This is a genomic window from Streptomyces sp. PTY087I2, assembly GCF_001687325.1.
Taxonomy (GTDB): domain Bacteria; phylum Actinomycetota; class Actinomycetes; order Streptomycetales; family Streptomycetaceae; genus Streptomyces.
Genome location: NZ_LZRD01000013.1, coordinates 1 through 112,065, shown reverse-complemented (window position 1 = coordinate 112,065; position 112,065 = coordinate 1). Strand labels below are relative to the sequence as shown.

Annotated in this window: 116 protein-coding genes and 4 tRNA genes (1 of these 120 only partly in view); 85 read left to right on the top strand and 35 right to left on the bottom strand. The window is 70.1% G+C overall.

Annotated features, from left to right (window positions below):
- A protein-coding gene (locus A3Q37_RS16565; protein ID WP_065485070.1) for an SRPBCC domain-containing protein crosses the window boundary here: on the top strand, positions 1–104 show its 3' portion. The gene continues 286 nt to the left of window position 1, outside the view; only the last 104 of its 390 coding nucleotides appear in the window; the start codon falls outside the window, past its left edge; the stop codon is at positions 102–104.
- A gap of 24 nt (positions 105–128) precedes the next feature.
- On the opposite strand, the gene A3Q37_RS16560 is transcribed toward A3Q37_RS16565, so the two are convergent.
- The 9 genes from A3Q37_RS16560 to A3Q37_RS16520 all read right to left on the bottom strand — a co-directional run bounded on the left by A3Q37_RS16560 (position 129) and on the right by A3Q37_RS16520 (position 11,981).
- Positions 129–617, bottom strand: coding sequence for a hypothetical protein (locus A3Q37_RS16560; RefSeq protein WP_065485068.1), 489 nt, complete (start codon positions 615–617; stop codon positions 129–131).
- 12 nt (positions 618–629) lie between these two features.
- Entirely contained in the window at positions 630–2,390 is a 1,761-nt protein-coding gene (locus tag A3Q37_RS16555; protein ID WP_065485065.1) for an FAD-dependent monooxygenase, read from the bottom strand.
- Between the two features lie 66 nt (positions 2,391–2,456).
- Positions 2,457–3,488, bottom strand: a complete 1,032-nt coding sequence (gene rarD, locus A3Q37_RS16550) for an EamA family transporter RarD (protein ID WP_065485063.1) — start codon at positions 3,486–3,488, stop codon at positions 2,457–2,459.
- 183 nt (positions 3,489–3,671) lie between these two features.
- The gene (locus A3Q37_RS16545) at positions 3,672–4,532 is read right to left on the bottom strand and encodes an SDR family oxidoreductase (protein WP_065485061.1); all 861 of its coding nucleotides are present in this window, start codon (positions 4,530–4,532) and stop codon (positions 3,672–3,674) included.
- Positions 4,533–4,731: 199 nt separating this feature from the next.
- A complete protein-coding gene (locus A3Q37_RS16540; RefSeq protein WP_065485058.1) occupies positions 4,732–5,805 on the bottom strand; it encodes a 2-oxoacid:ferredoxin oxidoreductase subunit beta in 1,074 nt (357 codons plus the stop codon).
- On the bottom strand, positions 5,798–7,762 hold the full coding sequence (locus A3Q37_RS16535) for a 2-oxoacid:acceptor oxidoreductase subunit alpha (RefSeq protein WP_065485056.1): 1,965 nt from the start codon (positions 7,760–7,762) through the stop codon (positions 5,798–5,800). Before A3Q37_RS16535 ends, A3Q37_RS16540 begins: the two co-directional genes overlap by 8 nt.
- Positions 7,763–8,066: 304 nt before the next feature.
- Complete coding sequence (locus A3Q37_RS16530; RefSeq protein ID WP_065485235.1) at positions 8,067–8,726, bottom strand: response regulator transcription factor; 660 nt, start codon at positions 8,724–8,726, stop codon at positions 8,067–8,069.
- A gap of 479 nt (positions 8,727–9,205) precedes the next feature.
- Positions 9,206–10,567, bottom strand: coding sequence for a sensor histidine kinase (locus tag A3Q37_RS16525; RefSeq protein ID WP_065485054.1), 1,362 nt, complete (start codon positions 10,565–10,567; stop codon positions 9,206–9,208).
- Positions 10,568–10,790: 223 nt separating this feature from the next.
- Positions 10,791–11,981: a sensor histidine kinase gene (locus A3Q37_RS16520; protein ID WP_065485053.1), complete on the bottom strand. Its 1,191-nt coding sequence runs from the start codon at positions 11,979–11,981 to the stop codon at positions 10,791–10,793.
- A 244-nt stretch (positions 11,982–12,225) separates the two neighbouring features.
- Between A3Q37_RS16520 and A3Q37_RS16515 the strand changes: the two genes are divergently transcribed.
- From A3Q37_RS16515 to A3Q37_RS16450, 14 genes are all read left to right on the top strand, one after another.
- Positions 12,226–12,642: an NADH-quinone oxidoreductase subunit A gene (locus A3Q37_RS16515; protein WP_176711434.1), complete on the top strand. Its 417-nt coding sequence runs from the start codon at positions 12,226–12,228 to the stop codon at positions 12,640–12,642.
- Positions 12,633–13,325 (top strand): NADH-quinone oxidoreductase subunit B, encoded by a 693-nt coding sequence (locus tag A3Q37_RS16510; RefSeq protein ID WP_065485050.1) that lies wholly within the window; start codon positions 12,633–12,635, stop codon positions 13,323–13,325. Before A3Q37_RS16515 ends, A3Q37_RS16510 begins: the two co-directional genes overlap by 10 nt.
- Complete coding sequence (locus tag A3Q37_RS16505) at positions 13,322–14,956, top strand: NADH-quinone oxidoreductase subunit C (protein WP_065485047.1); 1,635 nt, start codon at positions 13,322–13,324, stop codon at positions 14,954–14,956. Before A3Q37_RS16510 ends, A3Q37_RS16505 begins: the two co-directional genes overlap by 4 nt.
- Complete coding sequence (locus tag A3Q37_RS16500) at positions 14,953–15,921, top strand: complex I subunit 1 family protein (protein WP_065485045.1); 969 nt, start codon at positions 14,953–14,955, stop codon at positions 15,919–15,921. Before A3Q37_RS16505 ends, A3Q37_RS16500 begins: the two co-directional genes overlap by 4 nt.
- Positions 15,921–16,493, top strand: coding sequence for an NADH-quinone oxidoreductase subunit I (locus tag A3Q37_RS16495; RefSeq protein WP_065485043.1), 573 nt, complete (start codon positions 15,921–15,923; stop codon positions 16,491–16,493). The genes A3Q37_RS16500 and A3Q37_RS16495 overlap by 1 nt, the downstream gene beginning before the upstream one ends.
- Positions 16,493–17,161, top strand: a complete 669-nt coding sequence (locus A3Q37_RS16490) for an NADH-quinone oxidoreductase subunit J (protein ID WP_065485041.1) — start codon at positions 16,493–16,495, stop codon at positions 17,159–17,161. The genes A3Q37_RS16495 and A3Q37_RS16490 overlap by 1 nt, the downstream gene beginning before the upstream one ends.
- The gene (gene nuoK / locus A3Q37_RS16485; protein WP_065485039.1) at positions 17,161–17,592 is read left to right on the top strand and encodes an NADH-quinone oxidoreductase subunit NuoK; all 432 of its coding nucleotides are present in this window, start codon (positions 17,161–17,163) and stop codon (positions 17,590–17,592) included. The genes A3Q37_RS16490 and nuoK overlap by 1 nt, the downstream gene beginning before the upstream one ends.
- Positions 17,589–19,589, top strand: a complete 2,001-nt coding sequence (locus A3Q37_RS16480) for an NADH-quinone oxidoreductase subunit L (RefSeq protein WP_065485037.1) — start codon at positions 17,589–17,591, stop codon at positions 19,587–19,589. Before nuoK ends, A3Q37_RS16480 begins: the two co-directional genes overlap by 4 nt.
- Complete coding sequence (locus A3Q37_RS16475; RefSeq protein ID WP_176711428.1) at positions 19,586–21,274, top strand: NADH-quinone oxidoreductase subunit M; 1,689 nt, start codon at positions 19,586–19,588, stop codon at positions 21,272–21,274. Before A3Q37_RS16480 ends, A3Q37_RS16475 begins: the two co-directional genes overlap by 4 nt.
- Positions 21,275–21,396: 122 nt before the next feature.
- Positions 21,397–22,902 (top strand): NADH-quinone oxidoreductase subunit N, encoded by a 1,506-nt coding sequence (locus A3Q37_RS16470; protein WP_255311836.1) that lies wholly within the window; start codon positions 21,397–21,399, stop codon positions 22,900–22,902.
- Between the two features lie 116 nt (positions 22,903–23,018).
- Positions 23,019–23,477, top strand: coding sequence for an MscL family protein (locus tag A3Q37_RS16465; protein ID WP_065485035.1), 459 nt, complete (start codon positions 23,019–23,021; stop codon positions 23,475–23,477).
- 295 nt (positions 23,478–23,772) lie between these two features.
- Positions 23,773–24,636, top strand: a complete 864-nt coding sequence (gene htpX / locus A3Q37_RS16460) for a zinc metalloprotease HtpX (RefSeq protein ID WP_065485033.1) — start codon at positions 23,773–23,775, stop codon at positions 24,634–24,636.
- Positions 24,633–25,025, top strand: coding sequence for a YccF domain-containing protein (locus tag A3Q37_RS16455; RefSeq protein ID WP_065485031.1), 393 nt, complete (start codon positions 24,633–24,635; stop codon positions 25,023–25,025). Before htpX ends, A3Q37_RS16455 begins: the two co-directional genes overlap by 4 nt.
- 90 nt (positions 25,026–25,115) lie before the next feature.
- Entirely contained in the window at positions 25,116–25,388 is a 273-nt protein-coding gene (locus tag A3Q37_RS16450; protein WP_065485029.1) for a GlsB/YeaQ/YmgE family stress response membrane protein, read from the top strand.
- Between the two features lie 21 nt (positions 25,389–25,409).
- Here A3Q37_RS16450 and A3Q37_RS16445 read toward each other — a convergent pair whose 3' ends face one another.
- The 3 genes from A3Q37_RS16445 to A3Q37_RS16435 form a co-directional block, all read right to left on the bottom strand.
- Positions 25,410–26,069, bottom strand: coding sequence for an alpha-ketoglutarate-dependent dioxygenase AlkB (locus A3Q37_RS16445; RefSeq protein WP_065485228.1), 660 nt, complete (start codon positions 26,067–26,069; stop codon positions 25,410–25,412).
- Positions 26,070–26,161: 92 nt separating this feature from the next.
- Positions 26,162–26,710: a methylated-DNA--[protein]-cysteine S-methyltransferase gene (locus tag A3Q37_RS16440; RefSeq protein WP_065485025.1), complete on the bottom strand. Its 549-nt coding sequence runs from the start codon at positions 26,708–26,710 to the stop codon at positions 26,162–26,164.
- 193 nt (positions 26,711–26,903) lie between these two features.
- Positions 26,904–27,392, bottom strand: a complete 489-nt coding sequence (locus A3Q37_RS16435) for a YajQ family cyclic di-GMP-binding protein (protein ID WP_010056669.1) — start codon at positions 27,390–27,392, stop codon at positions 26,904–26,906.
- Between the two features lie 166 nt (positions 27,393–27,558).
- On the opposite strand from A3Q37_RS16435, the gene A3Q37_RS16430 reads away from it, so the two are divergent.
- Positions 27,559–27,640, top strand: a tRNA-Tyr gene (locus A3Q37_RS16430).
- 92 nt (positions 27,641–27,732) lie between these two features.
- Here A3Q37_RS16430 and A3Q37_RS16425 read toward each other — a convergent pair.
- Both A3Q37_RS16425 and A3Q37_RS16420 read right to left on the bottom strand, forming a co-directional pair.
- The gene (locus A3Q37_RS16425) at positions 27,733–28,389 is read right to left on the bottom strand and encodes an SDR family oxidoreductase (protein ID WP_065485023.1); all 657 of its coding nucleotides are present in this window, start codon (positions 28,387–28,389) and stop codon (positions 27,733–27,735) included.
- Between the two features lie 34 nt (positions 28,390–28,423).
- Positions 28,424–29,719 (bottom strand): amidohydrolase family protein, encoded by a 1,296-nt coding sequence (locus A3Q37_RS16420; protein WP_065485021.1) that lies wholly within the window; start codon positions 29,717–29,719, stop codon positions 28,424–28,426.
- Positions 29,720–29,974: 255 nt separating this feature from the next.
- On the opposite strand from A3Q37_RS16420, the gene A3Q37_RS16415 reads away from it, so the two are divergent.
- From A3Q37_RS16415 to A3Q37_RS16390, 6 genes are all read left to right on the top strand, one after another.
- Positions 29,975–30,047, top strand: a tRNA-Thr gene (locus tag A3Q37_RS16415).
- 45 nt (positions 30,048–30,092) lie between these two features.
- Positions 30,093–30,165 (top strand) — tRNA-Met (locus tag A3Q37_RS16410).
- An 88-nt stretch (positions 30,166–30,253) separates the two neighbouring features.
- Positions 30,254–30,418: a 50S ribosomal protein L33 gene (gene rpmG / locus A3Q37_RS16405; protein WP_003956487.1), complete on the top strand. Its 165-nt coding sequence runs from the start codon at positions 30,254–30,256 to the stop codon at positions 30,416–30,418.
- 124 nt (positions 30,419–30,542) lie between these two features.
- Positions 30,543–30,995, top strand: coding sequence for a MaoC family dehydratase N-terminal domain-containing protein (locus A3Q37_RS16400; RefSeq protein WP_065485019.1), 453 nt, complete (start codon positions 30,543–30,545; stop codon positions 30,993–30,995).
- Positions 30,995–31,423 carry a MaoC family dehydratase gene (locus tag A3Q37_RS16395; protein WP_006126862.1) on the top strand — a complete coding sequence of 143 codons (429 nt, stop codon included), beginning with the start codon at positions 30,995–30,997 and terminating at the stop codon, positions 31,421–31,423. The genes A3Q37_RS16400 and A3Q37_RS16395 overlap by 1 nt, the downstream gene beginning before the upstream one ends.
- Before the next feature lie 110 nt (positions 31,424–31,533).
- Complete coding sequence (locus A3Q37_RS16390; protein ID WP_065485017.1) at positions 31,534–32,589, top strand: UDP-N-acetylmuramate dehydrogenase; 1,056 nt, start codon at positions 31,534–31,536, stop codon at positions 32,587–32,589.
- Between the two features lie 26 nt (positions 32,590–32,615).
- Here A3Q37_RS16390 and A3Q37_RS16385 read toward each other — a convergent pair whose 3' ends face one another.
- Positions 32,616–33,251: an NAD(P)-dependent oxidoreductase gene (locus A3Q37_RS16385; RefSeq protein ID WP_065485013.1), complete on the bottom strand. Its 636-nt coding sequence runs from the start codon at positions 33,249–33,251 to the stop codon at positions 32,616–32,618.
- A gap of 85 nt (positions 33,252–33,336) precedes the next feature.
- On the opposite strand from A3Q37_RS16385, the gene A3Q37_RS16380 reads away from it, so the two are divergent.
- Positions 33,337–33,927 (top strand): TetR/AcrR family transcriptional regulator, encoded by a 591-nt coding sequence (locus A3Q37_RS16380; RefSeq protein ID WP_065485011.1) that lies wholly within the window; start codon positions 33,337–33,339, stop codon positions 33,925–33,927.
- Here the strand turns inward: A3Q37_RS16380 and A3Q37_RS16375 are convergent.
- Together A3Q37_RS16375 and A3Q37_RS16370 are read right to left on the bottom strand one after the other, a co-directional pair.
- Complete coding sequence (locus A3Q37_RS16375; protein WP_065485008.1) at positions 33,920–34,933, bottom strand: adenosine deaminase; 1,014 nt, start codon at positions 34,931–34,933, stop codon at positions 33,920–33,922. The two genes, A3Q37_RS16380 and A3Q37_RS16375, sit on opposite strands and share 8 nt — an antisense overlap.
- A gap of 129 nt (positions 34,934–35,062) precedes the next feature.
- Positions 35,063–36,289, bottom strand: coding sequence for a pyridoxal phosphate-dependent aminotransferase (locus A3Q37_RS16370; RefSeq protein WP_065485006.1), 1,227 nt, complete (start codon positions 36,287–36,289; stop codon positions 35,063–35,065).
- A gap of 212 nt (positions 36,290–36,501) precedes the next feature.
- On the opposite strand from A3Q37_RS16370, the gene A3Q37_RS16365 reads away from it, so the two are divergent.
- The 10 genes from A3Q37_RS16365 to A3Q37_RS16320 all read left to right on the top strand — a co-directional run bounded on the left by A3Q37_RS16365 (position 36,502) and on the right by A3Q37_RS16320 (position 49,818).
- Positions 36,502–36,574: transfer RNA gene (locus A3Q37_RS16365), tRNA-Trp, on the top strand.
- A gap of 106 nt (positions 36,575–36,680) precedes the next feature.
- Complete coding sequence (gene secE / locus A3Q37_RS16360; protein ID WP_010071801.1) at positions 36,681–36,968, top strand: preprotein translocase subunit SecE; 288 nt, start codon at positions 36,681–36,683, stop codon at positions 36,966–36,968.
- Positions 36,969–37,041: 73 nt separating this feature from the next.
- Positions 37,042–37,929, top strand: coding sequence for a transcription termination/antitermination protein NusG (gene nusG / locus A3Q37_RS16355; protein ID WP_065485004.1), 888 nt, complete (start codon positions 37,042–37,044; stop codon positions 37,927–37,929).
- Positions 37,930–38,105: 176 nt separating this feature from the next.
- Entirely contained in the window at positions 38,106–38,540 is a 435-nt protein-coding gene (gene rplK / locus A3Q37_RS16350) for a 50S ribosomal protein L11 (protein WP_018101261.1), read from the top strand.
- A gap of 80 nt (positions 38,541–38,620) precedes the next feature.
- On the top strand, positions 38,621–39,343 hold the full coding sequence (gene rplA / locus A3Q37_RS16345; protein WP_065485002.1) for a 50S ribosomal protein L1: 723 nt from the start codon (positions 38,621–38,623) through the stop codon (positions 39,341–39,343).
- 170 nt (positions 39,344–39,513) lie between these two features.
- On the top strand, positions 39,514–40,419 hold the full coding sequence (locus A3Q37_RS16340) for a hypothetical protein (RefSeq protein ID WP_065485000.1): 906 nt from the start codon (positions 39,514–39,516) through the stop codon (positions 40,417–40,419).
- A gap of 272 nt (positions 40,420–40,691) precedes the next feature.
- Entirely contained in the window at positions 40,692–41,249 is a 558-nt protein-coding gene (gene rplJ, locus A3Q37_RS16335; protein WP_006126875.1) for a 50S ribosomal protein L10, read from the top strand.
- A gap of 84 nt (positions 41,250–41,333) precedes the next feature.
- The gene (gene rplL, locus A3Q37_RS16330; RefSeq protein ID WP_065484998.1) at positions 41,334–41,717 is read left to right on the top strand and encodes a 50S ribosomal protein L7/L12; all 384 of its coding nucleotides are present in this window, start codon (positions 41,334–41,336) and stop codon (positions 41,715–41,717) included.
- Positions 41,718–42,334: 617 nt separating this feature from the next.
- On the top strand, positions 42,335–45,820 hold the full coding sequence (gene rpoB / locus A3Q37_RS16325; RefSeq protein WP_065484994.1) for a DNA-directed RNA polymerase subunit beta: 3,486 nt from the start codon (positions 42,335–42,337) through the stop codon (positions 45,818–45,820).
- A gap of 98 nt (positions 45,821–45,918) precedes the next feature.
- On the top strand, positions 45,919–49,818 hold the full coding sequence (locus A3Q37_RS16320; protein ID WP_006126878.1) for a DNA-directed RNA polymerase subunit beta': 3,900 nt from the start codon (positions 45,919–45,921) through the stop codon (positions 49,816–49,818).
- A gap of 100 nt (positions 49,819–49,918) precedes the next feature.
- Here A3Q37_RS16320 and A3Q37_RS16315 read toward each other — a convergent pair whose 3' ends face one another.
- Positions 49,919–50,191, bottom strand: a complete 273-nt coding sequence (locus A3Q37_RS16315) for a hypothetical protein (protein WP_065484992.1) — start codon at positions 50,189–50,191, stop codon at positions 49,919–49,921.
- 445 nt (positions 50,192–50,636) lie between these two features.
- Here A3Q37_RS16315 and rpsL point away from each other — a divergent pair, with 445 nt between their 5' ends.
- The 4 genes from rpsL (at position 50,637) to tuf (ending at position 55,001) form a co-directional block, all read left to right on the top strand.
- Positions 50,637–51,008, top strand: a complete 372-nt coding sequence (gene rpsL / locus A3Q37_RS16310; protein ID WP_003948652.1) for a 30S ribosomal protein S12 — start codon at positions 50,637–50,639, stop codon at positions 51,006–51,008.
- Between the two features lie 2 nt (positions 51,009–51,010).
- Positions 51,011–51,481 (top strand): 30S ribosomal protein S7, encoded by a 471-nt coding sequence (gene rpsG, locus A3Q37_RS16305; protein ID WP_003966970.1) that lies wholly within the window; start codon positions 51,011–51,013, stop codon positions 51,479–51,481.
- 38 nt (positions 51,482–51,519) lie between these two features.
- A complete protein-coding gene (gene fusA, locus A3Q37_RS16300) occupies positions 51,520–53,649 on the top strand; it encodes an elongation factor G (protein ID WP_065484990.1) in 2,130 nt (709 codons plus the stop codon).
- 158 nt (positions 53,650–53,807) lie between these two features.
- Positions 53,808–55,001, top strand: a complete 1,194-nt coding sequence (gene tuf / locus A3Q37_RS16295; RefSeq protein ID WP_003966968.1) for an elongation factor Tu — start codon at positions 53,808–53,810, stop codon at positions 54,999–55,001.
- Between the two features lie 132 nt (positions 55,002–55,133).
- On the opposite strand, the gene A3Q37_RS16290 is transcribed toward tuf, so the two are convergent.
- Positions 55,134–56,306 carry a sensor histidine kinase gene (locus A3Q37_RS16290; protein WP_065484988.1) on the bottom strand — a complete coding sequence of 391 codons (1,173 nt, stop codon included), beginning with the start codon at positions 56,304–56,306 and terminating at the stop codon, positions 55,134–55,136.
- 243 nt (positions 56,307–56,549) lie between these two features.
- Here A3Q37_RS16290 and A3Q37_RS16285 point away from each other — a divergent pair, with 243 nt between their 5' ends.
- The 5 genes from A3Q37_RS16285 (at position 56,550) to A3Q37_RS16275 (ending at position 64,298) form a co-directional block, all read left to right on the top strand.
- Positions 56,550–62,729, top strand: a complete 6,180-nt coding sequence (locus tag A3Q37_RS16285; RefSeq protein WP_255311835.1) for a DNRLRE domain-containing protein — start codon at positions 56,550–56,552, stop codon at positions 62,727–62,729.
- 93 nt (positions 62,730–62,822) lie between these two features.
- Positions 62,823–63,032 (top strand): hypothetical protein, encoded by a 210-nt coding sequence (locus tag A3Q37_RS36805; protein ID WP_141693573.1) that lies wholly within the window; start codon positions 62,823–62,825, stop codon positions 63,030–63,032.
- Between the two features lie 190 nt (positions 63,033–63,222).
- Positions 63,223–63,474: a hypothetical protein gene (locus A3Q37_RS36800; RefSeq protein WP_141693572.1), complete on the top strand. Its 252-nt coding sequence runs from the start codon at positions 63,223–63,225 to the stop codon at positions 63,472–63,474.
- A complete protein-coding gene (locus A3Q37_RS16280) occupies positions 63,443–64,045 on the top strand; it encodes a response regulator transcription factor (protein ID WP_065484985.1) in 603 nt (200 codons plus the stop codon). The genes A3Q37_RS36800 and A3Q37_RS16280 overlap by 32 nt, the downstream gene beginning before the upstream one ends.
- Positions 64,046–64,097: 52 nt before the next feature.
- A complete protein-coding gene (locus A3Q37_RS16275; protein WP_065484983.1) occupies positions 64,098–64,298 on the top strand; it encodes a hypothetical protein in 201 nt (66 codons plus the stop codon).
- Positions 64,299–64,471: 173 nt separating this feature from the next.
- Here the strand turns inward: A3Q37_RS16275 and A3Q37_RS16270 are convergent, their stop codons facing one another.
- Positions 64,472–65,197, bottom strand: coding sequence for a trypsin-like serine protease (locus A3Q37_RS16270; protein WP_065484981.1), 726 nt, complete (start codon positions 65,195–65,197; stop codon positions 64,472–64,474).
- A gap of 147 nt (positions 65,198–65,344) precedes the next feature.
- Positions 65,345–67,375 carry a PIG-L family deacetylase gene (locus A3Q37_RS16265; RefSeq protein WP_079137819.1) on the bottom strand — a complete coding sequence of 677 codons (2,031 nt, stop codon included), beginning with the start codon at positions 67,373–67,375 and terminating at the stop codon, positions 65,345–65,347.
- Positions 67,376–68,034: 659 nt separating this feature from the next.
- Here A3Q37_RS16265 and rpsJ point away from each other — a divergent pair.
- The 31 genes from rpsJ to truA all read left to right on the top strand — a co-directional run bounded on the left by rpsJ (position 68,035) and on the right by truA (position 85,581).
- Entirely contained in the window at positions 68,035–68,343 is a 309-nt protein-coding gene (rpsJ, locus tag A3Q37_RS16260; RefSeq protein WP_003948644.1) for a 30S ribosomal protein S10, read from the top strand.
- A gap of 14 nt (positions 68,344–68,357) precedes the next feature.
- Entirely contained in the window at positions 68,358–69,002 is a 645-nt protein-coding gene (rplC, locus tag A3Q37_RS16255) for a 50S ribosomal protein L3 (RefSeq protein ID WP_006126884.1), read from the top strand.
- Positions 69,003–69,006: 4 nt separating this feature from the next.
- Positions 69,007–69,657, top strand: a complete 651-nt coding sequence (gene rplD, locus A3Q37_RS16250) for a 50S ribosomal protein L4 (RefSeq protein WP_006126885.1) — start codon at positions 69,007–69,009, stop codon at positions 69,655–69,657.
- On the top strand, positions 69,657–69,980 hold the full coding sequence (rplW, locus tag A3Q37_RS16245; RefSeq protein WP_003966958.1) for a 50S ribosomal protein L23: 324 nt from the start codon (positions 69,657–69,659) through the stop codon (positions 69,978–69,980). Before rplD ends, rplW begins: the two co-directional genes overlap by 1 nt.
- 39 nt (positions 69,981–70,019) lie before the next feature.
- Entirely contained in the window at positions 70,020–70,856 is an 837-nt protein-coding gene (rplB, locus tag A3Q37_RS16240) for a 50S ribosomal protein L2 (RefSeq protein ID WP_003966957.1), read from the top strand.
- Positions 70,857–70,868: 12 nt separating this feature from the next.
- Complete coding sequence (gene rpsS / locus A3Q37_RS16235; protein ID WP_019765149.1) at positions 70,869–71,150, top strand: 30S ribosomal protein S19; 282 nt, start codon at positions 70,869–70,871, stop codon at positions 71,148–71,150.
- A 43-nt stretch (positions 71,151–71,193) separates the two neighbouring features.
- The gene (gene rplV / locus A3Q37_RS16230; RefSeq protein WP_004571827.1) at positions 71,194–71,541 is read left to right on the top strand and encodes a 50S ribosomal protein L22; all 348 of its coding nucleotides are present in this window, start codon (positions 71,194–71,196) and stop codon (positions 71,539–71,541) included.
- The gene (gene rpsC, locus A3Q37_RS16225; protein ID WP_003966954.1) at positions 71,541–72,371 is read left to right on the top strand and encodes a 30S ribosomal protein S3; all 831 of its coding nucleotides are present in this window, start codon (positions 71,541–71,543) and stop codon (positions 72,369–72,371) included. Before rplV ends, rpsC begins: the two co-directional genes overlap by 1 nt.
- A gap of 5 nt (positions 72,372–72,376) precedes the next feature.
- The gene (gene rplP / locus A3Q37_RS16220; protein WP_003966953.1) at positions 72,377–72,796 is read left to right on the top strand and encodes a 50S ribosomal protein L16; all 420 of its coding nucleotides are present in this window, start codon (positions 72,377–72,379) and stop codon (positions 72,794–72,796) included.
- A complete protein-coding gene (gene rpmC / locus A3Q37_RS16215; protein ID WP_003966952.1) occupies positions 72,796–73,020 on the top strand; it encodes a 50S ribosomal protein L29 in 225 nt (74 codons plus the stop codon). Before rplP ends, rpmC begins: the two co-directional genes overlap by 1 nt.
- Positions 73,020–73,304 carry a 30S ribosomal protein S17 gene (rpsQ, locus tag A3Q37_RS16210; protein WP_003966951.1) on the top strand — a complete coding sequence of 95 codons (285 nt, stop codon included), beginning with the start codon at positions 73,020–73,022 and terminating at the stop codon, positions 73,302–73,304. Before rpmC ends, rpsQ begins: the two co-directional genes overlap by 1 nt.
- A 108-nt stretch (positions 73,305–73,412) precedes the next feature.
- The gene (rplN, locus tag A3Q37_RS16205; RefSeq protein WP_003966950.1) at positions 73,413–73,781 is read left to right on the top strand and encodes a 50S ribosomal protein L14; all 369 of its coding nucleotides are present in this window, start codon (positions 73,413–73,415) and stop codon (positions 73,779–73,781) included.
- A 2-nt stretch (positions 73,782–73,783) separates the two neighbouring features.
- A complete protein-coding gene (gene rplX, locus A3Q37_RS16200; RefSeq protein ID WP_003966949.1) occupies positions 73,784–74,107 on the top strand; it encodes a 50S ribosomal protein L24 in 324 nt (107 codons plus the stop codon).
- Positions 74,107–74,664, top strand: a complete 558-nt coding sequence (gene rplE / locus A3Q37_RS16195; RefSeq protein WP_006126888.1) for a 50S ribosomal protein L5 — start codon at positions 74,107–74,109, stop codon at positions 74,662–74,664. Before rplX ends, rplE begins: the two co-directional genes overlap by 1 nt.
- 2 nt (positions 74,665–74,666) lie before the next feature.
- Entirely contained in the window at positions 74,667–74,852 is a 186-nt protein-coding gene (locus tag A3Q37_RS16190) for a type Z 30S ribosomal protein S14 (RefSeq protein WP_003948630.1), read from the top strand.
- A gap of 224 nt (positions 74,853–75,076) precedes the next feature.
- Complete coding sequence (gene rpsH, locus A3Q37_RS16185; RefSeq protein ID WP_003966947.1) at positions 75,077–75,475, top strand: 30S ribosomal protein S8; 399 nt, start codon at positions 75,077–75,079, stop codon at positions 75,473–75,475.
- A 21-nt stretch (positions 75,476–75,496) separates the two neighbouring features.
- The gene (gene rplF, locus A3Q37_RS16180; RefSeq protein WP_003966946.1) at positions 75,497–76,036 is read left to right on the top strand and encodes a 50S ribosomal protein L6; all 540 of its coding nucleotides are present in this window, start codon (positions 75,497–75,499) and stop codon (positions 76,034–76,036) included.
- Between the two features lie 2 nt (positions 76,037–76,038).
- Positions 76,039–76,422 (top strand): 50S ribosomal protein L18, encoded by a 384-nt coding sequence (gene rplR / locus A3Q37_RS16175; RefSeq protein ID WP_065484979.1) that lies wholly within the window; start codon positions 76,039–76,041, stop codon positions 76,420–76,422.
- 47 nt (positions 76,423–76,469) lie between these two features.
- Entirely contained in the window at positions 76,470–77,072 is a 603-nt protein-coding gene (gene rpsE, locus A3Q37_RS16170) for a 30S ribosomal protein S5 (RefSeq protein WP_006126891.1), read from the top strand.
- Positions 77,072–77,254, top strand: coding sequence for a 50S ribosomal protein L30 (rpmD, locus tag A3Q37_RS16165; RefSeq protein ID WP_006126892.1), 183 nt, complete (start codon positions 77,072–77,074; stop codon positions 77,252–77,254). The genes rpsE and rpmD overlap by 1 nt, the downstream gene beginning before the upstream one ends.
- Position 77,255: 1 nt before the next feature.
- Positions 77,256–77,711, top strand: coding sequence for a 50S ribosomal protein L15 (gene rplO / locus A3Q37_RS16160; RefSeq protein WP_003966942.1), 456 nt, complete (start codon positions 77,256–77,258; stop codon positions 77,709–77,711).
- A 391-nt stretch (positions 77,712–78,102) separates the two neighbouring features.
- Positions 78,103–79,416: a preprotein translocase subunit SecY gene (secY, locus tag A3Q37_RS16155; RefSeq protein ID WP_065484975.1), complete on the top strand. Its 1,314-nt coding sequence runs from the start codon at positions 78,103–78,105 to the stop codon at positions 79,414–79,416.
- Complete coding sequence (locus tag A3Q37_RS16150; RefSeq protein ID WP_065484973.1) at positions 79,416–80,075, top strand: adenylate kinase; 660 nt, start codon at positions 79,416–79,418, stop codon at positions 80,073–80,075. Before secY ends, A3Q37_RS16150 begins: the two co-directional genes overlap by 1 nt.
- Before the next feature lie 132 nt (positions 80,076–80,207).
- Entirely contained in the window at positions 80,208–81,044 is an 837-nt protein-coding gene (map, locus tag A3Q37_RS16145) for a type I methionyl aminopeptidase (RefSeq protein WP_065484969.1), read from the top strand.
- Positions 81,045–81,226: 182 nt separating this feature from the next.
- Positions 81,227–81,448 carry a translation initiation factor IF-1 gene (infA, locus tag A3Q37_RS16140; protein WP_003956442.1) on the top strand — a complete coding sequence of 74 codons (222 nt, stop codon included), beginning with the start codon at positions 81,227–81,229 and terminating at the stop codon, positions 81,446–81,448.
- A 59-nt stretch (positions 81,449–81,507) separates the two neighbouring features.
- On the top strand, positions 81,508–81,621 hold the full coding sequence (gene rpmJ, locus A3Q37_RS16135; RefSeq protein ID WP_003956441.1) for a 50S ribosomal protein L36: 114 nt from the start codon (positions 81,508–81,510) through the stop codon (positions 81,619–81,621).
- A 194-nt stretch (positions 81,622–81,815) separates the two neighbouring features.
- Positions 81,816–82,196, top strand: a complete 381-nt coding sequence (rpsM, locus tag A3Q37_RS16130) for a 30S ribosomal protein S13 (RefSeq protein ID WP_006126897.1) — start codon at positions 81,816–81,818, stop codon at positions 82,194–82,196.
- Positions 82,197–82,300: 104 nt separating this feature from the next.
- The gene (gene rpsK / locus A3Q37_RS16125) at positions 82,301–82,705 is read left to right on the top strand and encodes a 30S ribosomal protein S11 (RefSeq protein ID WP_003956432.1); all 405 of its coding nucleotides are present in this window, start codon (positions 82,301–82,303) and stop codon (positions 82,703–82,705) included.
- Positions 82,706–82,842: 137 nt separating this feature from the next.
- Entirely contained in the window at positions 82,843–83,865 is a 1,023-nt protein-coding gene (locus A3Q37_RS16120; RefSeq protein ID WP_003966937.1) for a DNA-directed RNA polymerase subunit alpha, read from the top strand.
- Between the two features lie 265 nt (positions 83,866–84,130).
- Positions 84,131–84,634 carry a 50S ribosomal protein L17 gene (gene rplQ / locus A3Q37_RS16115; RefSeq protein ID WP_065484967.1) on the top strand — a complete coding sequence of 168 codons (504 nt, stop codon included), beginning with the start codon at positions 84,131–84,133 and terminating at the stop codon, positions 84,632–84,634.
- A 92-nt stretch (positions 84,635–84,726) separates the two neighbouring features.
- On the top strand, positions 84,727–85,581 hold the full coding sequence (truA, locus tag A3Q37_RS16110; RefSeq protein ID WP_065484964.1) for a tRNA pseudouridine(38-40) synthase TruA: 855 nt from the start codon (positions 84,727–84,729) through the stop codon (positions 85,579–85,581).
- 22 nt (positions 85,582–85,603) lie between these two features.
- Here the strand turns inward: truA and A3Q37_RS16105 are convergent, their stop codons facing one another.
- The gene (locus A3Q37_RS16105) at positions 85,604–86,455 is read right to left on the bottom strand and encodes a hypothetical protein (protein WP_079137818.1); all 852 of its coding nucleotides are present in this window, start codon (positions 86,453–86,455) and stop codon (positions 85,604–85,606) included.
- 67 nt (positions 86,456–86,522) lie between these two features.
- Between A3Q37_RS16105 and A3Q37_RS16100 the strand changes: the two genes are divergently transcribed.
- The 4 genes from A3Q37_RS16100 (at position 86,523) to glmM (ending at position 91,195) form a co-directional block, all read left to right on the top strand.
- Positions 86,523–88,142, top strand: a complete 1,620-nt coding sequence (locus tag A3Q37_RS16100; RefSeq protein WP_065485223.1) for an ABC-F family ATP-binding cassette domain-containing protein — start codon at positions 86,523–86,525, stop codon at positions 88,140–88,142.
- A gap of 403 nt (positions 88,143–88,545) precedes the next feature.
- Entirely contained in the window at positions 88,546–88,989 is a 444-nt protein-coding gene (gene rplM / locus A3Q37_RS16095) for a 50S ribosomal protein L13 (protein ID WP_065484962.1), read from the top strand.
- A gap of 44 nt (positions 88,990–89,033) precedes the next feature.
- Entirely contained in the window at positions 89,034–89,561 is a 528-nt protein-coding gene (rpsI, locus tag A3Q37_RS16090) for a 30S ribosomal protein S9 (protein WP_010058767.1), read from the top strand.
- A 275-nt stretch (positions 89,562–89,836) separates the two neighbouring features.
- Entirely contained in the window at positions 89,837–91,195 is a 1,359-nt protein-coding gene (gene glmM, locus A3Q37_RS16085; protein ID WP_065484957.1) for a phosphoglucosamine mutase, read from the top strand.
- A gap of 175 nt (positions 91,196–91,370) precedes the next feature.
- Here the strand turns inward: glmM and A3Q37_RS16080 are convergent, their stop codons facing one another.
- Entirely contained in the window at positions 91,371–92,039 is a 669-nt protein-coding gene (locus A3Q37_RS16080) for a TetR/AcrR family transcriptional regulator (protein ID WP_218064556.1), read from the bottom strand.
- A gap of 103 nt (positions 92,040–92,142) precedes the next feature.
- On the opposite strand from A3Q37_RS16080, the gene A3Q37_RS16075 reads away from it, so the two are divergent.
- Positions 92,143–92,769, top strand: coding sequence for an NADPH-dependent FMN reductase (locus A3Q37_RS16075; RefSeq protein ID WP_065484956.1), 627 nt, complete (start codon positions 92,143–92,145; stop codon positions 92,767–92,769).
- Positions 92,770–92,794: 25 nt separating this feature from the next.
- Here the strand turns inward: A3Q37_RS16075 and A3Q37_RS16070 are convergent, their stop codons facing one another.
- The 10 genes from A3Q37_RS16070 to A3Q37_RS16025 form a co-directional block, all read right to left on the bottom strand.
- Complete coding sequence (locus tag A3Q37_RS16070; RefSeq protein WP_065484951.1) at positions 92,795–93,760, bottom strand: DUF389 domain-containing protein; 966 nt, start codon at positions 93,758–93,760, stop codon at positions 92,795–92,797.
- Between the two features lie 26 nt (positions 93,761–93,786).
- Positions 93,787–94,782: a type I pantothenate kinase gene (coaA, locus tag A3Q37_RS16065; RefSeq protein WP_065484944.1), complete on the bottom strand. Its 996-nt coding sequence runs from the start codon at positions 94,780–94,782 to the stop codon at positions 93,787–93,789.
- A gap of 159 nt (positions 94,783–94,941) precedes the next feature.
- Positions 94,942–95,937, bottom strand: a complete 996-nt coding sequence (locus A3Q37_RS16060; RefSeq protein ID WP_065484937.1) for a CU044_5270 family protein — start codon at positions 95,935–95,937, stop codon at positions 94,942–94,944.
- A complete protein-coding gene (locus A3Q37_RS16055; RefSeq protein ID WP_065484934.1) occupies positions 95,925–96,560 on the bottom strand; it encodes an RNA polymerase sigma factor in 636 nt (211 codons plus the stop codon). The genes A3Q37_RS16060 and A3Q37_RS16055 overlap by 13 nt, the downstream gene beginning before the upstream one ends.
- A 175-nt stretch (positions 96,561–96,735) precedes the next feature.
- Complete coding sequence (locus A3Q37_RS16050) at positions 96,736–98,316, bottom strand: pitrilysin family protein (RefSeq protein WP_065484932.1); 1,581 nt, start codon at positions 98,314–98,316, stop codon at positions 96,736–96,738.
- A gap of 7 nt (positions 98,317–98,323) precedes the next feature.
- A complete protein-coding gene (locus tag A3Q37_RS16045) occupies positions 98,324–99,271 on the bottom strand; it encodes a hypothetical protein (RefSeq protein ID WP_079137817.1) in 948 nt (315 codons plus the stop codon).
- Positions 99,272–99,530: 259 nt separating this feature from the next.
- Positions 99,531–100,709 carry an SMI1/KNR4 family protein gene (locus A3Q37_RS16040; RefSeq protein WP_255311834.1) on the bottom strand — a complete coding sequence of 393 codons (1,179 nt, stop codon included), beginning with the start codon at positions 100,707–100,709 and terminating at the stop codon, positions 99,531–99,533.
- A gap of 320 nt (positions 100,710–101,029) precedes the next feature.
- Positions 101,030–101,218 (bottom strand): DUF397 domain-containing protein, encoded by a 189-nt coding sequence (locus A3Q37_RS16035; protein ID WP_065484928.1) that lies wholly within the window; start codon positions 101,216–101,218, stop codon positions 101,030–101,032.
- A 17-nt stretch (positions 101,219–101,235) separates the two neighbouring features.
- Positions 101,236–101,427 carry a DUF397 domain-containing protein gene (locus A3Q37_RS16030; protein ID WP_065484925.1) on the bottom strand — a complete coding sequence of 64 codons (192 nt, stop codon included), beginning with the start codon at positions 101,425–101,427 and terminating at the stop codon, positions 101,236–101,238.
- Positions 101,424–102,266: a helix-turn-helix transcriptional regulator gene (locus A3Q37_RS16025; RefSeq protein WP_065484920.1), complete on the bottom strand. Its 843-nt coding sequence runs from the start codon at positions 102,264–102,266 to the stop codon at positions 101,424–101,426. Before A3Q37_RS16025 ends, A3Q37_RS16030 begins: the two co-directional genes overlap by 4 nt.
- A 142-nt stretch (positions 102,267–102,408) precedes the next feature.
- Between A3Q37_RS16025 and A3Q37_RS16020 the strand changes: the two genes are divergently transcribed.
- Both A3Q37_RS16020 and A3Q37_RS16015 read left to right on the top strand, forming a co-directional pair.
- A complete protein-coding gene (locus A3Q37_RS16020) occupies positions 102,409–102,828 on the top strand; it encodes an ATP-binding protein (RefSeq protein ID WP_065484917.1) in 420 nt (139 codons plus the stop codon).
- 324 nt (positions 102,829–103,152) lie between these two features.
- Positions 103,153–104,166, top strand: a complete 1,014-nt coding sequence (locus A3Q37_RS16015) for a hypothetical protein (protein ID WP_065484915.1) — start codon at positions 103,153–103,155, stop codon at positions 104,164–104,166.
- Between the two features lie 25 nt (positions 104,167–104,191).
- Here the strand turns inward: A3Q37_RS16015 and A3Q37_RS16010 are convergent, their stop codons facing one another.
- The gene (locus tag A3Q37_RS16010) at positions 104,192–104,743 is read right to left on the bottom strand and encodes a hypothetical protein (RefSeq protein WP_065484913.1); all 552 of its coding nucleotides are present in this window, start codon (positions 104,741–104,743) and stop codon (positions 104,192–104,194) included.
- Between the two features lie 110 nt (positions 104,744–104,853).
- Entirely contained in the window at positions 104,854–105,312 is a 459-nt protein-coding gene (locus tag A3Q37_RS16005; protein WP_065484911.1) for a MarR family winged helix-turn-helix transcriptional regulator, read from the bottom strand.
- Between the two features lie 97 nt (positions 105,313–105,409).
- On the opposite strand from A3Q37_RS16005, the gene A3Q37_RS16000 reads away from it, so the two are divergent.
- From A3Q37_RS16000 to A3Q37_RS15980, 5 genes are all read left to right on the top strand, one after another.
- Positions 105,410–106,504 carry an epoxide hydrolase family protein gene (locus A3Q37_RS16000; protein WP_065484909.1) on the top strand — a complete coding sequence of 365 codons (1,095 nt, stop codon included), beginning with the start codon at positions 105,410–105,412 and terminating at the stop codon, positions 106,502–106,504.
- 27 nt (positions 106,505–106,531) lie between these two features.
- Entirely contained in the window at positions 106,532–107,995 is a 1,464-nt protein-coding gene (locus A3Q37_RS15995; RefSeq protein WP_065484907.1) for a BTAD domain-containing putative transcriptional regulator, read from the top strand.
- 170 nt (positions 107,996–108,165) lie between these two features.
- The gene (locus A3Q37_RS15990) at positions 108,166–109,533 is read left to right on the top strand and encodes a M14 family metallopeptidase (protein ID WP_065484905.1); all 1,368 of its coding nucleotides are present in this window, start codon (positions 108,166–108,168) and stop codon (positions 109,531–109,533) included.
- A gap of 116 nt (positions 109,534–109,649) precedes the next feature.
- Positions 109,650–111,497, top strand: a complete 1,848-nt coding sequence (glmS, locus tag A3Q37_RS15985; RefSeq protein WP_065484900.1) for a glutamine--fructose-6-phosphate transaminase (isomerizing) — start codon at positions 109,650–109,652, stop codon at positions 111,495–111,497.
- Between the two features lie 27 nt (positions 111,498–111,524).
- The gene (locus A3Q37_RS15980) at positions 111,525–111,893 is read left to right on the top strand and encodes a holo-ACP synthase (protein WP_012379449.1); all 369 of its coding nucleotides are present in this window, start codon (positions 111,525–111,527) and stop codon (positions 111,891–111,893) included.
- Positions 111,894–112,065: the final 172 nt, after the last annotated feature.

Here is a 112,065-nt window from a genome sequence, read left to right as displayed (position 1 = left end):
TGCTGCGCTTCCACCAGGAGCGCCTGGCGAGCGCGGAGGAGCGCGAGGAGCGGCGTACGCACTGGAAGAACGTGATGGACCGGATCGAGGCCGAGCTGACCTGAGGACCGACCTGAGGTGCCTTCCGGCTATGCCCCGTCCGGGGAAGGGGCGGGGCGGGCGGGGCAGGCGGGGCACGTGTGCCCGTCGATCGCGGCCAGCAGACGCGTCGCCGCCGTGCGTACGGTCCGAGGGGGCGAGGTCGCCGTATCGTCCGCGGCCAGCCGGACGGCCGCGCCGCGCCCCTCCGCCACCGCCTCGTGCGCGGCGCGGGTCCACGCCGGGTGCTCGGGGTTTCCGGCGGCCAGGATCGTGGCGAGCAGGTCCAGTACGCCCGCCCGGTCCCGGACCGTGTCCGTCGCCGCCAGCTCCCAGAGGAACGGCACCGTCGCCGCCGTCGAGTCGAAGACGGGCGGGGTGCCGATCCACCGCTCCAGATCGTTGAGCGCCTCGTCCGAGGACGGCGCGTCGCCCCAGGCGATCCGTGACAGCACCCCGGGGACCTGGGACGCGGAGCCGTACGCATGCTGTAGCTCGTGCCACCGCACGTTCCTCATGGCCCCCAGGACAGTCCCCATCCGGGCACTCAATCAGCCTTTACGGGCGGCGTCCACCGTGCCGGAGAACCGTTCCACGGACCGGACCGCGGACCTTGGAGCGGACCGGTCCGCTCCGTGCAGCCGGCGCAGATACGCGTGTACGGAGCGGGCGTCGTCCGCCGGGGCGCACAGGCCCAGGTGGTGGTCGGGGCGGACGACCACGACGGTGCCCGCACCTGTACCCGTACCCGTACCCGTGCTCGTACCGTCGGAGCCTCCCGTTCCGTACGCGGTGGCCGCGTGGCCCGCGTCGTCGACCACCGTGACTCCCGGGTCGGGCTTCGCCCGGTCCTCGTGCGCCGCGTACACGCGGCAGGTCCGCACCCCGGCGTCGCCGTACGCGGCCGCCACCGCGCGCAGGACCGCCGCGCTGCCCGGGCCGAAGCCGAGGACGGTGGTGCGGGGACCCGCGAAGACGCGGTGGAGGCGGGTGCGGTCCCCGGTGACGGCGTCCACGCAGGGGGCGTCGGGGGCCCGGTCCCCGGCGTGGGGGCCGGCGCTTTCGGCGTCCAGCGCCACCCGGTCTCCGGCGTGGAGGGTATCGGGCAGGCCGCCCCCGGCCCGCCGGGTCTCGGCGTGCCCCCGGGCCAGGGAACTCCAGCGGTACCCGACGCCCAGGCCGGTCGTGTCCGAGGTGATGGCCGCGTCCAGGCCGCCGCCCGGCCGGCGGATCGCCTCCAGCGTGGCCCGCAGCCGCTCCGAGGTGAGGTCCAGCGTCCGGGCGGCCACCGGAAGCCGCTCCTCCTCGTACGTGTCCAGCAGTTCCGCGCCCGCGTGACCCGCGAGCACCAGACCCAGCTTCCAGCCCAGGTTGAACGCGTCCTGGATGCCGGTGTTCATGCCGAGGCCGCCCGCGATGGCGTGGACATGCGCCGCGTCGCCCGCGAGGAAGACCCGCCCGGCGCGGAAACGGTCCGCCATCCGCACGTTGACCCGGTACGTCGACAGCAGCTCGGCCCGCGTCAGGGCCCGGCCGGGCAGCGCGGTGTGGCGGGCGAGCAGCCGCCGGAACCCGTCGGCGGTGGGCGCGAGCGGCCGGCCCCGCCCGTCCCGCTCCGGCCCGGCCTGGAACCACCAGCCCGTCGCCGTACCGGGGATCGGGCAGAGCATGACCGCGCCGTCCTCGTCGAACCACTGGTGCCAGCGGGTACGGTCCAGGGCGCCTTCGGCCAGGTCGACATCGCCGCAGACCATCACCTGGTCCTCGGCGGTGGTCCCCTCGAACCCGATCCCGAGCAGCTTCCGTACGGAGCTGTGGGCGCCGTCGCACCCGACGACGTACCGCGCGCGTTCCGGTCGGCCCTCCGCGAACGTCACGTCCACGTGCCGACCGCCGGGCTCCTCCGCCAGCCCCGTGACCTCGCGTCCCAGCTCGACGCCGACGCCGTACCCGGCCAGCCGGTCGCGGAGGATCTCCTCCAGCCGCCACTGGGCGATCAGCCACCCCCGGTCGTAGGGGGCGTCCGGGGAGGGCGCGGAGTCCGCCCAAGGATCGCTCTCCGCGACCGGAAGGCGGTCCCGATACTTGAGCATCGGCAGCGGGGCCGAACCCGCGGCGAGCACCTCCTCGGCCACCCCCAGGTCGTCCAGGACCTCCAGGGACCGGGGGTTGGGGCCCTTCGCACGCGAGGTGCGCGGCGGAGCGGGGGACCGGTCCACGATCCGTACGGCGGCCCCGCGCCGGGCCAGATCGCAGGCCAGCACCAGCCCGGTGGGTCCCGCTCCCACGATGAGTACGTCGGTCATGCCCATGCCTCTCCTCCGGTCACGCTTCCGGTCGTCCGCGACCAGGAAAACGTAACCGAGTAAGAAAAGCAACTAGGTAATCTTTTGTTGTGCGGGGTTCGAAGGGGTGGATGTGAGATCCGGCGAGGCCGGTGCCGGTGCCGGTGCCGGGTTCGGGTCCGGGGATGCGGGGGCCGGGGCGGCGGCCGCCGTCGCCAGCAGCTCCACCGCCAGCGCCCGGTTGCGCCGCGCGGTGCGCAACGCGTCCCAGGTCAGCAGCGACAGGGCGAGCCAGACGAGAGCGAACCCGGCCCACCGCTCGGGCGGCATCGCCTCGTGGAAGTAGAGGACGCCGAGCCCGAACTGGAAGACCGGAGCCAGATACTGGAGGAGCCCCAGCGTGGACAGCGGCACGCGGATCGCCGCCGCGCCGAAGCAGATCAGCGGGACCGCCGTGACGATGCCCGTCGCGGCGAGCAGGAACCCGTGCCCCGCGCCCCCGGCCGTGAACGTCGACTCGCCGGTGGCGGCCAGCCAGAGCAGGAAGCCGAGCGCGGGCACGAAGAGCACGGCGGTCTCGGCGGCCAGGGACTCCAGACCGCCCATGTTCACCTTCTTCTTCACCAGGCCGTACGTGGCGAAGGAGAACGCCAGTACCAGCGAGACCCACGGCGGCTTGCCGTACCCGATCGCCAGGACGAGCACGGCGGCCACGCCGGTGGCGACCGCGGCCCACTGGGCGGGCCGCAGCCGTTCGCCCAGCAGCAGGACGCCCATGGCGATGGTGACCAGCGGATTGATGAAGTAGCCGAGCGAGGCCTCGACGACATGCCCGTTGTTCACGGCCCAGATGTAGAGGCCCCAGTTGACGGAGATCGTCGCCGCCGCCACCGATATCAGCCCCAGCTTGCGCCGGTCGCGGACCAGTTCGCCGATCCAGGCCCAGCGGCGTACGAGCAGCAGGGCGACGGCGACGACGCCGAGCGACCACACCATCCGGTGGGCGAGGATCTCGATCGCCCCGGACGGTTCGAGGAGCGGCCAGAACAGCGGGACCAGGCCCCACATCCCGTACGCGCCGATTCCGTACAGCAGGCCCGCCCGCTGCTCGTTCTTGCCCTCCACGTGTGCCCTCCCGGCCTGCCCGCCCGCGTCGGCCCATGCGGCCGACGGCACGACGGTAGCGCCGGAAGGGCGTCGTGTCATACCCGTCTCACGAAAACACTCATGACAGCGCTGAGGGGGGTGGATGCGACGGGCGGGCTCGGCGGCTCAGGCGGCCGACAGGGCGGCCCGGACCGTCTCGGCTCAGGCGGCGGAAAGAGCGGCGCGCACGGTCTCGGCCAGAGGCGTCGTCGGGCGGCCGATGAGCCGGGCGAGGTCGCCGCTCGTCCCCGCGAGCCGTCCGCGCTCGATCGCCTCGTCCACGTCGACGAGGATCGCCGCGAAGCCCTCGGGGAGCCCCGCGCCGACCAGGATCTCCTGGTGCACGGCGGCCGGAACGTTGGTGTACGCGATCGTCTCGCCGGTCACCTCGGAGATCACCGCGGCGTACTCGGCGAGCGACCAGGCGGTGTCGCCGCTCAGCTCGTAGGCGGTGTTCAGGTGGCCGTCGCCGGTGAGCACGGCGGCCGCGGCGGCGGCGTAGTCGGCCCGGGTGGCGGAGGCGATGCGGCCCTCGCCCGCGTTGGCGACGACGGCGCGGTGCTCCAGGACCGGGGCCAGGTTGGCGGTGTAGTTCTCCGTGTACCAGCCGTTGCGCAGGAAGGTGTACGGCAGCCCGGAGTCGAGGATCAGCTGCTCGGTGGCCTTGTGCTCGTCGGCCAGCGTGAAGTCCGCGTCGGGTCCGCCGAGGATGCCGGTGTACGCGAGCTGGGCGACGCCCGCCGCCTTGGCCGCGTCGATGACCGCGGTGTGCTGCGCCACCCGCTCGCCCACCTCGCTGCCGGAGATCAGCAGCACCCGGTCACCGGACCGGAAGGCTCCGGCAAGGGTCTCGGGGGCGTTGTAGTCCGCGACGCGCAGCTCCACGCCCCGGGCTGCCGGCGCGGCGGCCTTCTCCTTGTCCCGCACGACGGCGACGACCTCGCCGGCCGGGACCGTGGTCAGCAGGGCGTCGACGACGAGGCGGCCGAGTGCGCCAGTGGCTCCGGTGACAACGATGCTCATGGGGGGCTCCGATTTCGATCAGCTGATGCGTCTGCGTGCTTCGGACACCACCCTAAGGGAAGCGCTAACTTTTAGAAAGTGTCACCTTCGGGTTCCGGGAAGCGGCACGCGAGGCATACGGCCGCGCCATGCATACGACGAGGCCCGGGCCCGATCCGTGGGGATCGGGCCCGGGCCTCGGGCGTGTACCTGCTCCGGCTCAGCCGATGACCGTCCAGGTGTCGTTGCCCGTGAGGAGCGAGGCGAGGTCGCCCTTGCCGTCGCGCTCGACGGCGGCGTCCAGCTGGTCCGACATCAGCGTGTCGTAGACGGGCCGCTCCACACTGCGCAGCACCCCGATCGGGGTGTGGTGCAGGGTGTCCGCGTCGGCGAGCCGGGACAGCGCGAACGCCGTCGTGGGCGATTCCGCGTGGGCGTCGTGGACGAGGATCTGCGAGCGGTTCTCCTCCGTGACGGCCACGACCCGGAGATCGCCGGTGGCCGGATCGCGGACGACACCTTTCGGCTCCTGGGAACCGAACAGGATCGGCTGCCCGTGTTCGAGGCGGATGACAGCCTCGGCGGCCTGCTCCTTGTCCTTCAGGACCTCGAAAGCGCCGTCGTTGAAGATGTTGCAGTTCTGGTAGATCTCCACCAGCGCCGTGCCCGAGTGCTCGGCGGCCGCGCGCAGCACGCTCGTGAGGTGTTTGCGGTCGGAGTCGACCGTCCGCGCCACGAACGTCGCTTCCGCGCCGATGGCCAGCGACACCGGGTTGAAGGGCGCGTCCAGCGACCCCATCGGCGTCGACTTGGTGATCTTGCCCAGTTCGGAGGTGGGGCTGTACTGGCCCTTCGTCAGCCCGTAGATCCGGTTGTTGAACAGCAGGATCTTGAGGTTGACGTTACGGCGCAGGGCGTGGATGAGGTGGTTGCCGCCGATGGAGAGCGCGTCGCCGTCACCCGTGACCACCCATACCGACAGATCCCGGCGGGAGGTGGCGAGCCCGGTCGCGATGGACGGGGCCCGGCCGTGGATGGAGTGCATCCCGTAGGTGTTCATGTAGTACGGGAAGCGGGAGGAGCAGCCGATGCCGGAGACGAAGGCGATGTTCTCCTTGGCCAGGCCCAGCTCCGGCATGAAGCCCTGGACCGCGGCGAGGACCGCGTAGTCGCCGCAGCCGGGGCACCAGCGCACTTCCTGGTCCGACTTGAAGTCCTTCATGGACTGCTTCGCCTCGGCCTTCGGCACCAGTTGCAGCAGTTCGTTGTGCCGCAATTCGTCGGTGTCAGGCATCGATGGCCTCCTTGAGAGCCGTGGCGAGCTGCTCGGCCTTGAACGGCATTCCGTTGACCTGGTTGTAGCTGTGGGCGTCCACCAGATACTTCGCCCGCAGCAGCATCGCGAGCTGGCCCAGGTTCATCTCGGGCACGACGACCTTGTCGTAGCGCTTCAGCACCTCGCCGAGATTCTTCGGGAAGGGGTTGAGGTGGCGCAGGTGGGCCTGGGCGATGGGTGCCCCCGCGGCGCGCAGACGGCGTACGGCGGCGGTGATCGGCCCGTACGTCGACCCCCAGCCGAGCACCAGCGTCGCCGCCCCGGCCGGGTCGTCGACCTCCAGGTCGGGAACCTCGATGCCGTCGACCTTGGCCTGGCGCGTGCGGACCATGAAGTCGTGGTTGGCCGGGTCGTAGGAGATGTTGCCGGTGCCGTCCTGCTTCTCGATCCCGCCGATGCGGTGCTCCAGGCCGGCCGTACCCGGGACCGCCCAGGGGCGGGCCAGGGTCTGCGGGTCGCGCTTGTAGGGCCAGAAGACCTCGGTGCCGTCGGCCAGGGTGTGGTTCGGCCCGGTGGCGAACGGCGTCTTGAGGTCGGGCAGCGCGTCCGTCTCCGGGATGCGCCAGGGCTCGGAGCCGTTGGCCAGATAGCCGTCGGAGAGCAGGAAGACCGGCGTCCGGTACGTCAGGGCGATCCGGGCCGCGTCGATCGCGGCGTCGAAGCAGTCCGCCGGGGTCCGCGGGGCCACGATCGGAACCGGAGCCTCCCCGTTCCTCCCGAACATCGCCTGGAGCAGATCGGCCTGCTCGGTCTTGGTCGGCAGCCCCGTCGACGGACCGCCGCGCTGGATGTCGATGATCAGCAGCGGCAGCTCCAGGGAGACCGCGAGCCCGATCGTCTCCGACTTCAGCGCCACACCGGGGCCGGACGTGGTCGTGACGCCCAGCGCCCCGCCGAACGCGGCACCCAGCGCCGCCCCGATTCCGGCGATCTCGTCCTCGGCCTGGAAGGTCCGCACACCGAAGTTCTTGTGCCGGGACAGCTCGTGCAGGATGTCCGAGGCCGGGGTGATCGGATACGAGCCCAGGTAGAGCGGCAGGTCCGCCAGCTGCCCGGCGGCGATCAGACCGTAGGACAGGGCGAGGTTCCCCGAGATGTTGCGGTAGGTGCCGGTGGGGAAGGCCTGCGACGCCGGGGCGACCTCGTAGGAGACCGCGAAGTCCTCGGTCGTCTCGCCGAAATTCCACCCGGCCCGGAAGGCCGCCACATTCGCCTCGGCGATCTCCGGTTTCTTGGCGAATTTGGCCCGCAGGAACGCCTCTGTCCCCTCGGTCGGCCGGTGGTACATCCACGACAGCAGCCCGAGCGCGAACATGTTCTTCGACCGCTCGGCCTCCTTGCGGGGGAGCCCGAACTCCTTCAGTGCCTCCAGCGTCAGCGTCGTCAGCGGCACCGGATGGACGTTGTAGGCCTCCAGCGAACCGTCCTCCAGCGGACTGGTCGCATACCCCACCTTCGCCATCGGCCGCTTCGTGAACTCATCGGTGTTCACAATGATTTCCGCGCCACGCGGTACGTCGTCGATGTTCGCCTTCAACGCGGCGGGGTTCATCGCGACCAGGACGTTGGGAGCGTCGCCCGGAGTCAGAATGTCATGATCGGCAAAGTGGAGCTGAAAGGAAGAGACCCCCGGCAGCGTGCCCGCGGGGGCGCGGATCTCCGCCGGGAAGTTCGGCAGGGTGGAGAGGTCGTTGCCGAAGGAAGCGGTCTCCGAGGTGAACCGGTCGCCCGTGAGCTGCATGCCGTCACCCGAGTCGCCCGCGAAGCGGATGATCACCCGGTCCAGGCGGCGGACTTCCTTCCCGTCGCCGCCCGTGGTTCCCGTCGTACCTGACAGGGGGGCTCGCTGGCCCCCGAGGACGGCGTCGTTGGCCTCATCGGCCTTCTCTGCCGCGCTACTGACCTGGCTCGTCACTGAACTGGACCTCCCTTGGGGCGGCGGTTCGGAACCGTCCGGCGGCCGGCGGATCCCAGAGGCCACCCTACGTCCGCGTAGGTTGCCCTCCGGGGACCGATCATATGGTGGACGCCGTTTTGAGACCCCCTTTTGGTAAGGCTTGTCACGTTATGCCACCCCCCGATCGTGGGACGGAGATGCCTGCCGCCTGAGCCTTTGGCCCTAGGCCCCTCGCCTGCCAGGGCCCTCCTTCGAGCCCTCCTCTTCCCCCTCCCCTCGGGCGCTTCTCTGCGCGCCCAATACCTGACAGAGTGTCAGATTCCTAGGAATTCAGGTAGGTCAGCACGGCGAGGACGCGCCGGTGGTCGCCGTCGCTGGGGGAGAGCCCCAGCTTCAGGAAGATGTTGCTCACGTGCTTCTCGACCGCCCCGTCGCTCACCACGAGCTGCCGGGCGATGGCGGAGTTCGTCCGGCCCTCGGCCATCAGACCGAGGACCTCCCGCTCGCGCGGCGTCAGCCCGGCCAGCACGTCCTGCTTGCGGCTGCGGCCCAGCAGCTGCGCCACCACTTCCGGGTCCAGCGCCGTCCCGCCCTGCGCCACCCGGACGACCGCGTCCACGAACTCGCGGACCTCGGCCACCCGGTCCTTCAGCAGATACCCCACCCCGCGGCTGCTGCCCGCCAGCAGCTCGGTGGCGTACTGCTCCTCCACGTACTGGGAGAGGACCAGCACCCCGATGCCCGGGTAGTCCTTCCGCAGCCGCACCGCCGCGCGCACCCCCTCGTCGGTGTGCGTCGGCGGCATCCGCACATCGGCGACCACCACATCGGGCAGCGCCTGCTCGGCGTCCAGTTCCCCCACGGTCTTGAGCAGCGCCTCCGCGTCCCCGACCCCCGCGACCACGTCGTGCCCGAGATCGGTGAGCAGCCGGGTGAGCCCCTCCCGGAGCAGGACCGAATCCTCGGCGATGACCACGCGCACCCTGTTCTCCACGTTCTCCACGACTGCGAGTCCCCCACTTTTCGAATATGCCGCGTTCCCCGCGACCCCGCACGCCCCGCGCCCGACCACCACGCGCCGCGCCCCGACCGTTCCAGCATCCCAGGCCCCGGACACGGATGGGGGGCCTGTGGATAACTCACACGGACCGGGAGAGGAGGAGCAGGGGAGGGAACAGGGGGAGGGGTCAGCCCGGGGGGAAAGGGGGCCAGCCCCGGAGGGGGAAGGGGGCCAGCCCCGGAGGGGGAAGGGGGCCAGCCCCGGTGAGGAGCGGGGGAGAGCGAGGCTCGGTCGGGTCAGCCCCGCCAGGCAGGCTCGGTAGGGTCAGCCCCGTCGGGCCTCCCCGTCAGGCTGGCTCGGCCGGGTCAGAGCCCCGCCAGGCCGGCCCGCTCGGCTGGCTCGGCCGGTCAGCCCCGCCGGTCAGCCCCGCCAGGCCGGCCCGTCCAGCATGCTCGTCCGGGTCAGCCGCGCCAGGGAAGCTCGGCCGTTACCGTCGTCGGGCCGCCCGTGGGGGAGTCGACCACCAGGACTCCGTCCACGGCGTCCAGGCGCTCCGCCAGGCCGGCCAGGCCGCCGCCCGCGGCCGGTGACGCACCGCCCCGGCCGTTGTCCGTGACCTGGAGCATCAGCCGGTCGCCCGCCCGCCACACATCCACCGTGGCCCGGGTCGCACGGGCGTGCTTGCTGATGTTCTGGAGCAGCTCCGAGACGGTGAAATACGCGATCCCCTCGATCGCCTGCGCCGGACGCGAATCCAGGTCCACCTCGACGGTCACGGGCACGGTGCAGCGGGAGGCTATCGCGGAGAGTGCGGCGTCCAGGCCCCGGTCGGTGAGGACGGCCGGGTGGATCCCGCGGGCCAGATCGCGCAGCTCCTGAAGCGCCACCTTCACCTCACCATGCGCTTCGTCGACCATGCGGGCCGCCGCCTCGGGGTCATCCGTGAGCTTCTCCTTCGCCAGGCCCAGATCCATCGCGAGGGCGACCAGACGGGCCTGGGCTCCGTCGTGCAGGTCGCGTTCGATCCGGCGCAGGTCGGCGGCGGCGGTGTCCACGACCACGCCCCGGTCCGACTCCAGCTCGGAGACCCGGGTGGCCAGCCGGGACGGCCCCAGCAGACCGGTCACCATCAGCCGGTCCACCGTCAGCAGACCCCGCACGACCCAGGGCGCCGCCATCACCAGCACCAGGCCCACCGCCCCGGTCGCCGCCAGCTCAAGGGGCGAGTTCAGATACTCCGCGTGGGTGCGGTCCCCGTACACCTGGATGCCGTCCTGCCCGGCGAACACCGGGAAGAGCCAGAACCACAGCGGGTACGTCAGCCCTGCCAGACCGTACGTCCAGAACGTGATCGCGACGACGAACGTGAATATGGCCCACGGGAAGTGCAGCAGCGTGTACAGCAGGTGCCGCCAGGACGCCCCGCTCTTGAGGACCGCGCCCATCCAGGACATCGGGCCGCCGGTCTTCCCCCGCACCCGCTCCGGATCCGCCACCTCCACCCGCAGCAGGGCGCGCGCCCGGTGCCGCTCCAGCGTCCCGAAACCCCGGCACACGGCGAGGCCGACGGCGAGGACCGGTATCCCGATGAAGGTGACCATCAGGCCCGCGCTCAACGACGTCATCGTGATCGCGAAGATGAACATCGCCGTGCTGAGCGGGAAGCTCAGCACCGCGTAGAGGAGCTCGCTCCAGGCACGGGCCTCCAGCGGCGCACGCAGCGGCGCGGGAAGGAAATGCTTCGTCCGGGTCTTCACCCCGAAGCCGGGGGCGGAACCCTCGTGCTCCCGGTCCCGCGTGTCCGGTCCGTATGCCGTGGCCATGAGTCCCGTCCGTTCCGTCTCTGTCTCAGTCTCTCAGTGGGCTGTACATGGGGTGTGCGCCGCCGTGGCGCCGGAGCCGGCCCCGTCACCCTGGGCCGTTCCTCTTCCGTTCTCCCTCCAGGGTGCTGGCCGGCGGCCTTCCGCACCATGAGGTCCCTCTCCGTATCCGACCGGGGGTTTTCCCTACCCTCGGTCGGATACGGAGGTCATGCCGTTCACGCGGTCATGCCGTCCGTGCCGCCCCGACGGTCCGGTCGCGCCAGGGCAGCTCGGCGGTGACGGTCGTCGGCCCGCCCTCCGGCGAGTCCACGAGAAACACCCCGTCGACCGCGTCGAGCCGCTCGGCGAGCCCCGCCAGCCCCGAGCCGCCGGCCAACCGGGCCCCGCCCCCGCCGTCGTCCGTGACCTGGAGCATCAGCCGGTCCCCCGAACGCCACACGTCGACGGAGGCCGACCGCGCACCGCTGTGCTTGCTGATGTTCTGAAGGAGCTCCGAGACGGTGAAATACGCGATCCCCTCGATCGCCTCGGCCGGACGCTCCCGAAGCCCCACCGACACCTTGACCGGGACCGTGCAGCGGGAGGCGATGGCGGAGAGTGCGGCGTCCAGGCCCCGGTCGGTGAGGACGGCGGGGTGGATGCCGCGGGCCAGGTCGCGCAGCTCCTGAAGCGCCACCTTGATCTCGCCGTGCGCTTCGTCGACCATGCGGGCCGCGGCCTCGGGGTCGTCCGTGAGCTTCTCCTTCGCCAGACCGAGCCCCATGGCGAGAGCGACCAGGCGGGCCTGGGCTCCGTCGTGGAGGTCGCGTTCGATCCGGCGCAGGTCGGCGGCGGCGGTGTCCACCACCACGCCCCGGTCCGACTCCAGCTCGGCGATGCGCCGCTCCAACTCGTCCGACGGGGACAGCAGCCCGCGCACCATCGCCCGGTCCACCGTCGTCAGCCCCCGCGCGATGAACGGCAGCACCGGCCACAGGACGAACAGGCTCACCAGTGTCACCGCGAACGTCAGCACCCCCCACGGCAGTCGGATGAACCCGTACAACAACGCCCGCCAGCCCACCGGGTCCTTCAGCCCCGCCCACAGCCGGACGAAGAAGCCCTCGTCCCGGTGGCCGCGCCCCAGCGGACTCGGCTCCTCCACCCGTACGCCGAGCATCCACCGCGCCCGCCGCCGCTCCAGCCCGCCCAGCAGCCGAGCGCCCTGGAGCCCGCCGACCAGCAGCGGCAGACCGATCACGGTGACGGACAGCCCCGCGCCCACGCTGATCACAACAACCGTGTAGACGAACCCGACGACGGCCACCGGCAGATTGGCGAGCAGATACGCGATCTCCCGCCAGGTCCACCGGTCGAGGGCGAAGCGGGCGGGCGGCAGCCGGTCGGGGTCCGGCAGGGAAGGGCTCATGGTCATACCCCCAGCCTGCCGGGCCGCACCCACGCACACCATGGGGCTCGTGGGTGGGGGTGAAGTAGGGATAACCCCACCCGATGTCCGACGCGGCTGCTTACGCTCCGTTTAGCAGGCCCTAGACTCCCGTGCGTACAGAAGCCCGTGTGTACGCAACGGGCACGCGGGGCAGACGCGGACGACGAGGGAGCGAGGGGCGGACGTGGCCGACGTTACGGACGTGACCGGCGTGGCGGACGCGGCGGGCATGACCGGGGTGTCCGGCGTTCCGGTGGACGGCTCCACCGCACTCGCCTCCGAGTACTTCCAGAGCTATTCGGTCATCGGCCTGCTCGCCCTGGTCGGCGTCCTGTTCGTCGCCGTGGCCTTCGGCGCCGGGCGGCTGCTGCGCCCCGTCGTGCCCACCCCGGAGAAGCTGCTCACCTACGAATGCGGCGTCGACCCGGTCGGCGAGGGCTGGGCGCACACCCAGGTGCGCTACTACGTCTACGCGTTCCTGTACGTGATCTTCGCGGTCGACTCCATCTTCCTGTTCCCGTGGGCCACGGTGTTCGCGGCGCCGGGATACGGCGCGACGACCCTGGTCGAAATGTTCATCTTCCTCGGCTTCCTGGCCGTGGGACTGCTCTACGCATGGAAGAAGGGCGTCCTCGCATGGGCCTGACGAGTCGGCCGACCCCCGCGTCGCAGCAGCCCGCGTCCCCGCCCGCACCCGCCTCCGACCCGGTGCTCCTTCCCGAGCCCAAGCGCCTCGGCGTGCTCTCCCGGCTCGCACCGGAGCCGATGAAGGTCGTCCTCAACTGGGGCCGCCGCTACAGCCTCTGGGTCTTCAACTTCGGACTCGCCTGCTGCGCCATCGAGTTCATCGCCGCGTCCATGGCACGCCACGACTTCATCCGGCTCGGCGTGATCCCGTTCGCCCCCGGACCCCGTCAGGCCGACCTCATGATCGTGTCCGGCACCGTGACGGACAAGATGGCCCCGGCCGTGAAGCGGCTGTACGAGCAGATGCCCGAACCGAAGTACGTCATCTCCTTCGGCGCCTGCTCCAACTGCGGCGGCCCCTACTGGGACTCGTACTCCGTGACCAAGGGCGTCGACCAGATCATCCCCGTCGATGTGTACGTACCCGGCTGCCCGCCCAGGCCCGAGGCGCTGCTCCAGGGCATCCTCAAGCTCCAGGAGAAGATCGCACGCGAATCCCTCGCCGAGCGGTACGCCTCCGGGGGGCCGGGCGGCGGTCCGTCCACCGAGGCCCTGCGCAGCGGCCTCGTCGCAGCGCCCCCAACGGCTCCGTCAGCGGCTCCGGCAGGGGCTTCGGAACCGGACGAGGAGGGGCGGCGATGAGCGACCGCGACCAGCACGCGGAATCCGCTGCGGGGGCCGGAGCCGAGGCCGGGGCCTACGACCGGCTGCCGGACGCGGTCACCGACCTGTTCGGCGACGGGGCCACGGCGGAGTCGGCGTACGACCTGCTGACCGTCGACGTCCCCGCCGCCGACTGGCTCACCGCGCTGCGGACCGCCCGCGACGTACTCGGGTGCACCTACTTCGACTGGCTCAGCGCCGTGGACGAACCGGGCGTCGGCTTCCGCGTCTGCGCCCATGTCGCGGCCCTGGGCACGGGTACGGTGCGGCGGCTGATGGTACGGACAACCGTGCCGCACGACGCGGCGGTGCTGCCCAGCGCCATCGACGTGTACGCGGGCGCGGCGTGGCACGAGCGCGAGACGCACGAGATGTTCGGCGTCGCGTTCGACGGCCACCCCCATCTCGTACCGCTGCTCCTGCCGGAAGGCTTCGAAGGCCATCCGCTGCGCAAGGACTTCGTCCTGGCCGCCCGCGTCGCGAAGGCCTGGCCCGGGGCGAAGGAGCCGGGAGAGCCGGCGGAGGGCCACACCGGCCCCAAGCGCCGCGCGATGCTCCCGCCAGGGGTCCCCGATCCGAACGAATGGGGCCCCCTGAAGGGCCAACTCCCCCCGGCCGCAGCCCGCCCGACCCGGATCGCCCGCCCCGCGTCCGACCGCCCGCCGCGCCGCACCCGCACGGCGGGCGAGGGCTCGGCGGCACAACCCGCCACGACACCCGCTCCCGGTCCGGAAACTCCCGCCAGGCCCGGTCCGGAGGCCACCGCGCCGCCCGGCACGGGTACCCCCGAGGCCTCCGGCCCGGAGGCGCCCAAGGCGGCCGGCGCGGCTGCCCCGGATGTACCCAGTGGGGCCGCCGGTGCGCAGGCCCCTGCCCCCGCGTCCCCGGAGGTGCCCGAGGCCCCCGAGGCGGCGCCTGCGGCACCGGATACGCCTGCGGCACCGGATACGCCTGCGGCGGCCCGCCCGCGTCGTTCCCGGTCGGCGTCGCAGGGTTCGGCCAGCCAGCAGCCGTCCACCGACGCTCACGCGGACACTCCGCCCGCCCCGGCACGCCGTTCCCGGTCGGCGTCGGAGGGTTCGGCCAGTCAGCGCCCGGAGGCGGACGGGCCCGGGGCCACCCCTGCGCGGCCCGCTCGTCGTTCCCGGTCTGCGTCAGACGGCTCGGCCAGTCAGCGGCCCGAGCCGGGTGAGCCGCCCGCGCCCCCGGCGGCCGGCCCGCGCCGCTCCCGCTCCGCCGCCGACGGTTCGGCCAGTCAGCGTCCGGCGGCCGGTGCGTCCGAGGGGTCGCCGTCGCGTCCACCCCGGGTGCGCAGCACGGACGCCCCGTGGCACGACGCGCAGCCGGCCTTCGACGAACCGGAGGGCCCGGAGGACGCGTCCCCGGACGAGCCGTCCCAGCCCCTCCGGCGTTTGAGGAGCGGGGGCACGGGGGCGGAGCCCCCGGTTCGGGAAGGGGCGGGTAGGGGAGAAGCCCCGCGCAGCGGCCCCACCCCCGCTCCCACCCCCAGCGACACCCCCGAACCCAGCGACACCCCGGAGTCGAACGACACCCCGGAACCGGACGACAAGCCCACCCCAGACCACCCCGCCGGAGGCGATCCCGAGTGAACGACGTACTCGACGTCGCCCTCCGCCTGGCCGTCGTCTTCGTCGTGTTCCTGGTCGCCCCCCTCCTCGTGGGCCAGACGGAACACAAGGTCATGGCCCACATGCAGGGCCGCCTCGGCCCCATGTACGCAGGTGGCTTCCACGGCTGGGCCCAGCTCGTCGCGGACGGCGTGAAGTTCGCGCAGAAGGAGGACGTGGTCCCGGCCGCCGCCGACCGCCGCGTCTTCCAGCTCGCCCCCGCCGTCGCCCTCCTCCCGTACCTCCTCGTCCTCGCCGTCATCCCCGTCGGCCCCGGCGACGGCGCGGTCGTGCAGGTCATCGACGCGGGCATCTTCTTCGTGCTCGCCGTCATGGGCATCGGCGTCCTCGGCTCGCTCATGGCCGGCTGGGCGTCCGCCAACAAGTTCTCCCTGCTCGGCGGCCTCCGTACCGCCGCGCAACTGCTCTCCTACGAGCTCCCGATGCTCCTGGCCGCCGCCTCCGTGGCCATGGCGGCCGGCACGGTCTCGCTCACCGGCATCCTCGACGCCTTCGCGTGGTGGTGGCTGCCCTGGCAGATCGTCGGCGCTCTGGTCTTCTTCGTCGCCGGGCTCGCCGAACTCCAGCGACCGCCCTTCGATATGCCGGTCGCCGACTCCGAGATCATCTTCGGCGCGTACACCGAGTACACCGGTCTGCGCTTCGCCCTGTTCCTCCTCGCCGAGTACGCGGGCATCGTCATCCTGTGCGCCCTGACCACCGTCCTCTTCCTCGGCGGCTGGCACGGCCCGTTCGGCGCCGACGGACTCGGCTGGCTCTGGACCCTCCTCAAGACCGCCCTCCTCGCGTTCGTCGTCATCTGGCTGCGCGTCAGCTACCCGCGCCTGCGTGAGGACCAGTTGCAGAAGCTCGCCTGGACCACCCTCGTCCCGCTCGCCCTCGCGCAGATCGCGCTCACCGGCATCGTGAAGGTGGCGATCAACTGATGCCCCCGATCCCCGGATCCGGCCTGGCCAAAGGCCTCGCCGTCACCCTGCGCACGATGACGAGGAAGACCGTCACCGCGCAGTACCCGGACACCCAGCCCGAACTCCCGCCCCGCTCCCGGGGCGTCATCGGACTGTTCGAGGAGAACTGCACGGTCTGCATGCTCTGCGCCCGTGAGTGCCCCGACTGGTGCATCTACATCGACTCCCACAAGGAGACGTCGCCGCCCGCCGCCCCCGGCGGCCGTGAGCGCAGCCGGAACGTCCTCGACCGCTTCGCCATCGACTTCTCCCTCTGCATGTACTGCGGTATCTGCATCGAGGTGTGCCCCTTCGACGCGCTGTTCTGGTCACCCGAGTTCGAGTACGCGGAGACGGAGATCCACGAACTCACCCACGAGCGGGACAAGCTCCGCGAGTGGATGTGGACCGTGCCGGAGCCGCCCGCCCTCGACCCCGCCGCCGAGGAGCCCAAGGAGATCGCCGCCGCCCGCAAGACGGCCGACAAACTCGCCGCCCAACGCGCACAGGAACAGCAGGCCCGGCAGGACGAGAAGGGAGGAACCCCGTGATGCCGCACACCGCGTCCCCTCTGCTCACCTCCGCCGCGGCCGGCCACCCCGGCTTCCTCTCCCCGTCCGGCGTCGAGATCGCGTTCCTCCTCGTCGGCCTCGCCACCCTCGGCGCCGCCGTCATCACCGTCACCACCAAGCAGCTGGTGCACGCCGCCCTCTGGCTCGTCGTGGCGCTCGGCGGACTGGCCGTCGAGTACCTCCTGCTCACCGCGGAGTTCATCGCCTGGGTCCAGGTCCTGATCTACGTCGGTTCCATCGTCGTCCTCCTCCTCTTCGGCCTGATGCTCACCCGGGCCCCCATCGGCCGCTCCCCGGACGCAGACTCGGGCAACCGGTGGGTGGCCCTCGGTGTGGCGCTCGCCTCGGCCGCCGCCCTCGTCTGGGTCGTCGTGGACGCCTTCCGTACGACCTGGATCGACCTCGACGGGCCGGCCCAGGGCTCGACCGCCGTCACCGGAGCCTTCCTCTTCCGGAACTGGGTCCTCCCCTTCGAGGCGCTCTCCGTCCTGCTGCTCGCCGCCCTCGTCGGCGCGATCGTCCTCTCCCGCAAACGCGACACGGACACGAGCACGGGTACGGCCTCGGGCACGGAGACCACGCCCCGCCCCGGCCCGCCCGGCACCAAGTCCCGCCCCGGCGCACCCGGCAAGGAGGTGCGGCGCTGATGCACCTCGCCTATCCCGCGGTCCTCGCCGCCCTCCTCTTCTGCGTCGGCCTCTACGGCGTCCTCGCCCGCCGCAACGCGATCCTCGTCCTGATGTCCGTCGAGCTGATGCTCAACGCCGTCAACCTCAACCTCGTCGCCTTCGACGTCTGGCTCCGCGACACCCTCCACTCCGGCCAGGCCCTCACGCTCTTCACCATCGCCATCGCCGCCGCCGAGATCGGCATCGGCCTCGCGATCGTCCTGGCCGTCTACCGCAACCGGGGCACCTCCGACATCGACCGGCTCCGCGACACCGCCGAGACCGACGAGGCCGAAACGCTCCCCGACACCGCAGATGCCGACGACGCAGATGCCGACGGCGCCGGGGCGGCCCCCGGCCGGGCGGACGGGAAAACAGGAAAGACCAAGAAGGCAGAGGCCACCACGTGACCACCACGACCCTCGCCGCCCTCGTCCCCCTCCTCCCGTTCCTCGGCGCCCTCGGCGGGCTCGCCGTCGGCCGCACGGCCCCCGGCTTCGTCCGCCCGCTGGCGATCCTCCCGACCCTCACCGCGGCCGTCCTCGCCGTGCTCGTCGCCGTCCGCCAGGGCGGCGGCCGGGCCATCGACGCCGCGACCCAGCTGACGCCCACCGGCTCGGTCCCGATCGACCTGGCGCTGCACCTCGACGGCTTCGCCGTGCTGGTCGCCGTCCTCGTCACCGTCGTCGCCACCTGCGTACAGCTGTACTCCACGGCCTACCTCCGCGACGACGCCCGCTACCCCTCCTACGCGGCCCTCGTCTCCCTCTTCACCTCCGCGATGCTCCTGGTCGTCTACTCCGGCGATCTGATGGTGCTCCTGGTCGGCTGGGAGATCATGGGCATCTGCTCGTACTTCCTCGTCGGCCACTACTGGGAGACGCCCGAGGCCCGGGCCGCCTCCCTCAAGGCCTTCCTGGTCACCAAACTCGGCGACGTCCCCTTCCTGATCGGCCTGTTCGCGCTCGCCGCCGACACCGGCAGCTTCCGGATCACCAAGATCCTCGCCGCCGTCGCCAACGGCGGTCTTGAGCACCCCACGCTCATCGCCCTGCTGCTCCTCGCGGGCGTCGCGGGCAAGTCGGCGCAGTTCCCCCTGCACACCTGGCTGCCCGACGCGATGGCCGGCCCCACCCCCGTCTCCGCGCTCATCCACGCCGCGACGATGGTCGCCGCCGGCATCTACTTCGTGGCCCGCCTGCTGCCCGTCTTCGCGGCCTCCGGCGCGGCGCTCGTCGTCCTCGCCGTGATGGCCGCCGTCACGATGATCGGGTCCGGGCTCGCCGCCCTCGCCCAGGACGACATCAAACGCGTCCTCGCCTACTCGACGATCGGTCAGCTCGGCTACATGTCGGGCGCCCTCGCCGTCGGCGACCGGGGCGCGGCCGTCTTCCACCTCATCTCGCACGGTGCGTTCAAAGCCGTCCTCTTCCTCGCCGCGGGCGTCGTCATCCACGCCGCCGGCACCAACTCGCTCGCCGCCATGTCCCGGATGAGCGGCCTCGCCCGCCGCATCCCGGACGCCTACTGGACGATGACCGTCGCGCTCCTCGCCCTTGCCGCCATCCCGCCGTTCGCCGGCTTCTTCTCCAAGGAAGCCGTCCTCGTCGCCGCCGAGCACACCGCGCTGGGGGACCGGACCGTCGCCCCGGCCGCCGCGGGCTGGACGATCCTGATCGCCGGGCTCCTCGCAGCCGTCCTGACCGCCTCCTACGCCGTACGCCTCTGGCTCCTCGCCTTCCGTGGCCGCGGGGCCGAAGTCCCCGACCACGGCAAGCAGCCCCTCGCCATGACCTCCGTCCTGTGGATCCTGGCCGTCCCCACCATCGGCTTCGGTCTCGCCACCGGCCTGGTCGGCGACTGGTTCGACGGGCACGCCCTCACGCCGTCCCTCACCACCGCCGTCCTCTCCACCGGCGTCACGCTCGTCGGCGGCCTCGTCACCTACGGCGCGTGGCGGCACACCACCGCCCTCGCCGCCCGCACGCCCATCGGGGCCGTGGCCGCCCACCCGGACGCCGAACCCGCTCTCGTCGAAGCCGAGGCCATGACGTCCCACACCGCCGTCTACGGCACCATCGCGGACGCCCCCGACCCGGCCGACCCCGGCAGGCTCCTCCTGGGCCCGCTGCACCGCCACGCGGTCACCGGCTTCCACCTCGACGCCCTGTACACGGCGCTGTTCGTCCGGCCCGTCCGGGCAGCAGCCCGCCTCGTCCGCTTCCTGGACCGCGAGGTCGTTGACACCTACGTCAATGGAACGGGCGCCGTCACCCGCCTCCTCGGCACCGCCGTCCGCCGGGCCCAGACCGGCAACGTGCAGACCTACGTCAGCGCCCTGCTCGCCGGGTCCCTCGCCCTGGCGATCGCCGCCGTCGTCTTCGCCAACGTCAACGCGGGGTCGTGACCGTGATCGATATCAGCCCGTCCGTGATGCAGTTCCTTCTGGCGTTCATCGTCGTCGCCCCGCTCCTCGGCGCCCTCGCGGCCCTGCTCCCCGCCCCGCCCGGGCTCAAGGGGAAGAACCCCGACCAGGCCGTGCTGCGCCACGGCGTGACCGTCACCGGCGCCGTCCTGATCGCCGCGATCGTCCTGGCCGCCGGCTTCGACCACGACCACCCCGCCACGATGCAGGCGACCACCGACATCAGCTGGATCCCGGCGCTCGACGTCCGCATCCACCTCGGCATCGACGGCATCTCGCTCCCCCTCCTGGTCCTGACCGCGCTGCTGACCTTCCTCTGCGCGCTGTACAGCTACTTCAAGCTGCCCGCGGGCCCCTCACCGAAGGCGTTCACCGCCCTCGTCCTCGTCCTGGAGTCCGGCACCCTCGCCACCTTCGCCGTCCTCGACCTGCTGCTCTTCTTCCTCGCCTTCGAGATGGTCCTCATCCCGATGTACTTCCTCATCAATCGCTGGGGCGGCGACCAACGGCAGGCGGCCGCCTGGAAGTTCATCCTCTACACGCTGCTCGGCTCGGTCGTCATGCTGCTCGGCCTCCTTCTCATCGGGCTGAAGAGCGGCACCTTCGACATGGTGGCACTCGCCACTGACAACGGCCGCGGCCTCACCACATCCGTGCAGGTCATCGCCGTACTCGCGATCGGTCTCGGCCTCGCCGTGAAGACCCCGATGTGGCCCCTGCACAGCTGGCTGCCCGACGCCCACACCGCCGCCCCGACCGTCGGCTCCGTCCTCCTCGCGGGCGTCCTGCTGAAGATGGGAACGTACGGATTCGTCCGGATCCTGCTCCCCATCGCCCCGGACGGTATGCGCACCTTCGCGCCCTACCTCGCCGCGTTCGCCGTCGTCGGCATCGTCTACGGATCCCTCGCCTGCCTGGCCCTGGCCCGTACCGGCGCCAAGGGCGACCTCAAGCGGCTCATCGCGTACTCGTCCGTCGGCCACATGGGCTTCGTCCTGCTCGGCATCGCCACCATGACCCCCACCGGAGTCAACGGCGCGCTCTTCGCCAACATCGCCCACGGCCTCATCACCGGCCTGCTGTTCTTCCTGGTCGGCGCCGTGAAGGACCGCTACGGCACCGCCGACCTCGACACCCTCGCCGGAGCGACCGGAGCCGCCCTCTACGGCCGGGCCCCCCGCCTCGGCGCGCTGCTCGCCTTCGCCGCCGTCGCCTCGCTCGGCCTGCCCGGACTCGCCGGATTCTGGGGCGAGATGCTCACCCTGTTCGGCGCGTACAGCCCCGCCGAAGGCCTCAGCCGCCCCGCGTTCCGCACCTTCATGGCCATCGGGGCGTTCGGCACCCTGCTCACTGCCGCGTACATGCTCATCGTCGTCCGCCGCGTCTGCATGGGCGAGCACACGCCCCACTCCCGGCTGTCACTCGACGAGCAGGCCCCGCAAGCGGCGGACGACGCACAGCCGTCCGGACCCACCGGTTCCCAGCCGTCCGGAACCGCCGATTCCCGCACGGCCACCACCCCGCAACTCGCCGACATCCACCCGTACGAAGCCGCCGCCTGGACCCCGCTCGCCGCGCTCACCGTCCTCGCCGGCCTCTGGCCCGCCGTCCTCCTCGGCCTCACCGACCCCGCCGTGCAGCAGCTTCTCGCAGGAGGCAAGTCGTGACCGCGGACCTCAGCACCACCGCCGGAAGCCTCGTCGCGCAGGTGCCGGACACGGCGGCCGCCGCCACCGGCCACACCGCCGGAAGCCTCGCCGCGGCCGGCGTCCCCAGCGTTGTCCAGTCCATCGACTGGCTCGCCATCGCGCCCCCCACCCTCACCGCGCTGGCCGCCCTGGCCGTCCTCGTCGCCGACCTGTTCCTGCCCGCCCACCGCAAACGGCTCCTCGGGTACGCCACCCTCGCCGCGCTCGCCGGCGCCCTGGCGTTCCTGATCCCCCTGCGCTCCGGGGACCGGGCCACCTTCTGCGTCACCACCGGCGCCCAGGCGTGCAGCTACACCGCCGACCACTTCACCGTCGTCATCCAGGCCCTCGTCCTCGGCGGCGCGTTCCTCACCGTTCTGCTCTCGCTCGACGACACCCGCAAGCTGCCGGCGGGGGAGTACTGGTTCCTGCTCCTGGCCTCCGCCTCGGGAGCGGCCCTGCTGCCCGCCTCCCGCGACCTCGCCACCCTCGTCGTCGCCCTCGAAGTCGCCTCGCTGCCCGCGTTCGCCCTCGTCGGCATCAAGCGCGGCGACCGGCGCTCCTCCGAGGCCGCGCTGAAGTTCTTCCTGTCCTCCGTCGTCGCCACCGCCGTCATGCTGCTCGGCGTCAGCTTCGTGTACGCGGCCACCGGTACCCTGCACCTCACCGAGACCGCCGACCGTCTCGACGACGTGGCCCCGGTCCTCGACACCCTCGCCAAGACCGGGGTGGCTCTCACGCTCGTCGGCTTCGCCTTCAAGACGGCCGCCGCGCCCTTCCACTTCTGGGTCCCCGACACCTACGTCGGCGCACCCCTGCCGATCGCCGCCTATCTCTCCGTGGTGGGGAAAGCCGTAGGGTTTTCGGGCCTCATTCTGGTCACCGTCATCGCGTTCCCCTCCTATGCGGACGTCTGGGGGCCCGCCCTCGCCGTCCTCGCCGCGCTCACCATGACCGTCGGCAACGTCGCGGCCCTCCGCCAGAACGCCACCCGCGCCCGCAGCGCCGTCCGCCTTCTCGCCTGGTCCTCCGTCGCCCAGGCCGGCTACCTCCTGGTCCCGATCGCCGCCGCCGCGTACTCCAGCGACGAACAGATCGGCTCCACCGTGGCGTACGCCCTCATGTACGCCGTCGTGAACCTGGGCGCGTTCGCGGTCGCCGCCCTCGTCGCCCGTACGCACCCCGGCAACCGGCTCTCCGACTACCGGGGCCTGTACGCCACCCGGCCCCTCGCCGCCCTGGCCCTCGGGTTCTTCCTGCTCTGCCTGGCCGGACTGCCGCCCGGCATCATCGGGCTCTTCGCGAAGGTCACCGTCTTCTCGGCGGCGGTCGACGCGGGCCTCGGCTGGCTCGCCGTCGTCATGGCCGTCAACGTGGTGATCGCCCTTTACTACTACCTTCAGTGGACCGCGATTCTCTTCCGCGCGCCGGACGGAGCCCCGGAAACGGCCGGGCCGGAGACCGGATCCCCGGCCTCCGCCGCGCCCCGCCGATTCCGCGCGCCCACCCCGCTCACCACAGCGATCGTCCTCACGTCCGCCGCCGGAATCCTGCTCTCCGGGGCCCCGCAGGCCGTCCTGCGCTTCGCCGCCGTCAGCCTCTTCTGAGCCGGTCCGACCCCGGAAGATCGGTTTGCCCACGGCGCCCGCCGCAGGGCATGGTCTTGGCTGCGTACGTGACGTATTCGGCGTGGACACGTCGGGGAAAACAAGGAGAGAGAGCAGTGCTGAACGGGTTCAAGGACTTCATCCTGCGCGGGAACGTCATCTCGATGGCGATCGGTCTGGCCGTCGGCGCCGCCTTCACCGCCGTCGTCACGGGCTTCAGCAACGCCTTCATCACCCCGCTGATCGGCCTCGCCACCCGCGGCACCGGTGACTTCAGCAAGGCCTCCTACATGGTCGACGGCGTCAAGTTTCCCTACGGCCTCTTCGTCAGCGCCACCATCGCCTTCCTGATCACCGCCGCGGTCCTCTACTTCTGCGTCGTGGTCCCCATGGCCAAGGTGCAGGACCGCTTCGCGAAGCAGGAGGCCGTCGACATCAAGGCCGCCCTCCGCGACTGCCCGCGCTGCTTCAGCGAGATCCCCGCCGTCGCCTCCCGCTGCGGCCACTGCACCAGTGAGGTCGAGCCCGACCCCGAGGCCCTCTCCCTCGCCAAGCTCCCCGCGCAGCAGCACTGACCGCACAAGCGGCACCGACCGCACGGCTGCACCGGCCCCGCACGGCAGTACAGCCCCACCGAGTCACCCCGCTCCATCAGGAAGGCCCGCCGCCACCCGTACGGCCCAGCGTCACGCCGTACGGGGCCGGGGGCCCGACCGGCGCGGAACACGCGGCACAGCCCCCGCCCTCCGGCCGCACGCACAAGGGAACTAGCTCCTCCCGCCTGGCGTTGACCAGTACGGGAGGCTCCACTGGGGAGTGGAGCACCACCATGCAAAGGGTTCCCCTGCTGCACCACTTGGAGGGCGTACCGTGCACCGCCGGCACAACGGGCTCAAGACCGCCGTACTCCTCGGGGGACTGTCCGCACTCATCATCGTCATCGGCAGTTTCTTCGGACGTACGGGACTGATCGTCGCGCTCCTGGTCGCCGTGGGCACCAACGCGTACGCGTACTGGAACAGTGACAAGCTGGCCCTGCGGGCCATGCGGGCCCGCCCCGTCAGCGAATTCGAGGCGCCGCAGATCTACCGCATCGTGCGCGAGCTCTCCACGGCCGCCCGCCAGCCCATGCCGCGCCTCTACATCTCCCCGACCCAGGCGCCCAACGCCTTCGCCACCGGGCGCAATCCGCGCAACGCCGCCGTCTGCTGCACCGAGGGCATCCTCCAGATCCTCGACGAACGCGAGCTGCGCGGTGTCCTCGGCCATGAGCTCAGTCATGTCTACAACCGGGACATCCTCATCTCGTCCGTCGCCGGAGCCCTCGCCTCCGTCGTGATGTTCCTGGTCAACTTCGCCTGGCTCATCCCGGTGGGCCGCTCCAACGACGACGAGGGGCCCGGCCTCCTCGGCATGCTCCTGATCATGATCCTGGGGCCGCTCGCCGCCTCCGTCATCCAGCTCGCCGTCAGCCGCTCCCGGGAGTACGAGGCCGACGCCTCCGGGGCCCAGCTCACCGGGGACCCGCTGGCGCTCGCCAGTGCCCTGCGCAAGCTCGACGCCGGGACGAAACAGCTCCCGCTGCCGCCCGAGCCCAGGCTCGAGACCGCGAGCCACATGATGATCGCGAACCCCTTCCGCCCCGGTCAGGGAATGGCGAAAATGTTCTCGACGCACCCGCCGATGGCGGAGCGCATCGCCCGACTCGAACAGATGGCAGGTCATCGCCCGTGAAAACCATCCTGAACATCATCTGGCTGATCCTCTGCGGATTCTGGATGTTCCTCGGCTACCTGCTCGCGGGCGTCCTGCTCTGCATCACCATCATCGGCATCCCCTTCGGCGTGGCCGCCTTCCGGATCGGCGTCTACGCCCTCTGGCCGTTCGGCTACACCGTCGTCGACCGCCGGGACGCGGGCTCGCCCTCCTGCGCGGGCAACGTCCTCTGGCTGATCCTCGCCGGCTGGTGGCTCGCCCTCGGCCACATCACCACCGGCATCGCGCTGTGCATCACCATCATCGGAATTCCCCTGGGCATCGCCAACTTCAAGCTGATCCCGGTCTCTCTCATGCCCTTCGGCAAGGAGATCGTCCCCACCGACCAGCCCTTCGCCACCCGCTAGCGCGCCGAGTCCGGCGAAACCCCCGCGCAACCGAACAGCTGCCCGCCGCGTCTTGGATTCCAGGACGAAGCAAGGGGTAGGTGCAGCGACATGGGCATCATCAGTTGGATCATTCTCGGCCTGATCGCCGGACTCATAGCCAAGATCCTCCTCCCGGGGCGCGACCCGGGCGGCATCATCGGCACCACTCTCATCGGCATCGCCGGGGCCTTCGTCGGCGGCTGGCTCTCCAGCCAGTTCCTCGACCGCCCCATCAGCAACGACTTCTACGACACCGCGACCTGGATCGCCGCCATCGCCGGCTCCCTGGTCCTGCTGATCGCCTACCGGCTGCTTTTCGGCCACTCCCGCGACCGCCGCTGATCGGGGGCGAGCCCCGCTTCCTTACGCGTCCCCCGACGCCATCCCGGTCTCCCGCAACGTCAGATTCAACCGGCCGGCCCGCAGCCCCGCTGCCGGGTCGGCCGTTCCCGTGTACACCTTCGGAACCCCGTGGAACGCGAACCGCGACGGCCCGCCGAAGACGAACAGATCCCCGGACGCCAACTCCACATCCGTGTACGGCTGCCCGCGCCCCTCCGTGTTCCCGAAGCGGAACACGCACCTCGCCCCGATGCTCAACGACACCACAGGAGCGCCCGACCGCTCCTCCTTGTCCTGATGCATCCCCATCCGCGCGGCGTCGTCATAGAAGTTGATCAGCGCGGTGTCCGGGGCGAACGCCCGTGCCGCGTCCTCGTCCCCGTACGCCTCGGCCACCGCCGCCCGCCCCAGGTCGCCCAGCCAGTCCGGGAACGCGGCCACCCGGGCGCCGTTCACATCGTCGGCCGTACGCGCGTACCGGTAGGGCTGCCAGTGCCACCCCAGGCACACCGTCCGCACCGACATCACCCCGCCGCTCGGCAGCACGGTGTGCCGGAACGGGACCGGCCCCCGCGCCCACCGACGGCACGCCGCCACCAACTCCGCCCGCTGCTCCACGGAAAGCCACTCCGGCACATGAACGGCCCCCGGCGCCACGACCGTACGCGGCCGCCGGAACAGACCGTCCGAAGAGAGACCGTCCGAGGAGAGATCGTCCGAGAAAGGACCGTCCGAGGAGGCGCCGTCGGAGGGCGACGGCGGGGGCGGAGGCGTCACGGCTCCGACCGCTCCGCCCCGCCCTCGATCCCCAGCAGCAGCTTCTTCCGCTCAAGACCGCCCGCGTACCCGCGCAGGGCACCGTCCGCCCCGATCACCCGGTGGCACGGCCGCACGACCAGCAGCGGATTGCGCCCGATCGCCGTGCCCACGGCCCGTACCCCCGCGCCCGAGGCGCCGACCTGTGCAGCGACCTCCCCGTACGACACCGTGCTCCCGTACGGGATCGACTCCAGCACCGCCCAGACCCGCCGCTGGAACTCCGTACCCAGGCCCTCGGCCAGCGGTACGTCGAACCGTGTCGAGCGCCCCGCGAAGTACGCCTCCAACTGCCGGGCGACCTCCGTGAACGCCTCGGGGGCGTGCCGCCAGCCGTCCTGGACGACCGCGCCGCCCTTCTGGTCGGGCACGGACAGCGAACGCAGCCGGACGCCACCGGCCCCACCGTCCCCCGCCGTATCCGGTCCGTCCGCCGCCGTCGCCTCGCCGACCAGCAGCAACTCGCCCAGCGGGCTCTCCACCCGCGCGTACACCGTCGTCGTCATGCCTTCTCACTTCCCCGGTCCGTACGGCCAGTCTGCGCCCGGCCGTTCACCGGCACCGGCGGAATTCGGACATCGCGTCCGCGCGCCCTGAACGGACCGCACGCCCCGAACGGACCGGAAACACGAAGAGGCACGCCGTCGAGGTCGGCCTCGGCGGTGTGCCCCCGCTGTGTACGGCAGTCGACCGCCGTGACTACCGGTAGTTCACGAACTGGATCGCGAACTCGAAGTCCTTGCCCTTCAGCAGCGCCTGAACGGCCTGGAGGTCGTCCCGGCTCTTCGAGCTGACGCGCAGCTCGTCGCCCTGGACCTGCGCCTTGACGCCCTTCGGGCCCTCGTCGCGGATCGTCTTCGCCACCTTCTTGGCGTTCTCCTGGGAGATGCCCTCCTCGATCGTGGCGAAGATCTTGTACTCCTTGCCGGAGAGCTGCGGCTCACCGGCGTCCAGCGACTTCAGCGAGATGCCGCGCTTGATCAGCTTGGACTGGAAGATGTCGAGGATGGCCTTGACGCGCTCCTCGCCGTTCGCCTCCATCAGGATCTTCTCGCCCGACCACGAGATCGAGGCGCCCGTGCCCTTGAAGTCGTAACGCTGGGAGATCTCCTTGGCGGCCTGGTTGAGGGCGTTGTCGACCTCCTGCCGCTCGACCTTCGAGACGATGTCGAAACTGGAGTCGGCCATGACGTGTGGCTCCTTGCGTCGGATGTGCGTGGGGATACAGGCCAAAGCCTAGCCACCGCCGCACCCTCCCGGCGCTGATCAATGAGGTGGCGGAGCACCCCTGGCCATCGGGTATTGTTTACGTCGTCGCCAAGGAGCTCACCACGAGATCCAACGCGTCGTTCGAGGCGGTGTGCCCGAGTGGCCAAAGGGAGCAGACTGTAAATCTGCCGGCTCAGCCTACCCAGGTTCGAACCCTGGCGCCGCCACGCGAACGAAGCCCCCGACCGGTTCTCCGGTCGGGGGCTTTCTCGTTGTCCAAAGCCCGGCGAGGCGGCCCGTTCCAGCCGCCCGCGAGGCCTCAGTTGCCCGCGACGTCCTTCACGGCCACCGTCACCGGTACGTTCCCGGAGATCGCCTCCAGGGTGAGGCCCGCCGTCGCCGGGGTGTCCAGCAGCTCCAGCAGCGTGGCCGCCACGTCGTCGCGGGGGATCGGGCCGCGGCCCGTCGAGGCGGCCAGGAGGACCTGGCCGGTGCCCGCGTCATCGGTCAGCATGCCGGGCCGCAGGATCGTCCAGTCCAGGGCGGTGCGGGAGCGTACGGCCGCGTCCGCGGCGCCCTTGGCCCGCAGATACACGTCGAAGACCTCGTCGCCGGGGTGGCCGGGGTCGGCGCCCATCGAGGAGACGACGAGGTAGCGGCGGACGCCCGCTGCCTCGGCGGCGTCGGCGAACAGTACGGCGGCGTCGCGGTCGACGGTGTCCTTGCGGGCGGTGCCGCTGTTCGGCCCGGCGCCCGCCGCGAAGACGGCCGCGTCCGCGCCGCGCAGCACCTGTGCGGTCTGCTCCACGGTGGCCGATTCGAGGTCCAGCACGACGGGTTCGGCGCCGGCGTCGGTCAGGTCCTGACTCTGTTGGGGGTTGCGGATGATCCCTACGGCTTCATCCCCGCGTGCGGCGAGCAGCCGCTCCAGCCGCAGTGCGATCTGTCCGTGTCCACCTGCGATGACAATGCGCATACCCCCGACCGTACGCCCGGGGACGGGGTCGCGCTCAGTTCCTCGGCCCGGCGCCGGGGTCGGGCCGGCCCTGGCGCGGAAGTCCGCCGAGGCCCGCGGCGGGGTCGGTGTCGGAGTCGCAGTACTCGCGTACGGCGCTGGTCCGGGCCACGATGCGGCCGCGGTGGATGACGATGCGGCTGTACGCGAGGGAGAGCGCGGCGGAGAGCCGCTCGCCGCGTACGGCGAGGAGTTCGGCCGGGAAGCCCGCCTCGACCCGTACGTCGGGCAGGCCGAGGGCCGCGCGGGCGCTCGTGGAGACCAGGGCGTACGCCTGCTCGGCGCGGAGCCCCGTCTGCGAGGCGAGGAGGTAGGCGGCTTCGAGCGGATCGCCGCGGCCGACCGGATTGGCCGTGTCCCGCAGCGCGCCGCTGCCCGCCGTGACGTGCACGCCCGCGGAGCGCAGGAGGCGTACGGGGGCGGTCGTCCGGCGCTCGGAACCGGCGCAGCCGCCCTGGGGCAGGCAGACCACGGTGATCCCGGCGGCGGCGAGCCGGTCGGCGGCGCGGGCCGCGGCGTCCAGGGGCAGATGGGCCAGGCCGGCGCAGGGGCCGAGGGTGACCCCCGGGCGCAGCCCCGCGGCCATCGCGGCGAGCCGGGCCAGCCGGGCGGGGTCGTCGGCGTCGGTGTGCAGGTCCACGGGGCAGCCGTGCTCGGCGGCGATCTCCAGGACGGCCTCGGTGTAGCCCGTGGGGTCGGGGTCGAGGTCGGGGCAGCCGCCGACGACGGCCGCGCCCATCTTCACCGCGTCCCTGAGCATCGCGAGGCTGTCCGCCCCGGCGACGCCGGTGAGGAGGCGGGGGACCGCGACGGGCATGACGTCGGCGAGGCCGCGCAGGGCGCGCCGGGTCTGGAGGACGGCTTCGAGCGGGGCGAGGCCCTGCACGTCGCCGACGCGGACGTGGGTGCGCAGGGCGGTCGCGCCGTGGCCGAGCTGGAGGAGCGCCGCCTCCGTGGCGCGGCGCTGGATGTCCTCGGTGCGGTGGGAGGCGGGGCCCGGGCTGTCGGGGCCCACGCTGTCCGCGGTGAGGGCGGTGTCGCCGTGGGCGTGCGGTTCGGCCGGTGCGGGGAGCAGCAGATAGCCGCGGAGGTCGATCCGGGGGCCGCGGGCGGTGAGGCTGCCCGCGGTGCCGACGGCCTCGATCCGGCTGCCGCTCAGGCGTACGTCCACGGCCCGGCCGTCGGCGAGGCGGGCGCCGCCGAGGACGAGGGCGGGGGTGTCGGCGGTGGTGGCTGCGTCGGCGCTGTCGGGCGCGTTGTCGTCGGGCCGCCGTGGCTGGCTGTCAGGCATCGCGCTCCTGGGAGGGGTGCAAGATCACACGGAGTGACCACACCCTAGGGGCGTGCGGGGGCGGCTTCCGGGAGGAGCGGAATAGTCGTACCGGTGCGCCCGCGCCGGCCGCCGGCCCGGCCCGGTCCGGATGCGGACCCGTCCTGGATCAAGGCCTGATCAGGGGGTGTGGGAGGCCTCGGACAGGGGGCCGGAGGATGCGGCACAAACGGATTTGGGCAACCGGCCGGGGACCGTGTAATGTCTTCATCGCTCGCCCCAATAGCTCAGTCGGTAGAGCGTCTCCATGGTAAGGAGAAGGTCTGCGGTTCGATTCCGCATTGGGGCTCTGGTGATCGGGAAACCCCGCTTCGGCGGGGGGACTCATCATCAAAGCGGTGTAGCTCAGTCGGTAGAGCAAGCGGCTCATAATCGCTGTGTCACCGGTTCAAGTCCGGTCACCGCTACTAACGGTAGCCGATGGTTGGGTCGGTCCTTCGATCGGCTACCCTTTTATGCGTTCATCCGTCCAACGTCCGTCCAAGGAGCACTCACGTGGCTGCCACCGACGTCCGCCCGAAGATCACGCTGGCCTGCGTGGAGTGCAAGGAGCGGAACTACATCACCAAGAAGAACCGGCGTAACAACCCGGACCGTCTTGAGATGAAGAAGCACTGCCCGCGCTGCAACTCGCACACCGCGCACCGCGAAACGCGCTGAATCAGGCTCGTACACGAGGCCGTCCCCTCTGGGGGCGGCCTCGTGTCGTTGTATGAGGCCGTTCCCCGTACGGGGGCGTGCCCTAGTTCGTCTTTCACCAGGTTTCTCAGGAGGTAGCGAGCTCATGGCGCTCGACCAGTCCTTCGTGGGGCGGACCTATCCGCCCACTCCGGCGTACGAGGTCGGCCGGGAGAAGATCCGCGAGTTCGCCGAGGCGGTGGGCGACACCCACCCGGCGTACGTCGACCGGGAAGCCGCCCGTGCGCTCGGTCACGCCGATGTGATCGCGCCGCCCACGTTCGTCTTCTCCATCACCTACCGGGCCGCCGGAGAGGTGGTGCAGGACCCGCAGCTGGGCCTGGACTACAGCCGTGTGGTCCACGGGGACCAGAAGTTCAGTTACGTGCGTCCGGTGCGGGCGGGGGACCGGCTGACGGTCACCTCGACGATCGAGAGCATCAAGTCCATGGCGGGCAACGACGTTCTCGACATTCGCGGGGATGTTCACGACGAGACCGGTGAGCTGGTGGTCACAGCGGTCACGAAGCTGGTGGCGCGCGCCGCCGAGGAGGCGTGATGACGGCGAAGGTCTCCTACGGATCGGTCGAGGTCGGCACCGAGCTGCCGGCGCAGTCGTTCCCGGTGACGCGGGCCACGCTCGTGCAGTACGCGGGCGCCTCGGGCGACTTCAACCCGATCCACTGGAACGAGAAGTTCGCGCGCGAGGTCGGGCTGCCGGACGTGATCGCGCACGGCATGTTCACGATGGCCGAGGCGGTCCGGGTGGTCACGGACTGGGCCGGCGACCCGGGTGCCGTCGTCGACTACGGGGTGCGGTTCACCAAGCCGGTCGTCGTGCCCAACGACGACAAGGGCGCGCTGATCGAGGTCAGCGGCAAGGTCGCGGCGAAGCTGGACGACAACCTGGTCCGGGTGGACCTGGTCGCCATGTGCGACGGCAAGAAGGTGCTGGGGATGTCCCGGGCCGTGGTCCGGCTCGCCTGAGCCGTACCGGCGCGTCAGCCGCAGCTGGTGGCCGTCCGAGCCGCCGGACCCCGGCGTACGGTCCGTGGCCCCGCACGAGCGGCGGGGCCACGGACCGTACTCTTGTCCCCGTGCAGGAACTCCACGACGCCCCCCTCGCCCCCCTGACCACCTTCCGGCTCGGCGGCCCCGCCGCCCGGCTGCTGACCGCCACGACCGACGCCGAGGTGATCGCCGCCGTCCGCGAGGCCGACGCGAGCGGCACCCCGCTGCTGGTCATCGGAGGCGGCTCCAACCTGGTCATCGGGGACAAGGGCTTCGACGGCACCGCGCTGCGCATCGCCACGAAGGGCTTCGAGCTCTCCGGTACGTCACTGGAGCTGGCGGCCGGAGAGGTGTGGACCGACGCCGTCGCCCGGACCGTCGAGGCGGGACTCGCGGGCATCGAGTGCCTGGCGGGCATCCCCGGATCCGCGGGCGCGACACCCATCCAGAACGTCGGCGCGTACGGACAGGAGGTGTCCTCCACCATCACGGAGGTCGTCGCCTACGACCGGCGCACCCAGGAGACCGTGACCATTCCGAACACGGAGTGCGCGTTCTCGTACCGTCACAGCCGCTTCAAGGCCGAACCCGACCGGTTCGTGGTGCTGCGTGTCCGATTCGCGCTGGAAGAGGCGAACGGGCTTTCCGCGCCCCTCAAGTACCCCGAAACGGCCAGGGCCATGGGCGTCGAGCAGGGCGACCGCGTCCCGCTGCCGGCCGCCCGCGAGACCGTCCTGCGACTGCGCGCGGGCAAGGGCATGGTGCTGGACCCGGAGGACCACGACACCTGGTCCGCGGGATCGTTCTTCACCAACCCGATCCTGGAACCGGCTGCCTTCGATGAGTTCCTCGGCCGGGTCCACGACCGCCTCGGGCCGGACGTGACGCCCCCGGCGTTCCCCGCCGAGGACGGCCGCACCAAGACCTCGGCGGCCTGGCTGATCGACCGGGCCGGATTCACCAAGGGCTACGGCAGCGGCCCCGCCCGGATCTCCACCAAGCACACCCTCGCCCTCACCAATCGGGGCGCGGCCACCACCGAGGACCTGCTCGCCCTGGCCCGTGAGGTCGTCGCCGGGGTGCACGCGGCTTTCGGCGTCACCCTGGTCAACGAGCCGGTGACGGTGGGCGTCAGCCTGTAGACGGCGTACGCGCGGGGCGTACGCGGTCAGTACGCGATGCCCACGCCCTGCCGCACGGCCGCCGGGTCGTCGATCAGCGCGAGCATCGCGTGCGCCACGTCGGCCCGGGAGATGGTCCGGCTGCTGCGCGGTGTGCCGCCCACGACCTTCCGGTAGACGCCCGTGCGCGGCCCGTCCGTCAGCCTCGGCGGGCGCACCGCGGTCCAGTCCGTCGCGCTGTCGGCCAACGCCGCCTCCATCCGGGCGAGATCGGCGTACAGCTCCGCGAGCACCGCCCCGACCAGCTTGAGCGACAGCCGGTCGATCAGCGGGTCGCCCGGCGCCTTCGGCCCGACCGGCACCGCGCTCACCACCAGCAGCCTCCGGACGTCCTCGGCCTCCATCGCCGACACGATCCGCCGGGTCAGCCGCTCGGCGACCCCGTTCGCCCTCCGGCCGCGCGAGCCGAGCCCCGAGAGCACCGCGTCCCGCCCCGCGACCGCGGCCCGCACCGCCGCCTCGTCGTCCAGCCGGACGACGCCGTGCAGAGCCCGGGCGTCGAGCGGTTCCGGCAGCCGGGCGGGGTCGCGGACCACGGCCGTCACCTCGTGGCCCGCCGCGAGCGCCTGGGCCACGACCTCCCGGCCGACACCTCCGGTCGCTCCGAACACCGTGAGTCGCATGGCACTCTCCTCGGGTGGGTAAGTGTTCACTCACTTCTAGGGTGAGTGGCTGATCATCCACCCGTCAAGCGACAGAGGAAGTCCCGTGGAGCCGAAGCCCGCCCGGGTCCGGATCGTCGACGCCGCCCATGAGCTGATGCTCTCCATCGGCCTCGCCCGGACCACCACCAAAGAGATCGCGCGGGCGGCCGGCTGCTCGGAGGCGGCGCTGTACAAATACTTCCCCAGCAAGGAAGAGCTGTTCGTCACCGTCCTCAAGGAACGGCTGCCGGGACTCGGCGGGCTGCTCGCCGGCCTGGAGGCGGGGGAGGGCACCGTCGAGGCCCACCTCACCGAGGTCGCCCGGCAGGCCGCGCTCTTCTACGAGCAGACGTTCCCGATGGCCGCGTCCCTCTACGCCGAACCGCAGCTCAAGCACCGCCACGAGGAGCGGATGCGGGAGCTGGGAACCGGACCCCACGTGCCGATCCAGGGGCTCGACGCCTACCTCCGCGCCGAACAGCGCGCCGGCCGGGTCCGCGCGGACGCCGACACCTACGCCGCCGCCTCACTCCTGCTCGGCGCCTGCGCCCAGCGGGCCTTCGCCTACGACGCGCTGCCCGGCGGAACGCCCCCGCAGCCGCTGGAGGAGTTCGCCGCCGGCCTCGCCCGTACGCTCCTGGCCGGAATCAGCTAGCCAGCCAGTCGTCGACCCCGGACAGCAGCTTCTCCCGTACGTCCACGGGGGCCGCCGATCCGCGCACCGACTGGCGGGCCAGCTCGGCCAGCTCCTCGTCGGTGAAGCCGTGGTGGCGGCGCACCAGCTCGTACTGGGCGGCCAGCCGCGAACCGAACAGCAGGGGATCGTCCGCTCCCAGCGCCATCGGCACGCCGGCGTCGAACAGTGTGCGCAGGGGGACATCGGCGGGCTTCTCGTAGACGCCGAGCGCCACATTGGACGACGGGCACACCTCGCAGGTGATCTGCCGCTCGGCGAGCCTGCGCAGCAGCCGGGGGTCCTCGGCCGCCCGGACCCCGTGGCCGATCCGCGAGGCGTCCAGGTCGTCGAGGCAGTCGCGCACGCTGGAGGGCCCCGACAGCTCCCCGCCGTGCGGAGCCGCCAGCAGACCGCCGTCCCGGGCGATGGCGAAGGCCCGGTCGAAGTCGCGGGCCATGCCGCGCCGCTCGTCGTTGGAGAGCCCGAAGCCGACGACGCCCCGGTCGGCGTACCGCACGGCGAGCCGGGCCAGCGTGCGGGCGTCCAGCGGGTGCTTCATCCGGTTGGCGGCGATCACCACGCGCATGTCCAGGCCGGTGTCCCGGGAGGCGCTGTCCACGGCGTCCAGGATGATCTCGATGGCCGGGATCAGCCCGCCGAGCAGCGGGGCGTACGAGGTGGGGTCGACCTGGATCTCCAGCCAGCCGGAGCCGTCCGCGACGTCCTCCTGGGCGCTCTCCAGCACCAGGCGCTGGATGTCCTCGGGGGACCGCAGGCAGGACCGGGCGATGTCGTAGAGCCGCTGGAAACGGAACCAGCCGCGTTCGTCGGTCGCCCGCAGTTTCGGCGGCTCGCCGCCGGTCAGGGCGTCGGGGAGATGAACCCCGTACTTGTCGGCGAGTTCGAGCAGGGTGGTGGGCCGCATCGACCCGGTGAAGTGCAGGTGCAGGTGGGCCTTGGGCAACAGACGTACATCACGCTCCATCGGAAGATCCTGCCGCACGGGCGGGCCGGAGCGGTAGCCGCTTTCCCCTTCCGGGGGTTGCTCGAACAAAAAAAGTGCCCCCGGCCGGAGGAGCATTCCGGCGGCCGGGGGGCACACATGCGCGGGTTGTCAGGCCTTGGCCTCGCCCAGCAGCTTCTGGATCCGCGAGACGCCCTCGATCAGGTCGTCGTCGCCCAGCGCGTAGGAAAGGCGCAGGTAGCCGGGGGTGCCGAAGGCCTCTCCGGGCACGACGGCGACCTCGGCCTCGTCCAGAATCAGGGCGGCCAGCTCGACCGTGGTGGCCGGGCGCTTGCCGCGGATCTCCTTGCCGAGCACGTCCTTCACCGCCGGGTAGGCGTAGAACGCGCCCTCGGGCTCCGGGCAGAACACGCCGTCGATCTCGTTGAGCATCCGCACGATGAGGTTGCGGCGGCGGTCGAAGGCGGTGCGCATCTCGGCGACGGCGTCCAGCGGGCCGGAGACGGCCGCGAGCGCGGCGACCTGGGCGACGTTGGAGACGTTGGAGGTGGCGTGCGACTGGAGGTTGGTCGCGGCCTTGACGACGTCCTTGGGGCCGATGATCCAGCCCACCCGCCAGCCGGTCATCGCGTACGTCTTGGCGACACCGTTGACGACGATGCACTTGTCGCGCAGCTCCGGCACGATCGCCGGGAGCGAGGTGAAGGCCGCGTCGCCGTAGACGAGGTGCTCGTAGATCTCGTCGGTGAGGACCCACAGGCCGTGCTCGACGGCCCAGCGGCCGATCGCCTCGGCGTCGGCCTCGCTGTAGACCGCGCCGGTCGGGTTGGACGGCGAGACGAACAGGACGACCTTGGTCTTCTCGGTGCGGGCGGCCTCCAGCTGCTCCACGGAGACCCGGTAGCCGGTGGTCTCGTCGGCGACGACCTCGACCGGGACACCGCCGGCGAGCCGGATCGACTCGGGGTAGGTGGTCCAGTACGGGGCGGGGACGATGACCTCGTCGCCCGGGTCGAGGATCGCGGCGAAGGCCTCGTAGATGGCCTGCTTGCCGCCGTTGGTCACCAGGATCTGGCTGGCGTCGACCTCGTAGCCGGAGTCGCGCAGTGTCTTCTCCGCGATGGCGGCCTTGAGCTCGGGGAGCCCGCCCGCGGGGGTGTAGCGGTGGTACTTCGGGTTGCGGCAGGCCTCGACCGCGGCGTCGACGATGTAGTCGGGCGTCGGGAAGTCGGGTTCGCCGGCCCCGAAGCCGATCACCGGACGCCCGGCGGCCTTGAGGGCCTTGGCCTTGGCGTCGACGGCGAGGGTCGCGGACTCGGAGATCGCACCGATGCGGGCGGAAACCCGGCGCTCGGACGGTGAAGTTGCAGCGCTCATGGGCCCATGCTCGCAGACCGCGAAAGCCGTCGGCACAGGGGTTTCAGGGACCGGACAGGACCTGGACAGCATCCGGACAGGACCGGTCAGTAGTTGTCTGTTCGACGCGGCGGCCCTGAGCACGTACACTCACCTGTCGTTGGCCTTCACCAGCCGCACCGTTACTGCACCCGGTCATCGGGAAAGATGCGGTAGGTTGGTGGAAACCACCAAGGGTCGTAGCTCAATTGGTAGAGCACTGGTCTCCAAAACCAGCGGTTGGGGGTTCAAGTCCCTCCGGCCCTGCTACACACTCCTCCGCCAGGATGTGTGCGCATGTACGTACTTCATTGCACAGCCGTGCGGCTCCACCGGGCGCGGCACGGCCACGACCCGGAATCAGGTGAGTAGCGTGACGGACGCCGTGGGCTCCATCGACATGCCTGATGCCGATGATGAAGCTCCCGAGTCGAAGAAGAAGACTCGGAAGGGCGGCAAGCGCGGTAAGAAGGGCCCTCTGGGTCGGCTCGCGCTGTTCTACCGCCAGATCGTCGCCGAACTCCGTAAGGTTGTCTGGCCGACGCGTAGCCAGCTGACGACGTACACCTCCGTGGTGATCGTGTTCGTCGTCGTCATGATCGGTCTTGTTACCGTTCTCGACATGGGCTTCGCCCGGGTCGTCAAGTACGTCTTCGGCTGATCACGCGGAAGGCGTCGGATCCGGCGTCCCTTTCGCACGTTCCACCCTTTGTATCCAGGAAGAAGCAGCCATCGTGTCTGACCCGAACCTGAACGACGCCGTCGAGCCCGAGGCTGGCGCCTTCGAGTCCGCCAAGGACGAGCTCGACATCGTTGAGGCTGCTGACTCCGTGGACCCGGACCAGGCCGAGGCCGCCGACCTCGCCGCGGGCGAGCCCGCCGAGCAGGCCGCCGTGAACGTCGAGTCCGACGAGTCCGCCGAGGGCGAGGACGCGGCGGCCGAGGCCGTCGAGGCTGTCGAAGAAGAGGCCGCCGACGAGGAGGAGGCCGAGCCGGCCGCCCCCGTCGACCCCATCGCCGCCCTGCGCGACGAGCTCCGCACCCTCCCCGGCGAGTGGTACGTCATCCACACGTACGCCGGTTACGAGAAGCGTGTGAAGGCCAACCTGGAGCAGCGCGCCGTCTCGCTGAACGTGGAGGAGTTCATCTATCAGGCCGAGGTGCCTGAAGAGGAAATCGTCCAGATCAAGAACGGCGAGCGCAAGAACGTCCGGCAGAACAAGCTCCCCGGCTACGTGCTGGTGCGCATGGACCTGACGAACGAGTCCTGGGGCGTTGTGCGGAACACGCCGGGCGTCACCGGCTTCGTGGGCAACGCCTACGACCCGTACCCGCTGACCCTGGACGAGATCGTCAAGATGCTCGCCCCGGAGGCCGAGGAGAAGGCCGCCCGAGAGGCCGCCGAGGCCGAGGGCAAGCCGGCTCCGGCCCGCAAGGTCGAGGTCCAGGTGCTGGACTTCGAGGTCGGCGACTCGGTCACCGTCACCGACGGCCCGTTCGCCACGCTCCAGGCCACGATCAACGAGATCAACGCCGACTCGAAGAAGGTCAAGGGCCTCGTCGAGATCTTCGGCCGCGAGACCCCGGTCGAGCTCAGCTTCGACCAGATCCAGAAGAACTAGGCGCTTCCCGCCGGTTTCTGGACACATGCCTACCCAGCAGGTCAGAGGGGCTTCGCAGCCCGTCTGACCTGTTGGTTTTTGGTCGCACAGCTATACCCGTTATCGTTGTGCGGTATGCCTCCATCCGGATGACCGGAATGGCGGCGAAACACTCTCACTAGGACCCGGAGAGAGCAATGCCTCCCAAGAAGAAGAAGGTCACGGGGCTTATCAAGCTCCAGATCAACGCCGGTGCGGCGAACCCGGCCCCGCCGGTCGGCCCCGCGCTCGGTCAGCACGGCGTCAACATCATGGAGTTCTGCAAGGCCTACAACGCCGCGACCGAGTCGCAGCGTGGCATGGTCGTGCCGGTGGAGATCACGGTCTACGAGGACCGCTCCTTCACCTTCATCACCAAGACTCCGCCGGCCGCCAAGCTGATCCTCAAGGCCGCGGGTGTGGAGAAGGGCTCCGGCGAGCCGCACAAGACCAAGGTCGCCAAGCTGACGGCTGCCCAGGTCCGCGAGATCGCCACGACGAAGCTCCCCGACCTGAACGCCAATGACCTCGACGCCGCGTCGAAGATCATCGCCGGCACCGCCCGTTCCATGGGCATCACGGTCGAAGGCTGATTCAGCCCCGTAACCCCCAGTGGTAGGGCCAAGCGCTGGTCCGCACCACGACTCCACACTCTGAAACCTCAGGAGCAGAAGTGAAGCGCAGCAAGAACCTCCGCGCTGCGGACGCCAAGATCGACCGGGAGCGCGTGTACGCCCCGCTCGAGGCCGTCCGTCTCGCCAAGGACACCGCCACCACGAAGTTCGACGGCACCGTCGAGGTCGCCTTCCGCCTGGGCGTCGACCCGCGCAAGGCCGACCAGATGGTCCGCGGCACCGTGAACCTCCCGCACGGCACCGGCAAGACCGCCCGGGTCCTGGTCTTCGCGACCGGTGACCGTGCTGCGGCCGCGGAAGCCGCCGGAGCCGACATCGTCGGCGCCGACGAGCTGATCGACGAGGTGGCGAAGGGCCGTCTGGACTTCGACGCCGTCGTCGCCACCCCGGACCTCATGGGCAAGGTCGGCCGCCTGGGCCGCGTGCTCGGTCCGCGTGGTCTGATGCCGAACCCGAAGACCGGCACCGTCACCCCCGATGTCGTCAAGGCCGTCAACGACATCAAGGGCGGAAAGATCGAGTTCCGCGTCGACAAGCACTCCAACCTGCACTTCATCATCGGCAAGGTCTCGTTCGACGAGACCAAGCTGGTGGAGAACTACGCAGCGGCGCTGGAGGAAGTCCTCCGTCTGAAGCCGTCCGCCGCCAAGGGCCGCTACATCAAGAAGGCCGCTCTGACGACCACGATGGGCCCCGGCATCCCGCTGGACGCCAACCGCACCCGCAACCTCCTCGTCGAGGAGGACCCGGCCGCCGTCTGAGCCCTCGCGCTCACCCGGTAGCCGCGTCGTACGCGTGCACTGTGTGAACGGGCCCCGCAACCTTTCGAGGTGCGGGGCCCGTCCTCGTATCCGTAAGGCCCCACGCCTGTCAGTGCCCTGTGCCACTGTTGCGCTGGGGACGAGGACGAGACGAGGGGTGGACCGACACCATGAGGACGAGCACGGCACGACGCCTGGGTACGGCTCTCGCCGCCGCGGCGGCACTGACGTCGATGGCGGCCTGTAGTGGCTCCGACGGCGCCGGCGGCTCCGCGAAGGGCAAGGGCGACGCCGCCGCCGAGGCGAGCTCCGTGGCCGCGCTGAAGCAGGTGCGGCAGAAGACCGGCGGCGCGCAGTCCGCGAAGGTCGAGGGCACCACCGAGATGGGCAGCACGATGTCCATGAAGCAGTCCGGGGCCATCGGCTGGGCCGACGGACTCTCGGGCGCGCTCACCATCACGTACACCGGCGGCACCATCGGCGAGGCCCTGAAGAAGGCCGGCGGCGACGGATCGGTCCAGGCGCGCTACTTCAAGGACGAGTACTACGCCAACATGGGCGCCGGTATGGCGGCCGAAACCGGCGGCAAGAACTGGATCCGGTACGCCTACAAGGACCTCGCCGAGCTGGGCGGGGCCTCCGGCGACGTCATGAAGGACCAGATCCGCAACAGCACGCCCGAGGAGGGCGTGAAGGCCCTCCTGGCCTCCGGCGACGTGAAGAAGGTCGGCCAGGAGGATGTCCGCGGGGTCTCCGCGACGCACTACTCCGGCACGGTCGATGTGGCCGAGCTGACCGCGAAGAACAGCAGCCTGGACGCGGAGCAGCTGGCCGCGTTCAAGGAGCAGCTGGCGCTGGCCGGGGTGACCACCCAGACCGTCGACATCTGGGTCGACGAGAACGACCTGCTGGTGAAGAAGACCGAGCGCGGCGAGATGAAGACCGGCACGTTCAACTCGACCCTCTTCTACAGCGACTACGGCACCGAGGTCCCCGCGGAGAGGCCGGCGGCCTCGGACACGGTGGACTTCAAGGAGTTGCTGAAGCAGGGCACTGCCCCGGGCGGAGCCTCCTGATACCTCTTCCACGGGACGAACAGGGACGGATTTGCCCGTCGCCCGTCCGGTCGCGTACCCTCACCAGGAAGCCAAAGACCGCTGGTCGTCGCTGTGCCTCTGAAGGGGACGGTGACCGAAGGTTCCGCTAGATCGGACGACCTGCGCAGGTGACTGTGGAACGCTCCCGGACTCTGTTCGGTCGAGCCGCGCCCTGGCACTTGTGCTGGGGCGTTTCGTCTTTCCCGGCCCCTTCTGAGCGGTCCTCATCACCCGGAAGGAGGCCGACGCTCATGGCAAGGCCCGACAAGGCTGCCGCGGTAGCCGAGCTGACGGACCAGTTCCGCAGCTCGAACGCCGCCGTGCTGACCGAGTACCGGGGTCTCACCGTGGCACAGCTCAAGGAGCTGCGCCGTTCGCTCGGTGAGAACGCCCAGTACGCCGTGGTGAAGAACACGCTGACCAAGATTGCGGCCAACGAGGCCGGGATCGACGCGCTGGACGACCTGTTCTCGGGTCCGACGGCGGTTGCCTTCGTCACCGGTGACCCGGTGGAGTCGGCGAAGGGTCTTCGTGACTTCGCCAAGGACAACCCCAACCTCATCATCAAGGGCGGTGTCCTTGACGGTAAGGCGCTGTCCGCCGATGAGATCAAGAAGCTCGCGGACCTCGAGTCCCGCGAGGTTCTGCTCTCCAAGCTGGCCGGTGCTTTCAAGGGCAAGCAGACGCAGGCGGCGCAGGTCTTCCAGGCCCTGCCCTCCAAGTTCGTCCGCACTGCGGAAGCTCTTCGCGCCAAGAAGGAAGAGCAGGGCGGTGCCGGTACTCCGGCTCCCGCCGAGGCCGCCGAGTAATCACGCTCAGCGGTCCAGCGGGCTCCACGTACGCCCGCCGACATATACATCCGGCACCTGCCGAATAGTGGAAGGACGCCTGTCATGGCGAAGCTGTCCCAGGACGACCTGCTCGCGCAGTTCGAAGAGATGACCCTCATCGAGCTCTCCGAGTTCGTGAAGGCCTTCGAGGAGAAGTTCGACGTCACCGCCGCTGCGGCCGTCGCCGTCGCCGGTCCCGCCCAGGGCGGCGCCCCGGCCGAGGCCGCTGTCGAGCAGGACGAGTTCGACGTCATCCTCACCGGCGCCGGCGAGAAGAAGATCCAGGTCATCAAGGTCGTGCGTGAGCTGACCTCGCTGGGTCTGAAGGAGGCCAAGGACCTCGTCGACGGCACCCCGAAGCCGGTCCTCGAGAAGGTCGCCAAGGAGGCCGCCGACAAGGCTGCCGAGTCCCTCAAGGCCGCCGGCGCTTCCGTCGAGGTCAAGTAACACCTCGGGAGTCCTCGGGACTCCCTGGGCACGTCACGTGCCCGCGCCAAGGGCGATCACCCATCCGGGTGGTCGCCCTTCGGCGTGCCCGGGGCGGGTGCCTTGCTCTTCCGCCGGTGACGAGTAGGGTGATCTTCGCCGTGCGCCTCCCGCGGGCCCCTCCAGGGCGTCCCGCGGGTTCCCGGGGGTGGCCGGTGAAGGCTCCTGGCGGGTCCGATCGGACCGGCGGGCCTTGACGAACCGGACGCGGCGCGCAATTCTCAGGACGCGTCATCACTTCGATCCGTATCCGAGGCATGGATCGAGAGTGAAGCGGGAAGTAAAGAAGCGCGCACCCCGCGCGAGGGCAAGACATAGGTGTTGAGAACAGCTGTTGCGAGCAACGTGGGTCTCTGAGAACCCCGACTGGACATCAGTGTGCCACTTGGCTACACTGACCCTTTGCGCTGCCTGTTAGCTGCCTCCTGCCCGTCACCAGGGGCATGCCCACGCTGAAGCACCGATGACCGACCCCCTCCGACCTGGTCGTTTGCGACCGATTCGGAACGGCCTGTCTTTGTGTCCAGAGTGGGACCGGTACGCGCGTAGTGAGTCCGAGCCCTCGGAAGGACCCCCTCTTGGCCGCCTCGCGCAACGCCTCGACCGCGAATACGAACAACGGTGCCAGCACCGCCCCGCTGCGCATCTCTTTTGCAAAGATCAAGGAGCCCCTCGAGGTTCCGAACCTCCTCGCGCTGCAGACCGAGAGCTTTGACTGGCTCCTCGGCAACGCCGCCTGGAAGGCTCGCGTCGAGGCTGCTCTGGACAGTGGACAAGACGTCCCCACCAAGTCCGGCCTCGAGGAGATCTTCGAGGAGATCTCTCCGATCGAGGACTTCTCCGGGTCGATGTCGCTTACGTTCCGCGACCACCGCTTCGAGCCCCCGAAGAACTCGATCGACGAGTGCAAGGAGCGCGACTTCACGTTCGCCGCGCCGCTCTTCGTCACGGCCGAGTTCACCAACAACGAGACCGGCGAGATCAAGTCCCAGACGGTCTTCATGGGCGACTTCCCGCTCATGACCAACAAGGGCACCTTCGTCATCAACGGCACCGAGCGTGTCGTCGTGTCGCAGCTGGTCCGCTCGCCGGGTGTCTACTTCGACTCCTCCATCGACAAGACGTCCGACAAGGACATCTTCTCGGCCAAGATCATCCCCTCCCGGGGTGCCTGGCTGGAGATGGAGATCGACAAGCGCGACATGGTCGGTGTCCGCATCGACCGCAAGCGCAAGCAGTCCGTCACCGTCCTCCTGAAGGCTCTCGGCTGGACCACCGAGCAGATCCTCGAGGAGTTCGGCGAGTACGAGTCCATGCGCGCCACCCTGGAGAAGGACCACACCCAGGGCCAGGACGACGCACTGCTCGACATCTACCGCAAGCTGCGTCCGGGCGAGCCGCCGACCCGCGAGGCCGCTCAGACGCTGCTCGAGAACCTCTACTTCAACCCGAAGCGCTACGACCTCGCGAAGGTCGGCCGCTACAAGGTGAACAAGAAGCTCGGCGCCGATGAGCCGCTGGACGCCGGGGTGCTCACCACCGACGACGTCATCGCGACCATCAAGTACCTGGTCAAGCTGCACGCCGGTGAGACCGAGACGATCGGCGAGTCCGGCCGGGAGATCGTCGTCGAGACCGACGACATCGACCACTTCGGCAACCGTCGTCTGCGCAACGTCGGCGAGCTCATCCAGAACCAGGTCCGTACGGGCCTGGCGCGGATGGAGCGCGTCGTGCGCGAGCGCATGACCACCCAGGACGTCGAGGCGATCACGCCGCAGACCCTGATCAACATCCGGCCGGTCGTCGCCTCCATCAAGGAGTTCTTCGGCACCAGCCAGCTGTCGCAGTTCATGGACCAGAACAACCCGCTGTCGGGTCTCACCCACAAGCGCCGCCTGTCGGCCCTTGGCCCGGGTGGTCTCTCCCGTGAGCGGGCCGGCTTCGAGGTCCGAGACGTGCACCCGTCCCACTACGGACGCATGTGCCCGATCGAGACCCCCGAAGGCCCGAACATCGGTCTGATCGGTTCGCTCGCCTCGTACGGCCGCGTCAACGCGTTCGGCTTCATCGAGACGCCGTACCGCAAGGTCGTCGACGGCCAGGTCACCGACGACGTCGACTACATCACCGCCGACGAGGAGGACCGCTTCGTCATCGCCCAGGCGAACGCGACCCTCAACGACGAGCTGCGCTTCACCGAGCCGCGCGTCCTGGTCCGCCGCCGTGGGGGAGAGGTCGACTACGTCCCCGCGTCCGAGGTCGACTACATGGACGTCTCGCCGCGCCAGATGGTGTCCGTCGCCACCGCGATGATCCCCTTCCTGGAGCACGACGACGCCAACCGTGCCCTCATGGGCGCGAACATGATGCGTCAGGCGGTGCCGCTGATTAAGTCGGAGGCCCCGCTCGTCGGCACCGGCATGGAGTACCGCTGCGCCACCGACGCCGGTGACGTCCTCAAGGCCGAGAAGGACGGTGTGGTCCAGGAGGTCTCCGCGGACTACATCACCGTCACGAACGACGACGGCACGTACACCACGTACCGCATCGCCAAGTTCATGCGCTCCAACCAGGGCACCTCGGTCAACCAGAAGGTCGTCGTCTCCGAGGGCGACCGGATCGTGGCCGACCAGGTGCTCGCCGACGGACCCGCCACCGAGAACGGTGAGATGGCCCTCGGCAAGAACCTGCTCGTGGCGTTCATGCCGTGGGAGGGTCACAACTACGAGGACGCGATCATCCTGTCGCAGCGCCTCGTGCAGGACGACGTCCTCTCCTCGATCCACATCGAGGAGCACGAGGTCGACGCCCGTGACACCAAGCTCGGCCCGGAGGAGATCACCCGGGACATCCCGAACGTCTCCGAAGAGGTCCTCGCCGACCTCGACGAGCGCGGCATCATCCGGATCGGTGCCGAGGTCGTCGCCGGTGACATCCTCGTCGGCAAGGTCACGCCCAAGGGTGAGACCGAGCTGACCCCCGAGGAGCGCCTGCTCCGCGCGATCTTCGGTGAGAAGGCGCGCGAGGTGCGCGACACCTCGCTGAAGGTGCCGCACGGTGAGATCGGCAAGGTCATCGGCGTCCGCGTCTTCGACCGCGAAGAGGGCGACGAGCTGCCGCCGGGCGTGAACCAGCTGGTCCGCGTCTACGTCGCGCAGAAGCGCAAGATCACCGACGGTGACAAGCTCGCCGGCCGTCACGGCAACAAGGGCGTCATCTCCAAGATCCTGCCGATCGAGGACATGCCGTTCCTGGAGGACGGCACCCCGGTCGACATCATCCTCAACCCGCTGGGTGTCCCGTCCCGAATGAACCCGGGACAGGTCCTGGAGATCCACCTCGGCTGGCTCGCCAGCCGCGGCTGGGACGTCTCCGGCCTCGGTGACGAGTGGGCCAAGCGCCTCCAGGCCATCGGCGCCGACCAGGTCGCCCCCGGCACCAACGTTGCCACGCCCGTCTTCGACGGTGCGCGCGAGGACGAGATCTCCGGTCTCTTCGAGGCCACGATCCCCAACCGCGACGGCGACCGCCTGGTCCAGCCCTCCGGCAAGGCCCAGCTGTTCGACGGCCGCTCCGGCGAGCCGTTCCCGGACCCGGTCTCGGTCGGGTTCATGTACATCCTCAAGCTGCACCACCTGGTCGACGACAAGCTCCACGCGCGTTCGACCGGCCCGTACTCCATGATCACGCAGCAGCCGCTGGGTGGTAAGGCGCAGTTCGGTGGTCAGCGCTTCGGTGAGATGGAGGTGTGGGCCCTTGAGGCTTACGGCGCCGCGTACGCCCTCCAGGAGCTCCTGACGATCAAGTCCGACGACGTGACCGGCCGCGTGAAGGTCTACGAGGCCATCGTCAAGGGCGAGAACATCCCCGAGCCCGGCATTCCCGAGTCCTTCAAGGTGCTCATCAAGGAAATGCAGTCGCTCTGCCTCAACGTGGAGGTGCTGTCCTCGGACGGCATGTCCATCGAGATGCGCGACACGGACGAGGACGTCTTCCGCGCGGCGGAGGAGCTCGGTATCGACCTGTCCCGGCGCGAGCCGAGCAGCGTCGAAGAGGTCTGACGGGCCGGCCGGCCGCCTCACCCCGAGGCGGCCGGCCCTCCCCGGACCCGTTCAGACCATTGATTGAGACGAGACCCCGAAAGAGGGATTGACGACAAGTGCTCGACGTCAACTTCTTCGACGAGCTGCGGATCGGCCTTGCCACCGCGGACGACATCCGGACCTGGTCGCACGGCGAAGTCAAGAAGCCGGAGACCATCAACTACCGCACGCTCAAGCCCGAAAAGGACGGACTCTTCTGCGAGAAGATCTTCGGTCCGACCCGGGACTGGGAGTGCTACTGCGGCAAGTACAAGCGTGTCCGCTTCAAGGGCATCATCTGCGAGCGCTGCGGCGTCGAGGTCACTCGCGCCAAGGTGCGTCGTGAGCGGATGGGCCACATCGAGCTTGCCGCTCCCGTCACCCACATCTGGTACTTCAAGGGCGTTCCCTCGCGCCTCGGATACCTGCTGGACCTCGCGCCGAAGGACCTGGAAAAGGTCATCTACTTCGCCGCGTACATGATCACGTTCGTGGACGAGGAGCGTCGTACCCGCGACCTGCCGTCCCTGGAGGCCCACGTCTCCGTCGAGCGTCAGCAGACCGAGAACCGCCGCGACGCCGACCTGGAGGCCCGGGCCAAGAAGCTCGAGACCGACCTGGCCGAGCTGGAGGCCGAAGGCGCCAAGGCCGACGTGCGCCGCAAGGTGCGCGAAGGCGCCGAGCGTGAGATGAAGCAGCTGCGCGACCGTGCGCAGCGCGAGATCGACCGCCTCGACGAGGTGTGGAGCCGGTTCAAGAACCTCAAGGTCCAGGACCTGGAGGGCGACGAGCTGCTCTACCGCGAGCTGCGTGACCGCTTCGGCACGTACTTCGACGGCTGCATGGGCGCCGCCGCGCTCCAGAAGCGCCTGGAGTCCTTCGACCTCGACGAGGAGGCCGAGCGCCTCCGCGAGATCATCCGTACCGGCAAGGGCCAGAAGAAGACCCGTGCGCTCAAGCGCCTCAAGGTCGTCTCCGCGTTCCTTCAGACCAGCAACAAGCCCAAGGGCATGGTGCTGGACTGCGTGCCGGTCATCCCGCCGGACCTGCGTCCGATGGTGCAGCTGGACGGTGGCCGCTTCGCGACCTCCGACCTGAACGACCTGTACCGCCGTGTGATCAACCGCAACAACCGCCTGAAGCGCCTTCTCGACCTCGGTGCGCCCGAGATCATCGTGAACAACGAGAAGCGCATGCTCCAGGAGGCCGTCGACGCGCTGTTCGACAACGGCCGTCGCGGCCGTCCGGTCACCGGTCCCGGCAACCGCCCGCTGAAGTCCCTGAGCGACATGCTCAAGGGCAAGCAGGGCCGTTTCCGTCAGAACCTCCTCGGCAAGCGCGTGGACTACTCCGCGCGTTCCGTGATCGTCGTCGGTCCGCAGCTCAAGCTGCACCAGTGCGGTCTGCCGAAGGCGATGGCGCTGGAGCTCTTCAAGCCGTTCGTGATGAAGCGCCTGGTGGACCTGAACCACGCGCAGAACATCAAGTCGGCCAAGCGCATGGTCGAGCGTGGCCGCACCGTCGTGTACGACGTCCTCGAAGAGGTCATCGCCGAGCACCCGGTGCTGCTGAACCGTGCGCCCACCCTGCACCGCCTCGGCATCCAGGCCTTCGAGCCGCAGCTGGTCGAGGGCAAGGCCATCCAGATCCACCCGCTCGTCTGCACCGCGTTCAACGCGGACTTCGACGGTGACCAGATGGCCGTGCACCTGCCGCTCTCCGCGGAGGCGCAGGCCGAGGCCCGCATCCTGATGCTGTCCTCGAACAACATCCTGAAGCCGGCCGACGGCCGTCCCGTCACCATGCCGACCCAGGACATGGTGCTGGGCCTCTTCTTCCTCACCACGGACGACGAGGGCCGCGACGTCAAGGGCGCGGACCGCGCGTTCGGCTCCACGGCCGAGGCCACCATGGCCTTCGACGCCCGCGAGCTGTCGCTCCAGGCGAAGGTCGACATCCGCTTCCCGGTCGGCACCATGCCGCCGCGTGGCTGGGTGCCGCCGGTCGCCGAGGAGGGCGAGCCGGAGTACCAGCCCGGTGACACCTTCCGGCTGCGGACCACCCTGGGCCGTGCGCTCTTCAACGAGCTGCTGCCCGAGGACTACCCGTTCGTCGACTACTCGGTGGGCAAGAAGCAGCTCTCCGAGATCGTCAACGACCTGGCCGAGCGCTACCCCAAGGTCATTGTGGCGGCGACGCTCGACAACCTGAAGGCGGCGGGCTTCCACTGGGCGACCCGTTCGGGCGTCACCGTGGCCATCTCCGACGTCGTCGTGCCCGAGGCCAAGAAGGCCATCGTCAAGGGCTACGAGGAGCAGGACGAGAAGGTCCAGAAGCAGTACGAGCGCGGTCTGATCACCAAGGACGAGCGCACGCAGGAGCTCATCGCGATCTGGACCAAGGCGACCAACGAGGTCGCCGAGGCGATGAACGCGAACTTCCCGAAGACGAACCCCATCTTCATGATGGTCGACTCGGGTGCCCGAGGAAACATGATGCAGATGCGTCAGATCGCGGGTATGCGTGGTCTGGTGTCGAACGCCAAGAACGAGACGATTCCCCGTCCCATCAAGGCGTCCTTCCGCGAGGGCCTCACCGTTCTGGAGTACTTCATCTCCACGCACGGTGCCCGTAAGGGTCTGGCGGACACCGCCCTGCGTACCGCCGACTCGGGTTACCTGACCCGTCGTCTGGTGGACGTCTCGCAGGACGTGATCATCCGCGAGGAGGACTGCGGCACCGACCGCGGCCTGAAGCTGAAGATCGCGGTCAAGGGCGCCGACGGCGTGCTCCGCAAGACGGACGACGTCGAGACCTCGGTCTACGCCCGCATGCTCGCCGAGGACGTCGTGGTGGACGGCAAGGTCATCGCGCCTGCCAACGTCGACCTCGGTGACGTCCTGATCGACGCCCTGGTGGGCGCCGGCGTCGAGGAGGTCAAGACCCGCTCGGTCCTGACCTGTGAGTCCGCGGTCGGCACCTGTGCCTTCTGCTACGGACGCTCGCTCGCCACCGGCAAGCTGGTCGACATCGGTGAGGCGGTCGGCATCATCGCCGCCCAGTCCATCGGTGAGCCCGGTACCCAGCTGACGATGCGTACCTTCCACACCGGTGGTGTGGCCGGTGACGACATCACCCAGGGTCTGCCCCGTGTCGTCGAGCTCTTCGAGGCCCGTACGCCGAAGGGTGTCGCCCCGATCTCCGAGGCCAAGGGCCGCGTGCGGATCGAGGAGACCGAGAAGACCAAGAAGCTCGTCGTCACCCCGGACGACGGCAGCGACGAGACGGCGTTCCCGATCTCGAAGCGTGCCCGCCTCCTGGTGGGCGAGGGCGACGCGGTCGAGGTGGGCCAGAAGCTCACCGTCGGTGCGACCAACCCGCACGACGTGCTGCGCATCCTCGGCCAGCGTGCCGTCCAGGTCCACCTGGTCGGCGAAGTCCAGAAGGTCTACAACTCGCAGGGCGTGTCGATCCACGACAAGCACATCGAGATCATCATCCGGCAGATGCTCCGCCGCGTGACGATCATCGAGTCCGGCGACGCGGAGCTGCTTCCGGGCGAGCTGGTCGAGCGGTCGAAGTTCGAGACCGAGAACCGTCGTGTGGTCACCGAGGGCGGTCACCCCGCCTCCGGCCGTCCGCAGCTGATGGGTATCACCAAGGCCTCGCTCGCCACCGAGTCGTGGCTGTCGGCGGCGTCCTTCCAGGAGACGACCAGGGTCCTCACCGACGCGGCGATCAACGCCAAGTCGGACTCCCTGATCGGCCTCAAGGAGAACGTCATCATCGGTAAGCTCATCCCGGCCGGTACGGGCCTGTCCCGCTACCGCAACATCCGGGTCGAGCCGACCGAGGAGGCCAAGGCCGCGATGTACTCGGCCGTCGGCTACGACGACATCGACTACTCGCCGTTCGGCACCGGCTCCGGCCAGGCCGTTCCGCTGGAGGACTACGACTACGGTCCGTACAACCAGTAAGCGAGCGGCTGTCGCTTGAACGACCGGAGGGCGGTCACCCCGTACGTATCGGGGTGGCCGCCCTCCGGCGTTGTGCCGTCCCGGGGCTCCGGGGCGGTCTCTATCGGCCCAGCAGGGCGTGGTGGACCCGGAGCAGGGCCCGGGTGCCCACGGCCAGCAGAGGGGGCACGTCGGGCAGCGGGACCCGGCGGGCGAGGGCCAGGACGTCCACGACGATCGCGTAGTCGTCGACGACGGACTGCGGCAGGCCGGGGGCGGTCATGGCCGGGGCGTAGGCGGAAGCGGCGTCACCGTATTCGATGACGGCCAGGCTGACGTCGGTGTCGAGTGCGCTCGGTGCCGGGGGCACGGGGTGACGGTTGTCGGCTGTCACGGGGGACCTCCTGGGGCCGGGCCGGTCCCGGGGGACCGGTCGGTCTGGTCGGCTGAGGACAGGATCCGGCATGACGGGGTACGGAGGTCAGGGGGCGATGACGCTGTGTTCACGCCGCCTGATTGCCGGGATCCGGCAGCGACACGGACGGCGTACGGTCAGGCGTTCCGGCCCGTCGCCGGTGGTCGGCGGCCCCGCCCCGCGGGCGTGGACAGCATTTGTTTTGACCCAGCTCCGTGAGGTAGGTACGCTCAAGCCTTGTGCCTGGGGTGTGCCTGGGCTCGTGTGCGTGTCCTCAACCGCAGCGCGAGTCCGTCAGTGGCCACCGCAATCTGCGCCCCTTCTGCCCCAGGGCGGGAGTCCGCAGTATTCGACACACCCGACCGCGTGGGTCGGCGATGTTCCAGGTTAGTTTCACGAACGGCACACAGAAACCGGAGAAGTAGTGCCTACGATCCAGCAGCTGGTCCGGAAGGGCCGGCAGGACAAGGTCGAGAAGAACAAGACGCCCGCGCTCGAGGGTTCGCCCCAGCGTCGCGGTGTCTGCACGCGTGTGTTCACGACCACCCCGAAGAAGCCGAACTCGGCCCTCCGTAAGGTCGCGCGTGTGCGTCTGACCTCCGGCATCGAGGTCACGGCCTACATCCCGGGTGAGGGACACAACTTGCAGGAGCACTCCATCGTGCTCGTGCGTGGTGGCCGTGTGAAGGACCTGCCGGGTGTTCGTTACAAGATCATCCGCGGTTCGCTCGACACCCAGGGTGTCAAGAACCGCAAGCAGGCCCGCAGCCGCTACGGCGCCAAGAAGGAGAAGTAAGAATGCCTCGTAAGGGCCCCGCCCCGAAGCGCCCGGTCATCATCGACCCGGTCTACAGCTCTCCTCTTGTCACCTCGCTGATCAACAAGATCCTCCTCGACGGCAAGCGTTCCACCGCCGAGCGGATCGTGTACGGCGCCATGGAAGGCCTCCGCGAGAAGACCGGCAACGACCCGGTCATCACGCTGAAGCGCGCGCTTGAGAACGTCAAGCCCTCGCTCGAGGTCAAGTCCCGCCGTGTCGGTGGCGCCACCTACCAGGTGCCGATCGAGGTCAAGCCCGGTCGCGCCTCCACCCTCGCTCTGCGCTGGCTCGTCGGTTACTCCCGCGCCCGCCGCGAGAAGACCATGACCGAGCGCCTCATGAACGAACTGCTCGACGCCTCCAACGGCCTCGGCGCTTCGGTCAAGAAGCGTGAGGACACCCACAAGATGGCCGAGTCCAACAAGGCCTTCGCGCACTACCGCTGGTAGTCGCTACCCCCATCGAGACCGAGAGAAGACTGAGCCTTATGGCCACCACTTCGCTTGACCTGGCCAAGGTCCGCAACATTGGGATCATGGCCCACATCGACGCGGGCAAGACGACCACCACTGAGCGGATCCTCTTCTACACCGGTGTGAGCTACAAGATCGGTGAAGTCCACGACGGCGCTGCCACGATGGACTGGATGGAGCAGGAGCAGGAGCGCGGCATCACGATCACGTCCGCCGCGACGACCTGCCACTGGCCGCTCAACAATGTTGACCACACCATCAACATCATCGACACCCCGGGTCACGTCGACTTCACCGTCGAGGTGGAGCGTTCGCTCCGCGTCCTCGACGGCGCCGTCACCGTGTTCGACGGTGTCGCGGGCGTCGAGCCGCAGTCCGAGACCGTCTGGCGTCAGGCGGACCGCTACGGCGTGCCGCGTATCTGCTTCGTCAACAAGCTCGACCGCACCGGTGCGGACTTCTTCCGCTGCGTCGAGATGATCGTGGACCGCCTCGGCGCGACCCCGATCGTCATGCAGCTCCCCATCGGCGCCGAAGCGGACTTCACGGGCGTTGTCGACCTCGTGTCGATGAAGGCCTTCGTGTACCCCGAAGAGGCCGCCAAGGGCGAGATGTACAACGTCGTCGAGATCCCGGACAACCTCAAGGAGTCCGCCGCCGAGTGGCGCGGCAAGCTCCTGGAGGCCGTGGCCGAGAACGACGACGCCATGATGGAGCTGTACCTGGAGGGCAACGAGCCCACCCAGGAGCAGCTGCACGAGGCGATCCGCCGCATCACCCTGGCGTCGAAGGGTGGCGCCGACTCCGTCACCGTCACCCCCGTGTTCTGTGGCACCGCGTTCAAGAACAAGGGCGTCCAGCCCCTGCTCGACGCGGTCGTGCGCTACCTGCCCTCCCCCCTGGACGTCGAGGCCATCGAGGGCCACGACGTCAAGGACCCGGAGCTGGTCATCAAGCGCAAGCCCTCGGACGACGAGCCGTTCTCCGGCCTGGCGTTCAAGATCGCGAGCGACCCGCACCTCGGCAAGCTCACCTTCGTCCGGATCTACTCCGGTCGCCTGGAGGCCGGCACCGCGGTGCTGAACTCCGTCAAGGGCAAGAAGGAGCGCATCGGCAAGATCTACCGTATGCACGCGAACAAGCGTGAGGAGATCCAGTCGGTGGGCGCGGGCGACATCATCGCCGTCATGGGCCTGAAGCAGACCACCACCGGTGAGACGCTGTGTGACGACAAGAACCCGGTCATCCTGGAGTCCATGGACTTCCCGGCGCCGGTCATTCAGGTCGCCATCGAGCCCAAGTCCAAGGGTGACCAGGAGAAGCTGGGTGTCGCCATCCAGCGTCTCTCGGAGGAGGACCCCTCCTTCCAGGTGCACTCCGACGAGGAGACCGGCCAGACCATCATCGGTGGTATGGGCGAGCTTCACCTCGAGGTGCTCGTCGACCGCATGAAGCGCGAGTTCCGCGTCGAGGCGAACGTCGGCAAGCCCCAGGTCGCGTACCGCGAGACGATCCGCAAGGCCGTCGAGCGGATCGACTTCACGCACAAGAAGCAGACTGGTGGTACCGGCCAGTTCGCGAAGGTGCAGATCGCGATCGAGCCGATCGAGGGCGGCGACGCCTCGTACGAGTTCGTCAACAAGGTCACCGGTGGCCGCATCCCCCGTGAGTACATTCCCTCGGTGGACGCGGGTGCTCAGGAAGCCATGCAGTTCGGCATCCTGGCCGGTTACGAGATGGTCGGCGTCCGCGTCACCCTTCTCGACGGTGGTTACCACGAGGTCGACTCCTCGGAGCTCGCCTTCAAGATCGCCGGTTCGCAGGCGTTCAAGGAGGGTGCCCGCAAGGCCTCTCCCGTGCTCCTGGAGCCGATGATGGCCGTCGAGGTCACCACGCCCGAGGACTACATGGGCGATGTCATCGGCGACCTCAACTCCCGCCGTGGCCAGATCCAGGCCATGGAGGAGCGCAGCGGCGCTCGCGTCGTGAAGGGCCTCGTGCCCCTCTCGGAGATGTTCGGCTACGTCGGAGACCTCCGCAGCAAGACCTCGGGTCGCGCAAGCTACTCGATGCAGTTCGACTCCTACGCCGAGGTTCCGCGGAACGTCGCCGAGGAGATCATCGCGAAGGCCAAGGGCGAGTAACTCTCCCGAGCTCACGCTTTAGGCTTGTCACCGGAGCCCGGTGGGCATGCGGCACAGCGCGTCAGCACTGTGCCGCATGCCCCCGGCCCCGGCACCCCAGCAAAGATCACCCTGGCGCCGATGAAGCAAGGCGTACAGAACCACTCAGGAGGACCCCAGTGGCGAAGGCAAAGTTCGAGCGGACTAAGCCCCACGTCAACATCGGCACCATCGGTCACATCGACCACGGTAAGACGACCCTCACGGCCGCCATTACCAAGGTGCTGCACGACGCGTACCCGGACCTGAACGAGGCCTCGGCCTTCGACCAGATCGACAAGGCTCCCGAAGAGCGCCAGCGCGGTATCACCATCTCCATCGCGCACGTCGAGTACCAGACGGAGTCGCGTCACTACGCGCACGTCGACTGCCCGGGTCACGCGGACTACATCAAGAACATGATCACGGGTGCCGCGCAGATGGACGGCGCCATCCTCGTGGTCGCCGCCACCGACGGCCCGATGCCGCAGACCAAGGAGCACGTGCTCCTGGCCCGCCAGGTCGGCGTCCCCTACATCGTCGTCGCCCTGAACAAGGCCGACATGGTGGACGACGAGGAGATCCTGGAGCTCGTCGAGCTCGAGGTCCGTGAGCTCCTCTCCGAGTACGAGTTCCCGGGCGACGACGTTCCGGTCGTCAAGGTCTCGGCGCTCAAGGCGCTCGAGGGCGACAAGGAGTGGGGCGAGTCCGTCCTCAACCTGATGAAGGCTGTCGACGAGGCCATCCCGCAGCCCGAGCGTGACGTCGAGAAGCCGTTCCTCATGCCGATCGAGGACGTCTTCACGATCACCGGTCGCGGTACGGTCGTCACCGGCCGCATCGAGCGTGGTGTCCTGAAGGTCAACGAGACCGTCGACATCGTCGGTATCAAGACCGAGAAGACCACCACCACGGTCACCGGCATCGAGATGTTCCGCAAGCTGCTCGACGAGGGCCAGGCCGGTGAGAACGTCGGTCTGCTCCTCCGTGGCATCAAGCGCGAGGACGTCGAGCGCGGCCAGGTCATCATCAAGCCCGGCTCGGTCACCCCGCACACCGAGTTCCAGGCGCAGTCCTACATCCTGTCGAAGGACGAGGGTGGCCGTCACACCCCGTTCTTCAACAACTACCGCCCGCAGTTCTACTTCCGTACCACGGACGTGACGGGCGTTGTGACCCTTCCCGAGGGCACCGAGATGGTCATGCCGGGTGACAACACCCTCATGGACGTCGCGCTGATCCAGCCGGTCGCCATGGAAGAGGGCCTGAAGTTCGCCATCCGTGAGGGTGGCCGGACCGTGGGCGCCGGCCAGGTCACCAAGATCATCAAGTAGTTTCTGCTTGGTCCTTGGACCTGGTGGCTCACTGAGCCGCACGAAGGGCCCCGCACCTCGGAAGAGGTGCGGGGCCCTTCGCCTTTCCCGGAAGCCGTAGGCGTACGGAGGCGGGTTCGCGGGTCCGTACGCCTACGGGCGCGGCACGAGAGCCCCCGCCCCCGCCCCCGCCCGCGGCACGGTCGCGGTCAGGGTGAACGTCCCGTCCTCGGCTCCGGCGGTGAACTCCCCGCCCAGCGCCAGGACCCGTCCGCTGAGCCCCGCCAGCCCCGTGCCCTGCCTCCCGGGCACCGGCGGAGCGGCCTCGGCGCCGTCGTTGCGGACCGTCAGCCGGACCGCCGTCCCGTCCGTGCGCAGGGTGATCGAGCAGTGCGTGGCCCGGCTGTGCTGGAGTACGTTGCCGACGGCCTCGCGCAGGACGAAGCGCAGGCAGCCCACGACCGCCGGCGCGGCCTCGGGCCGGGGCGGCAGCACGGTCCGCACCTCCACGCCGGACGCGGTGAGGACCCGCTGTGCGTGCGCGAGCTCCTCGGAGAGCGAGAGGCCGCCGCCGTCCGGCCGGCTGATGGAACGTACGTCGTCGTGGAGCCGCCGCGACAGGGCGACGATCTCGGTCAGGGCGGCCCGCTCCTGCCCGGGACCGGCCGCCGGGCCGCCGCCGCGCAGCGCCGCCTCGCCCTGGAGCGTGATCGCCGCGAGCGACGACCCGACCAGATCGTGCAGGTCCTGCCGCATCCGCGCCCGCTCCCGCTGCTCGGCCAGATGTGCCGCGTGTTCCCTGCTGCTGTGCAGCCGGGCCGCGAGCAGCGCCAGGTGGGCCACGGCGAAGACGGTGCTCGCGGTGATCGCCGTACCGAGCATGACGCTGAGCGGGCTGCGGTTGGTGGCGATCAGCCCGCTGGCGACCAGCAAGGGCCCGCTGGCCCCGACCGCCAGGGCGAGCGGTACGGAGGTGTTCGGCGGCAGGGTCAGCAGGACGGCCCCGGCGAGGAAGCCCAGCAGGCTCAGCCACCGGTGGTTGAAGAGCAGCAGCGGGAGGTAGGTCAGCACCGCCTGGACGAGCAGGAGTCCCCATCGCCAGCGGTAGGGCAGCCGGTACGGAGGTGGCGCGTACTGGCCCAGCATGAGCGCGGGCATCAGCACCAGCACGGTCAGACCGGCGACCACCGTGCGCCTGCCGAGCGGCGAGGCCGCCACGTCCAGGGCGACGAGCGCGAGCGAGCCGACCACCAGGACGACGAGCGCTCCGACGGCCACTTTGGTGCCCTGGGGCGCGGCTTCCTTGAGGCGTACCGGACGCCGCATGCCTACCTTCCCCCTTCCGGTCCGCGTGCCCGACAGCGGGAAAGCCCGTGCGTCCGACTTCGTGAAAGCTTCACTTCTTCACCACGGTTCCCCCTGCTTTGATCGCCTCTGTTTCGTGCCCACTACAACAGAGAGTTGTCCGACGTGTCGGAGCACATACCTCCCGCCTCCGGGTGGGAGGGCTCATCGTTGGCCCTGCAACGGCGAAGACGGCTTCTGCCGCAGATCGCCCTCGGCGCGGCCATGGTGCTCGCGGTGGAGATGGCGCTGCTGACCGAGAGCGGCCAGGCCGTGGCCCTCACCCAGCAGGCGGCCAAGGCGCCGGTCGAGGAGAAGCCGGTACCCGAGGGGCCCCGCGAAGCCGCGGACGTCCTCTCGGCGAAGGTGGCCGCCAAACTGTACGGCAGGCGGGTCGAGGCGCTGTCCGAGCGCACCGAGACCTCCACGACCTGGGTGAACAAGGACGGTTCGCTCACCACCGAGCTGACGGCCGGTCCGGTCCGCTTCGAGGAGAACGGCGCCTGGACGGACGTCGACGTCGAACTCCGGGAGACGGCCGGCGGCGGCGTCGAGGCCAAGGCCCACCCGAACGGCCTGAGCCTGGCGGGCAAGGGCGGCGCGCTGCCGCGCTCGGTGCGCGAGGCGGACCGCGCCCCCGCTCGCGACCTGGTCACCCTCGGCGAGGGCGACGAGCGGATCACGCTCCAGTGGAAGGGCGGACTGCCCGCGCCCGAGCTGGACGGGACGCGTGCCACCTACCCTGAGGCGCTGCCGGGCGCGGACGTCGTCGTCGAGTCGACCCGTACGGGCTTCGAGCAGTACGTCGAGATCAAGAAGCGTCCGGCCGAGGGCTACTCGTACACCCTGCCGCTCAAGGCCAAGGGCCTCACCGCGAAGGAACAGCCTGACGGCAGCGTGCTGTTCACCGACCGGAAGAACGGCAAACGCGCTGTGATGCCCGCGCCGGTGATGTGGGACGCCACCGTCGACAAGGTCTCCGGCGAGCACACCCGCCGGGTGCCGGTGGCGATGAAGGTGGTGCCCCGGAAGGCCGCCGTCGACCTGGTCGTCACCCCGGACGCGGAATTTCTCGCCGACCCGGAGACGAAGTACCCGGTGACGGTCGACCCGTCGACCTCGTCGCTGTCGAACGTCTTCGACACGTACGTCCAGCAGGGCGAGACCCGTGACTGGTCCACCGATGTAGAGCTGGACTTCGGCAACCCCGGTACGACGAACGCGAACGGCACGCCCCGTACCGCCCAGTCCTTCATCACCTGGAACACCGCGCCGATCGCCGACGCCCTGGTCTCCAGCGCCAAGCTGAGCCTGTGGAACTTCCACTCGGCCAACACCACCTGTGCTGCCCAGCCGTGGCAGGTCTGGTCCTCGCCGGCCGCGACGACGGCCAGCCGGTGGACCAACCGGCCGACGATGACCGCGCTGAAGGCGGAGTCCACCGAGACGCGCGGCAACACCGCCTGCACCGGCCAGCCGGACGGCTGGATCAACGCGAACGTGACCACGCTGGCCCAGGAGTGGGCCGGAGCCAAGGCCACCCGCGGGCACCTCGGCATCCGGGCCAAGAGCGAGACCACGGTCGCGCAGTGGAAGCGGGTGAACTCCGCCAACGCCGCGAAGAACCCGCCGAAGCTGTCGGTGACGTACAACTTCCGGCCGCGTACCGGCACCAAGCAGGAGGCGGGACCGCCGTTCTTCTCCTACTCCGGCGCCTACATGGTCAACACCCTGACGCCGACGCTGCGCGACACCTTCGTCGACGCCGACGGTGACAAGGTCAACGGCACCTTCCAGATCTTCGACAACGCCACGAACACGCAGGTCGGCTCGCCGATCGTGTCGAAGTACGTCGCGTCCGGGCAGGCCGCGTCGGTGACCGTACCGGCGGGGCTGCTGGCCGAGGGCAAGACGTACAAGTTCCGTACGAACCCCTACGACGGCACGCACTACAACACCGGCTGGTCGGAGTGGAAGACCTTCACGGTCGACACCAGGGCCCCCTCCGCGCCCACGAGGATCGTCTCCACCGACTACCCCACCGGGCAGTGGGTCAAGGGCGCCGGGCAGCCGGGCACCTTCACGGTGACCCCGCCGGGCGGCTCCGACCACAACTGGCTGGAGTGGTCCCTCGACGGCGTGACCTGGACCAAGGTCGTCACCGGCGGCGCCGCCGCGAACAAGGCGATCACCGTCACTCCGCCGAAGAACGGCAGCCACACCCTCCAGGTGCGCTCCGTCGACAAGGCGGACAACAAGTCCGAGGCGCTGGAGTACGTCTTCCACGCCGGCTCGGGCGGCTTCGTCCAGCCCTCGGAGGGGGAGCGGACCGCGCGTCGGCTGCCGCTGGTCGCCGAGGCCGAGGCCGGCAAGTACACCGCCGTCGCCTTCTCCTGGCGCCGCTCCGAGGCCGACCCCTGGGTACGGATCCCGGTCGGCGACGTCACGTCCGGCGGCAGCGCGCTGAGCGCCTGGCCCGTCCCGCTGACGAACGGGCGCAACGCCCCGCTGGTGTGGAACGCCACCAGTACGGTCGACCCGGACGGCACGATCCAGCTCAAGGCCGACTTCACCGGCCCGAACTCCGCGGCCGACAGCACGGCGCCGCTGACCGCGGTCGTGGACCGCAACGCGGACGGCGCGGCCACCACCGAGGTCGGCCCGGGCTCGGTCAACCTGCTGACCGGCAACTACACGCTCTCCGAGACCGATGTGTCGCTCTTCGACCTGTCGGTGTCGCGCACAGCCGCCTCGCGCACCCCGAACCGGGGCGCCGACCAGGAGGGCCAGGCCGCGATCTTCGGCAAGGAGTGGGTCTCCGGCACCGCCGCCGAGGCCACCGAGTCGGACTACAGCCACGTCCGGCGCATCTCCGACACCGCGGTCGACGTGGTGCTGGAGGAGGGCGACGCGATCCACTTCACCGCGAACGCGGCGAAGAACGGCTGGATCCCGGAGCCCGGTTCCGAGGACCTGACCCTCAAGGGCAGTGTGAGCGGCACGTTCACGCTCTCCGACACCGAGGGAACGGTCACCACCTTCGCCAAGGCGGACGCAACGGCGACCACCTGGCAGGTCAGCACCACACTCTTCGACGGTATCGCCAACTCCACCACCAAGGTGATCTCCGAGACCGTCACGGTCGACGGCAAGAAGCTCGCCCGCCCCAAGCGGATCATCGCCCCGACCACGGCCGCCACCACCGCCGCGTGCGAAACGACGCCCGCGACCAAGGGCTGCAAGGTCCTGGAGTTCATCTACGCGACCACCACCACGGCCACCGGCACGGAGACCAACGCCCAGTTCGGCGACTTCACCGGCCAGGTCCGCGAGATCCGCGTCTGGACCACCAGCCCCGGCGCCTCCGCCGCCACGGCCACCGCCGTGGCGACCTACCGCTACGACTCCAACGGCAGCCTGCGCCAGCAGTGGGACCCCCGCCTCAGCCAGGCGTCCCAGACCCAGTACGCCTACCACGGCGGCCGGGTCACCTGGATGCAGCAGCAGAGCCAACTCCCGTACACCTTCACGTACGGCAACGCCGGAGCCGGTACGGCCCCCGGCGACGGGATGCTGCTGAAGTCCTCGCGACAGGCCCTCAAGCAGGGCACGGCCGAGACGGTCGAGGGCAACGCCACCACGAGCGTCGTCTACGGTGTCCCGCTCACCGGCGCCAAGGCGCCGTACGCCATGGGTGCGGCTTCCGTAGCGGCCTGGGGGCAGCTCGACCACCCCACGGACGCCACCGCCGTCTTCCCCGCCGACGCCGTCCCGGCCTCGCACGACGCCGAGAATCTGGTGTCCGGCGGATACCGGCGCGCCACGGTGACCTATCTCAACGCCTCCGGCCGTACGGTCAACTCGGCCGCGCCCGGCGGCCACATCTCGGCCACCGAGTACGACCGCTTCGGCAACACCGTCCGTGAGCTGACCGCGGGCAACCGGGCGCTGGCGCTCGGCGCCACGGCGGACGAGCAGGACGTCCTCACCGACCTCGGCATCGTCGGCCGCTCGGCCGCCGAGCGGGCCCAGCTGCTCTCCACCACGTCCTTCTACGACGAGCGCGGGACGCGGGAACTGGAGCAGTTCGGCCCGATCCGCCGGGTGGACCTGACCGAGGACCTCAAGGAGGGCAGCACCGTCCTGGTCGCCTCCGGCACCTCGGTCCCGGCCCGTTCGTGGACGGTGAAGGAGTACGACGAGGGCCGCCCGACCGACGGCACGGCCACGGTCAGGGACCAGGTCACCCTGACTGTCACCGGCGCCCGGGTCCGCGACTACTACTCGGCCATGGGGGAGAAGCGGGTCGAGGCCACCCAGTACGACTGGGTGAGGGGATTGCCGACCCTCACCACCAAGGACGCCGGCGGTCTCGACCTGACCACCACGACCGGCTACGACGGCCAGGGCCGGATCACCTCCCAGGTGCTGCCGGGAGGGACGGGCAGCGACGCCGCGACCCGGATCACGGAGTACTGGTCGGCGACCGGAACCGGCTGGTGCAAGGGGCGTCCCGAGTGGGCGGACCGGGTGTGCTGGACCGGACCGGCCGGTGACATCACCGGTGGTGGCGCCCAGCCGAACAAGCTGGTGAACACCACCGCGGAGTACGACCGCTGGGGCAACCCGGCCACCGTCACCGACGAGGTCGGCGGGGTGTCCCGGACGACCTCGACGACGTACGACGCCGCCGGGCGCAAGATCTACGAAACGGTGACAGGGGGCCTCGGCCAAGCCGTTCCGGAGTCCACCACCGAGTACGACGCGGCCACCGGGCAGGTCACCAAGGTCATCTCGCCCACCGGCGGGACGATCACCAAGGCGTACGACAAGCTCGGCCGCCTGATCTCCTACACCGACGCCGACGGCGGTGTCACGAGGACCGAGTACGACCTGCTCGACCGCAAGGTCAAGGTCACCGACTCGGTCCCGTCCACCGTGACGTACACCTACGACCACAGTGCCGAGCCGCGCGGTCTGGCCACGCGGACCACGGACTCCGTCGCCGGGGCCTTCTCCGCGACCTACGACTCCGACGGCTCCGTCACCTCCGAGAAGCTGCCCGGCGGCTACACGCTGAGCGTCACCGAGGACACCACCGGCTCCACCGCCTCGCGCGTCTACACACGCGACAGCGACGGCACCACCGTCTTCAGCGACCGGGTCAGCCAGTCCGTCCACGATCAGGTCACCGGTCACCAGGGCTGGTCCAGCCAGACCTACCGCTACGACCGGGCCGGCCGGCTGACCGGTGTCGACGACACGGCCGGCGAGGTCTGCACCCGCCGCGCCTACACCTTCGACAAGCGCACCAACCGCACCGCCCTGTCCACGTCGGCCGCCGCCCCCGGCGCCGACTGCACCTCCACGGGAGCCACCTCCACCGCCTACACCTACGACAGCGCCGACCGGCTCATCGGGTCCGGCCACACCTACGACGCCTTCGGCCGCACCACCGCGCTGCCGGGCAGCACCATCGGCTACTACGCCAACGACCTGGTCCACCGGCAGACGGCCGGCGACCAGCGCCAGACCTGGCAGCTCGACGCCGGACTGCGCTTCCGCTCCTGGACGGTGGAGACGGGCTCCGGCACCACCTGGACCCGCACCGGCTCCAAGCTCAACCACTACGACGGCGACGGCGACAACCCGCGCTGGATCGAGGAGGACACCGGCACCGGGGCGCTGAGCCGCAATGTCGAGGCAGCCTCGGGCGACCTCGCGGCCACCACGACCAGGGTCGGCGACACGGTGCTCCAGCTCACCACCGTCCACGGTGACGTGGCCCTCCAGCTCCCGCTGGACCCGGAGAAGGCTCCGGTCGTCCTGGACAGCGACGAGTACGGCAACCCCCGCGAGGGCCAGGAAGCCACCCGCTACACCTGGCTCGGCGCCAAGCAGCGCGCCACGGAGACCCTGACGGGTCTCACGCTCATGGGGGTGCGTCTGTACAACCCGGTCACCGGTCGTTTCCTGTCGGTGGACCCGGTGTACGGGGGCAACCTGAACGCCTACGAGTACGCGCATGCCGATCCCCTCAACCGGTTCGACCTGGACGGGAAGGCGAGCTGGAGGGGTGCTTGGAAAGCCACAAAGAGCTTCGCAAGGAAGACATGGTCCGAGAACAAGCAGACCATCATCTCCTGGGCCGTGGGCATCGCCGTCACGGGCGCGTGCGCATACGTTGTGCGCGGCCCGTACGCGTCAGGCTGCTCATGGTTGGGAGGAGCGGTCGGTGGTGCGGTCGGGTACCGCTACGCGGTGAAGAAGCGCAGCCGCGGCGGCTATGTGCGCGCCGCGGGGGTCGGTGCAGTCACGATGGGCATCGGTGGGAGTTCCTTCAGAAGCGGCTACAGGTTCTTCAGGGGCGGAGGTAAACGGCGTGGCAACTGGCGCTGGAGGTAGACGCTGTGACTGCCGGCACCATCGACAGGCCTTGCCGCCCCATCGCGTCGCGGCCATTCGTCCAGTCGTCCTTCTCCGAGACCTGAGGTCCTCATGAACCGCCTGCTCAAAGCTGTTGCGGCAACGGCAATACTCGCCTGCGTCGCTGTGGTGGCGCTGGGGCTGACCGCACGCGTTCCGGCTCAGTCGGAGTCCGGTTCCCTTCTCCGCACGGCTGTAGGAGGACTTCTGGCCGTGCTGACGATCGGTTGGTTCCTGTTCATCAGAAACTTGTTCCGGTCCGGAGCCGGCAAACGGAAGTGATCCGAAACCACTGAATGCGGGGTGGAAGTTCCACGGGAACTTCCACCCCGCCGCACATCGGATCACCAGCGACGGACGTGAACATCTCACTCCCCCCGGCCCGCACCGCATGGTGGTATCGATTCCGACCGATCCGCGCTGCCCGCCCACAAGGCGGTCACGGCGCGACTCAGCTGGGAATCACGGGGTCATGAGCGGACGGACCGAACACGAGAGAACCGAAGTGGCCGCTGTCTGGGCGGTCGCCGGGGTGGTGTACGCCCTCGCCGTCCTGTGCGCGGTGCTCCGGGGACCGTGGACGCTGCTCTACTTCCTGCCCGCGCTGCTCGGAGTCCTGGTCGCGGTGTGGTGCGTACGGCGGGGAGTCCTCGTCGCCGTGAACGCCCGGGCCGTGGGCGATAATCGAATCTGTGATCAGGGTGCTGGTGGTCGACGACCATGACGTGGTGCGGTCCGGTCTGACGGCACTCCTGTCGGCCGAACTCGGCATCGAGGTGGCCGGCCAGGCGGCGGACGGCCCCGCCGCGCTCGCCGAGGCGGAGCGGGTGCGCCCGGATGTGGCGCTCCTCGACATCGATCTGCCCGGCCTGGACGGGATAGCCGTGGCCGACCAGCTCGTACGGGCCCTGCCCTCCTGCCGTACGGTGATGCTCACCGCACTCGACCGCCCCGGCCATCTGCGCCGGGCGCTGGACGCCGGGGCATCCGGATATCTGCTGAAGAGCACGCCCCCCGCGCGGATCGCCGACGCCGTCCGGCGGATCGCCGCGGGCGGCCGGGTCATCGACCCCCGGATGCGCGGGGAGGAGCGGTCGGGGCCGAGTCCGCTCACCGACAGGGAGGCCGAGGCCCTGCGGCTCGCCGCGAGGGGCGCGCACTCCCGGGAGATCGCCGCCGACCTGTTCCTCAGCGTGGGCACCGTACGCAACCGGCTCTCATCGGCGGTCGGCAAGCTCCACGCCCGTACGCTCGTCGACGCCGTCCGGATCGCCACGCATCAGGGCTGGCTGTAGACCGCAGCCCCACTGTCGTGCCCATGCCCCCTTCGGTCTTGAGGTGACCCGCATGTCCCGCCTGCTTCGAGCCACCCTCGCGACCGCGGCGCTCGCGGGCCTCTTCCTCCTGCTCCTCTCCGTTCCGCGGGCGGACAACCCGCTCGTCGCTCTCGTCCTGGCCGGGCTCGGCGGCGGGGCGGCCATGGCCTGGTTCCGGTTTCTCTGGGGCCTGTACCTGGCCCCCGATCGCAGGACCGGAGGCCGCAGGTGAGGGCCGGACCGTCCGGCACCGTGCTGTCCGTGGGGCTTGCCCGCGTGGGCCCGTACATGGCTGTAGGGCCCCGGTACCTCGGGCGGTGAGGTACGGGGGCCCTACGGTTCAGGGGGACGGCGGAGCGGTCAGGTGTCCGCCGTCCCGGGTGGGGCGTTCGGGCCGGGTCCGGCTCAGACGCCCGCGATGGACTGGATCCAGGACCGGTACGCGGTGACGTTCGTGTACGCGGTCGTGGTCTGGCGGTCGCTGGTGGAGGCGACGCCGACCTGGATGCCGTTGGCGGTCATCGGGCCGCCGGAGTCGCCGCCCGCGGTGATGCCGTTGCCGCGGCGGGCGCAGATCGCCGAGCCGCCGTACGCGTCACCGCAGCCGCCGGTGACCGTCACATTGGCGACCTTCAGGTAGCGCGACTGGCAGTTCGCCTCCGAGCCGCACTGCGAGGTCGCGCCCCAGCCCCAGACCTGGACGCTCTGGCCGACGCTCACCGAGCCGGGCGAGCCGAGGCGGGAGTAGGTCGCCTGCACCGAGCGGTCCAGCCGGACGAGCGCCAGGTCCGCGCTGTGGGTGTAGGTCTGGACGCCGTTGGCGACGACACCGCCGCTGTGCTGGTCCAGGCTGCCGATACGGAACGACAGGCCGCCGCCGGTGACGCAGTGCTTGGCGGTGAGGATCCAGGTCGGCGCGATGATCGTCGCCGAACAGGTCTCTCTGCCGTTCGAGAAGAGCCGGGCGGCCCAGGGGGCGTTGGTCGCCTGGCCGCCGCCGATGATCTGGGTGGTGGGCGGCGGGGTGTCCTGGAGCGGCGGCGCGGGCGCGGCCGTCGCGGACGGTGCGAAGAGCGAGAGGACGCAGGCCGCTGCTGCGGCGACAGCGGGCATGAGCCGGGATATGCGCATGATGCCTCGTTTCGCGCGACACGCTGGGTAGGCGTGTCTGTGGGGGATGGTGGGCAACAGGGTGCCGGAGCGCGACGAGGGCGGGGTACTAACGTTTGGCCATAACGCGGCGTTATGGGGCGGGAGTTGGCGGGAAGGCGACCTCTTCTACGGGCGCCAGAGCCAGGGCGCCGCGTCCGGGCCGAAGCCCACGACGACCGGGCGGCCGTCCGCCGCGTCCAGGTGGAGGGCGGCGCCGTCCAGGGCGACCGGGCCCCGCGACCGTACGGCGGTTCCCTCGGCGGTACGCAACTGGATCCGGCCCTCCGCGGTCCGGCCGAGCAGGACCGGGCCGGCCGGCGACGCGGCGGCGCTCACCGGACCGTACCCCCCGAAGCGGGGCGCGGGGGCGGCGTCGGCGCGTACGGCCACGAGCTGTTCACGCGCGGCGGGCCGGTAGTACAGCTCCACGGACCCGTCGGGCGCGGGGAGTGCGCCGGGCGCGTGCGCGGGCACGGGGGAGCCGCTGAGCTGGGTGCGGGCGGTGACGTCGGTGTCCGGGGCGTCCTGGGTCCAGTGGTGCCCGGCATGGTGCCCGGCCGCGTACACGTGGACGCGCCCCGCCGTGTCCACGACCGCGGTCAGCCCGTCCTGGATCTCGCCGCCGCCCATGTCCCGCCAGCCGCTCCAGCGGCCGGTGACCGCGTCGCGCACCCGGGTGCTCAGGCCCTTCTCCGCGTTCCGTACGAAGAGGTGGACGCGGCCGTCCGGGGCGGTGACGGCGACCGGGGTTCCGATGCGGCGGCCGTGGTCGGGGCCCGTCGCGGGGTTGCCGAGGCCGCGCCAGGCGAGGAAGGGGCCGCCGGGGGAGCGCTGCTCCAGGAGCACGATCTCGCGTTCGTTGTCCGAGCCGTGCCCGCCGAGCGCCGCGAACCGCAGCCCGAACAGCAGCCGGCGGCCGTCCGCCGTGGCCGCCGAGCCCAGCACCGGGGCGAGCGGGCCGCCGCCGAGGTCGTCCGGCGCGTCCCAGACCCCGCTGCCGGGCGCGCTCTCGCGCCACCGGACGGCGCGCAGCCCGAGCACCCCGTAGGCGGTGAGCCGGCCGTCCGCCCCGGCGGTGACCTGGGCTCGGGGGCCCGGGTAGCGGTGGTGGGTGGAGCGCACCCACCCCTTGCGGTTGGTGAGCGGCCGGTCGCCGCCCACGTTGTAGTCGCCGCAGCCGGAGGGGTTGCCGCACTCCCAGTCGGGGGCGCCGCCGTACGGGACGAGGTGGGCGGCCTTGCGCTCCAGCACGGCCGGCGGCAGGTTCTTGGGCCAGTGCCGGTTGTAGTACCCCCGGAACGCGGCGACGACGAACCCGGGCACCGGCTCCCCGCGCCCCGTCGCCCGCGCCACCCAGCGGATCAGGGCGGCCCAGGCGAAGCACCCGGCCGCGGTGTGGTCGGCGTGGTCGGAGTACCCGCGCTGCTCGCTGTCCCGGCGGCGCTCGTACTCGCTGCTGAACTGGAGGTCCGGATCCGGGTCGAGGGTGTGCACGACGGTCGGCCGGTACCGCTCCAGCAGCCCGGTGAGGACATCGGTCAGCGACTCGTACGTGTACGAGCCAGCGCGCTCCAGCGGTGAGCCGTCGGCGACGACGGTACGCAGCACGAGCCGGCGGTCCCGCCAGAGACTGGGCAGCCCGGGGCGGCCGCGCCCGGTGTGCATCGCGGTGTTGAGGAAGACCAGCTCGACCCGGCGGACGCCGTCGGTCAGGACGTCGACCTCGGCCCGGTGACCGCCGTGCAGGGCCGCCACTGACTTCTCCCAGGGCGTGAACCGGTCGAGCCCGAGCAGCTCGGCGTACGCCTGGCGCAGGCCCTGATGGCGGGAGGAGGAGTACGCGGCCCGGTCGGGGGCCGGGCGGGGCGCGCCGGGGATCTTGTTGACGCCGTCCGCCTCACCCGCGGTGAGATACACGCAGACCAGCGGGGTCCCGGCGTCCAGGGCCTCACGGGTGTCCGGGTTCATGAAGTAGAGGTCGTCGTCCGGGTGGGCCAGCAGCTGAAGGACCAGGGCCCGCCGGGTGCTCGCTATGGCCAGCCCGGGCGCCGGATCCGCCACCGGCCCGCGCCGCCGGGGCGCGGGCACGGCGCACCCGGCGGTGGCGGCGGCAGCGCCGGCCGCTCCGGCGGCGAGGAGCAGGGTGCGCCGGGGCATCCGTGTCGGGCCCGGGACAGATCGATCCACCACGCCGCGCACCCCGTCCGCTCCCGCTTCCCCCGCAGCGGGCGAACGGCCGCCCTGTCCTGCGTCACTCCTGGCTCTTCACGCAGGTCAGCGGCGGTCGGGCCGCGCCTGCGGGGGAGTAGACGGAGACCGGGGCGAAGGGGTTGCCCGGGCGGGGAGTGGGGTTGCGCACGTGGGGCGGGGCGGGCCGCCGGGGAGGGCCGCGGGGATCCCCGTGCCGCCGGATGCGCGCCTGCGTTTGAGTCCGCGCTCGCTCGGGGTAGGATTCCCGACTCGATTGGCCAGGCCCGCGCCCCGTATGGCACACTGACCAGGTTGCTCGGTTGAGTGTCAATGCTGCGCGCCTCCCGCCGGGAGGACCGGAAGCGAGTCCCACAGTACTCGTCGGCCCTGTAGGGCCGGACGTACGGGAATCTTCCGGGAAGCAACGCAGGGCGCCGGCCAGGCACCCGGTGGGTGTTCCGCCCCCGGTTCCGCGGTCCTCGGGCCCGCACCCCCTTGGTTGGGATCTCCTCAGGGAGATTTTCGTAGAGGGGATGCGACACGCCCGACCGCGTGGGTCGGAGGGGGAGTCCAGAGAACCCCCGGGTTCCAGAGCGTTAAACAGAGAGACAGGACTACTAGTAGCCATGGCGGGACAGAAGATCCGCATCCGGCTCAAGGCCTACGACCACGAGGTCATCGACTCCTCGGCGAAGAAGATCGTCGAGACGGTGACCCGCACTGGTGCGTCGGTCGCGGGCCCGGTGCCGCTGCCCACTGAGAAGAACGTGTACTGCGTCATCAAGTCGCCGCACAAGTACAAGGACTCTCGCGAGCACTTCGAGATGCGCACCCACAAGCGCCTCATCGACATCCTCGACCCCACGCCGAAGACGGTTGACTCGCTGATGCGTCTCGACCTGCCGGCCGGCGTCGACATCGAGATCAAGCTCTGAGGGGACGGGCCGAGATGAGCAAGAACATCAAGGGCGTCCTGGGCGAGAAGCTCGGCATGACCCAGGTCTGGGACGAGAACAACCGGGTTGTCCCGGTGACCGTCGTCAAGGCCGGTCCGTGCGTCGTGACGCAGGTTCGCACCAACGACAGCGACGGCTACGAAGCGGTCCAGATCGCCTTCGGCGAGATCGACCCGCGCAAGGTGAACAAGCCCCTCAAGGGTCACTTCGCCAAGGCCGACGTCACCCCGCGCCGCCACCTGGTCGAGCTCCGCACCCCTGACGCCAGCGAGTACACGCTGGGCCAGGAGGTCACCGCCGCTGTGTTCGAGTCCGGCGTCAAGGTCGACGTCACGGGCAAGAGCAAGGGCAAGGGCTTCGCCGGTGTCATGAAGCGTCACAACTTCAAGGGCCTCGGCGCCGGGCACGGCACCCAGCGCAAGCACCGTTCCCCCGGTTCCATCGGTGGCTGCGCCACCCCTGGGCGTGTCTTCAAGGGCATGCGCATGGCGGGCCGCATGGGTAACGAGCGCGTCACCACCCAGAACCTGACCATCCACGCGGTTGACGCGGAGAAGGGTCTGCTCCTCATCAAGGGCGCGGTCCCCGGTCCGAACGGCGGCCTCGTCCTGGTCCGTACCGCGGCCAAGGGGGCTTGAGGTAATGAGCACCATTGACATCCTTTCGCCGGCAGGCGACAAGGCCGGTACCGTCGAGCTCCCCGCGGAGATCTTCGACGCGAAGACCAGCGTTCCGCTGATCCACCAGGTCGTTGTCGCTCAGCTGGCGGCTGCCCGTCAGGGCACGCACAAGACCAAGCGCCGCGGTGAAGTCCGCGGTGGTGGTAAGAAGCCTTACCGCCAGAAGGGCACCGGCCGCGCCCGTCAGGGTTCGACCCGCGCCCCGCAGTTCGCCGGTGGTGGCGTCGTCCACGGCCCGCAGCCGCGTGACTACTCGCAGCGGACCCCGAAGAAGATGAAGGCCGCCGCCCTGCGCGGTGCCCTCTCGGACCGGGCCCGTCACTCCCGTATCCACGTCGTCACCGGCGTGGTCGAGGGTGCCGCCTCCACGAAGGCCGCCAAGTCGCTGCTCGGCAAGATCTCGGAGCGCCAGAACCTGCTCCTGGTCGTCGACCGCGCCGACGAGGCCGCGTGGCTGTCCGCGCGCAACCTGCCCCAGGTGCACATCCTGGAGCCGGGCCAGCTCAACACGTACGACGTGATCGTCTCTGACGACGTGGTCTTCACCCAGGCCGCTTTCGAGTCCTTCGTGTCTGGCCCCCAGACCGCTGAGACCGAAGGGAGCGACGCCTGATGAGCGAGGCGACCGTTACCAGCAAGACGTACTCGGACCCGCGTGACGTTCTCGTCAAGCCCGTGGTCTCCGAGAAGAGCTACGCGCTGCTCGACGAGAACAAGTACACGTTCATCGTCGCGCCCGGCTCCAACAAGACCCAGATCAAGCAGGCCGTCGAGGCGGTCTTCTCGGTCAAGGTCACCGGGGTCAACACGATCAACCGGCAGGGCAAGCGCAAGCGCACCCGCACCGGTTTCGGCAAGCGCGCCGACACGAAGCGCGCCATCGTGACCCTCGCCGAGGGCGACCGTATCGACATCTTCGGCGGCCCGACCTCCTAACGGAGTTCGAGTCGTCCGGAATCGGACGAGGACTGAGAAATGGGTATCCGCAAGTACAAGCCGACGACCCCGGGCCGTCGTGGCTCCAGCGTCGCCGACTTTGTCGAGATCACGCGGTCCACGCCGGAGAAGTCGCTGGTCCGCCCCCTGCACAGCAAGGGCGGCCGTAACAACGCCGGTCGTGTGACCGTTCGCCACCAGGGTGGTGGCCACAAGCGCGCCTACCGCGTGATCGACTTCCGTCGTCACGACAAGGACGGCGTGCCGGCCAAGGTCGCGCACATCGAGTACGACCCGAACCGCACCGCGCGCATCGCGCTGCTGCACTACGCGGACGGCGAGAAGCGTTACATCGTCGCTCCCCGTGGCCTGTCGCAGGGTGACCGTGTCGAGAACGGTCCGACCGCCGACATCAAGCCCGGTAACAACCTGGCGCTGCGCAACATCCCGGTCGGTACGACCATCCACGCCATCGAGCTGCGGCCCGGCGGCGGCGCGAAGTTCGCCCGTTCCGCGGGTGCCTCCGTGCAGCTGCTGGCGAAGGAGGGCACCATGGCCCACCTTCGTATGCCGTCGGGTGAGATCCGCCTGGTCGACGCGCGCTGCCGCGCGACGATCGGTGAGGTCGGCAACGCCGAGCAGTCGAACATCAACTGGGGCAAGGCCGGCCGCATGCGCTGGAAGGGCGTCCGCCCGACCGTCCGCGGTGTCGCGATGAACCCGGTTGACCACCCGCACGGTGGTGGTGAAGGCAAGACCTCCGGTGGTCGTCACCCGGTCTCGCCGTGGGGTCAGAAGGAGGGTCGTACTCGTTCTCCCAAGAAGGCGAGCAACAAGTACATCGTCCGCCGCCGCAAGACGAACAAGAAGCGCTAGGAGCGGGTTTAGATGCCGCGCAGTCTCAAGAAGGGGCCCTTCGTCGACGGACACCTCCTCAAGAAGGTGGACGTACAGAACGAGGCAGGCACCAAGAACGTCATCAAGACCTGGTCCCGTCGCTCGATGATCGTCCCGGCCATGCTGGGTCACACCATCGCGGTGCACAACGGCAAGATCCACGTCCCGGTGTTCGTCACCGAGTCGATGGTCGGCCACAAGCTCGGCGAGTTCTCGCCGACTCGCACCTTCCGCGGCCACGTCAAGGACGACCGGAAGTCGAAGCGCCGCTAAGCGCGGGGTGGAAACGACTATGACTTACACCGAAGGGACAACCATGGAAGCCAGGGCCCAGGCGCGGTACATCCGCGTCACGCCCATGAAGGCCCGCCGCGTGGTGGACCTCATCCGTGGCATGGATGCCACGGAGGCTCAGGCGGTCCTGCGTTTCGCCCCGCAGGCCGCGAGCGTGCCGGTTGGCAAGGTGCTGGACAGCGCCATCGCCAACGCCGCACACAACTACGACCACACCGACGCCTCTTCGCTGGTCATCAGCGAGGCGTACGTGGACGAGGGTCCGACCCTGAAGCGGTTCCGTCCGCGTGCTCAGGGCCGTGCCTACCGGATCCGTAAGCGGACCAGCCACATCACCGTGGTCGTCAGCAGCAAGGAAGGAACCCGGTAATGGGCCAGAAGGTAAACCCGCACGGGTTCCGGCTCGGCATCACCACGGACTTCAAGTCCCGCTGGTACGCCGACAAGCTGTACAAGGACTACGTCAAGGAAGACGTCGCCATTCGTCGCATGATGACGAAGGGCATGGAGCGGGCCGGCATCTCGAAGGTCGAGATCGAGCGCACCCGCGACCGCGTCCGCGTTGACATCCACACCGCCCGCCCGGGCATCGTCATCGGTCGCCGCGGCGCCGAGGCCGACCGCATCCGCGGCGAGCTGGAGAAGCTGACCGGCAAGCAGGTCCAGCTGAACATCCTCGAGGTCAAGAACCCCGAGGTGGACGCTCAGCTGGTGGCCCAGGCCGTCGCCGAGCAGCTCTCCTCCCGCGTCTCCTTCCGTCGGGCCATGCGCAAGAGCATGCAGTCCTCGATGAAGGCCGGCGCCAAGGGCATCAAGATCCAGTGCGGCGGTCGCCTCGGCGGCGCCGAGATGTCCCGCTCGGAGTTCTACCGCGAGGGCCGTGTGCCCCTGCACACGCTCCGCGCGAACGTCGACTACGGCTTCTTCGAGGCCAAGACGACCTTCGGCCGCATCGGCGTGAAGGTCTGGATCTACAAGGGCGACGTCAAGAACATCGCCGAGGTTCGCGCCGAGAACGCCGCGGCCCGCGCCGGCAACCGTCCGGCTCGTGGCGGCGCTGACCGCCCGGCCGGCCGCGGTGGCCGTGGTGGCGAGCGTGGCGGTCGCGGCCGTAAGCCGCAGCAGTCGCCGGCAGCCGAGGCCCCCAAGGCCGACGCCGCCGCTGCTCCGGCTGCTGAGAGCACCGGAACGGAGGCCTGACCGAAATGCTGATCCCCCGTAGGGTCAAGCACCGCAAGCAGCACCACCCGAAGCGCAGCGGTATGTCCAAGGGTGGCACGCAGGTTGCGTTCGGCGAGTACGGCATCCAGGCGCTGACCCCGGCGTACGTGACGAACCGTCAGATCGAGTCCGCTCGTATCGCGATGACCCGTCACATCAAGCGTGGCGGCAAGGTCTGGATCAACATCTACCCGGACCGTCCCCTGACGAAGAAGCCGGCCGAGACCCGCATGGGTTCCGGTAAGGGTTCTCCCGAGTGGTGGATCGCGAACGTCAAGCCCGGTCGGGTGATGTTCGAGCTGTCCTACCCGAACGAGAAGATTGCTCGTGAGGCGCTCACCCGCGCTGCTCACAAGCTTCCGATGAAGTGCCGGATCGTTCGGCGCGAGGCAGGTGAGTCGTGATGTCGGCCGGTACCAAGGCGTCCGAGCTGCGCGAGCTGGGCGACGAGGAGCTCCTCAACAAGCTCCGCGAAGCCAAGGAAGAGCTGTTCAACCTCCGCTTCCAGGCGGCGACGGGCCAGCTCGAGAACCACGGCCGGCTCAAGTCCGTCCGTAAGGACATCGCCCGGATCTACACCCTGATGCGTGAGCGCGAGCTGGGCATCGAGACGGTGGAGAGCGCCTGATGAGCGAGAAGACTGTGACTGAGACCAACACCGACCGCGGTTTCCGCAAGACCCGTGAGGGTCTGGTCGTCAGCGACAAGATGGACAAGACCGTCGTCGTCGCTGTCGAGGACCGCGTCAAGCACGCGCTGTACGGCAAGGTCATCCGCCGTACGAACAAGCTCAAGGCCCACGACGAGCAGAACTCCGCCGGCGTCGGCGACCGCGTCCTCATCATGGAGACGCGTCCGCTGTCCGCCTCGAAGCGCTGGCGCATCGTCGAGATCCTCGAGAAGGCCAAGTAATTCCTGAGGGGTTTCCCTCAGGTCAGTTCCGCCAGGCTCGGTGAGGGAGCCGCGTAAGTCGCTTACGTGGCTCCCCACCGGGAACCGGCAGACGATCAGGAGATAGACGTGATCCAGCAGGAGTCGCGACTGCGCGTCGCCGACAACACGGGTGCGAAGGAAATTCTCACCATTCGTGTTCTCGGTGGCTCGGGTCGCCGCTACGCGGGTATCGGTGACGTCATCGTCGCCACCGTCAAGGACGCGATCCCCGGTGGCAACGTGAAGAAGGGTGACGTCGTCAAGGCCGTCATCGTTCGCACCGTCAAGGAGCGTCGTCGTCAGGATGGCTCGTACATCCGCTTCGACGAGAACGCCGCCGTCATTCTGAAGAACGACGGCGACCCCCGCGGCACCCGCATCTTCGGCCCCGTGGGCCGGGAGCTGCGCGAGAAGAAGTTCATGAAGATCATCTCGCTCGCGCCGGAGGTGCTGTAAGCATGAAGATCAAGAAGGGCGACCTGGTCCAGGTCATCACCGGTAAGGACAAGGGCAAGCAGGGCAAGGTCATCGTGGCCTACCCCGCTCAGGACCGCGTCCTCGTCGAGGGTGTCAACCGGGTCAAGAAGCACACCAAGGCCGGTCAGACGGCTCGCGGTTCGCAGACGGGTGGCATTGTGACCACCGAGGCCCCGATCCACGTCAGCAACGTTCAGCTTGTTGTGGAGAAGGACGGCAACAAGGTTGTCACCCGCGTCGGCTACCGCTTTGACGACGAGGGCAACAAGATCCGCGTTGCCAAGCGGACCGGTGAGGACATCTGATGACTGCCACCACTGCGCCGCGTCTCAAGACGCGCTACCGCGAGGAAATCGCCGGCAAGCTGCGTGAGGAGTTCTCGTACGAGAACGTCATGCAGGTTCCCGGTCTGGTCAAGATCGTGGTCAACATGGGTGTGGGCGACGCCGCCCGCGACTCCAAGCTGATCGACGGGGCCGTCCGCGACCTCACCACGATCACCGGCCAGAAGCCGGCCGTCACGAAGGCCCGCAAGTCCATCGCGCAGTTCAAGCTGCGCGAGGGCCAGCCGATCGGCTGCCACGTCACCCTCCGCGGTGACCGGATGTGGGAGTTCCTGGACCGTACGCTGTCGCTCGCGCTGCCGCGTATCCGTGACTTCCGTGGCCTGTCGCCGAAGCAGTTCGACGGCCGTGGCAACTACACCTTCGGTCTCACGGAGCAGGTCATGTTCCACGAGATCGACCAGGACAAGATCGACCGGGTCCGGGGCATGGACATCACCGTGGTCACCACGGCGACCAACGACGACGAGGGTCGTGCCCTGCTTCGTCACCTCGGCTTCCCGTTCAAGGAGAACTGACCGTGGCGAAGAAGGCTCTGATCGCTAAGGCCGCCCGTAAGCCGAAGTTCGGCGTCCGCGGGTACACCCGCTGCCAGCGCTGCGGCCGGCCCCACTCCGTCTACCGCAAGTTCGGCCTGTGCCGCGTGTGCCTTCGTGAGATGGCTCACCGTGGCGAGCTGCCGGGCGTGACCAAGAGCTCCTGGTAACTCTCCTTCGCCCCCTGGGCGTTGGAAGTTCCCGGAGACTCTCGGTAAGCATCTGGTCGGCAGGAGCCCCACCTTTCATGCCGTAGGCTTGAAGGGTTGGGCGCCTGCCGCCCAAGACCGACTTACTACGCCGTAGGTCCCCGCACCGCACCCGTCCCGCCAGTGAGTGGGGAGAGGGATGGCGCATACAGGAAACCCCGGCGAGAGAGGCCGAAGGCCAATTCATGACCATGACTGATCCCATCGCAGACATGCTCACGCGTCTGCGTAACGCGAACTCGGCGTACCACGACTCCGTCGTGATGCCGCACAGCAAGATCAAGTCGCACATCGCGGAGATCCTCCAGCAGGAGGGCTTCATCACCGGCTGGAAGGTCGAGGACGCCGAGGTCGGCAAGAACCTCGTCCTGGAGCTGAAGTTCGGCCCGAACCGCGAGCGTTCGATCGCCGGCATCAAGCGCATCTCGAAGCCGGGTCTGCGTGTTTACGCAAAGTCCACCAACCTGCCGAAGGTCCTCGGCGGCCTGGGCGTGGCGATCATCTCCACGTCCCACGGTCTCCTGACCGGCCAGCAGGCAGGCAAGAAGGGCGTAGGTGGGGAAGTCCTCGCCTACGTCTGGTAGTCGGGAAAGGAAGGAAAGCTCATGTCGCGAATCGGCAAGCTCCCCATCCAGGTTCCCGCCGGTGTGGACGTCACCATCGATGGCCGTACGGTCGCGGTGAAGGGCCCCAAGGGTTCCCTCACGCACACCGTCGCCGCGCCGATCGAGGTCTCCAAGGGTGAGGACGGCGTTCTCAACGTCACCCGCCCGAACGACGAGCGTCAGAACAAGGCCCTCCACGGCCTGTCCCGCACGCTGGTGGCGAACATGATCACCGGCGTGACCGCGGGTTACTCCAAGGCGCTCGAGATCAGCGGTGTCGGTTACCGCGTCCAGGCGAAGGGCTCCAACCTGGAGTTCGCCCTGGGCTACAGCCACCCGATCCTCATCGAGGCGCCGGAAGGCATCACCTTCAAGGTCGAGTCGCCCACGAAGCTCAGCGTCGAGGGCATCGACAAGCAGAAGGTCGGCGAGGTGGCCGCCAACATCCGCAAGCTGCGGAAGCCCGACCCGTACAAGGCCAAGGGCGTCAAGTACGCGGGCGAGGTCATCCGCCGCAAGGTCGGAAAGGCTGGTAAGTAGCCATGGCATACGGTGTGAAGATCGCCAAGGGCGACGCGTACAAGCGCGCTGCCCGCAAGCGGCGCCACATCCGCGTCCGCAAGCACATCTCCGGCTCGCCGGAGCGTCCCCGCTTGGTCGTGACGCGTTCCAACCGCCACATCGTGGCCCAGGTCATCGACGACATCGCGGGCCACACGCTCGCCTCGGCGTCGACCCTGGACACCTCGATCCGTGGTGGCGAGGGTGACAAGAGCGCCCAGGCCAAGCAGGTCGGCGCCCTGGTCGCCGAGCGTGCCAAGGCCGCAGGCGTCGAGGCCGTCGTGTTTGACCGCGGTGGTAACCAGTACGCCGGGCGGATTGCCGCTCTGGCTGACGCCGCCCGTGAAGCCGGGCTGAAGTTCTAAGCCCCGGTTCCTACGCACAGCGGACGTAACAGAGAGAGGTAATTCCCATGGCTGGACCCCAGCGCCGCGGCAGCGGTGCCGGTGGCGGCGAGCGGCGGGACCGGAAGGGCCGTGACGGTGGCGCAGCCGCCGAGAAGACCGCGTACGTCGAGCGCGTCGTCGCGATCAACCGCGTCGCCAAGGTTGTGAAGGGTGGTCGTCGCTTCAGCTTTACCGCGCTGGTCGTGGTGGGCGACGGTGACGGCACGGTCGGTGTCGGATACGGCAAGGCCAAGGAAGTTCCCGCGGCCATCGCCAAGGGTGTCGAAGAGGCCAAGAAGAACTTCTTCAAGGTCCCCCGCATCCAGGGCACCATCCCTCACCCGATCACGGGCGAGAAGGCAGCGGGCGTCGTCCTGCTCAAGCCGGCTTCCCCCGGTACCGGTGTTATCGCCGGTGGCCCGGTGCGTGCCGTGCTCGAGTGCGCCGGCGTTCACGACATCCTGTCGAAGTCGCTTGGCTCGTCCAACGCGATCAACATCGTGCACGCGACCGTGGAGGCCCTGAAGGGCTTGCAGCGTCCCGAGGAGATCGCGGCCCGCCGCGGTCTGCCCCTCGAGGACGTCGCCCCCGCGGCTCTGCTTCGTGCGCGTGCGGGAGCGGGTGCGTAATGGCTCGCCTCAAGATCACGCAGACGAAGTCGTACATCGGCAGCAAGCAGAACCACCGCGACACCCTGCGTTCGCTCGGGCTCAAGCGCCTGAACGACTCGGTTGTCAAGGAGGACCGCCCCGAGTTCCGCGGCATGGTGCAGACCGTCCGCCACCTCGTGACGGTTGAGGAGGTTGACTGACATGGCGGAGAACAGCCCGCTGAAGGCCCACAACCTCCGGCCTGCCCCGGGCGCCAAGACCGCCAAGACCCGTGTGGGTCGTGGTGAGGCGTCCAAGGGTAAGACCGCAGGCCGTGGTACCAAGGGTACGAAGGCCCGTTACCAGGTTCCGGAGCGCTTCGAGGGTGGCCAGATGCCCCTCCACATGCGTCTCCCGAAGCTCAAGGGCTTCAAGAACCCGTTCCGCACGGAGTACCAGGTCGTGAACCTGGACAAGCTCGCGACGCTCTACCCCGAGGGTGGAGAGGTCACGGTGGCCGACCTGGTCGCCAAGGGTGCCGTGCGCAACAACCACCTCGTCAAGGTCCTCGGACAGGGCGAGATCTCCGTCGCGTTGCAGGTTTCGGTTGACGCCGTCTCCGGCTCCGCCAAGGAGAAGATCACCGCCGCCGGCGGTACGGTCACCGAGCTCGTCTGAGCCCCGGGACAGAACTGAGCCCGGCCGGCTGCCTCTTCGGAGGTGGCCGGCCGGGCTTTTTCGTGCCCGGAACCATTTCGGGGCGATATACGGGAACCGTAAAGGCTCGGGAAAGGTTGAACGAGTGTCCACCGCACCGGCGGTGGGGGAGCGGAGGGGCGTTCACGTCCCAAATGGTGTGGCTTGGCCGGTCTTTCGCGGCACGGGCCGGGAGGCGGTCCGCGCACGGGTGTGCGGCGCGTGTTTCCTGCTCAGTCCCGGGCCGGGTAGGGTAGCGCCGTTCATCTTTTGTGGCCTCCTTACGATGTAGGGCTGCCTTGTATCCGATCCCATCCAGTCCCATCCAGACCCGTCGCCTCTGACGCATAGCGCGGGGGTCGCAGGAGGCACCGTGTTCACCGCGTTCGCCCGAGCGTTCAAGACGCCCGACCTGCGCAAGAAGCTGCTCTTCACGCTCGGCATCATCGTGATCTACCGGCTCGGGGCGCACATCCCGGCTCCCGGCGTCGACTACGCGAAGGTGCAGCAGTGCATCGACCAGGCCGACTCGGGTGGCCTCCTCGGTCTGATGCAGATGTTCAGCGGTGGCGCCCTGTTGCAGATCACCATCTTCGCGCTCGGCATCATGCCGTACATCACGGCCAGCATCATTCTCCAGCTGCTGACCGTCGTGATCCCGCGCCTGGAAGCCCTGAAGAAGGAAGGGCAGTCCGGCACGGCGAAGATCACGCAGTACACGCGTTATCTGACGGTCGCGCTGGCCGTCCTCCAGGGCACCGGCCTCGTCGCCACCGCCCGCAGCGGTGCGCTCTTCCAGAACTGCTCCGTGGGCGACCAGATCGTCGCGGACAAGTCGGTCTTCACCACGATCATCATGGTCCTCACGATGACCGCCGGTACGGCCGCCGTCATGTGGCTCGGTGAGCTGATCACCGACCGCGGCATCGGCAACGGCATGTCGATCCTCATGTTCATCTCGATCGCCGCCACGTTCCCCGGCGCCCTGTGGGCCATCAAGGAGAGCGGCAAGCTGGCCGACGGCTGGATCGAGTTCGGCACGGTCATCCTCATCGGCTTCGTGATGGTCGGCCTCGTCGTCTTCGTCGAGCAGGCCCAGCGCCGCATCCCGGTGCAGTACGCGAAGCGCATGATCGGCCGCCGGTCCTACGGCGGTACGTCCACGTACATCCCGCTCAAGGTGAACCAGGCCGGTGTGATTCCGGTCATCTTCGCCTCGTCGCTGCTCTACATCCCGGCGTTGATCGTCCAGTTCTCCAACTCCCAAGCGGGCTGGGCGACCTGGATCCAGGACAACTTCGTGACGGGCACGCACCCGTACTACATCGCGACGTACTTCGTACTCATCGTGTTCTTCGCCTTCTTCTATGTGGCCATCTCGTTCAACCCCGACGAAGTCGCCGACAACATGAAGAAGTATGGTGGCTTCATCCCGGGTATCCGGGCAGGCCGACCTACTGCCGAGTATCTGAGCTACGTGCTCAACAGGATCACTTGGCCGGGATCGCTGTACCTGGGCCTGATCGCTCTTGTGCCGACGATGGCGTTGGCAGGCTTCGGCGGTGCGAACCAGAACTTCCCGTTCGGCGGGACGAGCATCCTCATCATCGTGGGTGTGGGTCTGGAGACCGTGAAGCAGATCGAGAGTCAGCTCCAGCAGCGCAATTACGAAGGGTTCCTCCGCTGATGCGAATCGTCCTCGTCGGGCCTCCGGGTGCCGGCAAGGGAACGCAGGCTGCGTACCTTGCCGAGAACCTGTCGATTCCGCACATCTCCACGGGCGACCTCTTCCGCGCCAACATGAGCCAGGGCACCGACCTTGGCAAGCAGGCCCGCGCCTACATCGACGCGGGTCAGCTGGTGCCGGACGAGGTCACCATCGGGATGGCCAAGGACCGCATGTCCCAGTCGGACGCCGTGAACGGCTTCCTGCTGGACGGCTTCCCGCGGAACGTGGGCCAGGCCGAAGCCCTTGACGTGATGCTCAAGGACGAGGGCGTGAAGCTCGACGCGGTCCTCGATCTGGAGGTCCCCGAGGACGAGGTCGTGAAGCGGATCGCGGGCCGCCGCGTCTGCCGCCGGGACAGCGCGCACGTCTTCCACCTGTCGTACAGCCCGCCGAAGACCGAGGGCGTCTGCGACGTCTGCGGTGGCGAGCTGTACCAGCGCCACGACGACAGCGAGGAGACGGTGCGTACCCGGCTGGAGGTCTACCACACGCAGACCGAGCCGATCATCGACTACTACCGGGCCCAGGGCCTGGTAGTGACCATCTCCGCGCTCGGCGAGGTCGCGGACGTGACCGCCCGCGCCATGGCGGCGCTGAAGCCCTCCGACGAGGGCTGAGCGTCACCCCCGTACCACCCGCTGTGCAAGCCGGCCGCGGCGCCTCTGGGCGCCGCGGCCGACTGCTTGCCCCCGTATCGTTGAACACGCCGAGCCGTACCCGTCACCGTCGATGCAGAGAGGCGCCGAGCAATGGTGCAGATCAAGACCCCCGAGCAGATCGCGAAGATGCGCGAGGCGGGCCTGGTGGTCGCTGCCATTCACGCCGCCACCCGTGAGGCGGCCGTGCCCGGGGCCACCACGCACGACCTGGACCAGGTCGCCCGCAAGGTGATCGCCGACCACGGCGCCACGTCGAACTTCCTCGGGTACGGCGGGTTCCCCGCGACCATCTGCACCTCGGTCAACGAGGTCGTCGTCCACGGCATCCCGGACGGGAAGACGGTCCTCAAGGACGGCGACATCATCTCGATCGACGCCGGCGCGATCGTGGACGGCTGGCACGGCGACGCGGCCTACACCGCCTTCGTGGGCACCGGTCACGCTCCGGAGCTGGTCGAGCTCTCCCGGGTCACCGAGGAGTCCATGTGGGCCGGGATCGCCGCGATGAAGGTGAACAACCGCCTCGTCGACATCTCCCGGGCCATCGAGACCTACATCCGCCGCCAGCCCCGCCCGGCGACCGGGAAGTACGGGATCATCGAGGACTTCGGCGGCCACGGCATCGGCACCGAGATGCACATGGACCCGCATCTGCTGAACTACGTCTCCCGCAAGCGCGGCAAGGGCATCAAGCTGGTCCCGGGCGTCTGCCTGGCGATCGAGCCCATGGTCTCGCTCGGTACGGCGCGGACGGAGACCCTCGCCGACGACTGGACGGTCATCACGACGGACGGCACCTGGTCCTCGCACTGGGAGCACTCCATCGCGCTGACCGAGCAGGGCCCGCTGGTCCTGACCTCGCCGGACTGCGGCAAGGCGAAGCTCGCGCAGTACGGCATCGAGGCCGCGCCGGACCCCCTGGGCTGACACAACCCTTCCGGCAGGTCTAAGGATCACCGGGAGTGGGCAAACTTGACGGATTCGTCTTTTGGGGTCCGCTGACGTAGACTGACTCGTCGGCTCTGGTGCATCCGTGTGCCCACATGCAATCGCATGGCAGGTACGGGATCGCGGGAGCCGATCAAGGTAGCCGATTCGAAAGGCGAAGCGTGGCCAAGAAGCAAGGTGCCATCGAGATTGAGGGCACCGTGATCGAGTCCCTCCCGAACGCAATGTTCAAGGTGGAGCTCCAGAACGGTCACAAGGTCCTGGCGCACATCAGCGGCAAGATGCGGATGCACTACATCCGTATCCTCCCCGATGACCGGGTTGTGGTGGAGCTCTCTCCGTACGACCTGACGCGTGGCCGGATCGTCTACCGCTACAAGTAGATCTTGCCCCCACCCCGTTTCGGCGGGTGATGGCACTGACCCGGAGAACCTGACATCCCATGAAGGTCAAGCCGAGCGTCAAGAAGATCTGCGACAAGTGCAAGGTGATCCGCCGTCACGGTCGGGTCATGGTCATCTGCGACAACCTGCGCCACAAGCAGCGCCAGGGCTGACGCACGACCTCCTGCATCTCGCAGTTCTTCGCGCGACGCACGTAATACGTACATACGCAGTACCCGTCCAAGCCACGGCTGACGACACCTCCGGCGGGGGCCGGGGACCCGGACGTACCACTGCTCCTCGGGAGCGGTCGGCGGTCGGGAGTGGAACTGCGGAAGACCCCCGATCTAACAACTGGAGCCATTGAATGGCACGCGTTTCAGGTGTTGACATCCCGCGCGAAAAGCGCGTGGAGGTTGCCCTCACCTACGTCTTCGGTATCGGGCGCACCCGGTCCAAGGAGATCCTCGCCGCCACCGGCGTGAACCCGAACACCCGCGTTCGCGACCTGGCCGAGGAAGACCTCGTCAAGATCCGCGAGCACGTGGACGCCAACCTCCGCACCGAGGGTGACCTCCGCCGCGAGGTCCAGGCGAACATCCGCCGCAAGGTCGAGATCGGCTGCTACCAGGGCATCCGCCACCGTCGTGGCCTGCCCGTCCACGGTCAGCGCACCAGCACGAACGCGCGTACCCGCAAGGGCCCGCGTCGCGCCATCGCCGGTAAGAAGAAGCCGGGCAAGAAGTAGTCCTCAGCGGACGCACTGCGGACCTCCGGTCTCCCGGAGCACGCAGCAACCAGCGGTCTTCGCTGTAGGACCGATCACCTCCCCTCTCCATCTGGAGTCAAGACATGCCCCCCAAGGGTCGTCAGGGCGCAGCCAAGAAGGTGCGTCGCAAGGAAAAGAAGAACGTCGCTCACGGCCACGCGCACATCAAGAGCACGTTCAACAACACCATCGTCTCGATCACGGACCCCTCGGGCAACGTGATCTCCTGGGCCTCCGCCGGCCACGTCGGCTTCAAGGGCTCGCGCAAGTCCACCCCCTTCGCCGCGCAGATGGCCGCCGAGTCGGCCGCCCGCCGCGCGCAGGAGCACGGCATGCGCAAGGTCGACGTCTTCGTCAAGGGTCCCGGCTCCGGCCGTGAGACCGCGATCCGCTCCCTCCAGGCCACCGGCCTTGAGGTCGGCTCGATCCAGGACGTCACCCCGACGCCGCACAACGGCTGCCGTCCGCCGAAGCGTCGTCGCGTCTGACCCGCTACGGCCGGTGACGGCCGTGCGTCAGTAGCGCCGGGTCCGGGCGGTACACCTCTTACGGGGCGTACCGCCCGTACCCTTGTTACATCTGTCGGGCATCAAATAGTGGGTGCCCACGACTGAAGGATCACCGCATGCTTATCGCTCAGCGTCCGTCGCTGACCGAAGAGGTCGTCGACGAGTTCCGCTCCCGGTTCGTGATCGAGCCGCTGGAGCCGGGCTTCGGCTACACCCTCGGCAACTCCCTCCGCCGTACGCTCCTCTCCTCGATCCCCGGTGCCGCTGTCACCAGCATCCGGATCGACGGTGTCCTGCACGAGTTCACCACCGTGCCGGGCGTCAAGGAGGACGTCACCGACCTCATCCTCAACATCAAGCAGCTGGTCGTCTCCTCGGAGCACGACGAGCCGGTCGTGATGTACCTGCGCAAGCAGGGCCCGGGTCTGGTCACCGCCGCCGACATCGCGCCCCCGGCCGGTGTCGAGGTGCACAACCCCGACCTCGTTCTCGCCACGCTCAACGGCAAGGGCAAGCTGGAGATGGAGCTGACCGTCGAGCGCGGTCGCGGCTACGTCTCCGCCGTCCAGAACAAGCAGGTCGGCCAGGAGATCGGCCGCATCCCGGTCGACTCCATCTACTCGCCGGTGCTCAAGGTCACGTACAAGGTCGAGGCGACCCGTGTCGAGCAGCGCACCGACTTCGACAAGCTGATCGTCGACGTCGAGACCAAGCAGGCCATGCGTCCCCGTGACGCCATGGCGTCGGCCGGTAAGACCCTGGTCGAGCTGTTCGGTCTGGCGCGCGAGCTCAACATCGACGCCGAGGGCATCGACATGGGCCCGTCCCCGACGGACGCCGCTCTCGCCGCCGATCTGGCTCTGCCGATCGAGGAGCTGGAGCTCACGGTCCGTTCGTACAACTGCCTCAAGCGCGAGGGCATCCACTCCGTGGGTGAGCTCGTGGCGCGTTCCGAGGCGGACCTGCTCGACATCCGCAACTTCGGTGCGAAGTCGATCGACGAGGTCAAGGCGAAGCTGGCCGGTATGGGCCTCGCGCTGAAGGACTCGCCTCCCGGCTTCGACCCGACTGCTGCGGCTGACGCCTTCGGCGCCGACGACGACGCGGATGCGGGTTTCGTGGAGACCGAGCAGTACTGAGTCGCCTCCCGGCTGGGGGTGCCCGGTTTTGAGGGTGCCCCCGGGCCGGGGCTGAGGCTTTGTCCTCAATCTCCGGACGGGCTTGAATTTGGCTGATGTCCGGCGAAGGTCGGGCAGGCTTGAATTTGGCTGATGTCCGGCGCGAATGCCGGTCGGGCTTGATATATCAGCCCGACCGGCAGCTATGACTTCCGTGGGGCGACCGCCTCGCGGGAACTGACACCGGTACCTGATACGGCCGGTGCAGCACACAAGGAGAATCACCATGCCGCGTCCCGCCAAGGGTGCCCGTCTGGGCGGCAGCGCCGCGCACGAGCGTCTGCTTCTCGCCAACCTGGCGAAGTCGCTGTTCGAGCACGGCCGCATCACGACGACCGAGGCCAAGGCCCGTCGCCTGCGCCCCGTCGCCGAGCGCCTCGTCACCAAGGCGAAGAAGGGCGACATCCACAACCGTCGCCTGGTGCTCCAGACGATCACGGACAAGAGCGTCGTCCACACGCTCTTCACCGAGATCGCTCCCCGGTACGAGAACCGCCCCGGTGGTTACACCCGTATCACCAAGATCGGCAACCGTCGTGGCGACAACGCCCCGATGGCGGTCATCGAGCTGGTCGAGGCGCTGACCGTGGCCCAGCAGGCCACCGGTGAGGCCGAGGCCGCCACGAAGCGTGCGGTCAAGGAAGACGCCCTCAAGAAGGACGAGGCCCCCGCGGCCGAGGCCGTCGAGGACGCCAAGCCGGCCGACGACGCGGAGTCCAAGGACGCCTGAGCGTTCTGAGACGGACCACGGAACGGGCCCGCATCACCCTTCGGGGCGGTGCGGGCCCGTTTCGCTGACCAGGGTGTGGAGAGGGAGACGCGGTGAGTGACCAGGCCGAGCCCGGTTTCGTACGGGTACGACTGGACCTGTCCTACGACGGCAAGGACTTCTCCGGCTGGGCGAAGCAGACCAGCCGGCGCACGGTGCAGGGCGAGATCGAGGACGCGCTGCGGACCGTGACCCGTTCGGCGGTGACGTACGACCTGACGGTCGCGGGCCGCACGGACGCCGGGGTGCACGCGCGCGGCCAGGTGGCCCATGTCGATCTGCCGGAGGCGGTCTGGGCCGAGCACGAGGAGAAGCTGCTGAGGCGGCTGGCGGGGCGGCTGCCGCTGGACGTACGGATCTGGCGCGCGGCCCCCGCACCGCCGGGGTTCAACGCGCGCTTCTCCGCGCTGTGGCGGCGGTACGCCTACCGTGTCGGCGACCGGCCCGGCGGCGTCGATCCGCTGACCCGCGGTCATGTGCTGTGGCACGACCGGCCGTTGGACCTGGACGCGATGAACGAGGCGGCCGCGCTGATGGTCGGCGAGCACGACTTCGCCGCGTACTGCAAGAAGCGCGAGGGCGCGACGACCATCCGTACGCTCCAGAAGCTGAGCTGGGTACGGGATCCGGAGTCCGGGGTCCTCACCGCGACCGTGCAGGCGGACGCGTTCTGCCACAACATGGTGCGGGCGTTGATCGGGGCGGCGCTGTTCGTCGGCGACGGGCGGCGGCCGGCGTCCTGGCCCGCTGAGGTGCTGGCCGCGAAGGTGCGCGACCCCGGGGTGCACGTGGTGCGCCCGCACGGGCTGACGCTGGAGGAAGTGGCCTACCCGGCGGACGACTTGCTGGCGGCGCGGGCCGAAGAGGCCCGGAACGTACGGACGTTGCCGGGGCCGGGCTGCTGCTGATCCCCGAACTCCGGGCGTCGGGTCAGCCGTTGGGGTCGGCGGCGGCCTGCGACGCCTGGAGCTGGCCGCGGCGGTGGATCTGACGGAACGTGAAGTTCGTCAGGTCCTTGTTGACCGCGTAGACGTTCTCGTCGGCGGTGGTGACCCGCTTGCCGTCGAGGAAGCCGCCGATGGTGAAGTAGGCGTAGCGGCCGTACGAGTTGGAGGTGCGCAGGCAGACCGTGCCGCCCCGGCAGAAGGTGGCGACGCCTCCGCCGCTCAGCGAGGCGAGGCCGCCCGAGGACTGGTCGACGGCCTTCTTCGCGCGGGCCTCCGTGTCGAAGACGGCGACGCCGACCGTGACGGCCACCCCGTCCTTGCGGTAGGTGGCCCGGATGAGCTGCTTACAGCCGTTGTTCGTGAGGACGGAGCCCAGGGCGCCCTGGGTGCCCGTCGCGCACTTCGCGGAGCTGCTGGTCGCGCCCTTGAGGTGGACGCGGTCGCCCATGGTGAGCTTCTTGCCGGGGAAGAACCCGTCGACGGTGACCGGCGCCTTGTCCTTCTCGGCGCTGGATATGTAGTCCTTGGGGTTCGGCGGGGGCGGCGGCGCGACCGAGGAGAAGGAGGGCGCGGGCGCGGAGGTGTCCTCGGGCAGGTCGGCGGGGGCGGGGAGCTGGCTCGCCTTCTTGTCGGCCTTGCCGGTGCCGCCGCCGTTCGACGTGACGACGGCGGTGGTCACGATCGCGCCGATCGCCACGGTGGCCAGTGCGCCGCCGCCGATCATCATCAGCCGCTTCCGGCGGGCGCGCGCGGCGGACTGATCCGCCAGTGCCGCCCAGTCAGGTGTCCCGTCGCCCCCGGGCCCCCAGGAGGCCCCCCCTTGCCCAAAGCTCATGCGCGCAGTTTAGGGGGTGCGGTAAACCGGTTGGGCCAGGAGTTCGCGGACCGTGACAATGCTCGGTATGGGACATCTCGAAGCGGGCCATCTTGAGTACTACCTTCCGGACGGGCGGGTGCTGCTCGGCGATGCCTCGTTCCGGGTGGCCGACGGAGCCGTCGTCGCGCTCGTCGGGGCGAACGGGGCGGGCAAGACGACCCTGCTGCGCCTCCTCGCCGGTGAGCTCCAGCCGCACGGCGGCACGGTGTCGGTGAGCGGCGGGCTCGGCGTGATGCCGCAGTTCGTGGGCTCGGTGCGGGACGAGCGGACCGTACGGGACCTGCTGGTGTCCGTGGCCCAGCCCCGGATCAAGGAAGCCGCGAAGGCCGTTGACGCGGCCGAGGAGAAGATCCTCACCGTCGACGACGAGGCCGCGCAGATGGCGTACGCGCAGGCGCTGAGCGACTGGGCGGAGGCGCGGGGGTACGAGGCCGAGACGGTCTGGGACATGTGCACGACGGCCGCGCTGGGCGTCCCGTACGAGAAGGCGCAGTGGCGCGAGGTGCGCACGCTCAGCGGCGGCGAGCAGAAGCGGCTGGTGCTGGAGGCGCTGCTGCGCGGGCCCGACGAGGTGCTGCTCCTGGACGAGCCGGACAACTATCTGGACGTGCCGGGGAAGCGGTGGCTGGAGGAGAAGCTGAAGGAGACCCGTAAGACGGTCCTCTTCGTCTCCCACGACCGGGAGCTGCTGTCCCGGGCCGCCGAAAAGATCGTCAGCGTCGAGCCGAGCCCGGCGGGCAGCGATGTGTGGGTGCACGGCGGGAGCTTCGCCACGTACCACGACGCGCGCAAGGAGCGGTTCGCGCGGTTCGAGGAGCTGCTGCGGCGCTGGCAGGAGGAGCACGCCCGGCTGAAGGCGCTCGTCCTGCGGATGCGGCAGCAGGCGGCGAACAGCCCGGACATGGCGAACCGCTACCACGCGATGCAGACCCGCTTCAAGAAGTTCGAGGAGGCCGGGCCGCCGCCGGAGCCGCCGCGCGAGCAGGACATCACGATGCGGCTGCGCGGCGGGCGGACCGGGGTGCGGGCGGTGACCTGCAAGGGCCTGGAGCTGACCGGGCTGATGAAGCCGTTCGACCTGGAGATCTATTACGGGGAACGCGTCGCGGTCCTCGGCTCCAACGGGTCCGGCAAGTCGCACTTCCTGCGGCTGCTGGCGGGGGAGCCGGTGGCGCACACGGGGGAGTGGAAGCTGGGGGCGCGGGTGGTGCCCGGGCACTTCGCGCAGACGCACGCGCACCCGGAGCTGCTGGGGAAGACGCTGGTGGAGATCCTCTGGTCCGAGCACGCCAAGGACCGGGGCGGGGCGATGGGGGTGCTGCGGCGGTACGAGCTGGAGCGGCAGGGTGACCAGGCCTTCGAGCGGCTGTCCGGCGGGCAGCAGGCGCGGTTCCAGATCCTGCTGCTGGAGCTGGCGGGGACCACGGCACTGCTCCTGGACGAGCCGACGGACAACCTGGACCTGGAGTCGGCGGAGGCGTTGCAGGACGGGCTGGAGGTGTACGACGGGACGGTGATGGCCGTCACGCACGACCGGTGGTTCGCGAAGTCGTTCGACCGGTATCTGGTGTTCGGGTCGGACGGGGTGGTGCGGGAGACTCCGGAGCCGGTGTGGGACGAGCGGAGGGTTGAGCGGGCGCGGTGAGCTTGGTGGGGGTGCGGGTGGGGGTGCGGGTGCGGTGTGCCGTGCGGCGCCGTTGCGGGGGCGCTGCCCCCGGGCCCCCGCGCCTCAAACGCCGGCGGGGCTGGATTTGTGCGGCGGGGCTGGAAAGATCGCCTCAAACGCCGGCGGGGCTGGATTTGTGCGGCTGGGCTGTTGTCCTCAGGGGCGTTTTGACCCTGCGGGGGGTCGACGGTAGGCTTCCCCTTTGTTATGCGTATCGGCCGCGCCCCCGTGGCGCTCAGGGCCCCTACGTAGGTTCTCTGGAGCAGTTACCAGTGGCTCGCATACGGGCAGCGTCCCGGCAGTGTGAGCCCCAGCTGCATGATCGCTTCAGGGGTGCCATGTGTTGTCTGGACCTCATCCACTAAGAAGCGAAGGCTACGAAGTGCGTACGTACAGCCCCAAGCCCGGCGATGTCACTCGCCAGTGGCACATCATTGACGCTCAGGACATCGTCCTGGGCCGTCTGGCCACCACGGCCGCCAACCTCCTCCGTGGGAAGCACAAGGCGGTCTACGCCCCCCACATGGACATGGGCGACTTCGTCATCATCATCAACGCCGACAAGGTGCACCTGTCCGGCAACAAGAAGACCCAGAAGATGGCGTACCGCCACTCGGGCTTCCCGGGCGGTCTCCGTTCGGTGCGCTACGACGAGCTGCTGGCGAAGAACCCCGAGAAGGCCGTCGAGAAGGCCATCAAGGGCATGATCCCCAAGAACACCCTGGGCCGTCAGGTGCTCTCGAAGCTCAAGGTCTACGCGGGCGACCAGCACCCGCACGCTGCTCAGCAGCCGGTCCCGTTCGAGATCACCCAGGTCGCGCAGTAGTTCCGGCCACCCCCTAAGACGTACAGAAAGATCTGAGGAGAATCGTGGCCGAGACCACTGTTGAGAACCCCGTCGAGGGCACCGAGGGCGAGGAGACCTTCGCCGAGGTGACCACCTTCGAGTCCGAGGTTCCCGTCGAGGGCGAGTACACCAGCGAGTCCCTCGCGGGCCGCTTCGGTGACCCGCAGCCCGCCGCCGGCCTGGGCCGTCGCAAGAACGCCATCGCCCGCGTCCGGATCGTTCCGGGCACCGGCAAGTGGAAGATCAACGGTCGCACCCTTGAGGACTACTTCCCCAACAAGGTGCACCAGCAGGAAGTCAACGAGCCCTTCAAGGTGCTCGAGCTCGACGGCCGCTACGACGTCATCGCCCGCATCTCGGGTGGCGGCGTCTCCGGTCAGGCCGGCGCCCTGCGCCTCGGCGTGGCCCGCGCGCTGAACGAGGCGGACGTGGACAACAACCGCGCCACGCTGAAGAAGGCCGGCTTCCTCTCCCGCGACGACCGTGCGGTCGAGCGCAAGAAGGCCGGTCTCAAGAAGGCCCGTAAGGCCCCGCAGTACAGCAAGCGCTAAATATCGCCTGCTCGACTGTCACGAACGCCCCGGCGGCACACTCCGTGCTGCCGGGGCGTTCGTTTATCGACGCTCGCGGGCGTATAACGGCATGAGACGTTCATCGGTCCGGTTGCGTCATACCCGTGCCCAGCCCGCGCCCATGCCCGCGCCGGGCCCGAGCGATGCCGTCCGGCATGCCTTTTTGTGGCTTTTCGCCGCTTTCGTTGTTGGTTTCTCAGTTCGTTTGCTGTGCAGTAGTGGTTTGTGGTTTCGGAGCACTTCGGAGGACACCAGTGGGACGACTCTTCGGTACGGATGGAGTACGGGGTGTCGCCAACGCCGATCTGACGGCCGAGCTGGCGCTCGGTCTCTCGGTCGCGGCGGCGCACGTACTCGCCGAGGCAGGCACCTTCGCGGGCCATCGCCCGACCGCCGTGGTCGGACGTGATCCGCGGGCATCCGGAGAGTTCCTGGAGGCCGCCGTCGTGGCGGGCCTGGCCAGCGCCGGGGTGGACGTGCTGCGCGTCGGCGTGCTGCCGACGCCCGCGGTCGCCCACCTCACCGGGGTGCTCGACGCCGACCTCGGCGTGATGCTCTCCGCCAGCCACAACGCGATGCCCGACAACGGCATCAAGTTCTTCGCGCGCGGCGGCCACAAGCTCGCCGACGAGCTGGAGGACCGGATCGAGACGGTCTACGAGCAGCACCGCACCGGTGCGCCGTGGGACCGCCCGACCGGTGCGGGCGTCGGCCGGGTCACCGAGTACGCGGAGGGCTTCGACCGGTACGTCGCCCACCTCATCGGCGTCCTCCCCAACCGGCTCGACGGGCTGAAGGTCGTCCTGGACGAGGCGCACGGCGCCGCCGCCCGGGTCTCGCCCGCCGCGTTCGCCCGGGCCGGCGCCCAGGTCGTCACCATCGGGGCCGACCCGGACGGCCTGAACATCAACGACGGCTGCGGCTCCACCCACCTGGAGCTGCTGCGTGCCGCCGTCGTCGAGCACGGGGCCGACCTCGGCATCGCGCACGACGGCGACGCCGACCGCTGCCTGGCCGTGGACGCGGCGGGCGAGGAGGTCGACGGCGACCAGATCCTCGCGGTGCTGGCCCTCGCCATGCGGGAGGCCGGGCAGCTGCGCAAGGACACCGTGGTCGGCACGGTCATGTCGAATCTCGGCTTCAAGCTGGCCATGGAGCGCGAGGGCATCCGGCTGGTCCAGACGGCGGTCGGCGACCGGTACGTCCTGGAGTCGATGAAGGCCGAGGGCTTCGCGCTGGGCGGCGAGCAGTCCGGCCACGTCATCGTCCTGGACCACGCCACGACCGGCGACGGCACGCTGACCGGCCTGATGCTGGCGGCCCGCGTCGCCGCCACCGGCCGGAGCCTCGCCGACCTGGCCGGGGTCATGCAGCGTCTGCCCCAGGTCCTCATCAACGTCCCCGACGTCGACAAGACCCGCGTGAACACCTCGGCCGAGCTGGCCGCGGCGGTCGTCGAGGCGGAGACGGAGCTCGGCGAGAGCGGGCGCGTACTGCTGCGCCAGTCGGGTACGGAGCCGCTGGTGCGGGTCATGGTCGAGGCCGCCGACATCGAGCAGGCACGCGCCGTCGCGGGCCGGCTGGCCGATGTGGTGAAGTCCGCGCTGGGGTGAGGCCCGAGCGGTGGTCGTACGCGTGCGGGAGTTTCTGAAGCCGTACGCGTACGGGGGAGCCCCTGCGCCGTAGACGTACGCGTACGGGGGTGCGGGGCGCGTGGGCTGGTTCCCCGAGCCGTACGCCTACGGGAGCGGGTCGAATCGTACGTGCGTACGGGATGTTGCCCGCCGCTCAGGCGCGGTGCGCCCGTACGAACACCGCGACGCCGTCCGCGATCCAGGCCGCCCGTTCGTCCGCGGCGACGGCCGACGCGGGCGGGCCCGGGGTGGCCGAGACGAGCCGGGAGAAGTGGGCGGCGGCGCGGTCGGCGTCGGCGATGTGCAGCAGCCCGGTCCCTGCCCACCGGTGGAGGACGGCGGCCAGCTCCGCCCGGACCCGCCCCGGGCCCGCCTGCCACCACCGGTCGACGACCTCGGCGCCGAGATGCGCGGCCTCGGCCTGGACCTGGCCGATCAGCGCCCGGTGCGCCGCCGAATGGGCCATTCCGGCCAGCCAGTCTCCCGTGTCGTCGAGCCAGTCGGCGGCGAACGCGCGCAGCGCGGGCTCGACCTCCGCCGCGTCCGAGACGGTCGAGAGGTGGCGTTCGATCAGGGCGATCTCGGCCTCGGCGACCTGCGTGGCGGAGTCGACGATCACCGTGGCGAACAGGGCGCGCTTGTCCGCGAAGTGTTTGTAGATCGTGCGCGTGGAGGTTTCCGCGGCCGTGGCGATGGCGTCGATGCTGGCGCGCGCGTAGCCGTCGCGGGCGAAGACCTCGCGGCCGCCGGTCATGATCGCCTGGTGCTTGGCCGGCCGCAGCCGCCCGGTGGGCCGCCCCGGGGTTTCCGCCTCTGGGCTCACGATGACTCCTTGCCTCTCGAACCGATCTGGTGCACGCTCGACCGTAGCAGGTAAAGTATTCGTTGTACTTTACAGAGCGTCCGAGGAGCACGAGGAGAGCGTCATGACACGTCTCGCGATCGTCACCGGCAGCACCCGCCCCCACCGCAGGGGCCGGGCCGTGGCCGACTGGGTCCTGACCACGGCCCGGAAGGCCGCCTCCGAGGGGGTGGAGGTGGAGCTGGTCGACCTGGCCGACTTCGCGCTGCCGGTCCTCGACGAACCGGCTCCGGCCGCCTGGGGGGTCTACGCCCACGAGCACACCAGGCGCTGGTCGGAGGCGATCGCGGCCTTCGACGGCTATGTGTTCGTGACGCCGGAGTACAACCACGGCGTCCCCGGCCCGTTGAAGAACGCCACCGACCACCTCTACGCCGAGTGGCATCACAAGGCCGTCGGGTTCGTCGGCTACGGGGTCAACGGGGGTGTGCGCGCGGTCGAGCAGCTCCGGCAGATCGCCGCCGAGCTCAAGCTCGCCGATGTCGGCCCCCAGGTCGCCCTGAGCACCTACACCGACTTCGACTACACCGGCGTCGACCTCACCGATCCCACGGTCACCGGCGTCTTCGCGCCGGACGAGCGCCACGCGGACGACCTGGCAGCGCTGCTGGACGAGGTCACGGTGTGGAGCCGTGCGCTGGCCCCGGTCCGCGACCGGTCGGAGCGTGAGCCGGCGGCGGCCCACAGCTGACACGGGCCGGCCCGGAAGCGGTCCGTCACGCCCGCACCGAGGCCCCCGGCGTGCTCGCCGGGGGCTTCCGCGTACGCCGGATCCTCCACAGCCCCTTCTGGAGCAGCAGGGTCAGCGTGCCCGCGAGGACGATCCCGCCGAGGTTGGCCAGGAGCTGCTGGCCCGATCCGATCGTCTGCTGGTAGTCGGCGTAGCTGAACGCGACGGCCGCGTTGGCGGCGGCCGGGACCGTCGTCACGGAGATCGCGACGCCGATCAGGGCCCCGGACTTCGCCGAGGTGAGGGAGAGGGTCCCGGCGATGCCGGCCAGGAACGCCACGACGAACGACATCCAGTCCGGGTGCCAGATGAAGCCGGTGTTCGGCCGGGGCCTGTCGATCATGTCGCGGGTGAACAGGCCGAACACGTCCAGCAGCCAGGCGAACCCGGCCGTCACGATCATCGCCACAGCGAAGCCGCCGATCAGCGCCCACAGCGAGCGGGCGACCAGGCGCGGTGCGCGCTGCACGACGGCCGTGGAGATCCCGGCCAGCGGCCCGAACTCCGGGCCGACCGCCATCGCGCCCACGATCAGCACCGCGTTGTCGAGCATCACACCGCAGGCGGCGAGCATCGTGGCGAGGGCGAGGAAGGAGACGTAGGTGACGGAGAACGTCGACTCCTCGTGCGTCGCCTCCGTCAGCTCCTCCCACAGGACCGCGTCGGAGCTGTCGCCCGGGGCCTCGCGCTCGGCTTTGTCGGCGTGCGTGGAGAGGGTGAGGTCGAGGTTCTCGACGCTGATCGCCCCGGTCCTGTCGATGCCGAGCCGGCGCAGCGCCTTGATCAGCTCGTCGCCGGCCTCGCGCGCCACGTCGCACATCACCACGTCACCCGTGGGGGAGCGGGCGGCGCCCGGCAAGACCACGAGGTGGGCGGTGCCGACGGTGGACCCCAGGAGGGCGACGACCTCGTCCGTGGTGTCGGCGGGCACGATCAGACGCAGGTGCAGCACGCGGCACGCCCTTCCGGGCCGAGAGGTCAGAGCTTGCGCAGGGACAGCTTCTGGACCTTGTGGTCCGGACCCTTGCGGAGCACCAGGGTGGCACGGCCGCGCGTCGGAGCCACGTTCTCCAGGAGGTTCGGCTTGTTGACGGTCCGCCACATGGTGCGCGCGTAGTCCAGCGCCTCCTCCTCGGAGACCTGGGTGTACTTGCGGAAGTACGAGGACGGGTCCTGGAACGCCGTGGCGCGCAGCTTGCGGAATCGGTTCAGGTACCAGGTCTCGATGTCCTCGGCGCGCGCGTCCACGTACACGCTGAAGTCGAAGTAGTCGGCGAGCCCGACCCTGGTCCGGCCGTCGCTGCCGGGCAGGGCGGGCTGGAGGACGTTGAGGCCCTCGACGATGAGGATGTCGGGGCGGCGTACGGTGAGCCGCTCGTCGGGGACGATGTCGTAGATCAGGTGCGAGTAGACGGGCGCGGTCACCTCGTCCTTGCCCGCCTTGATGTCCGCGACGAACCGGGTCAGCGCCCGCCGGTCGTACGACTCCGGGAACCCTTTGCGCGAGGTCAGCCCGCGCGCCCGGAGCTCCTTCATCGGCAGCAGGAACCCGTCCGTGGTCACCAGCTCGACCCTCGGGTGCTCGGGCCAGCGGGCCAGCAGCGCCTGGAGGATACGGGCACTGGTGGACTTCCCGACGGCGACACTGCCCGCGACCCCTATGACGAACGGGGTCCCGCGCTGCGCCCCGTGCCCGTTCCCGGCGTCCCCGAGGAAGGTGTTCAGCGCGCCGCGCAGCCCGGAGGTGGCCTGGACGTACAGGTTGAGCAGCCGGGAGAGCGGCAGATAGACGTCCCGCACCTCGTCCAGATCGATGACGTCCCCGAGCCCTCGCAGCCGCTCCACCTCGTCGGCGGTCAGCGGCAACGGCGTCTTGTCCCGCAGCGCGCTCCACTCACCGCGCGAGAGGTCGACGTACGGGGTCGGCGCATGCTCGGTGCGACGCTGGGGGCTCCGTGCGGGCGAAGTGATCACCCTTCATTGTTGCGGCAGTTTTAACGGAGTGGGGGGTGGGGTCGGTCACGTGGGTGGCGGGGCAGTGCGGGCCGCGCCCCGGAACGGCCGCGGCCCCGGTGTCCGCTCCCCTGTGCCGGACACCGGGGCCGCGCCCGGGGCTTCGTGTGAGACGTACGGTCAGGGCTTCTGGCCCTTGGCGTCGACCACGGCCGCCCTGGTCCTCGCGATGTCGATCAGGACGTCGCCGCGCCGGTAGACCGTGGAGGGCTGGCCGTGGGGGTTCGAGATCTCGTGTGTCCTGGTGACGACGTCCCGCGCGCCCGCGTAGCTGTAGTCCACCGGGTCGATGAGGATCTCGCGCCGGGTGTCCCCCTGGTCGTGGTCGCGGGTCACGGCGATGACCTGGCGGCCGGAGGCGTCCCGGATCAGGTGGTCGGTCACCTCCACGCCGTCGACCGTGGCCATCGCCCGGTAGATCCTGGCCAGCGCGTCGGGCGGGATCGGGTACGACTCCAGCAGCACCGACAGGGCGCGGAAGGTGTGCTCGCCCTCGGCCTCGGGGGCGCCGTCGGGGCCGCTGCCCGTGGGGAAGACCTTCCGCAGCTTCGCGAGGAGCGCCTCGGGGTCCTCCGGCAGGCCGGCGGCGAGCCGGTAGGACGCGCGGGCCGTCTGGTGGTCGGTGTCGGACGCGTCGTTCTCCGCGGCCTTGTCGTCGTACGGGATCCAGGAGTCCGGGGTGTAGGTGACCTGCATCTTCTTCCGGATCTCGGCCGGTACCTCCGCCCACTGCCTCTCCTGCTGGGCATCCACCTCCCGGAGGTAGATCCACTGGTCGGCGCGCGGCTCCGGCGGCACCTCCTGCCGGTCCAGGAAGTCCGCCGCCCGGCCCAGGGCCGCCGCCGGGCCGGACAGGTCGAGGTCGCCCGCCACGGTCGCCGGTCCCGACTGCCGGGGGTCGGAGGTGTCGACGACCTGGGTGACGAAGAGCGCCGCCGCGGTGATCGCCACCACCGCGCCGAGCGAGGCGATCCGCCAGTCGGCCCGCGCCCGGAAGCCGCGGCGGCCCTTGCCCGCGATGGTGTCGGTCAGCCGTTCGCGGCCCGGGGCGAGGGCGGCGCGGTCGGGTACGGGGGCGTCGGCGCGCAGCTCCCGCAGTCGGGTCATTTCGTCCATGACGGGGTCAGCTCCTGTTCGGCCGAGACGAACGCGGGATCGGTGCTCAGCGCCTCGCGGACCTTGCGGCGGGCCCGGTTCAGCCGGGACCTCACCGTGCCCAGCGGGATCCGCAGCGCCTCGGCCACCTCCTGATAGCCGAGGTCCGCCCAGGCGACCAGCAGCAGGACGTGCCGGTCGCCGGGGGACAGCGCGGCCAGCGCCCCCGCCAGGGGGGCCTGCACGGCGATCCGGTCGTCCGAGCGGTCGCTCCACGACGCGGCTACCGGGTCGTGCCCGGTCCGGGCCAGCGCCTTCAGCGCGCGGACCTCGGTACGGCGGTGCTTGCCGATCAGGTTGGCCGCGATGCCGTACAGCCAGGGCCGGGCCATCCGGTGCGCCGTGTCGTAGCGGCCCCGCGTACGGAACGCGATGAGGAACGTCTCCGCCGTGATGTCGTCCGCCGCGCCCTCCCCGAGGCGGCGGGCGGCGTACCGGTGGATGTCCGGGGCGTGCCGGTCGTAGAGCCCGGCGAACAGTTCGGGCTCGTCGAGGGACTGGGCGATGACGTCGGCGTCGTCCCTGCCGTCGCCCCCGCCGTCGCCCGCGGTGCCCGGGCGGGCCGGAGGTGGTGGTCCGGTCACTGCGCCTCCAGGGTGCGTCGGTCGGTGTGTCTGTCACCCCTGTTGTCCGCAGCGGGCGGAAAGGTTCACGGGTTGTCCGTGGAGCAGTGAGAAGGCCGGGCCGCTGTCGGCCCGGCCCCGTCCTCCAGCCACGGCCCCCGGCCCTGCTCCTCAGCCCCGTCCCGGACCCAACCCCTCAGCCGCGTCCCGGGCGCAGCGAGCGCAGCATGCCCAGCGCCCGGCCCTTCAGCCCGCCGCGTCGCGCGGCCGGCTGCGGGATCTCGTCGGGGCCGCGCTCCGGCATCGGGACGACGGCGGTGGCCGGGACCGCCGCGTCGATGAGCGCCATCCGGTCCGGGGTGAGCTTGGCGTACAGCGTCGGCTCCACCTCCACCACGAACGCGTCGAAGCCGATGAGGTGCCGGGCCCCGTCCGGGAAGACGCGCATCGCGGCGCACGCGTCGTACCGTACGGAGATCCGCCCGTGGGGGGTGGACAGGGTGACGGCCTCCCGTCCGACGGCCAGGCTCACGGCGTCGCTCGCCCGGGACCGGTGCACGGTGCCCAGCGGTTCGGGGCCGAACGACGGGCCCGACCACTGGGGTGCCTCGGTGAAGCCCGCCCAGTCCACGCCCCGCCCCGGCACCTGGATCAGCGCGGAGTCGTACAGTTCGCGGGCCACGTCGCGCAGGTCCTCGACGGTGACAGCGGCCAGGTGCGCCCGGTGCTCGTCCGGGGTGAGGTTCTCGTGCCCCGTGAGCACGTTCAGTGCGTACGAGGGGAGCGCGGCCGCGCCGACGTCCGGGATCTCGTACTGCTTGACGAACTTCGCCCGCGCCGAATCGAGTTCGGCCTGGGCGATCGTTCCGGCCCGCAGCCGGGCCAGGACGTCGATGAACCCGCCGACCACCGCGTCCTGCTTCTGCGGCAGCGCGTCCGCGAAGGCGGTGATGGTCGCGTGGTCGTTGTCGCGCGGGTGGTAGCCGCAGTCGGCGGTGTAGGAGTAACCGCCCTTCTGCCGCAGGTCGGTGAAGAGCGCCCGGCTCAGCACCTCCGTGAAGAGCGGCGCCGCCGTGCTGCGCCGCACGATGCCGTCCAGGACCACTCCGCCGCTGCCGCCCGTGAGGTAGGCGGGGGTGACGGGCAGGGCCGAGGTGGGCGCGGGCAGCGGCTGCCGCCGTCCGGCGGGCAGGGTCAGGTCCAGGCCCTCCGGCACGGTGTCGCCGGTCATCCACAGGACCGCGTTGTCCCGGGTGAACCAGGTCGCGGCCCAGTCGCGCACCGCGTCGGCCGTCAGATGCAGGGTGCCGTACTCCGGGTAGCTGACGAGGCCGTAGCCCCGTGCCCCGTAACGCCACAGCGGCAGTTGGTGGTTGGGGCCCCGGCTGCGGCCCGCCTGCTCGGTGCGCAGGATCTCCCGCTCGGTGGCGAGGCGTTCGACCGGCAGGTCCCGCAGCGAGGCGCAGACGCCGTTGAGGTAGGCGACGACCTCCTCCGGGGTGCCGGAGACCACGAAGTGGGTGTGGGTGGCGGCGGTGGACCCGTTGTAGTGCAGGTCCGAGACGCCGTGCCGGTGCAGTGCCAGGTGTTCCACGAGGTGGGTGAGGCCGGCCGTGGCCAGCGTCTCGTCGGCGGCGCCGACCCGGAAGTACAGCCCCGCGGTGACCGGGCCGCCGCCGGACGTGGGCGCCAGCAGGGTCGGGATGCGGTCGACCTCGGTCCTGGTGATGAATCCGGACCCGGTGGTGGCTGCGGGGCCGTCGGTCTGCTGCGTCATCGTCGGTTCAGCCCTTCGCCATCGCGCGTCTGCGGTGCTTGAGGAATTGCACTTCCCGGTCGCCCCAGTAGCCCCAGGGGTACTCGGTGGCCTTGTCCCCGAGCGTGCGGAAGAACGGGGCGGCCTCCCGGTAGTGACCGCCCAGACTCAGCGCACCCGCGAAGTCGTTGTGGTCGCCCACCCAGTGGAAGCCCGGCCGGTAGTCCGGGTGCCGTACGGAACGGTCGGCCGCGGCCAGGATGTCGTCGCGCACCTCCGCCGCGCGCAGGTAGTCGCTGGGCCGGTCGTCACTGTCGTCCAGCCAGCGTTCCAGGTGTGCCTGCACCACCAGCCGGCCCGCGTGGCTTCCCGCCGGGGCCGCCGCCATGCACTCCCGGGCGAAGCCGAACGCGTCCTCCCAGCGCCCTCCCCACTTGGGGCACAGCTGCTGGAGCAGCAGGATCTGGCCCTGGATGTGGTGCGGGTGGTGCTCGGCCAGCCGGTCGTACCGCCGTCGCGCCTCGCTCGCCCCGAGCTCAAGACCCCGGGCGGTCGTCAGCCGGTACGACCAGGCGAGGGCGTACGCGGGTTCGTCGGCGCACACGCCGATCAGCAGCTGCTCGGCCCGCCGCAGCCAGCCGTGGAACTGCTGGAACTGTTCCCGTGACACGTGCTCCGCCGTGTACCCGCTGCGGATGTCCCAGCCGACGTCGATGTAGCGGGCGGCGAGCAGGGTGCGGGCCAGCGGCGACCCGTGGGCGGCGACCTGGTGTTCCAGGAAGCGTTCGGAGGAGCTGAGCTCGGCGACGAGGTTCGCGGCCACGGCCCGTTCGTCCTCGTCGTCCAGGAAGTCGAAGTAGGCCTGCACGGTGTCCCAGTCGTTCCCGCGTACGGCGGTACGGAGGTCCACGAGGGAGGGAATCTGGCGGCAGCGGTCGAACTCCGCGCGGGTCAGGTCGGGGGCGGTCGGAGACACGTCGGTCCTCGGATACGGGCTGCGGACGCGACCGGTGGGGGCCGGGCGCGGGAAGCGCGCGGCGTGTCGACGAACGGGCAGGTGGCGGCAGGGGACAGCAGGGGACAGCAAGGGGATCGCAGGGCGAACGGGTGGGACGGGGCGGGGCTGGAGGGGCGGATGGTGTGATGATCGGAACGGGAGGCTAGCACCCTGGGTGCGGTGACGCCGGGGAGTTTCGGGGTCTGCGGAACATCGGTACCCGCCCCGCTCCGCCTGCCTACGCGAGGGGTCCGAGGTTTCCCTCCAGGACGGTCTGGATGATCCGGGGCCGGTCCCAGAGAGCCAGGATCTCGTTGGCGATGCCCACGACGGGCAAGGGGTCCTGGCCGCCGTACGCCGTGATGGACGCGGCCGACAGGCTCCGGGGGACGGCGCCGGCGTCCAGGAGGACGCGCCAGTCCTGCGGGCCGAGTCGCAGGAACTCCAGGCCGGTGAGCTCGGCGATCTCCAGCGGGTCGGCGAGCGTACCCGCGTACGCGGAGAGGGTGCGCAGGCGGGGCAGCCCGGTGACCGGGGCGAGGCTGAACGGTGCGCCGTCCCACACCCCGATCGAGAGGACCTCCAGGCCGGGGTGGGCGGCTTCCCGCACGCTCTTGATGCTCGCGTGGTTGACGTGGGCCACGCGTGGTGGCTCCTCGCTGCGGTGCCGGTGCCCGCGCCTCTCCCGGTCCAGGATCCAGTCGGTGAGCGAGTCGGCCAGCAGTGTGGCGCCGACGCTCTCCTCGTGGCCGATCAGGATGATCTGACCGGTGTGTCCGCGAGGGCCGGGCGTCAGGTCGACCGCCAGTTGGTCTCCTCCGCCGTTCTCTGCGAAGACGATCCACCCAGGTGATCCGACGAGGCCTTGCACCTCGGCGTCGGGCGGGGTCTCGACTGCCTCCATGGCCGCGAACTCCCAGCGGCAGTGGCGGGTCGAAGCCTCGGCGATGTACAGCTCGTCCACGGAGGAGAGTTCGCAGCGCACCGCCGCGAAGACGTCTTCCGCCGCCTCGTAGTCGTCGCCCCAGTCCTCCCAGCGCGCCCGGGTCACCCGGTAGAGCGCCTTGAGTTCCTCGGGCAGGCGGACGCCCAGGCGCGCCTCGGCGGCGGCGATCTCCTCCTCCGTCGCGCCGATGGCGTCGGGCAGCCGTTCCCGCAGCGTCCGCTCCAGCGACTCCGGGTCCGCCGAGGAGGCGGGCCCCGCTTCGTGCGCCGGGTCGGGGAGGCGGCGCCAGGGCTCGGGAAGAGCGTCTTCGACCAGGATGAGCTCACCGGGATGAGCGGTTCCGATTCCGGGTTCCACCGCCGGGCTGGGGCCGAGCAGACGAAGTACGGCCGTCCCGGCCGGGTCGATCTCCGCCGAGAACGAGACGTCGTCGACACCGGCCTCCGCCAGCGCCGCTTGCACCCGCTCCACCGCGTCGATCTCGTCCTGTATGTCCTCGGTCAGGGCAGCCCGACCGCGCGGTGGCGTCGGGCGCGGGAGGGCCAGACTCCAACCGCCGTGCCCGATGCGACCCGTCACCTGTATGGACTCTGCACCGGCCTTGGCCGCCATGCCCGCCTTGGCGGCCCGCAGGAGCCTCAGCACGGGTTGCCAGGTCGCGAAATCATCTATCGATCGCCGAGGGGGTCTCTGAGTAGCCACGCCCAGACCGTACGCGGGGCGGCACGAGCGCGGGAGCGCGGGGCCGGGCCGCTGTGGGACCAGCCCCGCTCGTCACGCGTCCCTGCGGCTCAGGCCTCCGACGCGTACGTGACGAACTCCGCCCAGGCGGCCGGGGTGAAGCCGAGGTGGGGGCCGCCGGTGGGGAGTTGCTTGGAGTCGCGTACGTGGATGGTGGTGGGGGCGGTGGCCACCTCGACGCAGTCGGGGCCGTCGTTGGTGCTGTAGCTGCTCTTGAACCAGATCAGCTCGGTACTCATGCCTCTCCCGGGTGGATTCAGTTCTGCGACGCGTACGTGACGAACTCCGCCCAGGCGGCCGGGGTGAAGCCGAGGTGGGGGCCGCCGGTGGGGAGTTGCTTGGAGTCGCGTACGTGGATGGTGGTGGGGGCGGTGGCGACCTCGACGCAGGACGGACCGTCGTTGGTGCTGTAGCTGCTCTTGAACCACGTCAGCTCGGGGGTGCTCATGTCTCTCCCAGCAGTTTCTCGATGAATTCTCGCGACAGCCGGGGCGTGAGGGCCTGTGACCGGAGCAGGTTGTAGCGCATATCCAGGATCTGCACCTGCCTCGGATCGCTGATCAACCCGCTGATGAGCTGAACCTCGTTGAGCCCGACGGTCTTTCCGTCCATGAGCTTAAGGACGCGGTGCGAGCCGCCCAGACCCGCGTGCTCCTCCGCCTCCATCGGCATGACCTGGATCTCGACATGCCGCAACTGGCTCAGCTCAAGCAGGTGTTCGAGCTGGCGTCGCAGGACCATTCTGCCTCCGGTCCGCCGCCGGAGCGTCGCCTCTTCCTGGACAAAGGTCAGCAGGGGAGCGGGGCGGCGGTCGAAGACCACCTGCCGGGCCATCCGAGCGGCCACCAGGCGCTCGATGTCGTCCTCTGCGTAGGCGGGTCGCCGCTCGCGGTACAGAGCTTGCGCGTACTCCTCGGTCTGGAGCAGCCCGTCGATCACGCCGTTGGCGTACGACCCGATCTCGACCGCCTCCGCCTCCAGCTTCGCCAGGTCGCGGACCTTCCTCGGATACCGCGCCTCCTCCACGTCCTTCTTCATCGCCGAGATCTTGCCGTTCGCCCCGACGGCCGCGTCCGTCTTGTCCAGGAACTCCGGCTTCGGGATGCGCCGCCCGCCCTCGACCTTGTAGACCAGGTTCTCGCTGTACCCGATGATCAGGCCCAGCTCCGCCGCGCGTAACCCGGCTTCCTCGCGCCACAGCTTGATCTGCCGGCCCACGGCCGCGATGACCGCGCTGGAGTCGTCCTCCAGGCCGAACTCGTGGTCCTCTTCGGTTCCGTCGATCATCTGCCGTTCCCGCCTTCGATCCGTGCGCCCGCGCGGCGGGCACCGTACGTACGGGGACAGGCCTGTACACACCAGGGACAGTGACGGTCCGTACCCGTGTCAGTACTTCTCAGCGTAGATACGCGCGGCCACGCTGAGTGACGTGAACCGAAAAATCACCCAACCGCGTGCACGCACCGGACAGTTCGCCGTCCAGCTCTCCGCCACCCGCCGGGGCGCCCGACTCGCCCGCCTGCTCGCCACCGAGCAACTGCGCTCCTGGGGGCTGCCGCTGGAGGACGCGAGCCTCGTCATCGGTGAGCTGGCGACCAACGCGGCGCTCCACGGGTACGTCCCGGGGCGCGACTTCCGGATCACGCTGAGCGTGTACGACGACGTGTTGCGGATCGAGGTCGCCGACACCCGGGGTGACCGCATCCCGGAGAAACGCGATCCGGACGCCGACTCCGACGGCGGGCGCGGGCTGTTGCTCGTCGAGGCGCTGTCGGTGCGGTGGGGTACGGAGCACGGGCCGTTCCCGCGCAAGACGGTCTGGGCCGAGGTGGCGCTCACCGGATCGTGACAGCCGCGACGTGGTGCACCGCGACGTGGTCAACCACGTCGTGGTGGCCCACGACGTAAAAGCTTTTAAGTACTTGTCTTTGATCACTGGAGAAATAACCCAACCCAACCCCCCCTCGTGGACCTCTGCGGGGCCCGGTCAGCTCGGGGGAGGCGCGATCACTCACATGGGTGAAGTGTGCCAACCGGGCTGGATTTATGACCTGTTGGCGGGCATATGCTCACGCTGAACACCACCCCAGACACCCCAGACATTGAGACGGCCCCCGGCCGGGACTGGCATCCCGACCGAAGGCCTCACCACCAAGGAAGAGACCACTTCCCGATGGATACCCAGCAGGTTAGCGCCCCCTCGCGCGCTCCGTCCGCCGGAGTCGTACACATCAACATCCGGCTCACCGACGGCTACACGATCATCTCCAACCGGCTCTCCCAGCACCGAGGTCTCTCCCTGCTGGCGATCGGCCTCGGCACCCACATCCAGTCGCTGCCCGACGGGTCGCGCGTCGGCGTGAAGGCGCTCGCCGCGATCTTCCCGGAGAGCGAGACCCGTATTGCCGCCGCGCTGCGTGAGTTGGAGCGGCACGGGTTCCTGCGCCGCATCCGGGAGAACGTGCGGGGCGGCAAGCTGGTCACGAGCACGGTGTTCTACAACCACCCGGAGGCGGCGGTCCGGGGGCGGGAGCGTGTGGCTGAGCCGGTTCCTGCGCCTGTGGCTGTTCCCGTTCCTGCGCCCGCTCCCGGGCCTGTGCCCGTGCCTGCGCCTGCGGCCGTTCCTGTGCCTGCGGCTGAGCCACCGGCTGTCGCTGAGCCCGTACGCGTACCTGAGCCGGAGCCCGTACCCGTACGCGTACCGGAGCCCGCCCCCGCACCGGCCGACGCCGCCCCCGCTCCCCGTCTCGTGCCGCTGCCCACCGCTCCCCGTAAGCCGCGCGTGCCGCTGCCCGCCCCGCAGCGGCCCACCGAGGCCCTGTACGCGGCTGCGGCCGATCTGCTTGCCGGGCTTCCCCGGACCGCGCCCCTGTTCCGCCTCTCCGAGGAGGACGTACGCGGGCTCGTCCCGGGCGTTGCCGCCTGGCTGGAGCGCGGGACGCGGCCCGATGCCGTACGGGCGGCGCTCACCGATGATCCGCCCGTTCCCCTCCGGCACCCGGCCAAACTGCTGCGCCACCGGCTCATCGCACTCCTGCCGCCACCTCTGCCCGCCCCCGTGCCCGTCGTCCCGCTCCAGAACTGCGACGACTGCGACCGCGCCTTCCGGTCGTCCGTGCCGGGGCGCTGCGGGGAGTGCCGCGATGCCCGTGCGTACGCCGACGAGTCCTGCCTGATCGGCGCGTGAATACGCGCATCCGCGCATCCGCGCATCAGCCGATCCGGGCGCAGAGGTTGTCCGTCCTGACCGCCGGGCCGGCCACGGTCTTGGTGCCGGTGGGGCTGATGTCGAGCGTGTACGCGCCGTCGACGACGTACAGGCCCCGGGCCAGGTTGCCCTCGCCCACACCGACCAGGACCGGGCCGAGCACCCGCCAGAACTGGGCCCCGGAGGCGTGCGCGTCGACCAGAGCGGTGCCGCTCACGTCGGCGTCGTAGTGGGCCCCGGTCTCCTTGTTCGTCACCCGGACCACGAGGTCGCCCCTGTAGGCGGTCCGGGTCACGCCCTCGGCGGGCGGGGGCAGTTCGCGGCTGACCACCTCGTCCACGATCGGCTCGCCGTGGACCGGGAACGCGCACCGCTCGCCGGCCGGGACGTCCCAGGGGGCGGAGGGGGCCGGTTCCCAGCCGGAGCCCTGGGTGGCGGCGGCAGTGGTGGCGGGCGGGGCCGCTGTCGCGGGGGCCGTGGCCAGTCCGAGTGCCAGCACGGTCACGCACGCCGTGCCGAGGGCCGTACCAGCCGTACCGAGAACGCTTTTACGCATGAGAACTCCCCGATCGTCCGTCCGGCAGGCCGGGATCGCGGCCTGCCGGACGATGATCCGCCGGGGCGCTCACCAAAAGCTCACCACGGGGGCATCGGGCTTCGGCGCGGTCAGCCCTGCTCGGCGCGGTGGTGGTCCACGAGGCGCGTGAGCAGGTCGGTCAGGGTCCGCCGGTCCGCCGCGCTCAGCGGGGCGAGGAACGCGTCCTGGGCGGCGGCGAGCAGCTCGTCCAGGTGGGTGAGCTCCCGGCGGCCCGCCGCCGTGATGCTGATGATGTTGCGGCGGCGGTCCTCCGGGTCGGGGGCCCGCTCCAGGAGCCGCCGCTCGGCCAGATCGTTGACCGTCGCCACCATGTCGCTGCGGTCGATGCCCGTACGGCGGCCCAGGGCGGCCTGGCTGGACGGGCCGTACTCCTCCGACGCGGCGAGCAGCGCGTAGTGGTAGCGCCGGACGCCGGCCTCGGCGAGCGCCCGGTCCACGATCCGGTTGGCGGCCAGGGCCGCCTGGTTGGTCAGCCTGCTCGGCAGTGCGCGCAGCCGCCGGGGCGGCGTCCCCTCTTCGATGTCCACGGACGCGAATCTAGCAAGTCGTTGGCCGAACCCACAATCAGGCGTATGGTGGGTCGAGCCAACGTTGGTTCAGCCAATGACATGGAAGGTCGCGATCATGATCAAGCCGTTCCGCATCGACATCCCCCAGGCCGACCTCGACGACCTGAACGACCGGCTCTCCCGCACCCGCTGGCCCAACGAGATCGCCGACGCCGGGTGGGACTACGGCTTCCCGCTCGCCCGGCTGAAGGAGCTGGCCGACCACTGGCGCACCCGGTACGACTGGCGGAAGCACGAGGCCGAGCTCAACGAGCTCGCCCACTTCACCACCGAGATCGACGGCCAGAACGTGCACTTCGTCCATGTCCGCTCGCCGAAGCCGGACGCGCTCGCGCTGATCCTCACCCACGGCTGGCCCGGGTCCTTCCTGGAATTCCTGGACGTGATCGAGCCGCTGGCCCGCGACTTCCACCTCGTCATCCCGTCCATCCCGGGCTACGGCTTCTCCGGGCCGACCCACGAGCGCGGCTGGGACGTCGGCCGGGTCGCGCGGGCCTGGGCCGAGCTGATGCGCCGCCTCGGGTACGAGCGATACGGCGCGCAGGGCGGCGACTTCGGCTCGGGCATCTCGACGGCGCTCGGCGCGGTCGCCCCGGAACGGGTGGTCGGCGTGCACGTCAACTATCTGCCGACCCGGCCCGATCCGGACGCCGAGGCCGACCTCTCCGAGGAGGACCGGGCCCGGCTGGACACGATCAGGCGGCTGATGGCGAACCGGCCGCCGTACCAGGCCCTCCAGGCCACCACTCCGCAGACCCTCGGCTACGCCCTGACCGACTCGCCCGTCGGCCAACTGGCCTGGATCGCCGAGCGCTTCGACCGGTGGACGGACCCCCGTACGCCGGTCGGCGACGAGCGCCTGCTCACCGACGTATCGCTGTACTGGCTGACCGCCACCGCGGCCTCCTCGGCGCGGCTGCACCGGGAGTCGACACGGCGGAGCGAGCCGTGCCCGGTGCCGCTCGGGGTGGCGGTGTTCGCCCACGACATCACGCGGTCGGTGCGGCCGCTGGCGGAGCGGCTGTACGACATCAGGCACTGGTCGGAGTTCGACCGGGGTGGTCACTTCGCGGCGATGGAGGTGCCGGAGCTGCTGGCCGGGGACGTGCGGGAGTTCTTCCTCGACCGACTGGCCCGGGGGTGGTCCTGAGGGCGCGGGTGGCCGGATGCTTTCCTGATGGAATTCCAGTTGCTCGGACCGTTCGCCGCCCTCCACCGGGGCCGCCCGGTGCTCGCCGGTCTCCGTCGTCAGGAACGGTGTCTGCTGGCGGTCCTCGCCCTGGAGGCGGGCCGGGCCGTGCCGACCGGGCGGCTCATCGACCTGCTCTGGAACGGGGAGGCTCCGGCCGGGGCGCGGGCCGCCGTGCACACGTACATCGGCAGGCTGCGGGCCGCCCTCGGGCCCGACGGCGTACACGTGGAGACGCGCAACGACGGGTATCTCCTCCGCCCCGACGGGCACCTGATCGACACCCGGGCCTTCGAGGACGGCGTACGGGAGGCCGCGGCGGCCGTGGACGACGAGGAGCGGGTGCGTCACTACGACCGGGCGCTGGCGTTGTGGCGGGGCGAACTGCTGGCGGACGTCGCGGACGATGCGCTGCGCGACCGGATCGGCCAACGGCTCGCCGCGCTGCGGCTGTCGGCGGCGGAGGAGCGCGCCCGGCTCCTGCTCGCGCTGGGGCGGCACGAGCGGGTGGCCGCCGAGCTGCCGCCGCTCGCCGAGGAGCACCCCGAGCGCGAACGCCTCGTCTCCGACAGCATGCTCGCCCTGCACCGCAGCGGCCGGTCCGCCGACGCGCTGAACCTCTACCGGTCCGTGTCCGGCACCCTGCGCTCCGCCTTCGACGCCGAGCCGGGGCGGGACCTGCGGACCCTGTACGACCGGGTACGCCGGGACGACCCGGCGCTGCGGCGGCCCGAGGCACCCACGTACGCCGTCCGCGTGCGCGGGGAATGGCTCCCCTGGAACACCGGCGGGGACCCCGCCCTGGAGTTCTGCAACACCTACGCCGGATGGGGCGGCGAGCGGCGGCCCGGCTCGGAGTGGCTGCGCGGCTACCGCACACTCGCGGTCTGGGCCGGACACCTGGACCTCCTCGACGACCGCACGGTCACGTGGCTGCTGCGGAGGGCGGAGGAGCGGCCGGGGGAGGCGAGCGCGGTGCTGGAGGGGGCGCGGGAGTTCCGGGGGGCGTTGTACGGGTGCTTGGTGGAGGGGGCGGGGGAGTGGAGTGGCGGGGAGCCGGGCGGTCTTGAGGGCCGTGACCGGGGCGGCCGGGGCGGAGAGCTGGGCGGTCGTGAGGGCTGCGGCGGGGGCGGCCGGGGCGGGGCCTTCGGTCGTGACGGGGCCTTCGGTCTGGTCGCCGACGTGGTCCAGGAGGCCATGCGCCACGCCGTCTTCGTCCGGGGCGAGGACGGGCTCGGGCGCTGGAGCCCGCACCCGGACTCCGGGCTGCGGCTGCCCCTGCACGCCGTCGCCCAGCGCGCCGCGGACCTGCTCGCCGACCCCCGCCGCCTCACCGTCCGCGCCTGCCCGGGGAAGGACTGCGGGTGGCTGTTCCTCGACGTGGGCGGCCGGCGCCGCTGGTGCAGCTTGGGGGTGTGCGGGCAGCGGTGGGACGGGCGGGAGGCTGGGTGACCCTCCCGCCCCTTCCCCCCCTCCCAGGGGTGAAGGGGGGTCCCTCCCAGGGGTGAAGGGGGGTGAATCATGGCCGGAAACCCCATCTTGACCCGCTCATGACATGAATCCATCCTGTGCCCGTCGCACAGCTCCACCCCCCCACCCCGACGGACCCAGGAGATGCCAGCATGCGACTCGTCACCCCACGGACCTCCCGGCCGAGAACCTGGCCGACGAGGACCCGACGTAACGCCGCCCTAGCCGTTCTGCTCGCCCTCGGTCTCGCGGCCCCCGCGAGCGCCGTGGCCACCGCCGAGCCCTCCGCCCCGAACGCGGCCGTCGCCGCCGACGAGCGGGTGCTCCAGTACGAGATCGCCGGGCGCACCACCCCTGCCGCCCGGACCGACATCGCCCGCGCGGGCGTCTCGATCGACGAGGTGCACGACCACGGTGTCGTGATCACCGCGGACGCCGCCCAGGCCCGGAAGCTCCGGGCGCGCGGGCACGTCCTGGAGGCCCTGCCCGCGCCCGACGCCCATGCGCACGCGGCGGACGGCGTCGGCGTACAGGACTTCCCGCCCGCCGACTCCCGCTACCACAACTACGCCGAGATGACGGCGGCGATCGACGCCCACATCGCCGCGAACCCCTCGATCATGAGCAAGCAGGTCATCGGCAAGACGTACCAGGGCCGGGACATCATCGCGGTGAAGGTCAGCGACAACGTCGGCACCGACGAGGCCGAACCCGAGGTGCTGTTCACCGCCCACCAGCACGCCCGTGAACACCTGACCGTCGAGATGGCGCTCTACCTGCTCCGCGAGTTCGCCGACGGCTACGGCACCGACTCCCGGATCACGCAGGCGGTCGACGGCCGCGAGCTGTGGATCGTGCCGGACATGAACCCGGACGGCGGGGAGTACGACATCGCCACCGGCTCGTACCGCAGCTGGCGCAAGAACCGGCAGCCCAACTCCGGCTCCAGCGCGGTCGGCACCGACCTCAACCGCAACTGGGACTACAAGTGGGGCTGCTGCGGCGGCTCCTCCTCCAGCCCCTCGTCCGAGACCTACCGGGGGGCGGCCGCCGAGTCCGCGCCCGAGACGAAGGTCGTGGCGGACTTCGTGCGCAGCCGGGTGGTCGGCGGGAAGCAGCAGATCACGGCGGCCATCGACTTCCACACGTACAGCGAGCTGGTGCTGTGGCCCTTCGGCTACACGTACAGCGACACCGCCCCCGGCATGACCGCCGACGACCGCAACGCGTTCGCGGCCGTCGGCCGGAAGATGGCGGCGAGCAACGGCTACACCGCCGAGCAGTCCAGCGACCTGTACATCACCGACGGGTCGATCGACGACTGGCTGTGGGGCTCGCAGAGGATCTTCGGCTACACCTTCGAGATGTACCCGCGCTCGGCCTCCGGCGGCGGCTTCTACCCGCCCGACGAGGTCATCGAACGCGAGACCTCCCGCAACCGGGACGCGGTCCTGCAACTGATCGAGAACGCGGACTGCATGTACCGGTCGATCGGCAAGGAGGCGCAGTACTGCTCCTAGCCCCAGACCCGTAAGGCGCTGAGGAGCGGAACAGCGGGCCGCGCCCGGGCGGTGTGACATGCCGCCGGGCGCGGCCCGCCCTGCCGTGGAGCCGCCTCCGGCCTTATGGTGCCGCTATGTGCGGAATCGTGGGTTATGTCGGTATGCAGTCGGCGCAGGACGTCGTCGTCGCGGGACTCAAGCGCCTCGAATACCGGGGCTACGACTCGGCGGGTGTCGCCGTTCTCGCGGACGGCGGGCTCGCCGCCGCGAAGAAAGCGGGCAAGCTCGTCAATCTGGAGAAGGAGCTGGGCGACCGGCCGCTGCCGGCCGGGCGGACCGGGATCGGGCACACCCGGTGGGCGACGCACGGGGCGCCCACCGACGTCAACGCCCACCCGCATCTCGACAACGCGGGCCGCGTCGCCGTCGTACACAACGGGATCATCGAGAACTTCGCGGCCCTGCGGCGCGAGCTGACCGGGCGCGGGCACGCCCTGGAGTCGGAGACGGACACCGAGGTCGTCGGGCATCTGCTGGCCGAGGCGTTCTCGGCGGGCGGGGACCTCGCGGACGCGATGCGGCAGGTGTGCCGGCGGCTGGAGGGGGCCTTCACCCTCGTCGCCGTCCACGCCGACCAGCCGGACGTCGTCGTCGGCGCGCGGCGCAACTCGCCGCTCGTCGTGGGCGTCGGGCAGGACGAGTGGTTCCTCGCCTCCGACGTCGCCGCCTTCATCGCCCACACCCGCTCCGCGATCGAGCTGGGCCAGGACCAGGTCGTCGAGCTGAGCCCCGAGGGCGTCACCGTCACCGGGTTCGACGGGGAGCCGGCGGACGTGCGGGAGTACCACGTCGACTGGGACGCCTCCGCCGCCGAGAAGGGCGGCTACGCCTCCTTCATGCTCAAGGAGATCGCCGACCAGCCCCAGGCCGTCGCCGACACCCTCCTCGGCCGGGTCGACGGCGAGGGCGCGCTCCACCTCGACGAGGTCCGCATCCCGGACGCCGAACTCCGCGAGGTCGACAAGGTCGTCATCGTCGCCTGCGGCACCGCGTTCCACGCCGGGATGATCGCCAAGTACGCCATCGAGCACTGGACCCGGCTGCCCTGCGAGACCGAGCTGGCCAGCGAGTTCCGCTACCGCGACCCGATCCTCGACCAGCGCACCCTCGTCGTCGCCATCTCCCAGTCCGGCGAGACCATGGACACCCTGATGGCCCTGCGGCACGCCCGCGAACAGGGCGCGAAGGTGCTCGCCATCTGCAACACCAACGGCTCGACGATCCCGCGCGAATCCGACGCCGTGCTCTACACGCACGCCGGGCCCGAGGTCGCCGTCGCCTCCACCAAGGCCTTCCTCACCCAGCTCGTCGCCTGCTACCTCGTCGCGCTCTACCTCGGCCAGGTGCGCGGCACCAAGTGGGGCGACGAGATCCGCGCGGTCGTGCGCCAGCTCTCCGCGATCTCCGCCGAGGTGGAAAGCGTCCTCACCACCATGGAGCCCGTCCGCGAACTCGCCCGCTCCCTCGCCCACCACGACACCGTCCTCTTCGTCGGGCGGCACGTCGGCTACCCCGTCGCCCTCGAAGGCGCGCTCAAGCTCAAGGAACTCGCCTACATGCACGCCGAGGGGTTCGCGGCGGGCGAGCTCAAGCACGGGCCCATCGCGCTCATCGAGGAAGGCCTCCCCGTCGTCGTCATCGTCCCCTCACCGCGCGGGCGTTCCGTCCTCCACGACAAGATCGTCTCCAACATCCAGGAGATCCGGGCCCGGGGCGCGCTCACCATCGTCGTCGCCGAGGAGGGCGACGAGGCCGTCGTCCCGTACGCCGACCACCTCATCACCGTCCCCGCAACGCCTACGCTTCTTCAGCCGCTGGTCGCCACCGTGCCGCTCCAGGTCTTCGCCTGCGAGCTCGCGACGGCCCGCGGCAACGAAGTGGACCAGCCACGCAACCTGGCGAAGTCCGTGACCGTGGAGTGAGCGAGTGAGCGAACGAGGGTGGGGGCCGTGATCATTGGGGTCGGCATCGACGTGGCCGAGATCGAGCGGTTCGGCGCGGCGCTGGAGCGTACGCCCCAGCTGGCCGACCGGCTCTTCGTCGGCAGCGAGCTGACGCTGCCGAGCGGCGAGCGGCGCGGGATCGCCTCGCTCGCCGCCCGGTTCGCCGCGAAGGAGGCCCTGGCCAAGGCGCTCGGCGCACCGGGCGGGCTGCTCTGGAGCGACGCGGAGGTCTGGGTCGAGGAGAGCGGGCAGCCCCGGCTGCGGGTCAGCGGCACGGTCGCGGCCCGCGCCGCCGAACTGGGCGTACGGGGCTGGCACGTCTCGCTGAGCCATGACGCGGGGGTGGCGTCGGCGGTGGTGATCGCGGAGGGGTGAAGCCTCCCTCCCGGATCGACCCGCCACGGCGCGCGGGGCGCCACCGCCTGCGGGGGTGACCGTCCGCCTCGCCACGCTGGCGTCCCGCCCCCTCCGATCGGGGAGGGGTGAGCGGGACCGGCGCCCCTCGCCGTGTGTCGCCGCGCCGGCCTCCGCCGCGCCGGCCTCCGCC

Coding starts and splice junctions, on each gene's coding strand:
- rpsK (WP_003956432.1), top strand. CDS start 82,301: ATGCCCCCCAAGGGTCGTCAGGGCGCAGCCAAGAAGGTGCGTCGCAAG.
- rplE (WP_006126888.1), top strand. CDS start 74,107: ATGACTGCCACCACTGCGCCGCGTCTCAAGACGCGCTACCGCGAGGAA.
- A3Q37_RS16525 (WP_065485054.1), bottom strand. CDS start 10,567: ATGGCCACGGCATACGGACCGGACACGCGGGACCGGGAGCACGAGGGT.
- A3Q37_RS36800 (WP_141693572.1), top strand. CDS start 63,223: ATGAGCGGACGGACCGAACACGAGAGAACCGAAGTGGCCGCTGTCTGG.
- rplV (WP_004571827.1), top strand. CDS start 71,194: ATGGAAGCCAGGGCCCAGGCGCGGTACATCCGCGTCACGCCCATGAAG.
- rplP (WP_003966953.1), top strand. CDS start 72,377: ATGCTGATCCCCCGTAGGGTCAAGCACCGCAAGCAGCACCACCCGAAG.
- A3Q37_RS16000 (WP_065484909.1), top strand. CDS start 105,410: ATGATCAAGCCGTTCCGCATCGACATCCCCCAGGCCGACCTCGACGAC.
- A3Q37_RS16150 (WP_065484973.1), top strand. CDS start 79,416: ATGCGAATCGTCCTCGTCGGGCCTCCGGGTGCCGGCAAGGGAACGCAG.
- rplQ (WP_065484967.1), top strand. CDS start 84,131: ATGCCGCGTCCCGCCAAGGGTGCCCGTCTGGGCGGCAGCGCCGCGCAC.
- A3Q37_RS16450 (WP_065485029.1), top strand. CDS start 25,116: ATGGGCATCATCAGTTGGATCATTCTCGGCCTGATCGCCGGACTCATA.
- rpsC (WP_003966954.1), top strand. CDS start 71,541: ATGGGCCAGAAGGTAAACCCGCACGGGTTCCGGCTCGGCATCACCACG.
- A3Q37_RS16270 (WP_065484981.1), bottom strand. CDS start 65,197: ATGCGCATATCCCGGCTCATGCCCGCTGTCGCCGCAGCAGCGGCCTGC.
- A3Q37_RS16030 (WP_065484925.1), bottom strand. CDS start 101,427: ATGAGCACCCCCGAGCTGACGTGGTTCAAGAGCAGCTACAGCACCAAC.
- rplC (WP_006126884.1), top strand. CDS start 68,358: ATGAGCAAGAACATCAAGGGCGTCCTGGGCGAGAAGCTCGGCATGACC.
- A3Q37_RS16540 (WP_065485058.1), bottom strand. CDS start 5,805: ATGCCTGACACCGACGAATTGCGGCACAACGAACTGCTGCAACTGGTG.
- A3Q37_RS16275 (WP_065484983.1), top strand. CDS start 64,098: ATGTCCCGCCTGCTTCGAGCCACCCTCGCGACCGCGGCGCTCGCGGGC.
- A3Q37_RS15995 (WP_065484907.1), top strand. CDS start 106,532: ATGGAATTCCAGTTGCTCGGACCGTTCGCCGCCCTCCACCGGGGCCGC.
- rplJ (WP_006126875.1), top strand. CDS start 40,692: ATGGCAAGGCCCGACAAGGCTGCCGCGGTAGCCGAGCTGACGGACCAG.
- A3Q37_RS16010 (WP_065484913.1), bottom strand. CDS start 104,743: ATGCGTAAAAGCGTTCTCGGTACGGCTGGTACGGCCCTCGGCACGGCG.
- A3Q37_RS16370 (WP_065485006.1), bottom strand. CDS start 36,289: ATGAGCGCTGCAACTTCACCGTCCGAGCGCCGGGTTTCCGCCCGCATC.
- rplD (WP_006126885.1), top strand. CDS start 69,007: ATGAGCACCATTGACATCCTTTCGCCGGCAGGCGACAAGGCCGGTACC.
- rpsH (WP_003966947.1), top strand. CDS start 75,077: ATGACCATGACTGATCCCATCGCAGACATGCTCACGCGTCTGCGTAAC.
- rpmD (WP_006126892.1), top strand. CDS start 77,072: ATGGCTCGCCTCAAGATCACGCAGACGAAGTCGTACATCGGCAGCAAG.
- A3Q37_RS36805 (WP_141693573.1), top strand. CDS start 62,823: ATGAACCGCCTGCTCAAAGCTGTTGCGGCAACGGCAATACTCGCCTGC.
- A3Q37_RS16520 (WP_065485053.1), bottom strand. CDS start 11,981: ATGACCATGAGCCCTTCCCTGCCGGACCCCGACCGGCTGCCGCCCGCC.
- rpsM (WP_006126897.1), top strand. CDS start 81,816: ATGGCACGCGTTTCAGGTGTTGACATCCCGCGCGAAAAGCGCGTGGAG.
- A3Q37_RS16545 (WP_065485061.1), bottom strand. CDS start 4,532: ATGAGCATCGTTGTCACCGGAGCCACTGGCGCACTCGGCCGCCTCGTC.
- A3Q37_RS16495 (WP_065485043.1), top strand. CDS start 15,921: ATGCCCCCGATCCCCGGATCCGGCCTGGCCAAAGGCCTCGCCGTCACC.
- A3Q37_RS16120 (WP_003966937.1), top strand. CDS start 82,843: ATGCTTATCGCTCAGCGTCCGTCGCTGACCGAAGAGGTCGTCGACGAG.
- A3Q37_RS16340 (WP_065485000.1), top strand. CDS start 39,514: ATGAGGACGAGCACGGCACGACGCCTGGGTACGGCTCTCGCCGCCGCG.
- A3Q37_RS16510 (WP_065485050.1), top strand. CDS start 12,633: ATGGGCCTGACGAGTCGGCCGACCCCCGCGTCGCAGCAGCCCGCGTCC.
- A3Q37_RS16025 (WP_065484920.1), bottom strand. CDS start 102,266: ATGATCGACGGAACCGAAGAGGACCACGAGTTCGGCCTGGAGGACGAC.
- A3Q37_RS16375 (WP_065485008.1), bottom strand. CDS start 34,933: ATGGAGCGTGATGTACGTCTGTTGCCCAAGGCCCACCTGCACCTGCAC.
- A3Q37_RS16505 (WP_065485047.1), top strand. CDS start 13,322: ATGAGCGACCGCGACCAGCACGCGGAATCCGCTGCGGGGGCCGGAGCC.
- A3Q37_RS16105 (WP_079137818.1), bottom strand. CDS start 86,455: ATGAGCTTTGGGCAAGGGGGGGCCTCCTGGGGGCCCGGGGGCGACGGG.
- rpmC (WP_003966952.1), top strand. CDS start 72,796: ATGTCGGCCGGTACCAAGGCGTCCGAGCTGCGCGAGCTGGGCGACGAG.
- A3Q37_RS16555 (WP_065485065.1), bottom strand. CDS start 2,390: ATGGGCATGACCGACGTACTCATCGTGGGAGCGGGACCCACCGGGCTG.
- A3Q37_RS16440 (WP_065485025.1), bottom strand. CDS start 26,710: ATGACGACGACGGTGTACGCGCGGGTGGAGAGCCCGCTGGGCGAGTTG.
- A3Q37_RS16435 (WP_010056669.1), bottom strand. CDS start 27,392: ATGGCCGACTCCAGTTTCGACATCGTCTCGAAGGTCGAGCGGCAGGAG.
- fusA (WP_065484990.1), top strand. CDS start 51,520: ATGGCCACCACTTCGCTTGACCTGGCCAAGGTCCGCAACATTGGGATC.
- A3Q37_RS16515 (WP_176711434.1), top strand. CDS start 12,226: ATGACCGGGGTGTCCGGCGTTCCGGTGGACGGCTCCACCGCACTCGCC.
- rpsG (WP_003966970.1), top strand. CDS start 51,011: ATGCCTCGTAAGGGCCCCGCCCCGAAGCGCCCGGTCATCATCGACCCG.
- rplX (WP_003966949.1), top strand. CDS start 73,784: ATGAAGATCAAGAAGGGCGACCTGGTCCAGGTCATCACCGGTAAGGAC.
- rplR (WP_065484979.1), top strand. CDS start 76,039: ATGGCATACGGTGTGAAGATCGCCAAGGGCGACGCGTACAAGCGCGCT.
- rplK (WP_018101261.1), top strand. CDS start 38,106: ATGCCTCCCAAGAAGAAGAAGGTCACGGGGCTTATCAAGCTCCAGATC.
- nuoK (WP_065485039.1), top strand. CDS start 17,161: ATGCACCTCGCCTATCCCGCGGTCCTCGCCGCCCTCCTCTTCTGCGTC.
- rpsE (WP_006126891.1), top strand. CDS start 76,470: ATGGCTGGACCCCAGCGCCGCGGCAGCGGTGCCGGTGGCGGCGAGCGG.
- rplL (WP_065484998.1), top strand. CDS start 41,334: ATGGCGAAGCTGTCCCAGGACGACCTGCTCGCGCAGTTCGAAGAGATG.
- A3Q37_RS16060 (WP_065484937.1), bottom strand. CDS start 95,937: ATGGACGAAATGACCCGACTGCGGGAGCTGCGCGCCGACGCCCCCGTA.
- rpsJ (WP_003948644.1), top strand. CDS start 68,035: ATGGCGGGACAGAAGATCCGCATCCGGCTCAAGGCCTACGACCACGAG.
- A3Q37_RS16285 (WP_255311835.1), top strand. CDS start 56,550: ATGGTGCTCGCGGTGGAGATGGCGCTGCTGACCGAGAGCGGCCAGGCC.
- rpsQ (WP_003966951.1), top strand. CDS start 73,020: ATGAGCGAGAAGACTGTGACTGAGACCAACACCGACCGCGGTTTCCGC.
- rplW (WP_003966958.1), top strand. CDS start 69,657: ATGAGCGAGGCGACCGTTACCAGCAAGACGTACTCGGACCCGCGTGAC.
- A3Q37_RS16425 (WP_065485023.1), bottom strand. CDS start 28,389: ATGCGCATTGTCATCGCAGGTGGACACGGACAGATCGCACTGCGGCTG.
- rpsS (WP_019765149.1), top strand. CDS start 70,869: ATGCCGCGCAGTCTCAAGAAGGGGCCCTTCGTCGACGGACACCTCCTC.
- A3Q37_RS16015 (WP_065484915.1), top strand. CDS start 103,153: ATGGATACCCAGCAGGTTAGCGCCCCCTCGCGCGCTCCGTCCGCCGGA.
- A3Q37_RS16395 (WP_006126862.1), top strand. CDS start 30,995: ATGACGGCGAAGGTCTCCTACGGATCGGTCGAGGTCGGCACCGAGCTG.
- A3Q37_RS16075 (WP_065484956.1), top strand. CDS start 92,143: ATGACACGTCTCGCGATCGTCACCGGCAGCACCCGCCCCCACCGCAGG.
- rplF (WP_003966946.1), top strand. CDS start 75,497: ATGTCGCGAATCGGCAAGCTCCCCATCCAGGTTCCCGCCGGTGTGGAC.
- A3Q37_RS16400 (WP_065485019.1), top strand. CDS start 30,543: ATGGCGCTCGACCAGTCCTTCGTGGGGCGGACCTATCCGCCCACTCCG.
- rplO (WP_003966942.1), top strand. CDS start 77,256: ATGGCGGAGAACAGCCCGCTGAAGGCCCACAACCTCCGGCCTGCCCCG.
- A3Q37_RS16420 (WP_065485021.1), bottom strand. CDS start 29,719: ATGCCTGACAGCCAGCCACGGCGGCCCGACGACAACGCGCCCGACAGC.
- A3Q37_RS16290 (WP_065484988.1), bottom strand. CDS start 56,306: ATGCGGCGTCCGGTACGCCTCAAGGAAGCCGCGCCCCAGGGCACCAAA.
- A3Q37_RS16050 (WP_065484932.1), bottom strand. CDS start 98,316: ATGACGCAGCAGACCGACGGCCCCGCAGCCACCACCGGGTCCGGATTC.
- map (WP_065484969.1), top strand. CDS start 80,208: ATGGTGCAGATCAAGACCCCCGAGCAGATCGCGAAGATGCGCGAGGCG.
- A3Q37_RS16560 (WP_065485068.1), bottom strand. CDS start 617: ATGGGGACTGTCCTGGGGGCCATGAGGAACGTGCGGTGGCACGAGCTA.
- A3Q37_RS16035 (WP_065484928.1), bottom strand. CDS start 101,218: ATGAGTACCGAGCTGATCTGGTTCAAGAGCAGCTACAGCACCAACGAC.
- A3Q37_RS16490 (WP_065485041.1), top strand. CDS start 16,493: ATGCCGCACACCGCGTCCCCTCTGCTCACCTCCGCCGCGGCCGGCCAC.
- A3Q37_RS16100 (WP_065485223.1), top strand. CDS start 86,523: ATGGGACATCTCGAAGCGGGCCATCTTGAGTACTACCTTCCGGACGGG.
- glmS (WP_065484900.1), top strand. CDS start 109,650: ATGTGCGGAATCGTGGGTTATGTCGGTATGCAGTCGGCGCAGGACGTC.
- rpmJ (WP_003956441.1), top strand. CDS start 81,508: ATGAAGGTCAAGCCGAGCGTCAAGAAGATCTGCGACAAGTGCAAGGTG.
- A3Q37_RS15990 (WP_065484905.1), top strand. CDS start 108,166: ATGCGACTCGTCACCCCACGGACCTCCCGGCCGAGAACCTGGCCGACG.
- rplB (WP_003966957.1), top strand. CDS start 70,020: ATGGGTATCCGCAAGTACAAGCCGACGACCCCGGGCCGTCGTGGCTCC.
- A3Q37_RS16385 (WP_065485013.1), bottom strand. CDS start 33,251: ATGCGACTCACGGTGTTCGGAGCGACCGGAGGTGTCGGCCGGGAGGTC.
- A3Q37_RS16265 (WP_079137819.1), bottom strand. CDS start 67,375: ATGCCCCGGCGCACCCTGCTCCTCGCCGCCGGAGCGGCCGGCGCTGCC.